General features: G+C 62.1%; 123 protein-coding genes (2 of these 123 cut by a window edge). 53 read left to right on the top strand and 70 right to left on the bottom strand.

Going from position 1 to position 110,111, the window contains the following annotated elements:
* The 10 genes from ACR0J1_RS11445 to ACR0J1_RS11400 form a co-directional block, all read right to left on the bottom strand.
* Window positions 1-489 carry the 5' portion of an urea carboxylase-associated family protein gene (locus ACR0J1_RS11445; protein WP_480732947.1) on the bottom strand. Its footprint begins 375 nt before the window's first position, so 489 of the gene's 864 nt are visible here — the first part of the coding sequence; its start codon is at window positions 487-489; its stop codon lies beyond the left edge, outside the window.
* A gap of 318 nt (window positions 490-807) precedes the next feature.
* Window positions 808-1,587 carry a succinate dehydrogenase iron-sulfur subunit gene (locus tag ACR0J1_RS11440; protein WP_480518305.1) on the bottom strand — a complete coding sequence of 260 codons (780 nt, stop codon included), beginning with the start codon at window positions 1,585-1,587 and terminating at the stop codon, window positions 808-810.
* Window positions 1,588-1,599: 12 nt separating this feature from the next.
* Window positions 1,600-3,405 (bottom strand): succinate dehydrogenase flavoprotein subunit, encoded by a 1,806-nt coding sequence (gene sdhA, locus ACR0J1_RS11435; protein WP_480732946.1) that lies wholly within the window; start codon window positions 3,403-3,405, stop codon window positions 1,600-1,602.
* A gap of 19 nt (window positions 3,406-3,424) precedes the next feature.
* Window positions 3,425-3,796: a succinate dehydrogenase, hydrophobic membrane anchor protein gene (gene sdhD, locus ACR0J1_RS11430; protein WP_480732945.1), complete on the bottom strand. Its 372-nt coding sequence runs from the start codon at window positions 3,794-3,796 to the stop codon at window positions 3,425-3,427.
* Window positions 3,797-3,808: 12 nt separating this feature from the next.
* Window positions 3,809-4,195 (bottom strand): succinate dehydrogenase, cytochrome b556 subunit, encoded by a 387-nt coding sequence (gene sdhC, locus ACR0J1_RS11425; RefSeq protein ID WP_480531955.1) that lies wholly within the window; start codon window positions 4,193-4,195, stop codon window positions 3,809-3,811.
* Window positions 4,196-4,399: 204 nt separating this feature from the next.
* Window positions 4,400-5,074: a DUF1194 domain-containing protein gene (locus ACR0J1_RS11420; protein ID WP_480732944.1), complete on the bottom strand. Its 675-nt coding sequence runs from the start codon at window positions 5,072-5,074 to the stop codon at window positions 4,400-4,402.
* 65 nt (window positions 5,075-5,139) lie between these two features.
* Window positions 5,140-6,168: a MaoC family dehydratase gene (locus tag ACR0J1_RS11415; RefSeq protein ID WP_480733049.1), complete on the bottom strand. Its 1,029-nt coding sequence runs from the start codon at window positions 6,166-6,168 to the stop codon at window positions 5,140-5,142.
* Complete coding sequence (locus ACR0J1_RS11410) at window positions 6,165-6,371, bottom strand: DUF1737 domain-containing protein (RefSeq protein ID WP_480732943.1); 207 nt, start codon at window positions 6,369-6,371, stop codon at window positions 6,165-6,167. The genes ACR0J1_RS11415 and ACR0J1_RS11410 overlap by 4 nt, the downstream gene beginning before the upstream one ends.
* Before the next feature lie 12 nt (window positions 6,372-6,383).
* Entirely contained in the window at window positions 6,384-6,938 is a 555-nt protein-coding gene (locus ACR0J1_RS11405; RefSeq protein ID WP_480732942.1) for an NnrU family protein, read from the bottom strand.
* Window positions 6,939-6,945: 7 nt separating this feature from the next.
* A complete protein-coding gene (locus ACR0J1_RS11400; RefSeq protein WP_480732941.1) occupies window positions 6,946-7,803 on the bottom strand; it encodes an HpcH/HpaI aldolase/citrate lyase family protein in 858 nt (285 codons plus the stop codon).
* 170 nt (window positions 7,804-7,973) lie between these two features.
* Between ACR0J1_RS11400 and ACR0J1_RS11395 the strand changes: the two genes are divergently transcribed.
* On the top strand, window positions 7,974-8,270 hold the full coding sequence (locus tag ACR0J1_RS11395; protein ID WP_480732940.1) for a hypothetical protein: 297 nt from the start codon (window positions 7,974-7,976) through the stop codon (window positions 8,268-8,270).
* On the opposite strand, the gene ACR0J1_RS11390 is transcribed toward ACR0J1_RS11395, so the two are convergent.
* The gene (locus ACR0J1_RS11390; protein WP_480732939.1) at window positions 8,267-9,022 is read right to left on the bottom strand and encodes a sulfite exporter TauE/SafE family protein; all 756 of its coding nucleotides are present in this window, start codon (window positions 9,020-9,022) and stop codon (window positions 8,267-8,269) included. The two genes, ACR0J1_RS11395 and ACR0J1_RS11390, sit on opposite strands and share 4 nt — an antisense overlap.
* A 161-nt stretch (window positions 9,023-9,183) precedes the next feature.
* Between ACR0J1_RS11390 and mdh the strand changes: the two genes are divergently transcribed.
* The 12 genes from mdh (at window position 9,184) to ACR0J1_RS11330 (ending at window position 21,435) form a co-directional block, all read left to right on the top strand.
* Entirely contained in the window at window positions 9,184-10,146 is a 963-nt protein-coding gene (gene mdh / locus ACR0J1_RS11385; RefSeq protein ID WP_480732938.1) for a malate dehydrogenase, read from the top strand.
* 321 nt (window positions 10,147-10,467) lie between these two features.
* The gene (gene sucC / locus ACR0J1_RS11380) at window positions 10,468-11,661 is read left to right on the top strand and encodes an ADP-forming succinate--CoA ligase subunit beta (protein ID WP_480732937.1); all 1,194 of its coding nucleotides are present in this window, start codon (window positions 10,468-10,470) and stop codon (window positions 11,659-11,661) included.
* A gap of 5 nt (window positions 11,662-11,666) precedes the next feature.
* Window positions 11,667-12,170 carry a hypothetical protein gene (locus ACR0J1_RS11375; protein WP_480732936.1) on the top strand — a complete coding sequence of 168 codons (504 nt, stop codon included), beginning with the start codon at window positions 11,667-11,669 and terminating at the stop codon, window positions 12,168-12,170.
* A gap of 11 nt (window positions 12,171-12,181) precedes the next feature.
* Window positions 12,182-13,063 carry a succinate--CoA ligase subunit alpha gene (sucD, locus tag ACR0J1_RS11370; protein ID WP_480531935.1) on the top strand — a complete coding sequence of 294 codons (882 nt, stop codon included), beginning with the start codon at window positions 12,182-12,184 and terminating at the stop codon, window positions 13,061-13,063.
* A gap of 96 nt (window positions 13,064-13,159) precedes the next feature.
* The gene (locus ACR0J1_RS11365) at window positions 13,160-13,753 is read left to right on the top strand and encodes a hypothetical protein (protein WP_480732935.1); all 594 of its coding nucleotides are present in this window, start codon (window positions 13,160-13,162) and stop codon (window positions 13,751-13,753) included.
* Window positions 13,750-14,292, top strand: a complete 543-nt coding sequence (locus ACR0J1_RS11360; RefSeq protein ID WP_480732934.1) for a DUF805 domain-containing protein — start codon at window positions 13,750-13,752, stop codon at window positions 14,290-14,292. The genes ACR0J1_RS11365 and ACR0J1_RS11360 overlap by 4 nt, the downstream gene beginning before the upstream one ends.
* A complete protein-coding gene (locus tag ACR0J1_RS11355) occupies window positions 14,289-17,246 on the top strand; it encodes a 2-oxoglutarate dehydrogenase E1 component (protein ID WP_480732933.1) in 2,958 nt (985 codons plus the stop codon). The genes ACR0J1_RS11360 and ACR0J1_RS11355 overlap by 4 nt, the downstream gene beginning before the upstream one ends.
* A 3-nt stretch (window positions 17,247-17,249) precedes the next feature.
* On the top strand, window positions 17,250-18,767 hold the full coding sequence (gene odhB, locus ACR0J1_RS11350; protein WP_480732932.1) for a 2-oxoglutarate dehydrogenase complex dihydrolipoyllysine-residue succinyltransferase: 1,518 nt from the start codon (window positions 17,250-17,252) through the stop codon (window positions 18,765-18,767).
* Between the two features lie 2 nt (window positions 18,768-18,769).
* On the top strand, window positions 18,770-19,039 hold the full coding sequence (locus ACR0J1_RS11345) for a hypothetical protein (protein ID WP_480732931.1): 270 nt from the start codon (window positions 18,770-18,772) through the stop codon (window positions 19,037-19,039).
* Between the two features lie 133 nt (window positions 19,040-19,172).
* Window positions 19,173-19,565, top strand: coding sequence for an MAPEG family protein (locus tag ACR0J1_RS11340; protein WP_480598553.1), 393 nt, complete (start codon window positions 19,173-19,175; stop codon window positions 19,563-19,565).
* Window positions 19,566-19,623: 58 nt separating this feature from the next.
* On the top strand, window positions 19,624-21,012 hold the full coding sequence (lpdA, locus tag ACR0J1_RS11335) for a dihydrolipoyl dehydrogenase (protein ID WP_480732930.1): 1,389 nt from the start codon (window positions 19,624-19,626) through the stop codon (window positions 21,010-21,012).
* 114 nt (window positions 21,013-21,126) lie between these two features.
* A complete protein-coding gene (locus ACR0J1_RS11330; RefSeq protein ID WP_480734523.1) occupies window positions 21,127-21,435 on the top strand; it encodes an EthD family reductase in 309 nt (102 codons plus the stop codon).
* A 17-nt stretch (window positions 21,436-21,452) separates the two neighbouring features.
* Here the strand turns inward: ACR0J1_RS11330 and ACR0J1_RS11325 are convergent, their stop codons facing one another.
* From ACR0J1_RS11325 to ACR0J1_RS11310, 4 genes are read right to left on the bottom strand one after another with little or no spacing between them, the layout of a single operon-like run.
* Window positions 21,453-22,058 carry a pyridoxamine 5'-phosphate oxidase family protein gene (locus ACR0J1_RS11325; RefSeq protein WP_480732928.1) on the bottom strand — a complete coding sequence of 202 codons (606 nt, stop codon included), beginning with the start codon at window positions 22,056-22,058 and terminating at the stop codon, window positions 21,453-21,455.
* Entirely contained in the window at window positions 22,045-22,785 is a 741-nt protein-coding gene (locus ACR0J1_RS11320) for a lysophospholipid acyltransferase family protein (RefSeq protein ID WP_480732927.1), read from the bottom strand. Before ACR0J1_RS11320 ends, ACR0J1_RS11325 begins: the two co-directional genes overlap by 14 nt.
* Window positions 22,785-23,684, bottom strand: a complete 900-nt coding sequence (locus ACR0J1_RS11315; RefSeq protein WP_480732926.1) for a cell division protein FtsX — start codon at window positions 23,682-23,684, stop codon at window positions 22,785-22,787. The genes ACR0J1_RS11320 and ACR0J1_RS11315 overlap by 1 nt, the downstream gene beginning before the upstream one ends.
* The gene (locus tag ACR0J1_RS11310) at window positions 23,681-24,358 is read right to left on the bottom strand and encodes a cell division ATP-binding protein FtsE (RefSeq protein WP_480733048.1); all 678 of its coding nucleotides are present in this window, start codon (window positions 24,356-24,358) and stop codon (window positions 23,681-23,683) included. Before ACR0J1_RS11310 ends, ACR0J1_RS11315 begins: the two co-directional genes overlap by 4 nt.
* A 182-nt stretch (window positions 24,359-24,540) precedes the next feature.
* On the opposite strand from ACR0J1_RS11310, the gene ACR0J1_RS11305 reads away from it, so the two are divergent.
* Complete coding sequence (locus ACR0J1_RS11305; protein ID WP_480732925.1) at window positions 24,541-25,227, top strand: zinc-ribbon domain-containing protein; 687 nt, start codon at window positions 24,541-24,543, stop codon at window positions 25,225-25,227.
* A gap of 5 nt (window positions 25,228-25,232) precedes the next feature.
* On the opposite strand, the gene ACR0J1_RS11300 is transcribed toward ACR0J1_RS11305, so the two are convergent.
* Genes ACR0J1_RS11300 through argH form a run of 5 tightly spaced genes read right to left on the bottom strand, consistent with a single transcriptional unit; the run spans window position 25,233 to window position 30,851 of the window.
* Window positions 25,233-27,773 (bottom strand): TIGR02302 family protein, encoded by a 2,541-nt coding sequence (locus tag ACR0J1_RS11300; RefSeq protein ID WP_480732924.1) that lies wholly within the window; start codon window positions 27,771-27,773, stop codon window positions 25,233-25,235.
* Between the two features lie 36 nt (window positions 27,774-27,809).
* A complete protein-coding gene (gene lysA, locus ACR0J1_RS11295) occupies window positions 27,810-29,075 on the bottom strand; it encodes a diaminopimelate decarboxylase (RefSeq protein WP_480732923.1) in 1,266 nt (421 codons plus the stop codon).
* A gap of 50 nt (window positions 29,076-29,125) precedes the next feature.
* Complete coding sequence (locus tag ACR0J1_RS11290) at window positions 29,126-29,275, bottom strand: hypothetical protein (RefSeq protein ID WP_480732922.1); 150 nt, start codon at window positions 29,273-29,275, stop codon at window positions 29,126-29,128.
* Between the two features lie 5 nt (window positions 29,276-29,280).
* A complete protein-coding gene (locus ACR0J1_RS11285) occupies window positions 29,281-29,457 on the bottom strand; it encodes an argininosuccinate lyase (RefSeq protein ID WP_480732921.1) in 177 nt (58 codons plus the stop codon).
* Window positions 29,458-29,462: 5 nt separating this feature from the next.
* Window positions 29,463-30,851 carry an argininosuccinate lyase gene (gene argH, locus ACR0J1_RS11280; protein WP_480732920.1) on the bottom strand — a complete coding sequence of 463 codons (1,389 nt, stop codon included), beginning with the start codon at window positions 30,849-30,851 and terminating at the stop codon, window positions 29,463-29,465.
* Between the two features lie 21 nt (window positions 30,852-30,872).
* On the opposite strand from argH, the gene ACR0J1_RS11275 reads away from it, so the two are divergent.
* From ACR0J1_RS11275 to yddG, 10 genes are all read left to right on the top strand, one after another.
* The gene (locus ACR0J1_RS11275; RefSeq protein ID WP_480732919.1) at window positions 30,873-31,439 is read left to right on the top strand and encodes a TlpA disulfide reductase family protein; all 567 of its coding nucleotides are present in this window, start codon (window positions 30,873-30,875) and stop codon (window positions 31,437-31,439) included.
* Between the two features lie 73 nt (window positions 31,440-31,512).
* On the top strand, window positions 31,513-31,863 hold the full coding sequence (locus tag ACR0J1_RS11270; RefSeq protein WP_480734642.1) for a hypothetical protein: 351 nt from the start codon (window positions 31,513-31,515) through the stop codon (window positions 31,861-31,863).
* A gap of 80 nt (window positions 31,864-31,943) precedes the next feature.
* Window positions 31,944-32,330 (top strand): hypothetical protein, encoded by a 387-nt coding sequence (locus ACR0J1_RS11265; protein WP_480732917.1) that lies wholly within the window; start codon window positions 31,944-31,946, stop codon window positions 32,328-32,330.
* Window positions 32,327-33,298, top strand: a complete 972-nt coding sequence (locus tag ACR0J1_RS11260) for a sterol desaturase family protein (RefSeq protein ID WP_480732916.1) — start codon at window positions 32,327-32,329, stop codon at window positions 33,296-33,298. Before ACR0J1_RS11265 ends, ACR0J1_RS11260 begins: the two co-directional genes overlap by 4 nt.
* Window positions 33,299-33,388: 90 nt before the next feature.
* On the top strand, window positions 33,389-33,568 hold the full coding sequence (locus tag ACR0J1_RS11255) for a hypothetical protein (protein WP_480732915.1): 180 nt from the start codon (window positions 33,389-33,391) through the stop codon (window positions 33,566-33,568).
* 92 nt (window positions 33,569-33,660) lie between these two features.
* Window positions 33,661-34,494: an EAL domain-containing protein gene (locus tag ACR0J1_RS11250; protein WP_480732914.1), complete on the top strand. Its 834-nt coding sequence runs from the start codon at window positions 33,661-33,663 to the stop codon at window positions 34,492-34,494.
* Window positions 34,495-34,683: 189 nt separating this feature from the next.
* Window positions 34,684-35,859, top strand: a complete 1,176-nt coding sequence (locus tag ACR0J1_RS11245) for an acetyl-CoA C-acetyltransferase (RefSeq protein ID WP_480732913.1) — start codon at window positions 34,684-34,686, stop codon at window positions 35,857-35,859.
* Window positions 35,860-36,047: 188 nt separating this feature from the next.
* Complete coding sequence (phbB, locus tag ACR0J1_RS11240) at window positions 36,048-36,770, top strand: acetoacetyl-CoA reductase (protein WP_480732912.1); 723 nt, start codon at window positions 36,048-36,050, stop codon at window positions 36,768-36,770.
* A 306-nt stretch (window positions 36,771-37,076) separates the two neighbouring features.
* Entirely contained in the window at window positions 37,077-38,024 is a 948-nt protein-coding gene (locus tag ACR0J1_RS11235) for a transcriptional regulator GcvA (protein WP_480732911.1), read from the top strand.
* The gene (gene yddG / locus ACR0J1_RS11230; protein ID WP_480732910.1) at window positions 38,021-38,887 is read left to right on the top strand and encodes an aromatic amino acid exporter YddG; all 867 of its coding nucleotides are present in this window, start codon (window positions 38,021-38,023) and stop codon (window positions 38,885-38,887) included. Before ACR0J1_RS11235 ends, yddG begins: the two co-directional genes overlap by 4 nt.
* Here yddG and ACR0J1_RS11225 read toward each other — a convergent pair.
* From ACR0J1_RS11225 to ACR0J1_RS11215, 3 genes are all read right to left on the bottom strand, one after another.
* Window positions 38,884-39,048 (bottom strand): YdcH family protein, encoded by a 165-nt coding sequence (locus tag ACR0J1_RS11225; RefSeq protein WP_010443648.1) that lies wholly within the window; start codon window positions 39,046-39,048, stop codon window positions 38,884-38,886. The genes yddG and ACR0J1_RS11225 overlap by 4 nt on opposite strands.
* 124 nt (window positions 39,049-39,172) lie before the next feature.
* Window positions 39,173-39,940: a tRNA1(Val) (adenine(37)-N6)-methyltransferase gene (locus tag ACR0J1_RS11220; protein ID WP_480732909.1), complete on the bottom strand. Its 768-nt coding sequence runs from the start codon at window positions 39,938-39,940 to the stop codon at window positions 39,173-39,175.
* Window positions 39,937-40,152, bottom strand: coding sequence for a putative signal transducing protein (locus ACR0J1_RS11215; protein WP_170674716.1), 216 nt, complete (start codon window positions 40,150-40,152; stop codon window positions 39,937-39,939). The genes ACR0J1_RS11220 and ACR0J1_RS11215 overlap by 4 nt, the downstream gene beginning before the upstream one ends.
* A 56-nt stretch (window positions 40,153-40,208) precedes the next feature.
* Here ACR0J1_RS11215 and ACR0J1_RS11210 point away from each other — a divergent pair, with 56 nt between their 5' ends.
* Window positions 40,209-41,207: a polyprenyl synthetase family protein gene (locus ACR0J1_RS11210; RefSeq protein WP_480732908.1), complete on the top strand. Its 999-nt coding sequence runs from the start codon at window positions 40,209-40,211 to the stop codon at window positions 41,205-41,207.
* Here the strand turns inward: ACR0J1_RS11210 and ACR0J1_RS11205 are convergent.
* The 4 genes from ACR0J1_RS11205 to soxR form a co-directional block, all read right to left on the bottom strand.
* Window positions 41,200-42,021 (bottom strand): 4-(cytidine 5'-diphospho)-2-C-methyl-D-erythritol kinase, encoded by an 822-nt coding sequence (locus ACR0J1_RS11205; RefSeq protein ID WP_480732907.1) that lies wholly within the window; start codon window positions 42,019-42,021, stop codon window positions 41,200-41,202. The two genes, ACR0J1_RS11210 and ACR0J1_RS11205, sit on opposite strands and share 8 nt — an antisense overlap.
* Complete coding sequence (locus ACR0J1_RS11200) at window positions 42,011-43,666, bottom strand: tetratricopeptide repeat protein (protein WP_480733047.1); 1,656 nt, start codon at window positions 43,664-43,666, stop codon at window positions 42,011-42,013. Before ACR0J1_RS11200 ends, ACR0J1_RS11205 begins: the two co-directional genes overlap by 11 nt.
* A gap of 155 nt (window positions 43,667-43,821) precedes the next feature.
* Entirely contained in the window at window positions 43,822-45,468 is a 1,647-nt protein-coding gene (locus ACR0J1_RS11195; RefSeq protein ID WP_480732906.1) for an electron transfer flavoprotein-ubiquinone oxidoreductase, read from the bottom strand.
* 136 nt (window positions 45,469-45,604) lie between these two features.
* A complete protein-coding gene (gene soxR / locus ACR0J1_RS11190; RefSeq protein WP_480732905.1) occupies window positions 45,605-46,060 on the bottom strand; it encodes a redox-sensitive transcriptional activator SoxR in 456 nt (151 codons plus the stop codon).
* Window positions 46,061-46,147: 87 nt separating this feature from the next.
* Between soxR and ACR0J1_RS11185 the strand changes: the two genes are divergently transcribed.
* The 3 genes from ACR0J1_RS11185 to ACR0J1_RS11175 all read left to right on the top strand — a co-directional run bounded on the left by ACR0J1_RS11185 (window position 46,148) and on the right by ACR0J1_RS11175 (window position 48,246).
* Window positions 46,148-46,528: a VOC family protein gene (locus ACR0J1_RS11185; protein WP_480732904.1), complete on the top strand. Its 381-nt coding sequence runs from the start codon at window positions 46,148-46,150 to the stop codon at window positions 46,526-46,528.
* A 237-nt stretch (window positions 46,529-46,765) separates the two neighbouring features.
* Entirely contained in the window at window positions 46,766-47,236 is a 471-nt protein-coding gene (gene greA / locus ACR0J1_RS11180; protein ID WP_480531867.1) for a transcription elongation factor GreA, read from the top strand.
* A gap of 17 nt (window positions 47,237-47,253) precedes the next feature.
* Window positions 47,254-48,246: a hypothetical protein gene (locus tag ACR0J1_RS11175; protein WP_480732903.1), complete on the top strand. Its 993-nt coding sequence runs from the start codon at window positions 47,254-47,256 to the stop codon at window positions 48,244-48,246.
* Window positions 48,247-48,252: 6 nt separating this feature from the next.
* On the opposite strand, the gene ACR0J1_RS11170 is transcribed toward ACR0J1_RS11175, so the two are convergent.
* The 5 genes from ACR0J1_RS11170 to ACR0J1_RS11150 form a co-directional block, all read right to left on the bottom strand.
* Complete coding sequence (locus tag ACR0J1_RS11170; RefSeq protein ID WP_480732902.1) at window positions 48,253-49,518, bottom strand: molybdopterin-binding protein; 1,266 nt, start codon at window positions 49,516-49,518, stop codon at window positions 48,253-48,255.
* Window positions 49,515-50,006, bottom strand: a complete 492-nt coding sequence (gene mobB, locus ACR0J1_RS11165) for a molybdopterin-guanine dinucleotide biosynthesis protein B (RefSeq protein ID WP_480732901.1) — start codon at window positions 50,004-50,006, stop codon at window positions 49,515-49,517. The genes ACR0J1_RS11170 and mobB overlap by 4 nt, the downstream gene beginning before the upstream one ends.
* Window positions 50,003-50,647 (bottom strand): molybdenum cofactor guanylyltransferase MobA, encoded by a 645-nt coding sequence (gene mobA / locus ACR0J1_RS11160; protein WP_480732900.1) that lies wholly within the window; start codon window positions 50,645-50,647, stop codon window positions 50,003-50,005. The genes mobB and mobA overlap by 4 nt, the downstream gene beginning before the upstream one ends.
* A 56-nt stretch (window positions 50,648-50,703) precedes the next feature.
* Window positions 50,704-51,657 carry an AEC family transporter gene (locus tag ACR0J1_RS11155; RefSeq protein ID WP_480732899.1) on the bottom strand — a complete coding sequence of 318 codons (954 nt, stop codon included), beginning with the start codon at window positions 51,655-51,657 and terminating at the stop codon, window positions 50,704-50,706.
* Between the two features lie 111 nt (window positions 51,658-51,768).
* A complete protein-coding gene (locus ACR0J1_RS11150) occupies window positions 51,769-52,710 on the bottom strand; it encodes a formate dehydrogenase accessory sulfurtransferase FdhD (RefSeq protein WP_480732898.1) in 942 nt (313 codons plus the stop codon).
* Between ACR0J1_RS11150 and ACR0J1_RS11145 the strand changes: the two genes are divergently transcribed.
* Window positions 52,709-53,419: an AzlC family ABC transporter permease gene (locus ACR0J1_RS11145; protein WP_480531854.1), complete on the top strand. Its 711-nt coding sequence runs from the start codon at window positions 52,709-52,711 to the stop codon at window positions 53,417-53,419. The genes ACR0J1_RS11150 and ACR0J1_RS11145 overlap by 2 nt on opposite strands.
* Complete coding sequence (locus ACR0J1_RS11140) at window positions 53,416-53,748, top strand: AzlD domain-containing protein (RefSeq protein WP_480732897.1); 333 nt, start codon at window positions 53,416-53,418, stop codon at window positions 53,746-53,748. The genes ACR0J1_RS11145 and ACR0J1_RS11140 overlap by 4 nt, the downstream gene beginning before the upstream one ends.
* Here ACR0J1_RS11140 and ACR0J1_RS11135 read toward each other — a convergent pair.
* The 7 genes from ACR0J1_RS11135 to ACR0J1_RS11105 form a co-directional block, all read right to left on the bottom strand.
* Complete coding sequence (locus ACR0J1_RS11135; protein ID WP_480732896.1) at window positions 53,737-54,369, bottom strand: hypothetical protein; 633 nt, start codon at window positions 54,367-54,369, stop codon at window positions 53,737-53,739. The two genes, ACR0J1_RS11140 and ACR0J1_RS11135, sit on opposite strands and share 12 nt — an antisense overlap.
* A 23-nt stretch (window positions 54,370-54,392) precedes the next feature.
* On the bottom strand, window positions 54,393-54,527 hold the full coding sequence (locus ACR0J1_RS11130) for an aa3-type cytochrome c oxidase subunit IV (RefSeq protein WP_480531848.1): 135 nt from the start codon (window positions 54,525-54,527) through the stop codon (window positions 54,393-54,395).
* 68 nt (window positions 54,528-54,595) lie between these two features.
* On the bottom strand, window positions 54,596-55,150 hold the full coding sequence (locus tag ACR0J1_RS11125; RefSeq protein WP_480732895.1) for a hypothetical protein: 555 nt from the start codon (window positions 55,148-55,150) through the stop codon (window positions 54,596-54,598).
* Window positions 55,137-56,975 (bottom strand): glycerophosphodiester phosphodiesterase family protein, encoded by a 1,839-nt coding sequence (locus ACR0J1_RS11120; protein ID WP_480732894.1) that lies wholly within the window; start codon window positions 56,973-56,975, stop codon window positions 55,137-55,139. The genes ACR0J1_RS11125 and ACR0J1_RS11120 overlap by 14 nt, the downstream gene beginning before the upstream one ends.
* A 63-nt stretch (window positions 56,976-57,038) precedes the next feature.
* Entirely contained in the window at window positions 57,039-57,491 is a 453-nt protein-coding gene (locus tag ACR0J1_RS11115; RefSeq protein ID WP_480732893.1) for a DUF6173 family protein, read from the bottom strand.
* A 4-nt stretch (window positions 57,492-57,495) separates the two neighbouring features.
* On the bottom strand, window positions 57,496-58,542 hold the full coding sequence (locus ACR0J1_RS11110; protein WP_480732892.1) for an MBL fold metallo-hydrolase: 1,047 nt from the start codon (window positions 58,540-58,542) through the stop codon (window positions 57,496-57,498).
* Window positions 58,542-60,245, bottom strand: a complete 1,704-nt coding sequence (locus ACR0J1_RS11105; protein WP_480732891.1) for an acyl-CoA dehydrogenase family protein — start codon at window positions 60,243-60,245, stop codon at window positions 58,542-58,544. The genes ACR0J1_RS11110 and ACR0J1_RS11105 overlap by 1 nt, the downstream gene beginning before the upstream one ends.
* A gap of 133 nt (window positions 60,246-60,378) precedes the next feature.
* Between ACR0J1_RS11105 and ACR0J1_RS11100 the strand changes: the two genes are divergently transcribed.
* A complete protein-coding gene (locus tag ACR0J1_RS11100; RefSeq protein WP_480732890.1) occupies window positions 60,379-61,326 on the top strand; it encodes an L-threonylcarbamoyladenylate synthase in 948 nt (315 codons plus the stop codon).
* On the opposite strand, the gene ACR0J1_RS11095 is transcribed toward ACR0J1_RS11100, so the two are convergent.
* On the bottom strand, window positions 61,323-61,877 hold the full coding sequence (locus ACR0J1_RS11095) for a YqgE/AlgH family protein (RefSeq protein WP_480732889.1): 555 nt from the start codon (window positions 61,875-61,877) through the stop codon (window positions 61,323-61,325). The genes ACR0J1_RS11100 and ACR0J1_RS11095 overlap by 4 nt on opposite strands.
* A gap of 148 nt (window positions 61,878-62,025) precedes the next feature.
* On the opposite strand from ACR0J1_RS11095, the gene ACR0J1_RS11090 reads away from it, so the two are divergent.
* Both ACR0J1_RS11090 and ACR0J1_RS11085 read left to right on the top strand, forming a co-directional pair.
* A complete protein-coding gene (locus ACR0J1_RS11090; protein ID WP_480732888.1) occupies window positions 62,026-62,838 on the top strand; it encodes a protein-disulfide reductase DsbD domain-containing protein in 813 nt (270 codons plus the stop codon).
* Window positions 62,839-62,843: 5 nt separating this feature from the next.
* Window positions 62,844-63,278 (top strand): NUDIX hydrolase, encoded by a 435-nt coding sequence (locus tag ACR0J1_RS11085; protein ID WP_480732887.1) that lies wholly within the window; start codon window positions 62,844-62,846, stop codon window positions 63,276-63,278.
* Here ACR0J1_RS11085 and ACR0J1_RS11080 read toward each other — a convergent pair.
* From ACR0J1_RS11080 to ACR0J1_RS11055, 6 genes are all read right to left on the bottom strand, one after another.
* Complete coding sequence (locus ACR0J1_RS11080; RefSeq protein ID WP_480732886.1) at window positions 63,258-66,659, bottom strand: efflux RND transporter permease subunit; 3,402 nt, start codon at window positions 66,657-66,659, stop codon at window positions 63,258-63,260. The two genes, ACR0J1_RS11085 and ACR0J1_RS11080, sit on opposite strands and share 21 nt — an antisense overlap.
* A 5-nt stretch (window positions 66,660-66,664) precedes the next feature.
* Entirely contained in the window at window positions 66,665-68,116 is a 1,452-nt protein-coding gene (locus ACR0J1_RS11075; protein WP_480732885.1) for an efflux RND transporter periplasmic adaptor subunit, read from the bottom strand.
* 104 nt (window positions 68,117-68,220) lie between these two features.
* Window positions 68,221-68,763: a molybdenum cofactor biosynthesis protein B gene (gene moaB, locus ACR0J1_RS11070; protein ID WP_480732884.1), complete on the bottom strand. Its 543-nt coding sequence runs from the start codon at window positions 68,761-68,763 to the stop codon at window positions 68,221-68,223.
* Window positions 68,764-68,769: 6 nt separating this feature from the next.
* A complete protein-coding gene (locus ACR0J1_RS11065) occupies window positions 68,770-69,390 on the bottom strand; it encodes a LysE family translocator (protein ID WP_480732883.1) in 621 nt (206 codons plus the stop codon).
* Complete coding sequence (locus ACR0J1_RS11060) at window positions 69,387-69,986, bottom strand: metallophosphoesterase family protein (protein ID WP_480732882.1); 600 nt, start codon at window positions 69,984-69,986, stop codon at window positions 69,387-69,389. The genes ACR0J1_RS11065 and ACR0J1_RS11060 overlap by 4 nt, the downstream gene beginning before the upstream one ends.
* Window positions 69,983-70,750, bottom strand: coding sequence for a uracil-DNA glycosylase (locus tag ACR0J1_RS11055; RefSeq protein WP_480732881.1), 768 nt, complete (start codon window positions 70,748-70,750; stop codon window positions 69,983-69,985). The genes ACR0J1_RS11060 and ACR0J1_RS11055 overlap by 4 nt, the downstream gene beginning before the upstream one ends.
* Before the next feature lie 73 nt (window positions 70,751-70,823).
* Between ACR0J1_RS11055 and ACR0J1_RS11050 the strand changes: the two genes are divergently transcribed.
* The 10 genes from ACR0J1_RS11050 to ACR0J1_RS11005 all read left to right on the top strand — a co-directional run bounded on the left by ACR0J1_RS11050 (window position 70,824) and on the right by ACR0J1_RS11005 (window position 77,390).
* Window positions 70,824-71,471, top strand: a complete 648-nt coding sequence (locus ACR0J1_RS11050; protein WP_480732880.1) for a scavenger receptor class F, member 2 — start codon at window positions 70,824-70,826, stop codon at window positions 71,469-71,471.
* A gap of 59 nt (window positions 71,472-71,530) precedes the next feature.
* Complete coding sequence (locus ACR0J1_RS11045; protein ID WP_480732879.1) at window positions 71,531-72,466, top strand: aspartate carbamoyltransferase catalytic subunit; 936 nt, start codon at window positions 71,531-71,533, stop codon at window positions 72,464-72,466.
* Window positions 72,463-72,981, top strand: a complete 519-nt coding sequence (locus ACR0J1_RS11040) for a hypothetical protein (protein WP_480732878.1) — start codon at window positions 72,463-72,465, stop codon at window positions 72,979-72,981. The genes ACR0J1_RS11045 and ACR0J1_RS11040 overlap by 4 nt, the downstream gene beginning before the upstream one ends.
* A complete protein-coding gene (locus ACR0J1_RS11035; RefSeq protein ID WP_480732877.1) occupies window positions 72,966-73,352 on the top strand; it encodes a hypothetical protein in 387 nt (128 codons plus the stop codon). Before ACR0J1_RS11040 ends, ACR0J1_RS11035 begins: the two co-directional genes overlap by 16 nt.
* Window positions 73,349-73,801 carry a hypothetical protein gene (locus ACR0J1_RS11030; protein WP_480732876.1) on the top strand — a complete coding sequence of 151 codons (453 nt, stop codon included), beginning with the start codon at window positions 73,349-73,351 and terminating at the stop codon, window positions 73,799-73,801. The genes ACR0J1_RS11035 and ACR0J1_RS11030 overlap by 4 nt, the downstream gene beginning before the upstream one ends.
* Window positions 73,798-75,078: a dihydroorotase gene (pyrC, locus tag ACR0J1_RS11025; protein WP_480732875.1), complete on the top strand. Its 1,281-nt coding sequence runs from the start codon at window positions 73,798-73,800 to the stop codon at window positions 75,076-75,078. Before ACR0J1_RS11030 ends, pyrC begins: the two co-directional genes overlap by 4 nt.
* Window positions 75,078-75,683 carry a glycerol-3-phosphate 1-O-acyltransferase PlsY gene (gene plsY / locus ACR0J1_RS11020; RefSeq protein ID WP_480732874.1) on the top strand — a complete coding sequence of 202 codons (606 nt, stop codon included), beginning with the start codon at window positions 75,078-75,080 and terminating at the stop codon, window positions 75,681-75,683. The genes pyrC and plsY overlap by 1 nt, the downstream gene beginning before the upstream one ends.
* Complete coding sequence (locus ACR0J1_RS11015; RefSeq protein WP_480732873.1) at window positions 75,680-75,955, top strand: hypothetical protein; 276 nt, start codon at window positions 75,680-75,682, stop codon at window positions 75,953-75,955. Before plsY ends, ACR0J1_RS11015 begins: the two co-directional genes overlap by 4 nt.
* 172 nt (window positions 75,956-76,127) lie before the next feature.
* Entirely contained in the window at window positions 76,128-76,604 is a 477-nt protein-coding gene (locus ACR0J1_RS11010) for a YHS domain-containing (seleno)protein (protein ID WP_480732872.1), read from the top strand.
* Window positions 76,605-76,856: 252 nt separating this feature from the next.
* Complete coding sequence (locus tag ACR0J1_RS11005; protein WP_480732871.1) at window positions 76,857-77,390, top strand: outer membrane protein; 534 nt, start codon at window positions 76,857-76,859, stop codon at window positions 77,388-77,390.
* Between the two features lie 42 nt (window positions 77,391-77,432).
* On the opposite strand, the gene ACR0J1_RS11000 is transcribed toward ACR0J1_RS11005, so the two are convergent.
* Window positions 77,433-78,416 (bottom strand): quinone oxidoreductase family protein, encoded by a 984-nt coding sequence (locus ACR0J1_RS11000; RefSeq protein ID WP_480732870.1) that lies wholly within the window; start codon window positions 78,414-78,416, stop codon window positions 77,433-77,435.
* A 196-nt stretch (window positions 78,417-78,612) separates the two neighbouring features.
* Between ACR0J1_RS11000 and ACR0J1_RS10995 the strand changes: the two genes are divergently transcribed.
* On the top strand, window positions 78,613-79,470 hold the full coding sequence (locus ACR0J1_RS10995; protein WP_480733046.1) for a DUF2189 domain-containing protein: 858 nt from the start codon (window positions 78,613-78,615) through the stop codon (window positions 79,468-79,470).
* A 15-nt stretch (window positions 79,471-79,485) separates the two neighbouring features.
* Here the strand turns inward: ACR0J1_RS10995 and ACR0J1_RS10990 are convergent, their stop codons facing one another.
* Both ACR0J1_RS10990 and ACR0J1_RS10985 read right to left on the bottom strand, forming a co-directional pair.
* The gene (locus ACR0J1_RS10990; protein ID WP_480732869.1) at window positions 79,486-80,472 is read right to left on the bottom strand and encodes an NAD(P)H-quinone oxidoreductase; all 987 of its coding nucleotides are present in this window, start codon (window positions 80,470-80,472) and stop codon (window positions 79,486-79,488) included.
* A 72-nt stretch (window positions 80,473-80,544) separates the two neighbouring features.
* Window positions 80,545-81,237, bottom strand: a complete 693-nt coding sequence (locus tag ACR0J1_RS10985; protein ID WP_480732868.1) for a COQ9 family protein — start codon at window positions 81,235-81,237, stop codon at window positions 80,545-80,547.
* Between the two features lie 111 nt (window positions 81,238-81,348).
* Between ACR0J1_RS10985 and rpsU the strand changes: the two genes are divergently transcribed.
* Both rpsU and ACR0J1_RS10975 read left to right on the top strand, forming a co-directional pair.
* Window positions 81,349-81,555: a 30S ribosomal protein S21 gene (rpsU, locus tag ACR0J1_RS10980; protein ID WP_005614280.1), complete on the top strand. Its 207-nt coding sequence runs from the start codon at window positions 81,349-81,351 to the stop codon at window positions 81,553-81,555.
* Window positions 81,556-81,847: 292 nt separating this feature from the next.
* Entirely contained in the window at window positions 81,848-83,041 is a 1,194-nt protein-coding gene (locus ACR0J1_RS10975; RefSeq protein WP_480732867.1) for a CAP domain-containing protein, read from the top strand.
* A gap of 52 nt (window positions 83,042-83,093) precedes the next feature.
* On the opposite strand, the gene ppk2 is transcribed toward ACR0J1_RS10975, so the two are convergent.
* The gene (gene ppk2, locus ACR0J1_RS10970; RefSeq protein WP_480732866.1) at window positions 83,094-84,026 is read right to left on the bottom strand and encodes a polyphosphate kinase 2; all 933 of its coding nucleotides are present in this window, start codon (window positions 84,024-84,026) and stop codon (window positions 83,094-83,096) included.
* Between the two features lie 443 nt (window positions 84,027-84,469).
* Window positions 84,470-84,928, bottom strand: a complete 459-nt coding sequence (locus ACR0J1_RS10965; protein WP_480531788.1) for an Lrp/AsnC family transcriptional regulator — start codon at window positions 84,926-84,928, stop codon at window positions 84,470-84,472.
* A gap of 137 nt (window positions 84,929-85,065) precedes the next feature.
* Between ACR0J1_RS10965 and ald the strand changes: the two genes are divergently transcribed.
* The gene (gene ald, locus ACR0J1_RS10960) at window positions 85,066-86,184 is read left to right on the top strand and encodes an alanine dehydrogenase (protein WP_480732865.1); all 1,119 of its coding nucleotides are present in this window, start codon (window positions 85,066-85,068) and stop codon (window positions 86,182-86,184) included.
* Window positions 86,185-86,372: 188 nt separating this feature from the next.
* Here ald and ACR0J1_RS10955 read toward each other — a convergent pair whose 3' ends face one another.
* Window positions 86,373-87,179, bottom strand: coding sequence for a mechanosensitive ion channel family protein (locus ACR0J1_RS10955; protein WP_480732864.1), 807 nt, complete (start codon window positions 87,177-87,179; stop codon window positions 86,373-86,375).
* Between the two features lie 220 nt (window positions 87,180-87,399).
* On the opposite strand from ACR0J1_RS10955, the gene ACR0J1_RS10950 reads away from it, so the two are divergent.
* Entirely contained in the window at window positions 87,400-88,098 is a 699-nt protein-coding gene (locus ACR0J1_RS10950) for a glutathione S-transferase family protein (RefSeq protein WP_480732863.1), read from the top strand.
* A gap of 45 nt (window positions 88,099-88,143) precedes the next feature.
* Here the strand turns inward: ACR0J1_RS10950 and ACR0J1_RS10945 are convergent, their stop codons facing one another.
* From ACR0J1_RS10945 to ACR0J1_RS10895, 11 genes are all read right to left on the bottom strand, one after another.
* Entirely contained in the window at window positions 88,144-88,590 is a 447-nt protein-coding gene (locus tag ACR0J1_RS10945; RefSeq protein WP_480732862.1) for a YtoQ family protein, read from the bottom strand.
* An 80-nt stretch (window positions 88,591-88,670) separates the two neighbouring features.
* Window positions 88,671-91,067 carry a phenylalanine--tRNA ligase subunit beta gene (gene pheT, locus ACR0J1_RS10940; RefSeq protein WP_480732861.1) on the bottom strand — a complete coding sequence of 799 codons (2,397 nt, stop codon included), beginning with the start codon at window positions 91,065-91,067 and terminating at the stop codon, window positions 88,671-88,673.
* A 76-nt stretch (window positions 91,068-91,143) separates the two neighbouring features.
* Window positions 91,144-91,548, bottom strand: a complete 405-nt coding sequence (locus tag ACR0J1_RS10935; RefSeq protein WP_480732860.1) for a cupin domain-containing protein — start codon at window positions 91,546-91,548, stop codon at window positions 91,144-91,146.
* Window positions 91,549-91,609: 61 nt separating this feature from the next.
* Window positions 91,610-92,401: a CE1 family esterase gene (locus tag ACR0J1_RS10930; protein WP_480732859.1), complete on the bottom strand. Its 792-nt coding sequence runs from the start codon at window positions 92,399-92,401 to the stop codon at window positions 91,610-91,612.
* Between the two features lie 370 nt (window positions 92,402-92,771).
* Window positions 92,772-93,125, bottom strand: coding sequence for a DUF2513 domain-containing protein (locus tag ACR0J1_RS10925; protein ID WP_480732858.1), 354 nt, complete (start codon window positions 93,123-93,125; stop codon window positions 92,772-92,774).
* The gene (pheS, locus tag ACR0J1_RS10920; RefSeq protein ID WP_480732857.1) at window positions 93,122-94,195 is read right to left on the bottom strand and encodes a phenylalanine--tRNA ligase subunit alpha; all 1,074 of its coding nucleotides are present in this window, start codon (window positions 94,193-94,195) and stop codon (window positions 93,122-93,124) included. The genes ACR0J1_RS10925 and pheS overlap by 4 nt, the downstream gene beginning before the upstream one ends.
* A gap of 84 nt (window positions 94,196-94,279) precedes the next feature.
* Window positions 94,280-95,347 carry a Hint domain-containing protein gene (locus ACR0J1_RS10915; protein WP_480732856.1) on the bottom strand — a complete coding sequence of 356 codons (1,068 nt, stop codon included), beginning with the start codon at window positions 95,345-95,347 and terminating at the stop codon, window positions 94,280-94,282.
* A gap of 120 nt (window positions 95,348-95,467) precedes the next feature.
* Window positions 95,468-96,838 (bottom strand): glutamate--cysteine ligase, encoded by a 1,371-nt coding sequence (locus ACR0J1_RS10910; protein ID WP_480732855.1) that lies wholly within the window; start codon window positions 96,836-96,838, stop codon window positions 95,468-95,470.
* 64 nt (window positions 96,839-96,902) lie between these two features.
* Complete coding sequence (locus tag ACR0J1_RS10905) at window positions 96,903-97,430, bottom strand: hypothetical protein (RefSeq protein ID WP_480732854.1); 528 nt, start codon at window positions 97,428-97,430, stop codon at window positions 96,903-96,905.
* A complete protein-coding gene (locus tag ACR0J1_RS10900; RefSeq protein WP_480732853.1) occupies window positions 97,427-98,275 on the bottom strand; it encodes a GNAT family N-acetyltransferase in 849 nt (282 codons plus the stop codon). The genes ACR0J1_RS10905 and ACR0J1_RS10900 overlap by 4 nt, the downstream gene beginning before the upstream one ends.
* Window positions 98,272-98,997, bottom strand: coding sequence for a 16S rRNA (uracil(1498)-N(3))-methyltransferase (locus ACR0J1_RS10895; protein WP_480732852.1), 726 nt, complete (start codon window positions 98,995-98,997; stop codon window positions 98,272-98,274). The genes ACR0J1_RS10900 and ACR0J1_RS10895 overlap by 4 nt, the downstream gene beginning before the upstream one ends.
* 12 nt (window positions 98,998-99,009) lie before the next feature.
* Here ACR0J1_RS10895 and ubiA point away from each other — a divergent pair, with 12 nt between their 5' ends.
* From ubiA to ACR0J1_RS10875, 4 genes are all read left to right on the top strand, one after another.
* Window positions 99,010-99,972: a 4-hydroxybenzoate octaprenyltransferase gene (gene ubiA / locus ACR0J1_RS10890; protein WP_480732851.1), complete on the top strand. Its 963-nt coding sequence runs from the start codon at window positions 99,010-99,012 to the stop codon at window positions 99,970-99,972.
* A gap of 66 nt (window positions 99,973-100,038) precedes the next feature.
* Window positions 100,039-101,943: an OmpA family protein gene (locus ACR0J1_RS10885; protein ID WP_480733045.1), complete on the top strand. Its 1,905-nt coding sequence runs from the start codon at window positions 100,039-100,041 to the stop codon at window positions 101,941-101,943.
* Between the two features lies 1 nt (window position 101,944).
* Complete coding sequence (locus tag ACR0J1_RS10880) at window positions 101,945-102,265, top strand: hypothetical protein (RefSeq protein WP_480531758.1); 321 nt, start codon at window positions 101,945-101,947, stop codon at window positions 102,263-102,265.
* Window positions 102,266-102,341: 76 nt separating this feature from the next.
* The gene (locus ACR0J1_RS10875) at window positions 102,342-103,175 is read left to right on the top strand and encodes an isocitrate lyase/PEP mutase family protein (protein WP_480732850.1); all 834 of its coding nucleotides are present in this window, start codon (window positions 102,342-102,344) and stop codon (window positions 103,173-103,175) included.
* 6 nt (window positions 103,176-103,181) lie between these two features.
* On the opposite strand, the gene ACR0J1_RS10870 is transcribed toward ACR0J1_RS10875, so the two are convergent.
* Genes ACR0J1_RS10870 through pgsA form a run of 3 tightly spaced genes read right to left on the bottom strand, consistent with a single transcriptional unit; the run spans window position 103,182 to window position 104,544 of the window.
* Window positions 103,182-103,625: a molybdenum cofactor biosynthesis protein MoaE gene (locus tag ACR0J1_RS10870; protein WP_480732849.1), complete on the bottom strand. Its 444-nt coding sequence runs from the start codon at window positions 103,623-103,625 to the stop codon at window positions 103,182-103,184.
* 1 nt (window position 103,626) lies between these two features.
* The gene (gene moaD, locus ACR0J1_RS10865) at window positions 103,627-103,872 is read right to left on the bottom strand and encodes a molybdopterin converting factor subunit 1 (RefSeq protein ID WP_480531752.1); all 246 of its coding nucleotides are present in this window, start codon (window positions 103,870-103,872) and stop codon (window positions 103,627-103,629) included.
* A gap of 3 nt (window positions 103,873-103,875) precedes the next feature.
* Window positions 103,876-104,544 (bottom strand): CDP-diacylglycerol--glycerol-3-phosphate 3-phosphatidyltransferase, encoded by a 669-nt coding sequence (gene pgsA / locus ACR0J1_RS10860; RefSeq protein ID WP_480732848.1) that lies wholly within the window; start codon window positions 104,542-104,544, stop codon window positions 103,876-103,878.
* A gap of 146 nt (window positions 104,545-104,690) precedes the next feature.
* On the opposite strand from pgsA, the gene ACR0J1_RS10855 reads away from it, so the two are divergent.
* Window positions 104,691-105,575, top strand: coding sequence for a DMT family transporter (locus tag ACR0J1_RS10855; RefSeq protein ID WP_480732847.1), 885 nt, complete (start codon window positions 104,691-104,693; stop codon window positions 105,573-105,575).
* Here the strand turns inward: ACR0J1_RS10855 and uvrC are convergent.
* The 4 genes from uvrC to ACR0J1_RS10835 all read right to left on the bottom strand — a co-directional run.
* On the bottom strand, window positions 105,572-107,446 hold the full coding sequence (gene uvrC / locus ACR0J1_RS10850) for an excinuclease ABC subunit UvrC (protein ID WP_480733044.1): 1,875 nt from the start codon (window positions 107,444-107,446) through the stop codon (window positions 105,572-105,574). The genes ACR0J1_RS10855 and uvrC overlap by 4 nt on opposite strands.
* A 290-nt stretch (window positions 107,447-107,736) precedes the next feature.
* Window positions 107,737-108,519 (bottom strand): SDR family oxidoreductase, encoded by a 783-nt coding sequence (locus ACR0J1_RS10845; protein WP_480732846.1) that lies wholly within the window; start codon window positions 108,517-108,519, stop codon window positions 107,737-107,739.
* Window positions 108,520-108,540: 21 nt separating this feature from the next.
* The gene (locus ACR0J1_RS10840) at window positions 108,541-109,503 is read right to left on the bottom strand and encodes a calcium/sodium antiporter (RefSeq protein WP_480732845.1); all 963 of its coding nucleotides are present in this window, start codon (window positions 109,501-109,503) and stop codon (window positions 108,541-108,543) included.
* 168 nt (window positions 109,504-109,671) lie between these two features.
* Window positions 109,672-110,111, bottom strand: partial view of a S49 family peptidase gene (locus tag ACR0J1_RS10835; protein WP_480732844.1) — the 3' portion only. Its footprint extends 358 nt past the window's final position; only the last 440 of its 798 coding nucleotides appear in the window; its start codon lies beyond the right edge, outside the window — the gene reads right to left on this strand; the stop codon is at window positions 109,672-109,674.

Genomic DNA, 110,111 nt, shown 5'->3' with positions numbered 1-110,111 from the left:
CGTTCCAGACAGCAGGTTCCCGGTATAGGGATCGCATCTGGTGCCGATCACGTCATGGACCGAGCCGCCATAGTCATCAATGCCATACCACCCGAGCGTATCCGCGATGATCGTCGCCATCGGGCGCATATGCGGAAAACTGGACCACATCCGCTCTCCGGTCGTCAGATGGGTGCCATGCAGCGCGCGGGTCTTGCCGGAATAGAACCGCTCGGACAGGTCATTCAAGTTCCATAGGTTCAGATCGCCCACCTGTGGGCCCTCGACCGAGGTGATCCGAAAGAAATGCCCGGCGGGCACTTCGAAACAGCGCGCCTCTCGCGCAGGGATCAACACCTCGCCCGTCTTATGCGCGGTGCTGCGCGCGGTTTGGTACAGCGTCAGATCCGGCGGAGGCAGATCGTCGTTGGGATAGCAGATCACAGGCGCGATGGCACGGCGGGCCTCGGCGTCTTTCGGCGGCTGGGGGAGGGTTTGAGATTCGGTCATGCCCCCAAGACTGGCGCAGTTCGCCCCGCTGGGGAAGCCCCGCGTCTAACCCTGCCCCTTCAGGCAACGGGTCGGCCGGGCTTCGGCCTGAGAAACAGCGCCGCAAAAGCTGCAGCGCCACTGCCCGGCGCTGCGGTGCTGCCGCCAACGGCATTCGCGCGTCAGCGACGATGTCCGCGACCGCCAGAAGAAATAGGCGAACACACCAGCGGCCAGCAAAAGCAAAAGAACAGGCATATCTCTGCTTTGCCCATCAGCGCAGGCTTTTCAAGCCCTCCGAGTCCGCAGTGGACCGTCTCGCGGCCCTCAGGCTCCGGATCAGACGGCGCGTTCCACCATCATCTTCTTGATCTCAGCAATCGCCTTGGCCGGGTTCAGACCCTTCGGGCAGGTCTTGGCGCAGTTCATGATGGTGTGGCAGCGATACAGCTTGAACGGATCTTCCAATTCGTCCAGACGCTCACCCGTCGCCTCATCGCGGCTGTCGATGATCCAGCGATAGGCATGCAGCAGCGCGGCAGGCCCAAGATAGCGATCACCGTTCCACCAATAGCTCGGACACGAGGTCGAGCAGCTGGCGCACATCACGCATTCATAGAGACCATCCAGCTTGCGGCGGTCCTCGATCGACTGCTTCCATTCCTTCGCCGGACGGTTGGTCTTGGTTTCCAGCCACGGCATGATGCTGGCGTGCTGGGCATAGAAATGGGTCAGGTCCGGTATCAGATCCTTGACCACCGGCATATGCGGCAGCGGGTAAATCTTCACGTCGCCCTTGATCTCATCCATGCCATAGATACAGGCCAGCGTGTTGATCCCATCGATATTCATCGCACAGGACCCGCAGATGCCTTCGCGGCAGGACCGGCGAAAGGTCAGGGTCGGATCGATCTCGTTCTTGATCTTGATCAGCGCGTCCAGAACCATCGGCCCGCATGTGTCCATGTCGACGAAATAGGTATCGACGCGCGGGTTCTGGCCGTCATCCGGGTTCCAGCGATAGATCTGGAACTTGCGCACATTGGTCGCGCCATCGGGCTTGGGCCATGTCTTGCCCGTCGTGATGCGCGAATTCTTGGGGAGGGTCAGTTGTACCATGTGTTCCTCTCCTTAGAACGTCCGCGCCTTGGGCGCGATTTTCTTCAGGCTGATGCCGCCTTCGTCTTCGGTGGTCAGGGGATCGACGACGACGGGGCGATAGCTAAGCTCGACCTTGTTGCCCTCGACCCGGCTGACGGTGTGGACGCGCCAGTTCTCGTCATCCCGCTCGGTGAAATCCTCATGCGCGTGGGCACCGCGGGATTCCTTGCGCGCCTCGGCCCCGACGATCGTGGCCAGCGCGCTTGGCATCAGGTTGGTCAGTTCCAGCGATTCCATCAGGTCACTGTTCCAGACAAGGCTGCGGTCCGAGACTTTCAGGTCGTCCATCTTGGCCGCGATGGCAGTCATCTTCTCGACGCCGTCGGCCATGGTTTTGGACGTCCGGAACACCGCCGCATCCGACTGCATGGTCTTTTGCATCTCAAGCCGCAGATCGGCAGTGGGGATTGCACCGCTGGCGTTGCGCACCGCGTCAAACCGGTCGAACGCCTTGTCGACCGAGGTCTGGTTCAAGACCGGGTTGGACGCATCCGCATCCACAACCTTGCCCGCCCGGATCGCCGCCGCGCGGCCAAAGACCACGAGGTCGATCAGCGAGTTCGACCCCAGCCGGTTCGCCCCGTGGACCGAGGCACATCCGGCCTCGCCCACGGCCATCAGACCGGGGACCACAGCGGTGGGGTTGTCGGCGGTGGGGTTCAGCACCTCGCCCCAATAGTTCGTCGGGATGCCGCCCATGTTATAATGCACGGTGGGCAGAACCGGGATCGGTTCCCGGGTCACATCGACGCCGGCAAACACGCGCGCCGATTCCGAAATGCCCGGCAGACGCTCGGCCAGCGCCTCAGAAGGCAGGTGGCTCAGGTTCAGGTGAATGTGATCCCCGTCATCCCCGTGCCCGCGACCCTCGCGAATTTCCATCGTCATCGAACGGCTGACATAGTCACGCGGCGCAAGGTCCTTGTATTGGGGCGCGTAACGCTCCATGAACCGTTCGCCTTCCGAGTTCGTCAGGTATCCGCCCTCACCCCGGGCCCCTTCGGTGATCAGACAGCCTGAGCCGTAGATGCCGGTGGGGTGGAACTGCACGAATTCCATATCCTGTAGCGCCAGACCCGCGCGGGCCACCATGCCGCCGCCGTCGCCGGTGCAGGTATGGGCCGAGGTCGCGCTGAAATAGGCCCGGCCATAACCGCCGGTCGCCAGCACCACCATCTTGGCGTTGAACACATGCATGGTGCCGTCGTCCAGCTTCCAGCAGACGACGCCCTGACATTGCCCATCATCGGACATGATCAGGTCGATGGCGAAATATTCGATGTAGAACTCGGCGTTGTTCTTGAGGCTTTGACCATAAAGCGTGTGCAGGATCGCGTGGCCGGTCCGGTCGGCAGCAGCACAGGTCCGCTGCACCGCAGGGCCTTCGCCGAATTCGGTGGTGTGGCCGCCAAAGGGGCGCTGATAGATCTTGCCCTCTTCCGTCCGGCTGAACGGTACGCCGTAATGTTCCAGCTCATAAACCGCCTTGGGGGCCTCGCGCGCCAGATATTCCATCGCGTCCGTGTCACCCAGCCAGTCCGAGCCCTTGACGGTGTCGTACATATGCCATTGCCAATGGTCCGGCCCCATATTCGACAGCGAAGCAGCAATGCCGCCCTGTGCCGCCACGGTATGAGAGCGGGTCGGGAACACCTTGGTCACACAAGCGGTGCGCAGGCCCTGTTCGGCCATGCCCAGTGTGGCACGCAGCCCGGCACCACCGGCGCCGACCACAACCACGTCATATTCATGCGTTTCGTATTCGTATGCAGCCATTTCTTTCAGCTCCGGAGAATCAAAGGGCGATGCGCGCGATGGCAAAAAGGCCAGCGGCCGCTGCACCATAGGACAGGCAGGTGGTCAGGATGATCAGCAGCTTCTCGGCAACGCCATGCACATAGTCCTCAAGCATCACCTGCGCGCCTTCGGCAAAGTGTTTGAAGCCAATCACCAGCGTCAGGGCTGCCACGATGGCCGGGAAGGGGCGCGAGTAATAGTCCAGCACCACATCATAGGGCTGGCCCAGTACGGGGCCGAATGTGAAGATGAACAGCGGCACAAGGATCAGCAAAGCCACCGAGCTGACCTTCATCCGCCAGAAATGAGCTGTGCCCGCCTTGGCCGATCCAAGGCCCGTCGCGCGTTTGCGGTCTGTCAGGTAACGCATATCTGGCCTCCTTTACGCGACGATCAGCAGGGTCAGCAGGGTCAGCACGACCGAGCCGATGACAACCGCCCAGCCCAGCTTCATCGCTGTGGGCAGGTCCAGACCAACCGCGTTGTCCCAGATCAGGTGCCGTACACCGGCCAGCGTGTGATACCAAAGCCCCCAGAGCGACAGCGCCATCACCAGATCGCCCAGCACCGAGGTCAGCCACCAGTTTGCGCGCTCGAACGCCTCGGGCGAGGTTGCTGCGGCCAGGAACCACCAGACGATCAGCAGCCCTGCCACAACCAGGGCATTGCCGGTGATCCGGGTCAGGATGGATGTGACCGACGTCAGCTGAGGTCGATAAATCGACAAATGCGGCGAAAGCGGGCGATTGCCCCGATTTACATCGGCCATGGCGGCTCCTTTTCGGTTGGCTACCGAACCTTTTACTGTTTTTTGCGACACTGTCACGCGCTGCAGGTGCAAAAAACGTTAAATCCGGCGCAAATCATCCGATAAATCCAATTCGTGATCACACAAAATAATCTCGTGATCACAAATTGCATTCACGGTCACCAATGTTAGCGTTTTCAATGGAAAACCAATGTGATCACGAATCTATGGCATAGACCGTTCAAGCCCCGCCGTTTGCTGTGTCACCTCGCGCAGCAGCTTCTTGCGGATGCGTTCGGGATAATCGGCAAACCCCGCCGCCGAAACGACAAAGGCCCCCTCGCCCACGATCACATTCTCAAAGAAATAGGCTGTCAGATCCGGTTCGCTTTCCTCGATGGCGATGGCGTTCACGGTGACGCCTCGATCGCGCAGCTTGCCGTGCAGGGTGCCCGGTTCGATCCCCTCGTTCGATATCCCGTCGCCCGACAGATCGATCAGATGCCGCGTACAGTCGGTCACGCTGTCGAAATGGGCGATCGTCATCTCAAGCGCCTCGCCGATTGCGGTCGAGAAGTTGCGCCAGACGCGCGGGTCCTCGGCCACTTGGCCCGCGAAACGGTCGAGCGTGGCGAAACTGTCGATCTGCGTCCAGGGAATTGTGACCCGCTGGCGGGTACTGCCAGTCCATTGCACCAGCATCAGCCGGGCCTGTCCGCGCACCAGCGCCTCGGACACGATCGGATCGCGCAGACCTGCTGCAAGGCCGTCCATCTGGATGCGGTATTCCTCGGAATCCACCGACCCGGACACGTCGACCGCAAGGGCTAGCGCCAGGTCGCAGGCATGGGCCTGCGGCGCAAGGCAGAGACAGGTTAGAAGGGAACGCAGAACCATCATGGGCCAAACCTAACACGGAAATCGCCACCTGCGATCACTTCCGTGTCAGCAAAAACGCGGCTGACTCAGATCGGCATCAGCGCCCAGTAATCAAGGTCCAGTAGCACATCCGGCAGGTATTTCCCGGCCTCGTCGCGCAGCTGGAACGGCGCGCCGCCCTTGGTGGCCACCAGCCGCAGCCGGATCGCACCGACGCCGGGCACGGCGGTTTCGGCCTTGTCCAGAACCTGCGACCACGCCTTGATCGTGTCCCCCGCGAAACAGGGATTGGCATGAGCACCGCCGTTCAGGCCCACGATCATCTGCGCATTGGCCAGACCGTTGAACGACAAAGCCCGCGCCAGCGAGATCACGTGGCCGCCATAGATCAGCCGACCCTCGGGGCGGAAGGTGAGGTCGAAATGAACTTTGGCGGTGTTTTGCCAGAGGCGAGTGGCCAGCATGTGCTCAGCCTCTTCGATCGTCACGCCATCGACGTGATCGATCATTTCTTCCGTTTTGTACGCGCCCCAACGGTCGAATTGTCCGGATTGTACAAAATCATATTTCGAAAAATCGAGGCCCTGCGGCACCACCAGATCATCCACCGCAAGCGCCGGTTTCAAATCGGGCACAACCGTCTCGGGCGCAGGCGCATCGAGGTTCGATTTGCGCACCATCACCCAGCGGACATATTCGATCACCACCTCGTCGCGCTGGTTCAGACCGCGAGTGCGGACCCAGACCACGCCGGTCTTGCCGTTCGAGTTCTGCTTGAGCCCGATCACCTCGGATTCGGCGCGCAGGGTATCGCCGGGATAGACCGGTTGCAGCCAGCGCCCCTCGGCATAGCCCAGATTTGCGACCGCGTTCAGCGAGATGTCGGGGACGGTTTTGCCAAAGACCACATGGAACGCCGCCAGATCGTCGATCGGGCTTTGCGGCAGGCCACAATTCCGGGCGAATTCATCCGAGGAATACAACGCATGGCGCGCAGGATAGAGCGCATGGTACAGCGCACGCTCACCATCCGTCACTGTGCGGGGTACCGCGTGATGCAGCACCTGTCCGACGGTGTAATCCTCGAAAAAACGGCCCGGGTTTGTTTTCATTATTGCTGTCCCAGTTTCATGTCGGGGGTGTAGTCGGCCTCGATCTCTTTGGTCACCGCCTGCGCGCAACGCATGACGTTGTTGGCCGTGTCAAAGGCGTAAGAGGGATCGCCATATAGCGACCACCCCTTGGCCAGCGCGTCTGAGACCTTGTGGCAGAAGGCGGACGTGTCTTCCTCGGTCAGCAAGCGATAAAGTTTCGCCATGATGTCAGCTCCTTACGAGGGGAAGGGTGAAGGGCCGACAAGCCCGTGGATATAGCCGATGATCACGAACAACACGATCGAGGCCACAAAGAACATCGCGTCCTTGCCATAGGTGCCCGGTTCGCCCGGGTCCCAGTCGGGCTGGGCACGGTTTATCACGACCACCTCGGCCATGGCCCACAGGAACAATCCGCCGAACAGGATGATTGAAGCCAGATCGCCATTGACCAGCAGATGCGCAAAGGCCCAGGCGCGGAACCCGGCCAGTTGGGGGTGGCGCATCCGGTGCAACAGCCGGCCTTTCTGGCCTGCGGGGCTCATCATCCAGATCGCGATCAGCACCAACAGGTTGTTAATATGCACCATAAAGCTGGGCGGGGCCCAGACAAAGACGGTGTCGGTCATGCGATAGCCAAAGATCATCAGCAACACCGCCGCGACCAGCGCCAGCGCCACCGCGCCCTTGCCTGCGTCGCCCATCGCCGCGCGCCGTTCCGGCATCACGCGTTTGAATAGATGTGCGGCCCACCAAAGCGCCACACCAAGGATCAGAAGAACAAAGCCCATTGCTGGCCTACCCCGCTTGCAAAGCTGTTATCGCCTCTGCTTTTGCCAGAGTTTCGCGGGCAGTTACAATGTGCAGATTTTCAACAATCCTGCCATCGACCACGGCGACCCCCTGCCCCTGCGCCTGCGCCGCGTCAAAGGCGGCAATCTGGCGGCGGGCCAGATCGACCTCGGCGTCCGAGGGCGCAAAGGCCGCGTTGGCAATATCGACCTGCGCGGGGTGGATCAGTGTTTTGCCGTCAAAGCCCATATCGCGGCCCTGTTCGCATTCGGCGGCCAGCCCGTCGGCATCCTTGAAGGCGTTATAGACGCCATCCACGATGATCAGCCCCTCGGCCTTGGCGGCCAGCAGGCACAGGCCCAACGAGGTGATCATCGGCAGGCGGTCGGGGCGAAACCGGGTCCGCAGGTCCTTGGCCAGATCATTGGTGCCCATGACAAACCCCGCCATCAGCGGATGGGCCGCGATCTGGGCCGCGTTCAGCATCCCGCGCGGGGTCTCCATCATCGCCCAGATCGGCAGATCGCCGGTGATCGCCGCCAGCGCATCCACGTGAGCGGGCGTTTCCACCTTGGGCAACAGGACCACATCCGCGCCCATGTCGCGCACGGCCTCGGCATCCGCGCGGCCCCATTCGGTATCCAGTCCGTTGATCCGCACGATCTTGACGCGGGCGCCGTACCCTCCGGCGGCCAGAGCGGTCGCCAGCGTGGCGCGGGCGTTTTCCTTTTCATCGGCGGCAACCGCATCTTCAAGGTCGAAGATGATCGCATCCACCGGCAGGTTGCGGGCCTTATCCAGAGCCCGGTCGCGCGAGCCGGGGATATAGAGAACGGAACGATAGGGGCGGTGACGGGGGTCCACGGGCCTCTCCCTTTGAAATAATGTTGCGCGGAATGGGGCATTTTTTGACGGAAAGTTCAAGAGGAAAATCGCCGCATTGCAGCATACGCGGTGCAACGCGCGTTAGGTTAACCGGATTTCGGTCTGTGGCGCGCACCCTGATTGCGAGAGGGAATCGAAAGGGGTTGCGGATGAAAACGCTGATCAAGATGACGATGGGGCTGGGGATCATGGTACTGGCCGCGCAACAGGTCCGGGCGCAGACGTGCGCACCGCGGGCGGATGTGATCGGGCGGCTGGCCGAGACTTATGGCGAGACGCGCCGCGCCATCGGCATCGCGCGGCAGGGCGCGATGATGGAGGTGTTTGCCTCGGACCGGACGGGAAGCTGGACCATTACCGTTACCTTGCCGGATGGGGTGACCTGCCTGATCGCCAGCGGCCAGTCGTTTGAGGCGCTGGCCGAGGCGCTGCCGCCGAATGCCTAGGTGAGCGCGTCCCAGATCAGCTTGCTGCCGGTCAGGGTCAGCAGCACGTAAGCGATGCCAAAGAACAGGCGTTCGGACAGCATGAAATGCGCCCGGACGCCCAGCCATGCACCAAGGATGGCGAAGGGGGTCAGCAGCAGATCCGCCAGCGCGGTGTGCCATGTGAACAGGCCCAGATAGGCGAAGGGCACGAATTTCACCGCGTTGATCACCCAGAAGACCAGCACGGTCGAGGCCTGAAACTCGGTCTTCGTCAGGCGTTGGGACAGCAGATAGACGGCGGCGGGCGGGCCGCCCGCATGGCTGACGAAGCTGGTGAACCCCGCAATCAGCCCCGCAAACAGGCCAGCCGGGGGTGGCAGGCGGTTGGTAAAACCCCGGATCCAGCCCTTCGACTGGGCCACGTGCCAGATCACGAATCCGACCGAGATGCCTCCGATCAGCAGGCGCAGCAGGTCGTCATCGGTCGCGCGATAGAGCCACGCGCCCAGCGCCACCCCGGGCACCGCGCCCAGGATCAGCAGGCGGGAATCCGGCCAACTCCAGCGCTTCCAATAGGGTTTCAGCGTGGCCACATCGATCACCATCAGGATCGGCAGCATCAGCGCCAGCGCCTGCCCAGGCGTCAGGATCAGCGCCAGAATCGACGAAGACGCAAAGGCCACCCCCGAGCCGAACCCGCCTTTGGATATCCCGGCAAAGATCACCGCCGGGATTGCCACGGCAAAAAACATCAGGTTCATCTCGAACATCGGGCATCCCGCGAATAGGCATGTGTTGCAGGCGGTTTAGCGCAACCGGCAGGGGCAGCGCAAACGGTATGCGGTTGTATGCCACGCCGCGCAAGGCTTGCGCAGCGCCGGTTTTGCGACTAGCACATCCGCGATTTCAAAACCCATCGGAGATATTCCAAATGGCCAGACCCAAGATCGCGCTGATCGGCGCAGGTCAGATCGGCGGCACGCTCGCCCACCTCGCAGCAATGAAAGAACTGGGTGACGTTGTCCTGTTCGACATCGCCGAAGGCACCCCCGAAGGCAAGGCCCTGGATATTGCGGAATCCGGCCCCTCGGAAGGTTTTGACGCCAAGCTGAAGGGCACCCAATCTTATGCGGATATCGCCGGTGCCGATGTCTGCATCGTCACCGCCGGTGTCCCCCGCAAACCCGGCATGAGCCGCGACGACCTGTTGGGCATCAACCTGAAGGTCATGAAATCGGTCGGCGAAGGCATCGCCGCCAATGCTCCCGACGCGTTCGTCATCTGCATCACCAACCCGCTGGACGCGATGGTCTGGGCCCTGCGCGAATTCTCGGGTATGCCACATAACAAGGTCTGCGGAATGGCGGGCGTTCTGGACTCGGGTCGTTTTGCCCACTTCCTGTCGGAAGAATTCAACGTCTCGATGCGCGACGTCACCGCCTTTGTTCTGGGCGGCCACGGCGACACGATGGTGCCGTCAGTGCGCTATTCGACCGTTGCTGGTATCCCCCTGCCCGATCTGGTCGAGATGGGCTGGACCACGCAGGACAAGCTGGACGCCATCGTGCAGCGCACCCGCGACGGCGGTGCCGAAATCGTCGGCCTGCTGAAGACCGGCTCGGCCTTCTATGCGCCTGCCACCTCGGCGATCGAAATGGCCGAGGCCTATCTGAAAGACCAGAAACGCGTTCTGCCCTGCGCCGCCTATTGCGACGGAGAGCTGGGTGTTGAAGGCATGTATGTGGGCGTGCCCACCGTCATCGGCGCCGGTGGCATCGAGCGCATCGTCAACATCAAGCTGAACGAAGAAGAGCAGGCCGGTTTCGACAACTCGGTCAATGCCGTGAAGGGCCTGATCGAGGCCTGCAAAGGTATCGACAGCTCGCTGGCCTAAGACCCCAGTCAGTGCTGAATTCAAACCGGCCCGCGTTTGGGCCGGTTTTCTTTTGCCCGCCGCCAACTCCGATCATATCGAATGTTCGGCATGTTGGCGCAAACGACGCAAATCTCCTCTATGTAGGCGTTTTTCGGATGTGAATCGACGCCATCGAATCAAACTCATGTTCTTGCAAGTTTTGTGATCACACCCCAAAAAGCTGTGATCACAAATATCGAAAATCTTCCGCAATTTGCCGTGAGAGGTCAAAAAACTCTTTAAACTTGACCCTTAGAAACCCCTATAACGGTTAATCGTAGTCAGACGGGACATATTTCGATGAACATTCACGAATACCAAGCCAAAGCTCTTTTGCGGAGCTATGGCGCTCCGGTCTCCGACGGTCGCGCGGTTCTGCGCGCCGAGGAAGCCAAAACCGCAGCCGGTGAACTGGATGGCCCCCTGTGGGTCGTCAAGGCGCAAATCCATGCGGGGGGGCGCGGCAAAGGCTCGTTCAAAGAGGCTGACGCCGGTGAAAAGGGCGGTGTTCGTCTGACCAAATCGGTGGAAGAAGCTGCTGAAGAAGCCAAGAAGATGCTGGGCCGCACGCTGGTCACCCATCAGACCGGCCCCGCAGGCAAGCAGGTGAACCGCATCTATATCGAAGCCGGATCGGGCATCGAGACCGAGATGTATCTGGCGCTGCTGGTGGATCGCCAGACCAGCCGCATCTCGTTTGTCTGCTCGACCGAGGGCGGTATGGACATCGAAGAGGTGGCGGCTGCTACTCCTGAAAAGATCCTGTCCTTCTCGGTGGACCCCGCAACCGGCTATCAGCCCTATCACGGCCGCCGCATCGCGTTTTCGCTGGGCCTGCAAGGCGCGCAGGTCAAGCAATGCGTCAAGCTGATGAACCAGCTCTACAACGCCTTCGTCGAGAAGGACATGGAGATGCTGGAGATCAACCCGCTGATCATTTCGGACAAGGGCGACCTGAAAGTGCTGGACGCCAAGGTCGGCTTTGACGGCAACGCGGTCTACCGCCACCCCGACATCGCCGAACTGCGCGACACGACCGAGGAAGACCCTAAGGAACTGGAAGCCTCGAAATACGACCTGAACTACATCGCGCTGGATGGTGAGATCGGCTGCATGGTCAACGGTGCTGGTCTGGCGATGGCCACGATGGACATCATCAAGCTTTACGGAGCTGAGCCTGCCAACTTCCTCGATGTGGGCGGTGGTGCGACCAAAGAGAAAGTGACCGAGGCGTTCAAGATCATCACCTCGGACCCGCAGGTCAAAGGCATTCTGGTCAACATCTTCGGCGGCATCATGCGCTGTGATGTGATTGCCGAGGGCGTTGTCGCCGCGGTGAAAGAAGTCGGTCTGCAGGTTCCGCTGGTCGTGCGTCTGGAAGGCACGAATGTCGAGAAGGGCAAAGAGATCATCAACACCTCGGGCCTGGACGTGATCGCGGCGGACAACCTGAAAGACGGTGCCGAGAAAATCGTGAAGGCGGTTAAGGGTTAAGCTCTTTGCTGAAACAGGCAGCCATAACCTTTGCGGCGCTTTCGCAAATTGGTCTCGCATATGCTGAAATCGAAGCATGTGCGTCCCATGACGAAACTTGCTTGGCATGTGCCACGGCGATCCACAATAGCATCTTGCAGAAAGTCGTGGTGAGTTCCGTCGATATGGGGCATTGGCCAGAAAAAGCCAATTTGGTTCCGGGTTCAATTGATGGCAAACGGCGCTACGTCTTTCCTGATGTCGCCATTTTGGGAGAGAGTGGGTCCAAGCATCTGGCCCATGCGGAGTGCTTTCTCAATAAGCCTGCTTCAGAACCAGTGTGGATCACCGTACAGTTTCGCGAGACACCGGCTTCAGAAGATTATGGTCTTCCCAACAGTCGTCAAAAAACACCGAAGCAAGCGCTTAGTTTGTTAAGCGACGAAGACTACGAGGCCACCGGCCTTCCATTTTCTCGCTATTTCGCGCTGAACTCAGATCAGATTTCAGAAATCCTGAACACAGAATAGGAGACTCCTAAATGGCAGTCCTCATCGACGAAAATACCAAAGTGATCTGTCAGGGCTTTACCGGCTCGCAGGGCACATTCCACTCTGAACAGGCCATTGCTTATGGCACCAAGATGGTCGGCGGCGTGACCCCCGGCAAAGGCGGGATGACGCATCTTGACCTGCCCGTGTTCAACTCGGTTCACGAAGCCAAGCATGTGACCGAAGCCAATGCCAGCGTGATCTATGTGCCGCCGCCCTTTGCGGCTGACTCGATCCTTGAGGCGATTGATGCCGAGATGGAGGTGATCGTCTGCATCACCGAAGGCATCCCGGTTCTGGACATGATGAAGGTCAAGCGCGCGCTGGAAGGTAGCAAATCGCGCCTGATCGGGCCGAACTGCCCCGGTGTGATTACGCCTGACGCCTGCAAGATCGGCATCATGCCCGGCCACATCCACAAGCGCGGCTCGGTCGGTGTTGTGTCGCGTTCGGGTACGCTGACCTATGAGGCGGTCAAGCAGACCACCGATGTGGGTCTGGGCCAGTCCACCTGCGTCGGCATTGGCGGCGACCCGATCAAAGGCACCGAGCATATCGACGTGCTGGAATGGTTCCTGGCGGATGACGAGACCCACTCGATCATCATGATCGGTGAGATCGGTGGCTCGGCCGAGGAAGAAGCCGCGCAGTTTCTGGCGGATGAGGCCAAGAAGGGCCGCTCGAAACCCACCGCCGGTTTCATCGCAGGCCGCACGGCCCCTCCGGGCCGCCGCATGGGCCACGCGGGCGCGATTGTCGCCGGCGGCAAGGGCGGTGCCGAGGACAAGATCGAAGCCATGCGCAGCGCCGGTATCGTCGTGGCCGAAAGCCCCGCGACGCTCGGTGAGGCTGTGCTGGAAGCGATTGGGTAGACTGTGATCTTGGGCGGAAAAGTTCTGCCTTGTCTTGCGGCTACCTTCTGGGTAGCCGCAACCTCCCCGTTGTATTCAGATACTGAGGCGCTAGGAATGGCGACAATCTCAGCCTGTCATTCGACGACTGATCTGACAATTCTGACGGATGAGCTGGTTCAATTGGGTTGGGCCGTTACCGCTCCAGATGAACTAGATGATAGGGCGATAGAATCCTATGCGGCGACCATCCTGCATCACCATATTGGTTTCGGCGAAGTATCCAACGCTCGAATAAAAGCATCTTGGGACTTGGCTCTTGCCACTGCCACTGGAGCACGCAATTTGGTTCAAGTGGCGGATTCGCCCACTGTGTCTCTTTGGTTTGTTTACGACGACACGGGCAGCGTTTTGCGTATAGCAAGCTTCACGCAAGGGGCCTACAGCCGAGTCTCTTGCCTCGCGTCATTTCGGGCGAGTGACATGCAAGAGCGTTTTCAGAAAATCTGGGGCGACACGGGCCAAAACCCAAATGCACTGCCCGTTTTTATGAACTTGCAACCGGTGTCGTACGAACACGAGGATCTCAAGCTAAGCCTGAATGTTTCTGTATTGAATAGCGAGCGTGTCTCAAACGCGACAGGTTCTGAAATCGAAGTGTCCTCGATATTCTCAGCGAGAACGACGCTGGAGCCGGAGGCCAAAGAATGACCTTCTCTGACGCCATCCGCACCTGTTTCTCGAAATTCTTCACCTTCTCGGGTCGTGCCTCGCGGCCTGAATACTGGTTCTTTTTCCTCTTCATCGTGATCTGGAGCATGATCGCAGGTTTCATCGATCTGAAGTTCTTCACTCAGGTCGCGGTGTCCGAGACTGCGACCTCGAAATCCGTCTCCGCCACGTCCTCGGGGCCGGTGCAGAGCCTTGTGACCCTGATCGTTTTCTTCCCGCATCTGGCTGTGGCGTTCCGGCGGATGCATGATACCGGGCGCAGCGGGCTTTATGCTTTGCTGCCGATCCTGCTGATCCTCGGGGCCTTTGCGGTTCTGATCTTCGGCATCGGGCTGGCCTCGCATTTCCGGCACGGCGGCAATCTGGACATCCTGTTCACCCGCGCCACCCTTTTGATCGTCCTTCCGACATTGCTTGTGCTGGCAGTGTCCCCCCTCCTGGTGCTGTGGTGGCTTGCCCGCCCCAGCCAGCCAGGCACCAACCAATACGGTCCCAACCCAACAGAGGTAATCCCATGACCGAACACTCGCCCAACGACCAGTTTCATGCCTCAAGCTTCATGCAGGGGCATAATGCCGAGTATCTGGAGCAGCTCTACGCTCAGTATACCCGGGACCCCGGTGCGGTGGATGCCGCCTGGGTCGAGTTCTTCAACGCCATGGGCGATGCCAAGCCGGATGTGCAGCGCGAGGCCGAGGGGCCGTCGTGGGCGCGGACCGACTGGCCTCCGATGCCTACGGATGACCTGACCGGGGCGCTGACGGGCGAATGGGCCGAGATTGATGCCAAGGCCGCCGGTAAGAAGATCAAGGACAAGGCCGAAGCCAAGGGGGTTGCGGTCAGCGATGACCAGATCAAGCGCGCGGTGCTGGACAGCCTGCGGGCGCTGATGCTGATCCGGGCCTATCGGATCCGGGGCCATCTGGCCGCCGACCTGGACCCGTTGGGGATGCGCGCTGCCAGTACGCACCCTGAACTGGACCCCAAGACCTATGGTTTCACCGATGCCGACATGGACCGGCCGATCTTTATCGACAACGTGCTGGGCCTGCAGATGGCCTCCATGCGGCAGATCGTCGAGATCGTGAAGCGGACCTATTGCGGCACGTTCGCGCTGCAATACATGCATATCTCGAACCCGGAAGAGGCCGCGTGGCTGAAGGAACGGATCGAGGGCTATGGCAAGGAAATCGCCTTTACCAAGGAAGGCCGCAAGGCGATCCTGAACAAGATGGTCGAGGCCGAGGGCTTTGAGAAATTCCTGCATGTCAAATACATGGGCACCAAGCGGTTCGGTCTGGACGGCGGTGAGGCGCTGATCCCGGCGATGGAGCAGATCATCAAGCGCGGCGGCGCGCTGGGGATCAGCGACATCGTGATCGGGATGCCGCACCGGGGTCGTCTGAACATTCTGGCCAACGTGATGCGCAAGCCCTACCGCGCCATCTTCAACGAATTCCAGGGTGGCAGCTTCAAGCCCGAGGATGTGGATGGTTCGGGTGATGTGAAGTACCATCTGGGGGCCTCGAGCGACCGCGAGTTTGACGGCAATTCGGTACACCTGTCGCTGACGGCGAACCCCTCTCACCTTGAGGCGGTGAATCCGGTGGTTCTGGGCAAGGTCCGTGCCAAGCAGGATCAGCTGAAGGACAAGGACCGCACCGCCGTCATGGGCATTCTGCTGCACGGGGATGCGGCCTTTGCCGGTCAGGGTGTGGTGGCCGAGGGCTTTGGCCTGAGCGGTCTGCGCGGGCACAAGACCGGCGGCACCATGCATATCGTGGTGAACAACCAGATCGGGTTCACCACCGCGCCGCACTTTTCGCGCTCCAGCCCCTATCCCACCGATATCGCGCTGATGGTCGAGGCTCCGATCTTCCACGTCAACGGCGACGACCCCGAAGCGGTGGTTCACGCCGCCAAGGTGGCGACCGAGTTCCGCCAGAAGTTCCACAAGGACGTGGTCATCGACATCTTCTGCTATCGCCGGTTTGGCCATAACGAGGGCGACGAGCCCATGTTCACCAACCCGATCATGTACAAGAAGATCAAGACCCATAAGACCACGCTTTCCTTGTATACCGAGCGGCTGGTCAAGGACGGCCTGATCCCCGAGGGCGAGATCGAGGATATGAAGGCCGCGTTCCAGGCGCATCTGAACACCGAGTTCGACGCCGGCAAGGATTTCAAGCCCAACAAGGCCGACTGGCTGGACGGGCGCTGGTCGCATCTGGACAAGAACAAGGAAGAATATGTGCGTGGCGACACCGCCATCACTCCCGAGACACTGGCCGAGGTCGGTCAGGCGCTGACCCATGCCCCCGACGACATCGCGGTGCACAAGACGGTGGCGCGCCTGCTGGATCACAAGAAGCAGATGTTCGAGACCGGCACCGGCTTTGACTGGGCCACCGGCGAGGCGCTGGCTTTTGGATCACTGCTGACCGAAGGCTATCCGGTGCGCCTGTCCGGACAGGACGCCACGCGCGGCACGTTCAGCCAGCGCCATTCCGGCTTTGTTCATCAGGAAACCGAAGAGCGGTACTATCCGCTCAATAACGTCCGCAAGGGGCAGTCGCAGTACGAGGTGATCGACTCGATGCTGTCCGAATATGCGGTGCTGGGTTTTGAATACGGCTATTCGCTGGCCGAGCCGAACTCGCTGGTGTTGTGGGAGGCGCAGTTCGGCGATTTCGCCAACGGCGCGCAGATCATGTTCGACCAGTTCATCAGCTCGGGTGAAAGCAAATGGCTGCGCATGTCCGGTCTGGTCTGCCTGCTGCCGCACGGGTTTGAAGGGCAGGGCCCCGAACACAGCTCGGCGCGGCTGGAGCGGTTCCTGCAGATGTGCGGTCAGGACAATTGGATCGTAGCGAACTGCACGACGCCTGCGAACTATTTCCACATCCTGCGCCGTCAGCTGCACCGCACCTTCCGCAAGCCGCTGATTCTGGTGACGCCGAAATCGCTGCTGCGGCACAAGCTGGCGGTCAGCACCGCCGACCAGTTCACCACCGGGTCCAGCTTTCACCGGGTTCTGTGGGATGACGCGCAGCATGGCAATTCGGACACCAAGCTGGTGGCGGATGACAAGATCAAGCGGGTCGTCATGTGTTCGGGCAAGGTCTATTTCGATCTGCTGGAAGAACGCGACGCGCGCGGCATCGACGATGTCTATCTGCTGCGGATCGAGCAGTACTACCCCTTCCCCGCCCATTCGCTGATCAACGAGCTTGAGCGGTTCAAGGGGGCCGAAATGGTCTGGTGTCAGGAAGAGCCCAAGAACCAAGGGGCCTGGAGCTTTATCGAGCCCAATATCGAATGGGTCCTGACCCGCATCGGCGCAAAGCACAAGCGTCCGGTTTATGCCGGTCGCGCCACCTCGGCCTCGCCCGCGACGGGTCTGGCCAGCCAACACAAATTCCAACAAGAAGCGCTGGTGAACGAAGCGCTGAGCCTCAAAGGAAAGTAAGCGATGACGATTGAAGTTCGTGTTCCCACGCTTGGCGAGTCGGTGACCGAAGCCACGGTTGCGACATGGTTCAAGAAACCCGGTGACGCTGTGGCCGTGGACGAAATGCTGTGTGAGCTGGAGACCGACAAGGTCACGGTCGAAGTGCCCTCGCCCGCCGCGGGTGTGATGGGTGAGATCGTTGCCGCCGAAGGTGAGACGGTGGGCGTTGATGCCCTGCTGGCCACGATTGCGGCAGGTGAAGGCGCGGCACCCGCCCCTGCGGCGGCCCCGGCCCCGGCTGCGGCAGCTCCGGCAGCTTCGGGCGGCAGCGTTGACGTGATGGTGCCCACGTTGGGTGAGTCGGTGACCGAGGCGACCGTCTCGACATGGTTCAAGCAGGTCGGCGATGCCGTGGCACAGGATGAGATGCTGTGTGAGCTGGAAACCGACAAGGTCTCGGTCGAGGTTCCGGCCCCGGCTGCGGGTGTTCTGGCCGAAATCGTAGCGCCCGAAGGTGCGACCGTGGATGCGAGCGCCAAACTGGCGGTGATCTCGGGCGCGGCGGCGGGGGCTGCTGCAGCCCCTGCAGCGGCGGCGGCGCAGGCGACAGGCGGAAGTGATGTTGGCGGCAAAGACGTGGCCAACGCGCCCTCGGCTGAGAAAGCTATGGCCGAGGCCGGTCTTTCCGCCGATCAGGTCACCGGAACGGGCCGCGATGGCCGCATCATGAAAGAGGACGTGGCAAAGGCCGTTGCAACGGCGTCGGCCCCAGCGCCTGCGGCGGCTGTGCCCGCCCCCGCTGCCCAAGCGCCGCGCGCGCCTGTCGCTGCCGACGATGCCGCCCGCGAAGAACGTGTGCGCATGACCCGTCTGCGCCAGACCATCGCCAAGCGCCTGAAGGATGCCCAGAACACCGCCGCGATCCTGACCACCTATAACGAGGTGGACATGACTGAGGTGATGGCCCTGCGCAACCAGTACAAGGACCAGTTCGAGAAGAAGCATGGCGTGCGTCTGGGGTTCATGTCCTTCTTCACCAAGGCCTGCTGCCACGCGCTGAAAGAAGTGCCCGAGGTCAATGCCGAGATTGATGGCACCGACATCGTCTACAAGAACTTCGTCCATATGGGCGTTGCTGCCGGTACGCCGCAGGGTCTTGTGGTTCCGGTGATCCGGGATGCGGATTCGATGTCCTTTGCAGCGATCGAGAAAGCCATCGCCGAGAAGGGCAAGCGCGCCCGCGACGGCAAGCTGTCGATGGCCGAGATGCAGGGTGGTACCTTCACCATTTCGAATGGCGGTGTCTACGGCTCGCTGATGTCTTCGCCCATTCTGAACCCGCCGCAATCGGGCATTCTGGGGATGCACAAGATCCAGGACCGCCCAATGGTCATCAATGGCGAGATCAAGATTCGTCCGATGATGTATCTGGCCCTGTCCTATGACCACCGGATCGTTGACGGCAAAGGCGCGGTCACCTTCCTTGTGCGCGTGAAAGAGGCGCTGGAAGACCCGCGCCGCCTGCTGATGGATCTGTAATCATGGCCACGCATGTTCTCTGGCAGGCCGATGTGGCCGATTTCAACGCCTGGCTGAAAGTGTTCCGCGAAGACCGCAAGGTGCGCGAGGCCTCGGGTATCCGCGACCTGCATGTCTGGAAAGACCCCGACCAGCGCGACCATGCGGTGGCGATGTTCGAGGTCGCAGACCTTGAACGGGCGCGCAAGTTCTTCGACTCGGAAGAACTTGCCATGCACCACGAACGTGGCGGCGTGGCCCATATTCAGGTCAAGCTTCTGGAGCCGGTCTGACCGGCCATGAAACCCCCGTGTGCAGGGTCACCCCTGCACACGCCACCGCACTTACGCGTGAGCCCCGCCTGCCCATCAGCCTTCGAGATGTTAGTCCCGAACCCGGACACTCATCAAAAAAGGATATGTGATCATGTCTTCGGAACTTTCCATTCTTGCGCTTTATGGCCTGCTGGTCGTGGTGATCATCCTGCTGAACATCCTGACCGCCATGTCGCAGGTCGGGCTGATGACGCTGGGCGGCGCGCGCGATGACATGCCGCCGCTGACGGGCGTGGCCGCGCGGGTTGAACGCACGCTGTCGAACTCGGTCGTGGCGATGGCGCTGTTTGCGCCTGCGGTGCTGATCCTAGCGGCGCGCGACGGCTTTACCGCTGGCACCTTGCTGGCGGCGCAGGTTTTCCTGATCGCACGCATCGCTTTCGTCCCGGTTTACGCCTTTGCCATCCCGGTCCCGTTCCTGCGCACGCTTGTCTGGCTGGCGGGATTTCTTTCAACCGTTTATCTATACCTTATGGCCCTGTAAGGCCTGACTACCGCGCCCCGGATGCGGGCGCGGTCGAGACACATCAAGGAGTGCCCCAATGTCCAGCTATGACGTCATCGTAATCGGAGCCGGCCCCGGCGGCTATGTCTGCGCCATCCGCTGCGCCCAACTGGGGCTGAAAACCGCCGTAGTCGAAGGGCGCGAGACGCTGGGCGGTACCTGTCTGAACGTAGGCTGCATTCCGTCCAAGGCGCTGCTGCATGCCTCGCACCAACTGCATGAAGCCGAGCATAACTTTGCCAAGATGGGCCTGAAGGGCAAATCACCGTCGGTCGATTGGAAGCAGATGCAGGCCTATAAGGATGAGGTGATCGACGGCAACACCAAGGGCATCGAATTCCTGTTCAAGAAGAACAAGATCGACTGGCTGAAAGGCTGGGGCTCGATCCCTGCTGCCGGTCAGGTCAAGGTCGGCGACGAGGTGCATGAGGCCAAGAACATCATCATCGCTTCGGGCTCCGAGCCTTCGTCGCTGCCGGGTGTGACCGTGGATGAAAAGGTCGTTGTGACCTCGACCGGTGCGCTGTCTCTGGGCAAGGTTCCCAAGAAGATGGTTGTGATCGGTGCCGGTGTGATCGGGCTGGAGCTGGGCTCGGTCTATCAGCGACTGGGTGCCGAGGTGACGGTGATCGAATACCTCAAGGAAATCACGCCGGGCATGGACCCTGAGGTTCAGAAGACCTTCCAGCGTATCCTCAAGAAGCAAGGTCTGAAATTTGTCATGGGCGCGGCGGTGCAAAAGACCGAAGCGACCAAGACCAAGGCCAAAGTGACCTACAAGCTGCTGAAAGATGACAGCGAGCATGTGATTGACGCCGACACCGTTCTGGTTGCCACGGGGCGCAAACCCTATTCGGATGGTCTGGGGCTGGATGCTCTGGGCGTTGAGATGACGCCGCGCGGTCAGATCAAGGTGGGTGCGGATTGGCAGACCAACGTGCCGGGCATCTACGCCATCGGCGACGTCACCGAAGGCCCGATGCTGGCCCACAAGGCCGAGGACGAGGGCATGGCCGCCGCCGAGCAGGTTGCAGGCAAGCATGGTCATGTGAACTATGGCGTCATTCCGGGCGTGATCTACACCTGGCCCGAGGTGGCCAATGTCGGCGAGACCGAGGCGACCCTGAAAGAACAGGGCCGCGCCTATAAGGTCGGCAAGTTCATGTTCATGGGCAATGGCCGCGCCAAGGCGAATTTCGCCGCCGACGGGTTTGTCAAAGTCCTTGCCGACAAGGACACCGACCGTATTCTGGGCGCACATATCATCGGCCCAGCAGCAGGCGATCTGATCCACGAGGTCTGCGTTGCGATGGAATTCGGTGCCTCCGCCGAAGATCTGGCCCTGACCTGCCATGCGCACCCGACCTATTCCGAAGCGGTACGCGAGGCCGCACTGGCCTGTGGCGACGGGCCGATTCACAGCTGATGCCCAGACATCTCTGAACAAATAGAAGGCGACCAAATGGTCGCCTTTCGCTATGATGGGCAGCAGTTTCTATCCAAAACAATTTCAGATGTCGTAGAAAGAGGAAGCAAGAAGATGCCGGTTACCCTTCAGGTCATGTACCCGATTACGGATGATACCCATTTTGACTATGACTACTATGTCGACACGCATTTGAAGATTGTCGGTGAGCATCTCGGCGCGTTTATTGACAGGACACTGGTGACAAAAGGGGTTGCAGGCGGACCGGACACACCACCGGGTTTCTATGCCATCGCCAGCATTGTCTTTCCAACTCAGGATGCGATGGATGCCGCTATGGCCGCGAGTGGCCCGGTCATGGGAGATTTGCCCAACTTTACCAATGTGCAGCCCACGCTTCTGATCGGTGATGTGATCGGCTAATTGAGGACGCCGCGCAGCTACCACATTGTGCGGGCCGCGCGGGCACCCCATTCCTGATCATAGCGCGTGCCACCCTCTTCGCCTTGGGTCATCTCGGCCAGAATCTCTCCGGCACTTGGCAGGTCAGCGCTTTCGTCACCGGATGTCCAGGTTCTGGCCCGCATCAGGGCGCGGGCGCATTGGGTGTAGATCTCGGCGATTTCGATAACGATGACGGTGGCGGGTTGTTTGCCGTGCTTTTCAAAGCGGGCGCGCAGCGTTTCATCCGCCGTCAGGCGCGCCGAACCGTTGACCCGCACCACGGTGTTTGAACCGGGCACCATGAACATCAGCGCCACGCGCGGGTCCCGCACGATGTTGCGCAGACTGTCCAGCCGGTTGTTGCCGCGCCAGTCCGGCAAGGCCAACGTGCCCGGGTCCAGTTCCAGCACAACAGGCCCGTCATCGCCGCGCGGGCTGCCGTCGACGCCTTCGGGGCCCACGGTGCTGAGTACGCAAAGCCGCGCGGTCATGATCCATTTTCGGTAGAGCGGCGTCAGTCGCCGGGCCACCTTGCGCAGCGAGGGTGCGCCGGGTGTGCCATAAAGCCCTTCAAGCGTCGTTATGTCTTCAATGAACTGCATCCGGATCAAATCCCACTTCGCGCATCAATGCGTTTGAACCTGTTTCGATGACGTCCTCAAGCCGCTCCAGAAAGGCGTCCCGGCCAACGCCGGGTTCGATCGGGTCGAGGAAATCGACGATTGCCGTGCCGGGTTTGCGCAGGATGCCGGTTCTGGGCCAGAACACGCCCGCGTTTGTGGCAACCGGCACGCAGGGATAACCCAACCCCTCATAAAGCACCGCAGTCCCCACCTTGTAGGGTTTCGGAACACCGGGCGCCACGCGGGTGCCTTGCGGGTAAATCACCAGCTGGCCGGGTTCGCTGAACTCTTTGGCCACATCCTTGACCATCTTGGCCACCGCCACGCCTCTCTTGCCGCGATCAACCGCCACACAGCCCAGCCGGCGGGCATACATGCCGATGACCGGGGTCCACAGAAGCTCTTTCTTCATGATGAACTTGCCATGGGGGATGGCGCTGAAGATCATGATGATATCGAGGAAGGACTGGTGCTTGGCGGCGATCACCACCTCTCCGGTCGGAGGGTTTCCGCGGATTTCGCTGCGGATACCGACCATCCAGCGCGCCAGCCACATGGTCGTGCGGGCATAGGTCATGCAGGCCCGCGCCGCTCCGCGTTTGGCGAACAGCGCGTAGGGTGCAAAGACAATCCCAAGGATCAGCATCCACGCGTAAATCGTGAACATGAAGATCAGCGACCGTATCCATTGAAGGGCCATGAACATCACGAAAGCTCCTTTAACTTGCGCCGCGCCGCCGACCATGTGGCCAGAAACGCAACCGTCGCGCCCAAAAGCGGGATCAGCACGGGCAACAGCCAGCCAGCCCCCTGAAACCCGAGCCCGGTCAGAAATCCACCCGCGTCCGAGGCTTCGGGCAGCAGCAGAACACCGGACATGCCCAGCAGGGTGCCGACCCCGGCCCCGAACAGCGCGCGGAAGGTAAACCGCCGCACGAAGGCCCCGGCGATGAAACGGTCGCGGGCACCGACCAGACGCAGGACCTCGATGATCTGGGCGTTGGCGGCCAGCGAGGCATTGGCGGCAAGGGTGATCATCGCAGCCGTGGCCCCACCGATCAGCAGGATCGAGATCCAGCCCAGCCGCCGCAGCGACACGGCGGCATCCACCAGCGGTTCGCGCCAGCGGGTGTGATCATCCAGCACCGCGCCGGGCACTTCGGCCCCCAGACGCAGGCGCAGACCGGCCGCGTCCAGACCGGGCGGGCCTTCGATGATCTCGATCAGTTGTGGGACCGGCAGCGTCTCGAGCGGCAGGTCGGGCCCGAACCAGGGCGACAGCAGTGCCGCCTGTTCTTCGCTGGTCAACGCGCGGGCCGAGGCGACGCCGGGGGTTTGGCGTAATACGGTCAGCGCAGCCTCGGTCTGGGCGGCGCGCTGGTCGGCGGGGGCGTTGATCCGCAGCGTGGCGGCCCCGGCCAGTTCCGAGGCCCAGCGATCCGCCAGCCGCCCCGAGGCCAGCGACAGGGCCAGTGCAAAGACGGCCAGAAAAGCCATCGCGCCCGAGACGAACAGGGTCAGTTGCGCGGTAAACCCGGTGGGCGGCACCACCCGGTCGGCGCGGCTGTCGCGGCGCAGCAGGTTGCGGATGTCTCCCTTGCTCATAGATCCGCCCCCGCAAGCTGCAGGCGGCGCTGGGAAATCCGCAGCACCCGCGCCTGAACCTGACTTTTGGCGGCGCGGATCAGGGAAAGGTCATGGGTCGCGATCAGCACGGTCTTGCCCATCCGGTTCAGCTCGACCAGCAGGCGCAGCAGGCGTTGCGACATCTCCCAGTCGACATTGCCGGTGGGTTCATCCGCCAGCACCACGTCCGGCGACAGGATGACGGCGCGGGCCAGTGCGGCGCGTTGACGTTCACCGCCCGACAGTTCCGGCGGCAGCGCTTCAAGGCGGCTGCCCAGCCCGACCCAGCCCAGCAGTTCGGTCAGATCATTTTGTTCGCCCGCCTCTGCCCGGCCCGACACCATCAGCGGCAGGGCGACGTTTTCAGCTACGCTCATGTGATCGAGAAACCGACAATCCTGATGCACGACGCCGATGCGACGGCGCAGCAGGGCCATCTGATCGCGGTCGAGCCGCGCGATATCTTCGCCAAAGGCGCTGAGCCGCCCCGAGGTCGGCAGCAGAGCGCCATAGCACAGCTTGAGCAGCGTGGTCTTTCCCGACCCGGACGGCCCGGTCAGGAAATGAAACGACCCCGGTTGCAACTGCAGCGACACATCGCTGAGCAATTCACCGCCGCCATAGCTGTAGCTGATATGGTCCAGCTCGATCACGCCTGCCCCCTTTGTTCTGCTCACCTCTTGCCCGAGCGCAGCGGCGGTTTCAATGCCTCAGGCGGGTCCAATTGGCGACACTTGGTCCGCGATAACGAAAACGCGCTTTGCTGTTGGGTCTTAACGGAATATCATCCCTGAAAAAACGACAATCAGGCCTGCTTGGCGGGTCAGGAGGCAGAATGCGTTTAACGTGTCCGAATTGCAGCGCCCAGTATGAGGTTCCGGACGAGGTGATCCCCGATGGCGGGCGCGATGTTCAGTGTTCCAACTGCGAGCAGACGTGGTTTCAGGCCAAGGCCCAGAAGGTCGCGCCACCCCCGGCACCCGAGGTCGAAGAGGTCGCCGATGACATAACAGAGCCTGCGGAAGCCGCCGAGGCAGAGCCTGAAGCTGCCGAAGAGACCGGCAATGTCGACCCGGCGGTGGCCAACATCCTCAAGCAGGAGGCCGCGCGCGAGGCCGAGCTGCGTGAGCAGGAAGGCAGCAGTCTGGAAAGCCAGCCCGATCTGGCGCTGGAAACCCCCGAAGAACCCAAGGTCAAACCAAAGCGCCCCGCCGCGACCGAGACCGCAGCGGATGCCGGCCAGAAAGATGCGCTGCCGGATGTCGAGGCGATCAATTCCGGCCTGCGCAGCGATTTGACGTCAGACGATGCCGAAGCCGCCCCGGCGCGCAAGTCCGGCGGGTTTTTGCGCGGCTTTGCCCTGATCGTCATCATTGGAGTCATTCTGCTGCTGATCTACGGCAACGCCACCCAGATCAGCGAAGCGGTGCCACAGGCCGATCCGGTGCTGCAATCTTATGTCTCGCTGATCGATCAGGCGCGGGTCTGGCTTGAGGCGCAGACCGGCGGCGCGCAGAACTAAGGCGTTCAGAACCGCTCAAGCAAGCGTTTGAGATACTCCAGCTCGATCTGGGGCCGGTCGGTTTCACCGGTGCGGCGGCGGATTTCGTCCAGCAATTCGCGCGCGCGGCGATAGACGTCTTCGCCCTGCAGCAGGTTATCCTCGGTTGAGATTGACCCGGCGGCCCCCGGCGCTCGACCCAGCGGATCGCGGTTGTTGGCCTCCATATCGCCCGCCTCGGTGCCCTGACCCGGCTGGTTCTGCTGGTTCTGGGCCAATGCCTCACCCAGCGAACGCATACCTTCGCGCAGCGCCTCCATCGCTTCGGATTGGCGGTCGATCGCTTCGGCCAGATCGTCGCCGCGCAGGGCATCCTCGGCCTCGTCCATGGCGCGGCCCGCGCGGCCCAGCGCATCGCGCGCGGCTTCGCCCTCGGGGGTGCCGCCCCCGGGCAGGCCCTGTTCCTGACGCTGCAATTCATCCCGCAGCGCCTGCTGACGGTCCGCCAATGAGGGCTGACCCGAGTCGCCATCCCCCGCCTGATCCTGCGAGCCCTGACCCTGACCGTCATGGCTCTGCCCCCGGCCTTGACCGCCCGAGCGGCCCTCGTTGCCCTGACTTTCGCCCGCCTGAGCACCGGGGTTAAACTGTTCCTGCAGGTCGCGGAAAGCCTGATCGCTGAGGCCCTGTTGTTCGCGCAGCGTCTCGGCCAGCCCTTCCATGGCCTGTTGGCCTTCGGATTGGCCGCCCTGACCCTGGCCTTGGGTGACGCGCATGTTTTCCATCATCTGCTGGAACTCCTCCAGCGCCTGCTGCGCCTCGGCCATGCGGCCCTGTTCCATCAGTTCCTGTATGCGGTCCATCATCCGCTGCAGGTCATCCTGCGTCATCTGCAGGGTTTCACCGTTGGGCCCTTGCTGGCCCTGCTGCGTCTCGCCGTTTTCCTGCGCCAGACGTTGCAATTGGCGCATGTAATCCTCGGTCGCCTCGCGCAGTTCCTGCATCAGCTCGGCGATTTCCTCGTCGGTGGCGCCGTTCTGCATCGCCTCGGTCAGACGTTCCTGCGCGCGGCGCATCCGTTCCAGCGCATCGGCCAGCGTGCCGTCCTCGATCAGAACCGCCAATTCCCACAGGGCCTGCGCGATCTCTTCCTGTTGCTTGGCATTCAGCGCGCCGTGGCGGTCAAAAGTTTCCAGCCGCCGCAGGATCACCCGCAGGCGCAGATAGGCCGTGTCGGACCGGAACAGGTCCTCGGGCAGGTGCGAGACGGCACGCAGCAGTTGCGACACACGCAGCGCATTTTCGCGCGACCAGAGCAGGTCGCGGCGCTGCTCGGCCACCGCTGCGGCCAGCGGATCAAAGAACCGCCGCGCGGGCAGGTTGGCCAGATAGGGCTCGGCCACGGTTTCCTGATCTGCGGCATCGCGGGCCATCAGGGTGATCTTCACCGGCAGATGCGCCCATGGGTGCTGCGAGAAATCCTCGATCAGGTCTTCGGTGAAATCGGTGCGGTCGCCGGTGATCGGCATCGGCAGTTCGACCGTAATGCTCTCGCGCGGTTCGGGGTCGGTTGCCAGACCGAATTCGCGGTTCACCGCGGCCAGATCCAGTTCGATCCGGGCCGAACCGGAGGTGATGCCGTAATCATCCGCCGCCGCAAAGGGCAGCTTCATCTGACCCCCGGCCTCGGATTCCGGCGCGTCGGCCACCGCGATCTGGGGGGCAGTGTCGGCGAGGATATTCAGCCCCCAGTCCCGTCCCGCGGGGCCTTCGATCCGCAACAGGCCCGAGCGGTCGGCGACAAAATCCTGTTCCGGTTCCGTGGCGGCCTCGGTGCCCAGCGGCGTTGTGGTTTCGGTCAGGCTGTGGGCGCCGACCTCTCCGTAAAACCGCAGCGTGATGCGGCTGCCCTGGGGTACGGACAGCGTGGCGTCGGTCTGATCCGCCAGATACAGCGTCGGCAATCCGGTATAGCGCGGCGGCTCAACCCAGCCTTCCCAGCTGGGCCCCTGCCCGGCCTGCGCGGTTCCGGGCGTCATATCGGCCACCGAACCGATCCGCCAGAACGAGCCGAAGAGGGCCCCCACCACCAGCGCCAGCAACGCGGCATAGCGCAGGGCGTAGGGGTCACGCGCGGCCAGCCGCAGATCGGGTTTCACCGGTTCGGCCTGCGCCGCGCGCGCCGCCATGCGGGCCTGATGGGCCTGCCACAGAGCGACCGAATCCGCATCCATCGCGCCGATGGCCTGATCGTCCAACAGCGCCTGAATGGGCCGCCCCGGCAAGGTTTCATCCAGCCGCACCAGCGCCTCGGCCCGGGTTGGCAGGTGGCAGCGCCGGACCCCGAGGACCGCGGTTGCGATCAGGGCCAGAAGGCCGATACCGGCACAAATCCAGACGGTTTCGATGCGCACAAGGTCCTGCAGCCCCAGCATCAGGGCTGCCAACAGGGCCATCAGGATCGAGAAGAAGGGCCAGAAGGCGCGTAAAACCTGCTCGGCCAGCATCCCTGCATGCGTCAGCCACAGGGATAGTCTTGGGATCGGCAGGTTTGATACGTCGCGCAAGGCGGGCCTCCTGATCGGGCCCGCGCGCCTATCGCGTCAAAGCCACCCCGGTATGGTATCGCGGTTTATGATTTCGTCAAAGCTTGGCCGTTCACGAATTACGGCAAATTGATCCCCGTTCACCAGAACTTCGGGGATCAGGGGGCGGGTATTGTATTCGCTGGACATCACCGCGCCATAGGCACCTGCACTGCGAAACGCGATCAGGTCACCCGATTTCAGCGGCGGCATGTTGCGCTGCTTGGCGAAGGTATCCCCGGATTCGCAGACCGGGCCGACGATATCATAGGGCTGTTGTTCGATCCCGGGGGCGGGTTCGTCTACGGCAACAATATCGTGATATGCCTCATACATTGCAGGACGGATGAGATCGTTCATCGCGCCGTCGAGAATCAGGAAATCGCGATCTTCACCGGATTTGACATAGATGACCTTACTGACCATCAGACCTGCGTTGCCCGCAATCAGACGACCCGGTTCGATTTCGATCTCACAGCCCAGATGGCCCAGTGTTTTCTGGATCATCGCGCCATATTCGACCGGCAGCGGCGGCGCATCGTTCGAGCGTGTGTAAGGGATGCCCAGACCGCCACCCAGATCCAGACGGCGGATGTTGTGGCCCTCGGCGCGCAGACGCTCAGTCAGGTCGGCGACCTTGTGATAGGCCAGTTCAAACGGCTCCAACTCGGTCAGTTGCGACCCGATATGCACGTCGATGCCGATCACTTCCAATCCCGGCAGGCTGGCGGCCAGTGCATAGACCTCGGAGGCGCGCGAAATCGGGATGCCGAACTTGTTCTCGGACTTGCCGGTGGCGATCTTGGCGTGGGTCTTGGCGTCCACATCCGGGTTCACCCGCACTGTGATCGGCGCAACCTTGCCCAATTCTAGCGCAACCGCGTTGATCACCTGCATCTCGGGTTCGGATTCGACGTTGAACTGACGGATACCGCCGGTCAGAGCGGTGCGAATCTCATCCGCCGTTTTACCGACGCCCGAAAAGACGATCTTTTCGCCCGGCACACCGGCGGCCTTGGCGCGCAGATACTCCCCGCCCGAGACCACATCCATCCCCGCACCGGCCTGCGCCAGCGTCTTCAGGATCGCCTGATTGCTGGCCGCTTTCATCGCATAGCAGACAAGGTGGTCGGTGCCCTCAAGCGCATCATCGAACAGCTTGAAATGCCGAAGCAGGGTTGCCGTGGAATAGACATAGAACGGGGTTCCGACCGCGGCAGCGATTTCGGAAATGGGGACATCCTCGGCGAAAAGCGCGCCGTCGCGGTAGAGAAAGTGATCCATGACAGGGCGCTTAGACCAAAAGAGGCATTCGGATCAATTGATTCCGCGCTTTATCCGCCGGTCGACACGCCAACACGCCCATAGCCCGACATCGATATACCCGTGCCGCTGGGTCTGGCCTCGGGGTCCGGGCGGGGCGGGCTTGTTGGGTCGCAGGCCGCCAGCAGGGCGACGATCAAGCCCGCGATAATGGGTTTCAAAGGGCTCACAGCCCCAGATAGACACCCAGACCGCCGCGGCGCAGGCCGACGCCGCCGCCGACATGGGTGCCGCTGGTGCCGACGCCGATATTGGCGCTCATGGTGGGTTGGATGGGTTCGCCGTCGGCGCCGCATCCCGCAAGGGCGGCTGTGGCCGAGATCACTGCCAACACACGCATCATTCGCATCACACCATCGCCTTCCATCGCTTGATCTGGGCCCGCACCTGATCCGGTGCAGTGCCGCCATAAGACTGGCGCGAGTTTACCGAATTTTCGACCGTAAGGACAGAATAGACGTCATCGGTGATATCGGCATGGACCGATTGCATATCGTCCAGTGTCAGATCGGGCAGGTCGCAGGTCTTGGCTTCGGCCATGGCAACAAGCGATCCAGTGACATGGTGCGCATCGCGGAATGGCAGGCCCAGCACCCGCACCAGCCAGTCGGCCAGATCGGTCGCGGTCGAGAACCCCGACCCGGCGGCGGCGGCAAGGCTTTCGCGGTTAGCGGTCATGTCCTTGACCATGCCCTCCATCGCGGCCAGCGCCAGCATCCAGTTGTCGGCGGCGTCAAAGACCTGTTCCTTGTCTTCCTGCATATCCTTGGAATAGGCCAGCGGCAGGCCCTTCATGACCATCATCAGCGCGGTATTCGCCCCGTAAATGCGACCCACCTTGGCGCGGATCAGTTCGGCCGCGTCGGGGTTTTTCTTCTGCGGCATGATAGACGAGCCGGTCGAGAACCGATCCGACAGCGTCACGAACCGGAACTGGGCCGAGGACCAGATCACCAGTTCTTCGGCAAAGCGCGACAAGTGGACGGCGCAGATCGAGGCGGTCGACAGGAACTCCAGCGCGAAGTCGCGGTCGCTGACGGCGTCCAGCGAGTTGGCAGCGGGGCGATCAAAGCCCAGCGCCTCAGCAGTCATCTGGCGGTCGATTGGGAACGAGGTACCTGCCAGTGCGGCGGCCCCCAGCGGAGATTCGTTCATCCGGGCGCGGGCATCGCGGACGCGAGACAGATCGCGGCCAAACATCTCGACATAGGCCATCATGTGGTGGCCCCATGTCACCGGCTGGGCGGTTTGAAGGTGGGTGAAACCGGGCATGACCCAATCGGCCCCGGCCTCGGCCTGCGCCAGCAATGCGCGGATCAGGGCCAGCAGGCCAGTTTCGGCGGCATCCAACTGATCACGGACCCAGAGTTTGAAGTCAGTCGCCACCTGATCGTTGCGCGAACGCCCTGTGTGCAGGCGGCCTGCGGGCTCTCCGATCACTTCTTTCAGCCGCGCCTCGACATTCATGTGAATGTCTTCCAGCGCGGTTGAAAACTGAAAATCTCCGCTCTGGATTTCTGACAAGACTGTGAGCAGCCCTTCCCGAATGGCCTGCGCGTCATTATCAGTAATAACGCCTGTGGCAGCCAACATGGCGGCATGGGCGCGCGAGCCTGCGATGTCTTGGGCTGCCATCCGCTGATCGAACCCGATCGAGGCGTTGATTGCCTCCATGATCGCGTCTGGACCAGCGGCAAAGCGGCCGCCCCACATCTGGTTCGAAGATTGATCGGTCATGTAAGAAAACCCGGAGTTGATATGCGCCTATTTCGTCTGATCCCCCTTTATATGGCCCTCGCGCTGGGTGCAAACGCGGCTTTGGCTGCGGATGTCGAAACCCTGAAGCCATTGCGTGAAGGGACCCTGAAGCGGTTGATCCTGCACAAAGAGCCGAAAGAGGCCAAGGTGATCGAGTTTCAGCTGGAAGACGATGGCGGTGTCGGCACGCTTGAGGACTATGCGGGCAAATATGTGCTGGTGAACTTCTGGGCCACGTGGTGCGCGCCCTGCCGCAAAGAGATGCCCCAGATCGCCGAATTGCAGGAAGAGTTCGGCGGCGACAAGTTTCAGGTTCTGACACTGGCCACCGGGCGCAACACCCCTGCCGGGATCAAGAAGTTCTTTGACGAGAACGGCATCGCGAACCTGCCCCGCCATCAAGACCCCAGCTCGGCCGCTGCACGCGAGTTTGGCGTCATCGCCCTGCCGATCACGGTGATCCTGAACCCCGAGGGTCAGGAAATCGCGCGACTGATTGGCGATGCCGAGTGGAACTCGGAGAGCGCGAAGGCGATTGTGTCGACCCTTGTGGGTGGCGAAAGCTGATAGAGAATTAGGCAGCATCATGTTAACTTCCCACTTGTTTTGAGTGGGAGGTTTATTCGTGAAAACCATTTCAATGATCGCTGCGGCGGTATCGGTTGTTTTTGTGTCGGCGGTTATGGCGCAGGCCAAGGACATCAAGAAGGAAAGCCAGTTTCTTGAAGCAGTGGCCGACAAGGAACTTGTCGGGACCAACGCCAAACTGACGATTGGCTCGGACGGCAAAATCTCTGGCCAGCAGAGCAACGGGACCAAATTTGCTGGCGCGTGGGTCTGGAACAAAAGGTTCTGGTGCCGAACTCTGGTCGTTGGTGGCAATCAAGTGCCTCAGGATTGCCAGAAGGTGACCGTGGATGGAAATCAGGTCACGTTCATCCGCAACAAAGGCAAGGGTGACTCCGGCGGCACATACACCATCACAAAATAGATGAACCGGCATCCCGGCTGACGCAACGCCACCTTTGACACTTGTTCCCCTCCTTTGCAGTTTGGCCGCAGGAGGATGGAATGCCGTTGGAAATACTCTTGGTGCTGGTTGTCGGCGGCATTGCCGGGATCACGCTGCTGCTGCATCTGACGGGCAAGTCCCGGCTGCATTTGCTGACGGTTGAGACCGCGCCGGATCAGTGGCTGCGGCATTTCCCGGATGACACAGTGATCGACGTGACCGTGGCCCATGACGGCCACGCCGCCCTTGTGCGGACCGAGATCGGCGCCGGGCTGCTCTGGTCCTTCGGGGCCGACACCGTGGCGCGGCATCTGCGGGATTTCGACTGGCTCGAGACCTCTGACGGCATCGACGTGCAGTTCCACGACTTCAGCACCCCCCGCGCGCGCCTCCGCCTTGACGAAACCGAGCGCCAGCATTGGCAACACGTGATGGACCCGGAATGACTGACCAGATTACCTTTCCCGACGCGGTGCAATGGGCTGTGCCTTTCTTCATCGCTGCCATTCTGGCCGAGTTCCTGTGGATCGCCGTCAAAGGCCGGGGCGGGCGGTACGAGACGCGCGATGCCGTGACCTCGTTAATCATGGGGGCGGGCAATATCGCGTCGGGCTTTCTGCTGGGCTTTATCGCCTATGCGTTCTTTATGTGGCTGTGGCAGATCACGCCCTTGAACCTTGGCACATCGATCCCAGTGATTATCCTGTGCTTTGTGCTGGATGACCTGCGCTATTACTGGGTCCACCGGTTCGGGCATCGCATCCGCTGGGTCTGGGCCAGCCATGTGAACCACCACAGCTCGCAGCATTACAACCTGACCACGGCGCTGCGGCAGACATGGACCTATACGTTCACTTTCATGATGGTGGTGCGCGCGCCGCTGATCCTGCTGGGGTTCCACCCGGCAATGGTGCTGTTTGTCGGTGGGCTGAACCTGATCTATCAGTTCTGGATTCACACCGAGGCCATCACCAAGATGCCCCGCTGGTTCGAGGCAGTGATGAACACCCCCAGCCATCACCGCGCCCATCACGGGCGCAACGCGCGGTACTTGGATTGCAACTATGCAGGCGTGTTCATCATCTGGGACAAGATGTTCGGCACGTTTGTGCCCGAACAAGAGGATGACCGCGTCGATTACGGGCTGGTCCACAATATCGGCACGTTCAACCCCCTGCGCGTGGCCTTTCACGAATGGGTCGGCATCTGGCGCGACGCGACACTGCCGGGGCTGACGCTGCGCCAGCGGCTGGCCTATTGCTTTGCGCCGCCGGGCTACAGTCATGACGGCAGCCGGGACAGCTCGGCGCAGATCAAGGCCAAGCATCTAGCCCGCCACCCCGAGGACCGTGGAACGCCCGGATTCGAGCAATTTGATGCGCCTGCGCCCAATCCACGGGCAAAACAGGCCTGAATGTCGGCGGAAAGGCGCAAAAGCAGTTGATTTCTGGCCCCAAGGCTCCATATGAGACGTCAGTTTCTATCCGAGTAGCCCGAGGCCGTTATGACCCGCATCATCACCATCTCAACATCTGTTGGTCTGACCGGCCTGGTGCTAGCCATGCTGGCCGCCCTCAGCACGGCCTCGCCCGCGGCGCTGACGCTGGGCTTTGTCATGACGGTGCTGGGGCTGATCGGCGCGGTAGCCGGGGCGGCGGGACGCGCGTGGCACTCGGTGCGCTGATCTTTCGCACCCGGAAAACCGTATTCTCTTAACCGCAGATTCATCTGTTTGACCTGAAATCAGGCCATCCCTTTGGTGGACAGGCTTGAGATATGCGGGACAGGAAACTGGCAGACATGCCCGAAGGCGCGGACAATCCGCTGAACGCGGCGGTGACGTCGCGGGACGGCTCCGCCGTGCAGATGGCGACGGACGCAGTTAAGCATAAACAGTGCAGGCTGGCCTTTCAGCCGGTCATGCAGGCGCAGCCGCCGCAGGGCGTGGCCTTTTACGAAGGGTTCATCCGCGTGCTGGACGAAACCGGCCGCGTGATCCCGGCGCGTGAATTCATGCCGCAGGTCGAACATACGCCCATTGGCCGCGATCTGGATTGCATCGCGCTTGAGATGGGGTTGCGCACCCTGATCCGGAACCCGGGCATTCGGCTGTCGATCAATATGTCGGCCCGCTCGATCGGTTATGCGCGCTGGTCGCGGGTGCTGGACCGGTTCCTGAAGAAAGACAGCTCTCTGGGAGAGCGGCTGATTCTGGAAATCTCGGAAAGCTCGGCCATGCAGGTGCCCGAACTGGTGGTTGATTTCATGGATCGCCAGCAGACCCGGGGCATTGCCTTTGCGCTGGATGATTTCGGGGCCAGCAATTTCAGCTTTCGTCATTTCCGCGAGTTTCTGTTCGACGCCGCCAAGATCGACGGCCAGTTCATCCGCGGGGTCGCCCATGACCGGGACAATCAGGCGCTGGTCCGTGCCCTGATCGCCGTTGCGCGAGAGTTCGAGATCCTCGTCACCGCCGAATCGGTCGAAAGCGCCGAAGATGCGAAGTTCCTGATAGCCAACGGTGTCGATTGCCTGCAGGGGTTCCTGTTTGGTGCCCCGTCTGTCACACCGCCATGGATACCGGAAAAGCCCGCCAAAACCGGCAGTTGACCGATCGCGACACGCAAAAGGCCGCCGTAGTTGACGCTGAGACAAGCTGTCCGTTGCTGCACTTGCAGCATTCCTGTATCCCAGAGCATACTGGAGCAAGGGATCGCGCCGCCTCTTTTGACTGAGAAATCTCTCTCGGTCAGCGCCGCCAGTTTCCCTACAGGACCTTGACGGTAAAGGATTGACTATATGACCAACGTAGTAATCGCATCCGCCGCACGCACAGGCGTCGGCAGCTTTGGCGGTTCGTTTGCGAACACACCTGCACATGATCTGGGCACCGCCGTGCTTGAGGCCGTCGTCGAACGCGCCGGTGTCGAGAAGGGCGAGGTAAGCGAAACCATCATGGGTCAGGTCCTGACCGCGGCGCAGGGTCAGAACCCCGCACGTCAGGCGCATATCAACGCTGGTCTGCCGCAGGAAAGCGCGGCCTGGGGTATCAACCAGGTGTGCGGCTCGGGCCTGCGCGCGGTTGCGCTGGGTGCGCAGCACATCCAGCTGGGCGATGCCGATATCGTCGCCGCTGGCGGGCAGGAAAACATGACCCTGTCGCCCCATGCCGCCGCCCTGCGCGCCGGTCACAAGATGGGCGACATGAAATATATCGACACGATGATCCGCGACGGACTGTGGGATGCGTTCAACGGCTATCACATGGGCCAGACCGCCGAGAACGTCGCTGAAAAGTGGCAGATCAGCCGCGACATGCAGGATGAGTTCGCCGTTGCATCGCAGAACAAAGCGGAAGCGGCCCAGAATGCGGGCAAATTCGCCGACGAGATCGTCCCCTTCACCATCAAGACCCGCAAGGGCGACATCGTGATGGACAAGGACGAATACATCCGCCACGGCGCGACCATGGAAGCGATGGCAAAACTGCGCCCGGCCTTCACCAAAGACGGTTCTGTCACGGCAGCGAACGCCTCGGGCCTGAATGACGGCGCGGCAGCGACCCTGCTGATGTCGGCAGAGAATGCCGAAAAGCGCGGGATTGAGCCTCTGGCCCGCATCGCATCTTACGCCACCGCTGGTCTGGACCCGTCGATCATGGGTGTTGGCCCGATCTACGCGTCGCGCAAGGCGCTGGAAAAAGCGGGCTGGTCGGTTGACGATCTGGATCTGGTTGAGGCCAACGAAGCCTTTGCCGCGCAGGCCTGCGCGGTAAACAAGGACATGGGCTGGGATCCATCGATCGTGAACGTCAATGGCGGCGCGATTGCCATTGGTCACCCCATCGGTGCCTCGGGCTGCCGGGTTCTGAACACCCTGCTGTTCGAGATGAAGCGCCGTGACGCCAAGAAGGGTCTGGCGACCCTCTGCATCGGCGGCGGCATGGGTGTCGCCCTGTGCGTGGAGCGTGACTAAGGGCTTTGACACGTAAATAGAAAAGGGCGCCCGATCGGCGCCCTTTTTTGTTACAAATCCCCTCTATCCCCCCGGATGCGACAATATTGACGACCAGAAAGATCACACTGACCACGAAACGATATTGCGCAATCAAACCCATCAAAGTAACAGAATTACCAAGACGGTCAGAATTGAAGGAGTCCTAAATGGCACGTACAGCACTCGTAACCGGCGGTTCCCGCGGCATCGGCGCAGCAATTTCCAAGGCGTTGAAGGCCGAAGGATACAATGTCGCCGCCACCTATGCAGGCAACGACGAAGCCGCGGCAAAATTCAGCGAAGAGACCGGCATCAAGACCTATAAGTGGAACGTCGCAGATTATGACGACTCCAAAGCAGGCATCGAAAAGGTCGAGGCCGAGGTTGGCCCGATCGACATCGTCGTCGCCAATGCGGGCATCACCCGCGACGCGCCGTTCCACAAGATGACCCCGGAACAGTGGCAGCAGGTGATCGACACCAACCTGACCGGCGTGTTCAACACCGTCCACCCGGTCTGGCCCGGTATGCGCGAGCGCAAGTTCGGCCGCGTGATCGTCATCAGCTCGATCAACGGGCAGAAAGGCCAGTTCGCGCAGGTGAACTATGCCGCGACCAAGGCGGGTGATCTGGGCATTGTGAAGTCGCTGGCGCAGGAAGGCGCACGCGCGGGCATCACCGCCAACGCAATCTGCCCCGGCTATATCGCCACCGAGATGGTGATGGCGGTGCCGGAAAAAGTACGCGAATCCATCATCGCTCAGATCCCTGCGGGCCGTCTGGGTGAGGCGGAAGAGATCGCGCGCTGCGTGACCTTCCTGGCCTCGGATGATTCTCAGTTCATCAACGGGTCGACCATTTCGGCCAACGGCGCGCAGTTCTTCTCGTAACCTGACGCCTTTTGTGAACGAAAACGGGCCGGTCCGCGCAGGACCGGCCCTTCTTGTATCCCGTAAGTCCGCGCGCGCTGCGGTCAGCGGGAACCGAACAACCACGACCAGATGCGGGCGACGGCCTTGCCGCGTTCCTGATGGGCGCGGTGGATGGCGCTTTGAATGGCGGGGTTGGTCGTCACTTCGATCATGGCGGGACCTCGTTCTATCAAGTTAATCTTGCCTTGCCATCAACATGGCCGTTATCTTGCAGGCGCACAAACGAGAGTTTTCACCGCTTCAGTTCAGAATAATTTAACCGAAATGCCTGACCGCCTGCCCCCTTTGACCGCCTTACGCGCCTTCGACGCCGCCGCGCGGCATATGTCTTTTTCCCGCGCCGCGGATGAGCTGAACGTGACCCCTGCCGCCCTGTCCTTTCAGATCAAATCGCTGGAGGAGCATCTGGGCCACCCCCTGTTCCGTCGTCTCAACCGCGCGGTAGAGCTGACCGAGGCCGGGCGGACACTGGCCCCAGGCGCCGCCGACGGGTTTGCCGCTCTGCAGGCCGCGTGGCAGGCCACACGGCGACTGCAGGATGAAACCAGCCTGACCGTGACTGCCGGGCCCGCGCTGACGGCGAAGTGGTTGGCGCCGCGTTTGTACGAGTTCGCCCGGGCCAATCCCGGGATTGACCTGAAGTTCTCGGCCACTTTGCGCAATATGGACCTTGAGCGCGATGATGTGGACGTGGCGATCCGCTTTGGATACGGACCCGATGAAGGTCTGTATTCCGTTCCCGTGCGCAAAGAGTGGCTAACGCCGGTGATGACCCCTGAATTGGCTGAACAATACCCTACGCCCGAGTCTCTGCGCGAGGCCCCGCTGATCCACGATGACTCGATCAGTTTTCTGAAACCGCGCTGCGACTGGCCTGCATGGTTCCGCGCCGTGGGGCTGGATTTCACCCCGACTCACGGGGCGCATTTTTCGAATGCGGATCATGCGATTGACGCCGCTGTCGCCGGGGTTGGCGTGGTGCTGGGACGACGCGCGATGATCCTGAAAGACCTGACCGAGGGTCGGCTGGTGGCCCCCTTCAAAGTAGCACTGGAGACCGCCGGACGGTTCCGGTTCCTTTGCCTGCAAGGGGCCGAGAAACGGCCCCAGATCGCCGCGTTCCGCGACTGGTTCATAGCCGAGATTGAAAAAACCGCGCATATATCGGATGAGTTCGAGATTATCCCTGTCGAGAAAGTGACCACCGAATGAGCAAAATGAGTGCGACCGCAATCGGCTTTGTCGCTGTGTTGCTGTGGTCCTTACTGGCGCTGTTCACGGTAGGCTCGGCCCCAACGCCGCCGCTGCTGTTGAACGCGATCTGTTTCACCATCGGTGGAATGCTGGGTCTGATCTGGACCATGGTGTCGGGCGGGTTGGGGCAGCTGCGTCAGATCGCGTGGACAACCTATCTGTTTGGTGCGATTGGTCTTTTTGGCTATCACGCGCTGTATTTTTCGGCCCTGCGCATGGCCCCGGCGGCCGAGGCGGGGTTGATCGCCTATCTCTGGCCCTTGCTGATTGTGCTGCTGTCTGGCCTGCTGCCCGGAGAGCACCTGAAACCGGGTCACCTGATCGGGGCTTGCCTTGGCTTTACCGGCGCCGCCGTCATCATCACCGGTGGCGGCAGCGCCGGGTTTCAAGTCCAGCATCTGCCCGGCTATGGGCTGGCGCTGCTGTGCGCGCTGACATGGTCGGGGTATTCCGTTCTGTCGCGGAGGCTGGGCGATGTGCCCACAAGCTCGGTCGCAGTATTCTGCATCTTGACCGCTATTGCCTCGTGGATCTTGCATTTTGTTGTGGAAGAAACGGTCTGGCCGAAGGGCACGTTGGGTTGGGCCTCGACCCTAGCGCTGGGGCTGGGACCGGTCGGGCTGGCCTTTTATGTCTGGGATATCGGGGTCAAGCGTGGAGATATCCAGATACTGGGCACCGCCTCATACGCGGCACCTTTGCTGTCGACGCTTGTGCTGGTACTGGCCGGGATCGCCGCCCCGTCCTGGGGTCTGGCGATCGCGGCCTTGTTTGTCACCGGTGGCGCTGCCGTCGCGGCCCGCGCCAGCCTGTCGTCTTAAGCTGACAGGCGCTCGATCTCTTCTTTCAGCTTCAGCTTCTGCTTTTTCAGCTGCGCGATATGGAGATCGTCGATGCCAGGTGAGCGTTGCGCCTCTTCCACTTCAAGACCGAGAATTTCGTGTTTCTTCTTCAACTCCGTCAGATGCGCGCTTACGCTCATGGCGGTCCTCCTTCTCTGGTTGGTGAGTGTCACGTAAGAAGTTGACCACATCATTTCCAGCCTGTCACGCTGCAGACGCACAGAATCTGTCCTAAATCCGACAATTTCGGCTGGTCATCGCCGATCAGGCGAAAAATCCGGTCAGATCCGCGCCCTGCCGCAACACCGCCGAGACCTGAGGGGTATAGCTGTCACCGTCGGTTAGATGCCGGTCACCTTCGTGCAAAACCAGCGGCGCATGCAGGCGGAACGCGGCCCGCCCGCCCTTTCTGGCGCGCAGGATCACAAGTTCGGCATCGCGAGCCGCGCGCGGCGACAGCGGCAGCACCTCGACTGACCCCAACCGACCCGCACATCCCGTCAGCATATCGGGCAGACGGTCGGCTTTCTGGATCATGTGCAGGTATCCGCGCGGGGCCAGACGGCGGGCAGCGGTGTCGATCCAATCGGACAGCGGTGTATCCTCGCCCAACGCAACCCGCCGCCCCGGATCGACCGAGGGGCTGTGCGCACCGGGTTTGTAATAGGGCGGATTGGCGATGACGTGGTCGAACTGCATCTGGCGCAGGTCATCCGGCAGGGCGTTCAGATCCGCCTGCACCACGGTCAGCGCGGCGTTTTCAGCGGCGTTCCGGCGCGCCAGTTCCGCATAGGCCGGTTGTAGCTCGACCCCCGTCGCCCGCAGCTGTGGCACCCGGGCCATCAGGCATTGGATCGCGGCCCCGGCCCCGCAGCCCAGCTCCAGCACAGACTGACCCGCGCGCGCCGGGACCGAGGCCGCCAGCAGGACCGGATCGACCCCCGCGCGGTATCCGGACCGCGGCTGCCACAGGCGCACGCGGCCACCCAGAAAATCGTTGCAGGTCAGGTCGCTGTCGGAAAAACTGCTCATCGGCCCAGCGGGATCTCGTTATCGCGCATGACACGTTCGGCCCGGGTCAGGTCATCGGCGCGCACCATCAGGCGGCGGGGGAAGATCCCGATGCCGCCTTCGAGGATGCTCATGTTTACGTCCATCTGAAAGCAGTCTATATCCTCGCCCTTAAGAAGGGCGGTTGCAAAGGCCAGGATGGTCGGATCGGTGCTGCGCAACAGTTCTTTCATGGGGATGGATGTAAGGGCAAGGTGAGCGGGATGTCGAGCCTTGTATCAGGAGAGTGATGAACGTCAGCACGATCTCGAAACCGCATGAGCGTCTGGCAGAGATGCTGGCGGGTGAAATGGACGCGGTGAACACGCTGATTCGGACGCGCATGGCGTCGGAACACGCGCCCCGCATCCCCGAAGTGACCGCGCATCTGGTCGAGGCCGGCGGCAAGCGCCTGCGCCCGATGCTGACCTTGGCTGCGGCGCAATTGTTTGGCTATGCCGGGGATCACCACGTCAAGCTGGCCGCGACGGTCGAATTCATTCACACCGCGACCCTGCTACATGACGATGTGGTCGACGAAAGCGGCCAGCGGCGCGGGCGGCCTACGGCGAACCTGCTGTGGGACAATAAATCCAGCGTTCTGGTGGGCGACTACCTGTTTTCCCGCAGCTTCCAGTTGATGGTCGAGACGGGCTCGCTGCGGGTTCTGGACATTTTGGCCAATGCCTCGGCCACGATTGCCGAGGGCGAGGTGCTGCAGATGACAGCCGCCACCGATCTAGGCACGGATGAGGGCGTTTATCTGCAGGTCGTGCGCGGCAAGACGGCCGCGCTGTTTTCGGCTGCAACCGAGGTGGGTGGCGTCATCGCAGGCGCGTCCGAGGCGCAGGTCAAGGCGCTGTATGATTATGGCGACGCGCTGGGGATTGCCTTCCAGATTGCGGATGATCTGCTGGATTATCAAGGTGATAGCGCGGCGACAGGTAAGAATGTCGGCGACGATTTCCGCGAACGCAAGCTGACCCTGCCGGTGATCAAGGCCGTGGCGCAAGCCACCGCCGAAGAACACGCGTTCTGGGAACGGACGATTGGGCGCGGTCGTCAGGAAGAGGGCGATCTGGATCATGCCCTGTCACTGATGACGAAATACAGCACCCTTGAGGCCACGCGCGCGGATGCGTTCGGTTGGGCAGCCAAGGCCAAAGCGGCTCTGGCCGCGCTGCCCGATCATGAGATCCGCGACCTGCTGGGCGATCTGGCCGATTACGTGGTCTCGCGCCTTAACTGAGCATCGTCGCGCGGCACCACCAATCGGGATGTGCGGCACCGATCTCATAGGCGGCGAAATGGGCTGCTTTCAGGGTCGGGTAGAGCGCGAAACAGGTCGAGCCTGAACCCGACATGCGCGTCAGCAAGACATCCCTCGTGTCGTCCAGCGCGTCCAGAACGTCTGCGATGCCCGGTGCAACCGATATTGCGGGCGCTTCCAGATCATTGCGCTGATCCTGCAGCCAAGTGGCGCAGTTTTCGGGTGTTTCAAACGCGGGGATCGCCGCAGGCATTGGCGCATTTTCGCGGTTTTTGAGCGCGGAAAAAACCGACCCGGTTGGCACCCCGATCCCGGGATTGACCAGCAGCGCGGGCAGGACGGGTATCTCAACCGGCTCGATCCGCTCGCCGATCCCGCGCATCCGCGCGGCGCAGGCGGTCATGCAGACCGGGACATCCGCGCCCAACGACAGCGGGGCGTCGTCCGCTATCTTGGCCCCCTGAGCGGTCGCGCTGCGCAGAAGGGCCGCCGCATCAGACGAGCCGCCGCCAATGCCGCCGCCATGGGGCAAGTGTTTGTCCAGATGGATATGTCCGGTCCATCCCACGGCCTCAGCCGCCTGCCAGACCAGATTGCGGGCGTCGCAGGGGACGCCATCGGCGAACTCTCCGCTGACCTCAAGCGACAGATCAGGGCCCGGAGTCAGGGTCAGCCGGTCGCCCACATCTGCGAACACAACCAGCGATTCCAGCAGGTGATAGCCATCGGCGCGCTGGTCGGTCACATGCAGGGTCAGGTTGATCTTGGCAGGCGCAAACGCCTCAGCCTTCATTGGCCACCTTCAGAGGCTCGGCCCCTTCTTCGGCCAGAACTGCATCCAACCCGACCTCGATCTTGCGGCGGATGCGTTCGGGGTCGGCCTCGGCATCGGTGTCTTCGGGATCGATGAACGAGAGGGCGCGCTTCCACTGGAACTCGGCCTCGCGGGCGCGACCGACGGCCCAGTAGACATCGCCCAGATGATCGTTGACCACCGGATCGACCGGCATCAGCTCAACGGCGCGTTCCATGTGATCGACTGCTTCCTCGTAGCGGCCAAGGCGGAACAGCACCCAGCCCAAGCTGTCAACGATATAGCCGCTGTCGGGGCGCGCAGCGACGGCGCGTTCGATCATCTCAAGCGCTTCGTCCAGCTTTTCCTGACGTTCGACCAGCGAATAGCCCAGATAGTTCAGCACCTGCGGCTGATCAGGGTTCAGTTCAAGTGCGCGGCGGAAATCGGTCTCGGCCTTGTCCCAGTTCTTGAGACGTTCGTGCGAGATACCGCGCGCATAGTGCAGGAACCAGTTGCCGCTGACCCCCTCTTCGGTCAGGTCTATGGCCCGGTCATACGAGGTGACGGCGGCGGCGTAATCCTCTTGCTGGCGGCGCAGATCGGCCAGCGCCACATGCACGCCGGGCAGATCGGGGCTTTGGGCGGCAAGCGTTTGCAGCACTTCGGCGGCGGCATCCTTGCGGTCGGACCGGCTGAGGACTTCGGCGCGGCCCAGTTCCGCAGCATGGTAATCACCACTGTCTGCCGGAACCTTTCGGTAGACGTCCACGGCCAGATCATATTGTTCCAGCCCGTCCAGCAGCTCGGCGCTCAGCAGGATCGCGTCGATATGGTCGGGGCGCAGGAACATGGCGATGCGGCTGTAAAGCAGCACATAATCCTGCGCCGCCTCGGCGCTGAGTGCCGCACCGACCGAAAAGAACACCTCGGCCATGCCATCGCGGGCCGTGCGTACATGGGTGAAGGGCAGCGTCTGGCCATCGCTGAGGCGCGCAACATAGCTTTCGATGGTCGGGTCGCTGCCGGCGGCGAATACATCCTCAAGGAATTGCAACGCGTCCGCGTTGCGGTCCAGCTGCGACAGAACCTCGGCCCGGGCCAGCGCGGCGCGGCGCGAGAACCGGGCGACGGTGCCGTTGCCCTCGGCAAAAATCGCCTCGGCCCCTTCGAAATCACCGATCGAGGCCAGCGCCATGGCCTTGTGATACAGCGCGAATTCTCTCAGCCCGTCCTGGGTCGAGACCGCATCGAACTGCTCCATCGCTTTGGTGACGGACCCCTGATCCATATGGGCCCAGCCGATCATCAGCCCGTCGACCAGAGGGCCGACGCCTTGGGTTTCATGATCGCGTGCCAGAAACTCGTCCAGCTTGCCATCAGCCACCAGATTGGCGGTAATCACCATGCGCGCGGCCTGACTGGGCAGGTTGGCGGCCTCGATGGTCTGCGCCACGGGCAGCGCGCGGGCGATCTGGCCCAGCGCCAGCCGCGCCACGACGACGCTTTCCAGCAGCTTGGCGTTTTCGGGATCGGCTTTCAGCGCCTGCGAGTAATAGCGTTCCGCCGCCGGATAATCGCTTTGGTAAATCGCCTGCCGCCCGGCCAGATAGGACCCGGTGTCCGAGACCGCCGGAAGCGCCATTGCTGAGCTGAGGATCGCGGCCAGTGCCGCGCGTCGAACCAGGGAAACCACCGATATCCTGCCTTGCTGTCGTTGACTGACCGACAAGCTAGGGCTTCGGCGCACAAGAGGCAATGGCAGAGCCTTCACGACGCCGCCAGAGCCCGTGTTCCCGCCTACATATTGGGGTAGTTCGGCCCGTCCCCGCCCTGCGGCGTGGTCCAGGTGATGTTCTGGCTGGGATCCTTGATGTCGCAGGTTTTGCAATGCACGCAGTTCTGGAAGTTGATGACGAATCGCGGCTCGCCCTCATCCTCGACCATCTCGTAGACGCCTGCGGGGCAGTAGCGCTGTGCCGGTTCGTCGAACTTCGGCAGGTTCACCTTAACCGGGATCTCGGGGTCGGACAGCCGCAGATGGCAGGGCTGGCTTTCCTCGTGATTGGTCATCGCAAAGGACACGTTGGTCAGGCGGTCGAAGGACAGCGTGCCATCGGGTTTGGGATAGTCGATGGGCTGATGCTGGCTGGCTTCTTCGGTGGCCTCGGCATCGCTTTTGCCGTGGCCCATGGTGCCAAACAGCGAAAAGCCCAGCGTGTTGGTCCACATATCCAGCCCGCCCAGCGCCAGCGAGGGCAAAAGGCCCCATTTGGACCACATCGGCTTGACGTTGCGCACCTTTTTCAGGTCCGACCCGATGGCGCCTTCGCGCACGTCGGTTTCATAGGCGGTCAGCTCATCACCCGAGCGGTCGGCCTTGATGGCGTCAAAGGCAGCCTCGGCCGCGGCTTTGCCCGACAGCATGGCGTTGTGGTTGCCCTTGATGCGCGGCACGTTGACCATGCCCGCCGAGCAGCCCAGCAGCGCCACGCCGGGCGCGACCAGTTTCGGCATCGACTGATAGCCGCCTTCGGTGATGGCACGGGCACCATAGGCCACGCGCTTGCCGCCTTTCAGCAGCTCGGCCACCATCGGGTGGTGCTTGAAGCGCTGGAATTCCATGTAGGGATACAGGTGCGGGTTCTTGTAGTTCAGGTGGACCACAAAGCCGACATAGACCTGATTGTTTTCAAGGTGATAGATGAAGGACCCGCCGCCTGCGTTGCTGCCCAAAGGCCAGCCCATGGTGTGCGTGACCGAGCCTTCCTTGTGCTTGGCGGGATCAATCTCCCAGATCTCTTTCATGCCAACGCCGTATTTCTGCGGCTCTTTGCCAGCAGACAGGTCGTATTTGGCGATCACTTCCTTGGACAGCGAGCCGCGCACGCCTTCCGACAGGAAGACGTATTTGCCGTGCAGCTCCATGCCCGGTTCGGTGTTGGGGCCATAGGAGCCGTCTGCCTCCAGCCCGAAGACACCGGCCACGACGCCTTTGACTTCGCCATCGTCGCCATAGACCAGTTCGGAACAAGCCATGCCGGGGAAGATTTCCACGCCCAGCTCCTCGGCCTGTTCGGCCATCCAGCGGCAGACATTGCCCATCGAGACGATGTAGTTGCCGTGGTTGTTCATCAGCGGCGGCATCGGCGCATTGGGAATGCGGATCTGACCGGCCTCGCCCAGCATATAGAAGTTGTCTTCGTTCACCGGCGTATTCAGCGGAGCGCCTTTTTTCTTCCAGTCCGGGATCAGCGCATCCAGCCCACAGGGGTCCAGCACCGCGCCCGACAGGATATGTGCGCCCACTTCCGAGCCCTTTTCCAGAACCACGACATTCAGGTCGGCATCCAGCTGTTTCAGACGGATGGCCGCAGACAGGCCCGCGGGGCCAGCGCCCACGATCACCACGTCATATTCCATCGCTTCGCGTTCAATCTCGGCCATCGCGGGCTCCTTAGCTAACTTTCCGAATTGGCGCTTTCACTGCGTGGTCGGCGCAATATTGTTTCACGGCTGATTACATGGTCTGAAAGAGTTTGGTCAATCGAAACACGGCGTAACAATGCCGCTATTCGACACATCACGCCTCTGGCGCATCCCCCATCAGGTATCTGGGACCGCTACCATGGGATCTGGCCCGGTCATCGGGGTTGTAAAGCCTGCATTTTGGCAGGCTGAGGCAACCGCAACCAATGCAGCCGTCCAGATTGTCGCGCAGACGCATCAGCGTATCGATTCGCTGATCCAGATTCGCGCGCAGATTGACGCTGATCGCCTTCCAGTCCTGCGGCGTGGGTGTGCGATTGCCCGGCAGGCCTGACAGAACCTCGCGGATTTCCGGCAGGGTCAGACCAAACTGCTGGGCGATCATGACAAAGCTCAGCCGCCTGATGTCCGCCCGCTGATAGCGCCGCTGCCCACCCGCATTACGCCACGGCGCAATCAGGCCCTGCGCCTCGTAATACCGGATCGCCGACACCGCCAGCCCGGTGCGCCGGGCCAGTGCGCCAATTGCAAGCCCTTCAGATACTGCCATGGCACCCTCGCAAATAATCCTTGACCTAAAGTTAGGTTTAGAAATTACGATGAGTCGGGACAAGCCTCAATTCGCAAAGGAGATCCCATGATGGCGACGCTTGAACACACCAATTTCACGGTCCGCGACCCCAAAGCGTCGGCCGCGTGGATGGAAAAGGTCTTTGACTGGAAAACCCGCTGGGAAGGCCCGGCCATCGCGGGCGGCTATACCGTGCATGTCGGCGGGCCGCACACCTACCTTGCGCTGTATAACCCCGGTGACCCCAAGCCTCTGACCAACAGCAGCTATGACGTTGTCGGCGGGTTGAACCATGTGGGCGTGTTGGTCGAGGATCTGGATGCCACCGAGGCCAAGGTCAAAAAGGCCGGGTTCGAGCCGCATAATCACGCCGATTACGAGCCGGGCCGCCGGTTCTATTTCCGCGACGAGAACGGCATCGAGTTCGAGGTGGTCCAGTATGATTGAACTGCTCTGGCTGGGGTCCGAGGCCCATCGCTGGCGGCGCGGCGACCTTATGGGATCGCGCCACAGGCGAGAACCGCCGCCGCCGAAACGGCGCTAAGTTGCGGGTTGCGTCACAACACGCGCCTGCCCCCTTGCAATTCACGCCTCATTTAGGTCAGGTAAATGCCGACCCATCATTCGCCCCGACGCTGATTTCTGGCGGCGGGGCGTCACAGTTTATGCGTGGATGACAAGACTATGGAAAAAATCCCCATGACGCCTGCGGGCAATGCCGCGCTTGAGGCGGAGCTGAAGAACCTGAAGTCCGTCGAGCGCCCGGCGATTATCGAGGCAATTGCCTCGGCGCGCGAACTCGGCGACCTGAAGGAAAACGCCGAATACCACTCGGCCCGTGAAAAGCAGGGCTTTATCGAAGGCCGCATCAAAGAGCTTGAGGGCGTGCTGTCGCTGGTTGATGTGATCGATCCGACCAAGCTGTCGGGTGCGGTGAAGTTCGGGGCCAAGGTGACGCTGGTCGATGAAGACACCGACGAAGAAAAGACCTGGCAGATCGTGGGCGAGTATGAGGCCAATATCGAAGCGGGTCTTTTGAACATCAAATCGCCCATCGCGCGCGCTTTGATCGGTAAGGATGAAGGCGACAGCGTCGAGGTGCGCACCCCCGGCGGCGTGCGGTCCTATGAAATCCTGAGCATCACCTACGCCTGATCCCGGAGCGTCCTGTCATGTCCGACACCGACCCTGATCCGGAAGACAACAAGCCGACCTCGCTGGGCATCTATGACCGACCGGGCCACCCCTCGGTGACCGGAATCGAGATCGCGGCGGCTGCGCTCAGCCTGGTGTGGTTGGTGGTGTCGGTGGTGTTTCTGGTGCTGCCCGGTGCCGGGCAAGGCGGGTTTATTGTCACCGCGCTGGCCGTGTTCCTGCCGGTGGCGATGATCTGGGTCGCAGCGGTGGCCATGCGCGCCAGCCGGGTCATGCGCGAGGAAAGCGCACGGCTGCAGACCGCAATCGATGCGATCCGCAACAGCTATGTCACCCAAGCGCAGCGCGCGGCCAGCACCTATGAGCCGACCGTAGGCAAGAAGCTGGACGAGATCGCCGAAACCGCGAAAAAGACCGAAAGCGCGCTGGCGACCTTTTCGACCAATCGGGCCGAACCGATGCGGCCCGGCAAGCGCGCGGCTGAACCGGCCAACCAAACCTCGCTGGAGCTGGGGACGTTGGCCGAAGAGATCGCGCCGCCCCTGCCGCGGGATGTCTTCATCCGGGCGCTGAACTTTCCCGAAACGCAGGACGATACGGCGGGTTTCGACGCCCTGCGCCTTGCGCTGAGGGACCGCAAGGCGGCGCAGCTGGTGCAGGCCTCGCAGGATGTTCTGACCCTGCTGAGCCAGGAGGGGATCTATATGGACGACCTGCGCCCCGACATGGCCCGGCCTGAGGTCTGGCGGCAGTTTGCCCAAGGGGCGCGCGGTCGCGCGGTGGCGACGTTGGGCGGTATCCGCGACCGGTCCTCGCTGGCGCTGACGGCAGCGCGGATGAAGCAGGATCCGATCTTTCGCGATGCGGCGCATCATTTCCTGCGCCGCTTCGACCACATGATCGCCGATTTTGAACCCGATGCCAGCGATGCCGAACTGACCGCATTGGGCGAAACCCGCACCGCACGAGCCTTTATGCTGGTGGGGCGTGTGGCGGGGACGTTCGATTAGGGCGCCTCAGAGCCCGAAGCTGCCGTAAGGGATGAAGCGCACGGGATCACCGGGCTGAATGTGGCGGGCTCCGTCTTCGATCTCGACCAGTCCTTCGGCCCAGCTGAGGCCGCTGATCCGACCCGAACCCTCTGACCGGAAGACCTCGGCCCGACCGTCGCGGATGCGGGCACGCAGATATTCACGGCGGCCCGGTTTCTTGCGCTTCTCAAAGGCGGCAGGCACATCGAAACCCTGCGGTGCCTGCCAGCCCGCACCGGCCATCAGGCACAGCGCCGGGCGGGCGAAGATCAGGGTGCAGACCAGTGCTGCGACCGGGTTGCCGGGCAGACCGAAGACGGGCGTACCCTGCCACAGGCCCAGCGCCAAAGGACGCCCCGGTTTCAGCGCAATGCGCCATTCCTGCATGGCGCCTGCCGCGCGCAGCAGGGCCGAGACATGGTCTTCATCCCCCGCCGAAGCGCCACCGCTGGTCAGGATCACATCCGCCTGTTCTGCCGCCTCATCCAGCCGGAGTTGCAGGGCGGCCCGGTCATCAGGCACCCGGCCAAGATCGACCGCCTCAAACCCCATGCGCGCGATCAGCGACAGCAGCATCGGGCGGTTGGCGTCAAATATTTGCCCCGGCCCTGCGGGATCACCGGGTTCGACCAGCTCATCGCCCGTGGACAAGACCCCCACACGCAGCACTTTGCGGACCGCGACTTGGCTGACGCCCACCGCAGACATCAGCGCCAAATCCGCAGGCGTGACCTGCCGCCCGGCAGGCAGCGCCACGGCCCCCTCGGCCACATCCTCCCCGGCTTTGCGTGTGTTCGCGCCCTGTTTCAGAGGGCCGTGAAAGGCGATATGGCCATCCTGAACCGTCACATCCTCTTCCAAAATGACCGTCTGAACCCCTTCGGGCAGGGCCGCGCCGGTCAGGATACGGATGGCGTGGCCCGCGGGCACCGAGCCGTCGAAGGGAACACCCGCCGCCGCGCGACCCTCGATCAGAGGCAAAACACAGGGACCTTCCGGCATCGCCCCGGCAAAGCCATAGCCGTCCACCGCCGTGTTCGGCTGCGGCGGGTTTGAGCGTCCGGCAATCACATCCTCGGTCAGAATGCGGCCCGTGGCCTGCATCAGAGGCACGGTTTCGACCCCGGTCACCACCGTCAGGCGCTCGCGCAGCAGGGCCAGCGCGTCATCGACAGGCGTCCAGTTGACCCCGGCAGGCAGGGCAAAGCAATCGTTGCGCAGGGGCGGAGGGGTGATGTCCGGTTTGCTCATAGCCCGACCTCTTGCAGGATGAAATCCGCGATGGCAGCGGTGTTGTTCAGGTCAAAGACCGGGCGGTCCAGATCCAGCGGCGTGTCGCTGGCGACCGCGCGGATGGTCGGGTCATCGGGGGCAATCAGGGGGTTGTTTGCCACGGCGCGGAATGCCTCGACCTTGGGATGGGCCTCGCGTTTGAAGCCTTCGATCAGCACCAGATCAACCGGCGAGAGGCGGGCCAGCAGCTCGGCCAGCGATGGTTCTGGCGCGCCGCGCAACTCCTGCATCAGGGCGATACGTTTGCCCGAGGCCAGCAACACCTCGGACGCGCCCGCCGTGCGGTGGCGGTAACTGTCGGTGCCGGGCTGGTCCACATCAACCGCATGATGCGCGTGTTTGACGGTCGAGACCGACAGGCCGCGACCGGTGATCTCGGCCACCAGCCGCTCCATCAACCCGGTTTTGCCCGCGTTTTTCCAGCCGGTGACGCCGTAGACCCTCATGCCTGCTCCAGCAGGGTTTCGGCGCGGGCCAGATCGTCGGGGGTGTTGACGTTGAAGAAGGGGTCGAACGGCTCGGCTGAAAACAGGGCCTCGCGCCCGTCATGCTGATCTGTCCACAGCACCACCTTGCGCAAGCCCCCGGTCAGTGCAGCCCGCAGATCATCGCGCAGCGCCACGGGCCAGAGGCCGAACGTCGGGTGCCGGTTCACGCGCTTGCTGCCGCCCGATTTCAGTGCCTCGTCGCCGGTGCGCGGCGTGGTGGCCAGTACCAGTGGATGCGCCTGCCCCTCGGCAACTTGCGTCAGCCGCGCCACCAGATCGCGCGGAAAGAACGGCGTGTCGGCGGCGGCGGTGACGATGCTATCGGCCCCCTGTTCGGCGGCCCAGTCGAGCCCGGCCAATACACCAGCCAAAGGACCGGCGAATCCGTCGATCGAATCCGCGATGACCGGCAGGTTCAGATCGGTAAACCGCGCCGCCTCGCCATTGGCGTTCAGCGCCAGCCCGTCGACCTGAGGTCGCAGCCGGTTGATCACATGATGCAGCAGGCTGTGCCCGCCCACCTGCAGCAGCCCCTTGTCGCCGCCACCCATGCGGGTGGCGAGGCCGCCTGCCAGAATCACACCCAGAGTTTTACCCATAGTACCCTGTTCCCTTCGCCGCGATCAGACGGCCCTTGCCCGGTTGTAGAGCGAACTCAGTTCAATTGAAACGCGGTTGGATAGAGATGGTGCAGGACAAACAGCCACAGGATCAGGGTTCCGACCGACAGGAACGATGTCATCGACACGATATGGGCCGCCAGCTTGGGTTCCTGATCATAGTGCTTGGCCAGCAGGAAAACATTCTTGGCCGTCGGCACAGCCGCAGAAACCGTCGCCGCAATGGTCCACAGCGGATCAAGCCCGATCAGATGTGCCGCCAGCAGCACAAGCCCGGGGGCTACGATCAGTTTCATCACGGTCAGAAACAGGATCAGCGGGCCGGTTTGCACGATCGTTCGGACGCTGGTGGTGAACCCGATCGCAAACAGCGCGACCGCGGCCAAAGCGCCGCTCAGAAGCTCAAGATAGTCCGACACAGCGTCCGAAAAGCCAAGACCTGTCGCAGAATAGGCCACACCCAGCAGGGTTGCCGCGATGATCGGGTTCTTCAGGACGTTGAGCAAGATTTTGTGGATCGGTGTCCGCACCCCGGCCTTGTGCCCTGCAGTGGTTTCAAGTGTCGTGGTCATGATCAGCAGCAAGATCGCCACGACCAGATTGGCCAGCACCGCGGGCAAAGCTCCTTTCGCCCCGAAGATCGCGTGCAGGATCGGCAGGGCCACAAGCGCGGTATTCGATGCAACACCGGCAAAAGCCGCGACGGTGGCCGATCCGGCGTGAAACCCAGTCATGGCCCTGAGGATGAAGAACAAAACGATGAACAGGGCCAGCAGCGTGCCGCCATAGGCGATGTAGAAGCCGTAATTCAGAAGGTTCGCGAATTCCTCTTGCCCGATCAGATAGAACATGATGGCCGGGATCAGGACATAGACCGCAAATTGCACCAGCGCGTCCGATGTGTCCTCGCTCAGCAATTTGGTCCACGAAAATGCGTAGCCCGTGAGGATCACCGCAAAGACCGGCGCTATGAGGTTGATGAGTTCCATGTTGCGCTTGGGGCAGACGCGGCCCGCTTTCCTGACAGTCTGATCGCCTTGATCCTTACATCTATCAGAAATCACGAAATTTTCTAAGCGCTGCTTTCGCGCGCTGGCAGATCAGGGCTGGGCGCTTTTGCGTTTGTGCTTTTTGTCCTCGACCGGAACCGTCGCCGGGTCGATATCGCGCAGCAGCCGGTCCTCGCCCGAAAGACAGACGAACCGCTGGCCGCGCATCCGGCCGATCAGGGTCAGGCCAACCTCGCGCGCGATCTCGACGCCCCAGGCGGTGAAGCCCGAGCGAGAGGCCAGAACCGGGATGCCCATCATCGCGGTCTTGATCACCATCTCAGAGGTCAAGCGCCCAGTTGTATAGAGGATTTTATCTGCCGCCCCTTCACCCTCGGACAGCATCCAGCCTGCGATCTTGTCGACGGCGTTGTGGCGACCCACATCCTCCATATAGACCAACGGGCGGTTGTCACGGCAGAGCACCGTGCCGTGGATGGCCCCGGCCTCAAGGTACAGCGACGGGGTGCGGTTGATCTTGGCCGCCAGATCATAGAGCCACGAGGTTCGGACCTGCGTTTGCGGCAGGCGCACATCCTCAAGCCCCTCCATCATGTCGCCAAAGACCGTGCCGACCGCACAGCCGCTGGTGCGGGTCTTTTTCTTGAGTTTGTCTTCATAGGACGTCTCGCGCGCGGTGCGCACGACCACGGTTTCCAGATCGTCGTCATAGTCGACACGCGTGATTTCATCATCCGCCAGCAACATGCCCTGATTGCGCAGAAACCCCAGCGCCAGATACTCGGGATAGTCACCGATGGTCATCGCGGTCACGATTTCCTGCGCGTTGAGGAAAATCGTCAGCGGGCGTTCCTCGACCACCGAGATCTGGCTGACCTCGCCATTCTGGTCCACACCCTCGACCGCGCGGGTCAGGCGGGCAGCGCCCGGATCGGGGGCGATGAGATAGTCGGACAGGTCGATTTCCGTGGCCAATTGCAACCCTTTCCCAAGACGGCTACTGCTGCTGCGGTCACCATAGGATTTAGCCATGGCCTCTGCCACATCCAAGTCATACTTCTGGAAAGGTTTTCGCGACGGGACGCCCTTTGTCTTTGTCGCCGTCCCCTTTGGCCTGCTGTTCGGCGTTTTCGCCACCGAGGCCGGGCTGAACGTGGTCCAAACCATGGCCTTTTCCGCCACCGTCTTTGCGGGGGCGGCGCAGTTCACCGCGCTGCAACTGCTGCAGGACAACACACCCACGGTGATCGTGCTGATCTCGGCTCTGGCGGTGAATCTGCGGGTGGCGATGTATTCGGCCTCGCTGACGCCCTATCTGGGGGCGGCCCCGTTGTGGCAGCGGGCTTGTGCCGCCTATCTGATCGTGGATCAGTCTTACGCCTGTTCCATCGTGCAGTTCGAGAAAGAGCCGCGCATGACTGTGCCCCAGCGGATGGTCTATTTCCTGGGCTCGGTGACGCCGATCACACCGCTGTGGATTCTGGGCACTTATCTGGGCGCGGTGTTGGGGGCGCAAATCCCCGAAAGCTGGGCGCTGGATTTTGCACTGCCGATCACCTTTCTGGCCATGATCGGGCCGATGATGCGCACATTGGCCCATGTGGTGGCGGCGCTGGTTGCCATTGTGGTCGCCCTGCTGACCGTCGCGGTGCCGTTCAATCTTGGCCTGCTGATTGCAGGCGCGGCGGGGATGATCGCGGGCGCACAGGCTGAACTGATGTTCGAGCGGAGCAAGCCATGACCCAGATCACCCCAACCACCATCTGGATCATCATCCTCGGGCTGGCCGTGGGCAGCTATCTTCTGCGCTTTACCTTCATCGGTCTGGTCGGGGACCGCCCGATGCCACCCTGGCTGTTGCGTCATCTGCGCTATACAGCGGTGGCCATCATCCCCGCCCTGATCGCGCCGCTCGTGGTCTGGCCCTCGGCCACCGACGGGCAGCCGGACCTGCCGCGCATGGCGGCGGCGGCAGTGGCGCTGGGGATTGGCGTGATCACCAAGAACGTGCTGGCAGCCATCTTTTCAGGGGCTACTACGCTCTATGGGCTGCTCTACCTAGTTGGTTGAGGCCGCTTCCAACTGGTTGAGGCGGGCGTTGTTCTCAGCCAGACCCTGCTGCAGATCGGCATTGTCATTCTCACGGTATTCGGTGGTGACAACGCCCGGCAACTGACCGAACTGATCCGACAGTTTCACCGGGTAGAAGGTTGTGCTGATCTGATCGAACCCCGGCACCTGCTGCAACAGCTGCGCGGTCGAGTTGGCGCAATAGGCCCCGGCCACCGGACCCATCTGCTTGGCCAGTTGCAACGCGACCTCGGCCTGTTGCGGCGTCACTTCGATGGTCTGGATGCGGGCGTAATGCGTCTCACGCGCGTGGCTGCTGCGGTAGGCACGCTCGACATTGGGGGTGATGCCATACAGCACGTCATCCTTGATCGGCACCACATCGGCCCGGAACGACCCGGCGGGGTCAAAGATCACCCGCTCACTGCCGCTGATCATCAAAGAGGTATGCGCCCCCGATCCGGTGCGCGTGTTGATCATCGTGTAAAGCGTCAGCGTCGATGGCCCCGGGTCACGATAGGATCGGGCCACGATTTCAGACGGGTCAGCCTGCGGGCGTTGCGACCCGGCACAGCCTGCGACAGTCAGTGCCAGCAGGCAGGCTATCAATATCCTGAACAAAGGAAACGCGCTTCGGAACGGTATTACGCTGCGAAGACGGCTAGGAAGATGCAAAGGAAGACAATCGCCACCACGCACCATGTGGTGAACTTGACGAACCCGTCAAAGGTCTTGGTTTGAACGGTGATGTCCATCTCGCCGTGCTTGTGATCAGCCATGTGTCTCAGAATCCCAATTCGCGTGTTTGAAATGTTGGATAATGCAAAATTCCGGGCCTGTCACGACGTCATTCGCGCGCAGTCGGGTCAAAGATTGTGCAGCCCGGATAGCCGAACCCCCAGCGCCACGGCAGCCCGCTGCAGGGCCCACCGCCAAAGCGGACGGCCATGAACATCGCTTCGGAGGTGATCGAATGGACCGAGCGGATCTGGTCGGGCGTCATGTCATAGCGTTCGGCATAGTCCTCGGCATGGGTTTCACCATGGGCTGCGACGCAGGCCCTCAGTGCGTCATCAGCGGCGAGACGGGCGTCGAAACTGGTATCCGCCTGCATGGCGCTGCCCGCGTTATGATAGGCGCGGTCATGGGTGACGCAGCAGTATTCCCAAGGCGGATGCGCCTCATAGAGCAGGCTGAACTTGGGGAAGGTTTCGGCCACCAGCCGCCAGCTTGAAGACAACCCGCCCGAGCAGCCATCGGTTTCAAACGGCGTCAACTCGGCGTCGCCGGCCTTGGCCATCAGCGCGCGATGCGCGGGCATTTCGACGCTGCGCATCAGGTCCTGCGCGGCGGCGGGCAGCGCATAACCGATCAGCAAGGCGGCGTACTTAAGGGCTTTCATCGCGCATTTCCGAGGTATCGACCGACATCCCGAAGGTCGTCGCCAGCCACAGCATGATCCGCTCACCCGGGCCCATTTCGGCGCGGACACGCAGCACTTCACGGGCCATCGCGGGGCGGTCGGTGATCAACCCGTCGACGCCCATCGAGGCCATCGCGGACATTTGCAAAGGGTCGTTCACAGTCCAGACATAGATATCCTTGCCCGCCTCATGGACCGAGCGGATCAGGCCCGGCGTCACCGTCGCCGCATTGACAGCAACGAAGTCGCCATCCAACCCTGACAGATCGCCGACGGCGGTCGCGGCCAGAACCCCGGCGCGCCAGTCAGGGCGCAGCGCTTTCATCTTCTGCACCGCCGGGTATTTCAGCGACATGGTGGCGATGTCGTCCTGCATATCCAGTTCTTCGACAATCGACGCCACGCGGTTTTCCAGATCAACATCATGGCCATAGTATTTCAGCTCGATAATTACCTTGGACTTGCCCTTGGCGGCCTCCAGCACATCGCGCAGCGTGGGCGTGCGTTCCGAGGCATAATCCGGGTCGAACCAGCTGCCGATATCGATCTCGGCCACATCCTCCATCGTTGCGTCCCAGACCTTGAGCGGCACGCCGGCCAGCTTCATGAAATCGCTGTCATGAGCGATGATGACCACATCATCCGCCGTTTCCTGCACGTCAATCTCGACCCAATCGGCGCCGTCCTCGATGGCTTTGACGACCGCTGCCATGGTGTTCTCAGGCCGGATCGCTGCCGCGCCCCGGTGACCGATGACATCCGCATGATCCGGGGCCTGAATACGCTCCAGCAGTTCCTGCCCGGACCAGAGGCCGATCAGAACCGCAACGGCGGCCCCGCCCACCACGGCATAAAGCGGCGCGCGCAGGTTGCCCGGTTCGGGATGCGGCACCTCCCGCCCCTCGGTATCGAAAAAGCCATCCAGCAGCACCGCCAGCGCGCCCAGCGCAATGGCCGCCAGCACTAGCCCGGCCAGCGACCACAGACCCGCAACGATCAGGCTGAGGATCAGCGCAAACCGCAGATTGGTACCCTGTTCCAGCGGAATGAGGTCGAAAAGCAGCCCGACCACGGCGGCAATCAACGCGGCGATCACGACGCGCAGCACAAGCCAAAGGCCGAGCTGGATTTTCAGCCGCCCGCGCCGGCCTTCCATGCGCTCTGCGCTGATCGGAAACGCCTCGGCCGGTTTGGCCCCTTCAAACAGCACCAGATGCAGCGCCAGCGCCCAGGCCGAGAGCCTGCGGATCAGAACCCAGGCGAGGCACAGCACCACAAGGCCGATCAGCCCCACCGCGACCCAGAAAGAGGGCGGGTGAAAGGTGAGATAGTAGTTGATGTCGTATTCCGTCAGCATCCACCACGCGATCAGGCCTGCCACCGCCACAAAGGGCAGCGCAAGTATCAGAACACGCAGGATGAAGCGGGCGGCAAACGCAAAGAGCGCGGGAAGACGCGTCAGGATCAACCGGATCGAGGCGCTGCCCGCCCGCCACGGATCGCTTTCGCCCATGCGCAGCGATCCGGCCATGACGGAAAAGACGAAGACCTCGGCCAGCAGGAACAGGCTCAGCACCGCGACCGCCGCAATAAAACCTGCGGGCGATAGCAGGAACATGGCGATATCCTGATCGGTCAGCGCGGATTGATCCGACAGCGACACCGCAAGATTGACCGCTATGGCAACGCCCGGTGCAATCAGGGCGACCAGCAGCAAGCGCACCGCCAGATAGATCGGCACAAAGACGCGCCGCCGGGCCCATGCGCCGCGATAGGCGGTTGTAACGGCTGAGAAATTGGTCACGCGCGGGCCTCCTGAATAATGCGCTCATTCAAGGCTGCGTAGACATGAATTGCAAGCGTGGTGTCAGTTCTCTTCCAGATCCGCCGCCAGCCGGAAACCGATGCGATTGGCCGGTTTGTTCTCGACCACCTTGGGCAGCGCGCGCAGCATCACGTTCAACTGGCTGACATGCTGCACCAGTTGGGTCTTGGCACCGCCGCCATCCGAGCCGTAGAAGGTAATGATATCGGGATCGAAATAGCCCATGCCCTCGATCCGCATCACGCCCGCGTCGCCGCCGGTGAACCCCATTGCGACCTCGTGGTCACCATCCAGCGTCTTCTCGAAATTCTGAATGTACATGATCAGCCGCTCATAGGCCCATTGCGCCGGGCTTTTGGTCTCGACCGGTTTTTGCAGCGGTTTGGGCAGGTCCTTGTTGCCCGAGGCGGTCTCTGGGTTGGCGTGGACCTCGTAACAGCGGGGCAACGCCGCGGATTCTGCGGCCTCGGCCGAGGTTTCGATCTGGTCCTGCATCGCTTTACCCTTTGCGCTGATATTCCCACGCCCCGTCCGCGCGACGCGTCCGGGTGACAGCTCCAATGTGGTAGAGATGGTTCATATGTGCAACCGCCTCGACCAGCGCGAGACCGTATTCGCCACCCTTGATCGTGCGCTTGAACAGCGGGGCAAAGCACTCGGCAGCGGTTTTAGGCTGATCGAGATCGGCCAAAAGGCGTTCCAGAGCGCCGTGGTGATTGTCGATCAACTGGCGCATCCGAACGGGCAGCCCGGTGAAGGGCAGCTTGTGCCCGCCCAGTACCAGATGATCGGGACGGGCCAAAGGTTGCAGGCGCTCGCAGGCCTCAAGCCAGTCGGCAACGGGATCGGCCATCGGCTCGGTCGCGTAGACGCCGAGGTTGGAACTGATCGAACTGAGTATCTGATCGCCGGTCAGCACCAGATTGTCGTCGCGGCTCCAGAAGGTGCAATGCTCGGGCGCGTGGCCATTGCCCATATGCACGTCCCAATCGCGCCCGCCCATGCGGATCACATCGCCCTGTTTGATGCGGGTAAAGCCCAGCGGCATGGGATAGACGGTGTCGGCGAAGTTAAACGGACGCTCGGCCATCCGACCGGCCAGCACATCCGCGTCCATACCGGCGCTGCGGTAGTAATCCAGCGTTTCCTTCGGCCAGTTCTCTTGCACATCCAGCGTCAGCATCCGCGCGAACAGCCAAGCGGTACGGCTGGTGACCAGTTCTGCGCCATGCTCGGTCTGGAACCAGCCCGCATTGCCCACATGGTCGGGGTGGTGATGGGTCACGACCACGCGATGGACGGGCTTGCCTGCCAAAGGCCCCTCAATCAGCGTCTGCCAGATACCGCGCGTTTTCTTCGATGAGATACCGGTGTCGATCACCGTCCAGCCATCGCCATCATCCAGCGCGTAGACATTCACATGATCCAGCGCCATGGGCAGAGGCAACCTGATCCACAAAACCCCCTCGGCAATCTCCACCGTCTCGCCGGGCGCAGGGGCCTCGGGCCAGGGATAGCGGATCGTCTGTGGGGTCTCACCGTCCATCACAGCGCTAGTTCTTCCACGCTGAGGGCATAGAGATCGTCCGCCCCGTTCTGCGCCTGCGCCAGCAGGCCGGTATGTTCCGGCAGCAACGCATTGATGTAGTAACGTGCCAGTTTGGCGCGCGGTCCGTCAGGGTCGGTCAGCGCCGCCGACAGGTGATAATGCCCGCCCAGAACCCGTGCGAAGGCCTTGAGATACGCGGTGGCCCCGGCGAACCGTGTGTTCATATCCGATTGCGCCACCAGCCATTCGGTGGCTTCGCGCAGGGACTCGGTGGCCTCCCAAACCGGACCGGCGAGTTCTGGCATCGTGGCGCGGGCTTTTTCGGCCTGATCCTCGATTTCGTCCAGCAGGTTCGAGGCCGCCTCGCCCCCATCCATCATCTTCCGCGCCACGAGGTCCATGGCCTGAATACCGTTGGTACCTTCGTAAATCGCGGTCACGCGCACATCGCGGTAATACTGCGCCGCGCCGGTTTCTTCGATGAAACCCATGCCGCCATGCACCTGAACCCCGGTTTCGGACACGCGCATACCGGTCTCAGTCCCGAAAGCCTTGCAGATCGGTGTCAGCAGAGCAGCCCGCGCCGCCCAATCCGCATCGCCCGTGGCCTGCGCCATATCGATCGCAGCAGCATTGGCCAGCATGATTGCCCGCGCCGCAAACACATCCGCGCGCATCGACATCAGCATCCGCCGCACATCCGCGTGGTCGATGATGGTGCCCGAGGGCGTCTTGCCCTGCTTACGCTCCAGCGCATAGGCCAGCGCATGCTGATAGGCCCCTTCGGCCGCACCAACGCCTTCGCCGCCGACACCCAGACGTGCATTGTTCATCATGGTGAACATCGCAGCCATGCCGCCATGCTCTTCACCAACCAGCCAGCCCTTGGCCCCGTCATACTGCATCACGCAGGTCGGCGAGCCATGTAGGCCCATCTTGTGTTCCAGCGACACGACTTTCAGGTCATTGGCCACGCCGGGATTGCCGTTCTCATCAGGGATGTATTTCGGCACCAGAAACAGCGAAATCCCCTTGGTTCCCGGCACACCATCCGGCAGGCGGGCCAGAACCAGATGGCAGACGTTTTCGCAGAAATCATTGTCGCCCCACGAGATGTAAATCTTCTGCCCCGTGACCGAATAGGTGCCGTCGCCGTTGTCTTCGGCCTTCGAGGTCAGCGCTCCCACATCCGACCCGGCCTGCGCTTCGGTCAGATTCATGGTGCCCGACCATTCCCCTGCCATCATCTTGGGCAGATAGAGCGCTTTCAGCTCGTCGCTCGCATGATGCTCCAGCGCTTCGATCTGGCCCTGCGTCATCAACGGAGCCAGTTGCAGCGACAGGCAGGCCGCGCTCATCATCTCGTTCACGGCGGTGGTCATGGTCATGGGCAGGCCCATACCGCCATATTCGGGGTCTCCGCTCATCCCGATCCAGCCGCCTTCGGCAATCGCCTTCCACCCCTCTGCATAGCCCGGAGAGGTGCGCAATACGCCGTTTTCCAACCGCGCGGGTTCCAGATCGCCGGGGCGCTGCAGCGGAGCCATGACCTCTTCGCACATCTTCCCCGCTTCGGTCAGAATAGCGCTGACCACATCCGCGCTTGCCTCTGAAAACTTCTCGGTCGCGGCGATCTGGTCAAAGCCGATCACGTTGCGAAACAGGAATTCATAGTCGGAAATAGGGGCGCGATAGGGCATGGGTTCCCTCTGGGTTCTGGCATGTTCGGTGCGTGGGGTTGGAATCCCGGCCCCACGCCGGTATTCATCTGGGCTGGCACGATTACCTACCGTGACCTGATCATCACGCAACCAAAACGCGGCGTCACGACCTATGACCTTTCTCGGCACCCACGACTTATCGGCAGACCCGGATAGCATCGCCCATGCCGCCGATCTGCTGCGGCAGGGGCTCTTGGTCGCCTTCCCCACCGAGACGGTCTATGGCCTGGGCGGTGACGCGCGGAACGGAGAAGCCGTGGCCGCGATCTATGAGGCCAAGGGGCGGCCCAGCTTCAACCCGCTGATCGCGCATGTGGCGTCGGTCGAGACCGCGAAACGGTTCGTGGACTGGACCGATCAGGCCGAACAACTGGCGCAGGCTTTCTGGCCGGGGCCCCTGACGCTGGTCCTGCCGCTGCGGGAAGGCCATGGGATATCCTCGCTGGTCACGGCAGGGCTGGAAACGCTGGCCGTCCGCGTACCCGCACATCCCACCGCCCGCGCGCTGCTGGCGGCGCTTGATGGCCCGGTGGCGGCGCCTTCGGCCAATCCCTCCGGCCAGATCAGTCCCACCACCGCAGCCCATGTCCGGGCAGGACTGGATGGGCGTATTGCCGCTATTCTGGACGATGGCCCATGCGGCGTCGGGCTTGAATCCACCATCGTCGGACTGGCCGGTGCCCCTGCCCTGCTGCGTCCGGGTGGTGTTGCGCTGGAACAGATCGAAGAGGTTCTGCAGACCACACTTCACCATCATCAGCCGGGTGAGTTGCTGACTGCGCCAGGGCAGTTGCAATCCCATTATGCGCCGGATGCGCCTGTGCGCCTGAACGCCAACGCGCGCCAAGGCGACGACGTGCTGCTGGGCTTTGGCCCGGTCGATTGTGACCTTAACCTGTCCGAAACGGGCAGCTTGCCCGAGGCCGCCGCCAATCTATTCGCAGCCTTGCATAAGCTTAACGAAATTGGTCGCCCGATTGCGGTGTCTCCGATTCCCGATCACGGGCTGGGCGCAGCCATCAACGACCGCCTGCGCCGCGCCGCCGCGCCGCGCGACTAGGCGCGCCCTGCGCTGGCGGACAGGGTCAGCGGATCGACCCCAAGGGTCGCCAAAGCCGCTTCCCATTTCTCATCATCGGGCACGTCGAAGACCAGTTTCGAAGACGCCTCGGTCGTCAGCCAGCCATTCATGGCGATCTCATCCTCAAGTTGATCAGGTCCCCAGCCGGAATAGCCCAGCGCCAGCATCGAGTTCAGCGGCCCCTTGCCTGAGGCCAGATCCTCGAGCACATCCAGCGTCGCGGTCATGCTGAAATCATCTGTGATCTGCATCGAATGCAGGTTCGCATCGTAGTCCGAGCTGTGCAGGACAAAACCGCGCGACATCTCGACAGGACCGCCGAACTGCACCAGCCGTTCCCCGACGACAGGGATGGTGCAGGCGATATTGAGCTGTTCCAGCAGGGTCTTGATCCGCAGGTCCGAGGGCTTGTTCACGATCAGTCCCATCGCGCCATCTTCGCCATGGCTGCAGATATAGACGACCGAATGCTCGAATCGCGGGTCGCCCATGCCGGGCATCGCAATCAACAGTTTTCCCGTAAGGTCCATCAGCAGACATCTCTTGCGTTCTGGGTTGACCCTAGAATGACCCTGCGGAACCGGGAATAGCAAGGGATCAGCCCGCATTTCAGTGCATTTCAGCCGGGTGACCGGAACGTGACTTGGCATTCACCTGCGGAATGCGCATGTTCTGGCTATGAAAACGCTTTGCAAACCCGCCGCAGCGGCCCTTGCCGCCAGTCTTTGTCTTGGAGCCCCTGCCTTTGCACAAGGGGTCGACAATCTGGTGCAGCTTGAGGTGTTGGATGGCGGCAAGACCGCCAACGGCACCTATCAGGGGGCCTTGCGTCTGACGTTGGAAGACGGGTGGAAAACTTACTGGCGCGCGCCGGGCGATGCGGGCATTCCGCCGCAATTTGACTGGAACGGGTCCGGCAATGTCGCCGATATCTCCATCACATGGCCCGCGCCCAGCGTGTTTGACCAGAACGGGCTGCGGTCAGTCGGATATGAGGATCAACTGGTTCTGCCGGTCGAGATCACGCCCAAAAATCCTGCCAAGCCTGTGCGCCTACGCGGCGAGATGGATCTGGGCGTCTGCAAGGATGTCTGCGTGCCAGGCCAGCTGGATTTCGATCATACGCTGGACGCCGAGGCCGGGCGCAACCCGGCCATTGCCGCAGCCCTCGCTCAGCGCCCGTTTTCCGAGCGTGAGGCCGGCGTGGCGAACGCGACCTGCCGTCTGACGCCCACAGCCGACGGGATGCAGATCGAAGCGCATATCACCATGCCCTCGGCGGGCGGGGCCGAGTTCGCCGTGATCGAGCCGGGCAATCCGACACTCTGGGCATCGCAGCCCGAAACGCATCGTCAGGGGAACACATTGGTTGCCAGTTCCGAGGTCATCAGCGCCTCGGGCGGACCGTTTGCGCTGGATCGGTCCGAGGTACGGATCACCGTTCTGGGCGCAAACCACGCGGTTGACATTCAGGGGTGCAGCGCAGGCTGACCGGGATGAACCAGACCCCAAAGATTGGTGCCTTGGCCGTTGTCCTGCATGAGGGGCAAGTGCTGTTGGTTCAGCGCAACAAGCAACCCGATGCGGGGCTGTGGGGATTTCCCGGCGGCCATGTGGAATGGGGTGAAACCGTGCTGGACGCCGCCACCCGCGAGCTGCGGGAAGAGACCGGTGTGATTGCCGACCCTGTGACCTATCTCGACAATCTCGACCTGCTGCTGCGGGGGGACGATGGGCAGGTGCGGGCGCATTACCTGCTTGTGGGCGTCGCCTGCCGGTATGTCTCGGGCACGCCCGTTGCGGCGGATGACGCCCGGGATGCGCGGTGGTTTCCGGTGGATCAGATCATCACGGGCGATCTTCCGATGAGCGACCGGGTGCCCGACCTGCTGCGGCTTGCGATCACCCGATCAGGCCTCGGCCCGGCCTGACAGGCGCGCATAGAGCAGGCTGGACAGCAGCACGCCAACCAGCAGGATCACGGTTGCCCCGGCGGCGAAAACGCCGAAACCCATCTGCAAAATACTCGGACCTTCGGCGGCTGGGTAAAAGCCAGAAAGCACTGCCAAGGGTGCCCCGGTCACCGCAGGCCACAGCATCGTCGCCCCCAGCCAGACTGCCAGCGCCGCAGCCGTCGCGCGCACGGCATTGCGCACCACCCGATCCGGCGCACGAAGGGCACGCCGCATCGACGTCATCGGGCGCGAGACATCATTCAGGATACCCAGCAACGCGGGCACCAGCAGCAGGATCAGGGCCATGCCAAAGCCCAGCCCATAGACCAGAGTGATCACGGTTGGCTTCAGAAACTGCGCCTGTTGCGAGCTTTCATACATCAGCGGCGTCAGCCCCAGCACCGTGGTCAGCGTCGTCAGCATCACGGGCCGCAACCGGTCTGCCGTGCCCTCGACAATCGACGGCACCAGCCCGCGTTCCTGTTGGTATCCGTCGATGGTCGTCACCAGAACAATCGAGTCGTTGATGATGATCCCCGTCATGCCCAGCAGGCCGACAACGGTGAACATACTCAGCGGCACGCCCCAAAGGTAATGCCCCCAGATCGCGCCCACGAGGCCAAAGGGTATGATCGCCATGACCACCAAGGGCCGCGTCCAACTTGCGAAGACCCATGCCAGAACCAGATAGATTCCGGTCAGACACAGGATCAGACCGGTGCGGGCCTCGGTCAGGAATTCGTCCTCTTGCTCGCTGAGACCCGCCATGCGCCATTCAACCTGACGTTCGGCAGCGATGTTGGGCAGGATTTCTTCTCGCATGGCACGGGCGATCTCGGCAGCCTGTGCCGGATCATCCTCGGAGATATCGCCATTTACCGAGATCACCCGCAGACCATTTTCGCGCCGCACGGTCGAGAAACCCGACTTGCGCTCGACAGACACGATATCAGCCAGCGGAACATAAACCCCATCGGGCGTGCGCATCAGCGTGCGTTCCAGGAAGTCGGCGGTCAGTTCGCCTTCGGGTAATTCAATCCGGATTTCCGCGCTGCGCGGACCGTCTGGGAAGGTTGCGGCCTCGATCCCGTTCAGGCGGTTGCGCAGCACCCGGCCCAGCGTTTCGATGCGGAAACCCAGCGCCTCGCCTTGGGCGGTCAGGTCCAGAATGAACTCTTCCTTGTCATAGGCCAGATTGTCCTCGAGCGCCGAAACCTCGGTATATTTCGAAAGTTCGGTCTGCAAGTCTTCCGAGGCGGATTTCAACGTGTTCACGTCCGCGCCGTAGAACTGCACGTCAATCGCGTCCCCACCCGGCCCCGAGCGCCAGCCGCGGAAGCTGAGCAATTCGACCTTCGGATGGCGAGGCACGAAATCCTGCAGCTCGCCCACGAACTCAAAACTGGAATAGGGGCGCAGATCGGCGTCTATCAGTTCGATCGAGATGCCGCCCAGCAGGTCGTCATCCTTGCCATCGGCGGCGCGCAATCCGAACCCTGCGGACCCTCCAACCTCTGCCAGAACATATTCGATGGGGTTGCGCCCATGGCGTTCTTCGTAGATCTGGCCCAGTTCCTCGGTGGCCTGCTGGACCATGTGCATCATTTCCAGCGTCTCGGCACGGGTGGCGCCTTCGACCATGATGAAATTACCGGTGACTGACCCGCGTTCGGGCGCATTGAAGAACCGCCAGTTCACATCACCCCGGATGAACAGCGCGATCTGGCTGGCCAGAATGACCACCATCAGAGCGACCACCACATAGCGCGCCCAGACCACCCAGGCGACCAACGGGCGGAACAAGTGGTCGCGCACCCAGCGGAAGCCCTTGTTCACGACGCGGTTGGGCCAGTCATACCAGTGTTCCTTGGCCGAATGCGCGATGGCATGGGCCATATGGTTGGGCAGGATCAGGAAGCATTCGATCAGCGACGCGATCAGGACGGCGATAACGGTGAAGGGAATGTCTCGGATCAGTTCACCGAAACGGCCACCTATGGCGGTGAGGCCAAAGAAAGCGATGACCGTGGTGACGGTGGCCGCAAAGACCGGCATCGCCATCCGGCGGGCGGCGCGTTCGGCGGCCACCATAGGCGCCTCACCCAGACGGCGGGCACGGAAATCGGCGTGTTCGCCCACAACGATGGCGTCATCGACCACGATGCCCAGCGTGATGATCAAACCGAACAAGGAGACCATGTTCAGCGACAGCCCGCCCAGATACATCAGCGCAATTGCCGCTGACATCGCCACCGGAATACCGGCGGCCACCCAAAACGCAATGCGGGCATTGAGGAACAGGAACAGCAGGCAGACCACCAGCCCAAGGCCCACCAGACCGTTGTCGACCAGAATATCCAGACGGTCGGTAATGGCTTGTGCGCGGGTCCGGATCAGCTCGACTGTGATACCTTCGGGCAGGCTGGCCTGCATCTCGGCGACCACATCCTCGACATCGCGCTGGATGCCGATGGCATCGCCCAGATTGGACCGGTCAACGCGGATCGACATGGCCGGGTTGTCGCCCACGAAATAGCTGCGATTGCGGGTGACACCCTCGACCCGGATCTGCGCCACATCGCCGACGACCAGTTTTGAACCATCGGCAAAGTTGCGCAGGGCGATGCCTTCGATTTCTTCCGGGGTGCGTTTTTCCGTGCCTGTGCGGATGCGCGCATTGGCACCCGAGACATCGCCCGCGGGATTTGCGGTAACCTCGGCAGCGATGGCCTCGGCGATATCCGAAAGCGATATGTCATTGGCGATCAGTTGCGCGGTGGGCACCTCGACCACCACGCGCGGGGCGGCCAGACCCCGGATGGTGGTGCGCGTGACGCCGACTGCGAACAGGCGGCTGATCAGCTCGTCGGTGAATTTGGCCAGTTGCTCGGCCTCGATGGGGCCGGTGATGACCACATCCGTGACGCGGTCGCGCCACGCCCCGCGTCGGATCGTGGGTTCTTCGGCATCTGCGGGCAGGTTGGTGACGCCGTCGACTGCCGTGCGCACCTCTTCGACGGCGCGGGACATATCCCAGTTGGGCTCAAACTCCAGCCGCACCCGGGCCGAGCCTTCGCGGGAGGTGGATTCGGTGCTGGCCACGCCTTCGACCGCCAAAAGCGCCGGTTCCAGCAACTGGATAATGCCGTTATCGACATCCTCGGGGCCTGCGCCATCCCATTCGACATCCACATCGACGCGTTCCAGGATCACGTCAGGGAAGAACTGCGCCCGCATGTTCGGGATCGCGGCGACGCCCAGCACCAGCATGACCAGCAGCAGCAAATTGGCCGCCGTCCGGTGCCGGGTGAAATAGCTGAGGATACCGCCCGCCGCGTTGGGAATGTCGCGGATCATGGCGCTTAACCCCCGGCTCGGTTTTCAAGGCGGCGCACCAGTGCTGCGGGCACTTTCTCGGCGCCAAGCTGGCCCAGAACCTTGGCCTTCTGCGCCTTGGGCATACGTTCGCTGGCTTCGACCTGCGCCACAAGCTGGGCACGCTTTTCGTCCGAGAGCTCGACCATGTCTGCAGCTTCGGCGCTGGCTTCGACCCGCAAGGGCCGGACCCGAACACCCGAGCCCAGCAGCGGCGTGCGCCCGATCACAACTTCGCGGCCTTCCAGACCGTCACCGCGCAGCAACACCTCATCGCCCTGACGGCGGATCAGTTGCACGGCCAGCGGCTCCAGCCGATCATCAGGGCCCAGCACCAGCACACTGCCCGCCGCATCCAGAACCGAGGATGGCAGGCGCACCACATTGTCCAGCGGCTGTTCTTCAATCGAAACAGTGACGAAATCGCCGGGTTTGAACGCTGGTGCATCGTCAAGGCGGGCATAGATCAGACGCCCGGTCTGCCCTTCGCCCGCTGCGCCGCTGTCGCGGCTGATCCGGCCCGAGGCGGTCAGGTCGGTGCCCGTAACCTCAAGCGACACAGTGACAGGGGCCGCGATCAGATCACCCTGCGCGTCCAGCAACCGCACGAATTGCGCGGTCGAGACGCGGAACGCGACCTCTAGCGCGTTGGGGTCGACCAGTTCGGCCAGCTTCTCATTCGCGGCAACCAATCGGCCCTCGACCAGCGTGACCTCGGTCAGGGTGCCGTCAAAACGGGCATGGATCGTCATGTCTTCCAGATCGCGCTCGGCCCCGTCCAGCGCGATGCGGGCGCGGGCCAGCAGGGTGGTGGCCTGATCCACGCGCGATTCGGCCTGCGCCAGCGCGATCCTGCGCGCCACGATGGCCTGATGGGCCGATGTGGCGGCCAGTTCGGCCTCTTCCACACTGGCCGCCGCACCGACGCCGCGTTCCTGCAAATCGAGCTGCCGCTGCAGCGCCCGGTCGCGCAGCTCGGCCTGCGCCTCGGCCGATTTCAACTCATCCTGCGCCAGCAGCAATGAGCGTTCGGCATCGCGTTCTTCGAATTGAGCATCCAGCAGGTCGGATTTGGCGCGGTCCAGCGCCGATTGCATATCGGCGGGGTCCAGTTCCACCAGCAGCTCACCTGCAGTCACGGTGCCGCCATCTTCAAAATCCTCGGCCAGCGATACGACGCGCCCGCCCAGCGCTGCGCGCAGTTCAAGACGGCGGCGGCTTTGCACCTGACCGAACGCTTCCAGATAGGGTGTGACAGTTTCCGCCTCGGCGGTGCGGACGCTAACCGCGAAAATCCGCTCTCGGGCCTGAGGGGGTTTGTCGTCCCGTGTCAGCACATCCTGCACCGCGCCCGAGATCATCTGAGCGGCCACGACCAGAAGGCCCAGCGTCAGAAACGCCAGAAACACCCCAACAAGGCTTTGCCGCAGAAATCGCATCGGTCGTCACCTTTGGTCGCACAAGCTGCCTTCCGCAAAGGTAGCCGGGCCACTAAAAATGCCAAGCCACAAAGCGGTTATGATGTGTTGAACGCAGACCCAGTCTACTTCCGTCGCAGATGTTCGTCCAATCTGGGCATTATTTCCACGAAATTGCACGGGCGGTGGCGATAATCGAACTGTTTTTCCAGAATCGCGTCCCAGGCGTCCTTGCAGGCCCCCGGACTGCCCGGCAGCGCAAACAGATAAGTGCCGCCTGCCACACCGCCCGTGGCGCGGGACTGGACGGCAGAGGTGCCGATCTTTTCCATCGAGACGATGGTGAAGACGGTGCCAAAGGCCTCGATTTCTTTCTCATAGACGTCCCGGTGTGCTTCAACCGATACATCGCGGCCCGTAAGACCAGTACCGCCGGTCGAGATAACAACGTCAATGTCTGGATCGGCCACCCAAGCGCGTAGCTGGTCGGCGATCTGGTCGCGCTCGTCCTGAATGATCTTACGGTCCGCCACCGAGTGTCCCGCCTTTTCGATCCGGTCCACCAGCGTCTGGCCCGAGCGGTCCTCGGCCAGCGAGCGCGTATCCGACACGGTCAGAACCGCGATGCGGACGTGGATGAACTCCATGCTTTCATCAATGCGTGACATATGGCGTCAAGCCCTTTCCATAATGGCAAGGCGGATGGCGAGGGCGGCAAAAATCCCTCCGGTCACCCAGCCCATGATGCGCGAGGCGCGCGGGTTTGAAATCAGCAACCGCCCGGCCCCGCCTGCAAACAATCCCACCAGCCCATTCACTACAAAACCGCCTAGCGCGATGATCACACCGAAGATCAGGAATTGCGCCAGAACCGAGCCCTGCGCGGGATCGACAAACTGCGGGATGAAGGCCAGCACGAACAGGATCACCTTGGGATTGGTCAGGTTCACGATCATCCCGTCGCGAAAGGCGAAATGGGTGGGTTTGGAGGGGGCATCGCCCGAAACCGCTCCGTTCCGGATCGCCCCCCATGCGAGATAGAGCAGATAGGCGACGCCCATCCAGCGGATCACATCAAATAGCCATGGCAGCGCCGACACCAGCGCGCCCAGCCCCAGCCCTGCCAGCAGAACATGCACCATCAGGCCGACCGAGACGCCCGCGCTGGCCATCAGCGCGGGGCGGGCACCGGATCGCAGGCCTTGCCCGAAGCAGAACATCATATCCGCACCCGGCGTGAAATTCAGCGCCATCGCGGCGGGGATAAAGGCCAGAAGGGTGACCGTTTCAATCATGTGTCCACCTCGAACCAATGCACTTTGGGGCCGAGATTAGCGATCTGGCTGCGCCCGATGGTACCGCGATAGCCCCAGCTGTCATGGATATGGCCGCAAAAGACATGGCCCGGCTGAAGCCGTTCCACCGCATCCCGCACCGCAACCGACCCCACGGACACGCCCTGCGACGTTGTATCTCCATGCCCCTTGGGCGGAGAATGCACGATCAGGACATCAGCAGCCTCGCAACGATCCAGCAGCTCGGCGGCCTCAGCCTCGGTCAGGTCGCAGGACCAGTCACCAAAGGGCGTCACCGGCACACCGTAGCCCAGACCAAACAGGCGCAAACCGCCCAGAGTCATGCCTGTCCCGTGCAGAACATGCGCCCCGTCAGGTGCGGCGGCGGTCAGTTCCTCGGCGCTTTCGGCATTTCCCGGGACCAGAACCATGGGCGCGGCAATGCCCGACAGCATCCCCATCGCCTCGTCCAACCCCTGCCGCCCATTGCAGAAATCCCCCGCCCCGATGACCAGATCGGCCTGCGCGCTTGCGGCCACCAGATCAGTGGCCCGGTTGCGCGCCAGATGCAGGTCAGAGAAGGCCAGAACCCTCATGCCCCGGCCCCCAGCCGCGCTTTCAGTTCCAGCAGATCGGCCCAGGCCTGCCGCTTCATCTGCGGTTGCCGCAGCAGGTAGGCGGGGTGAAACATCGGGATCACCGGCAGGCCCAGCGCCTGATCCCAGTTGCCGCGCAGACGGGTGATGCCGCGTTTGCCCAGCACCGCCTGACAACTGATATTGCCCATCACCACCAGAACCTCGGGCTTGGCCAGCGCCACATGGCGTTCCAGAAACGGCTTCATCATGCCGATCTCTTCCGGCTTGGGGTCCCGGTTCTGCGGCGGCCGCCATGGCAATACGTTGGTGATATAGACGTTCTTGTGCCGGTCCAGATCAATCGCGGCCAGCATCCGGTCCAGCAACTGCCCGGCGCGTCCAACAAAGGGCTTACCCTCGCGGTCTTCGTCGCGGCCCGGAGCCTCGCCGATGATCATGACGCGCGCGCCGGGGGTGCCGTCGGCAAACACAAGCTGCTTTGCGCCCCGTTTCAGATCGCACAGGCCAAACGCGCCCATCGCCGCACGCAATTCCGCCAGCGACCCGGCTGCTTTTGCCGCGTGCTGAGCCACCTCTGCCGGATCGACCTTCTGCGGTGCCTCTGGCGTCACCTGCGCGGCTGCGGGCTTTTTCGCCTTCGGTGCCTTGTCGGGCAAGGCATAGCGGTCGACCGGCGCGTCGCCGATCGCATCCGTGACGCCGAGCTCAATCTGCCAATCCAGCAGAGCCCGCGCGGTATGATAGTCCAAACCCGATTCCATAGCCCTCAATCTAACCAGCTTTTGACCGAGGGAAAGCGAATAGACCTTGCCACAGCGCCCTAACGGGCCAACCATGCAGTTATTCATGCTGCTGGCCTTGCGAATCCTGACTATCGGACTGTTGCTGACCCTTGTCAGCGACCCGGTTCAGGCGAACCGTCTGGACCGGACCGGGCAATGCCGCCCCGGTCAGTTGCAATGCGGACGCGGATGCTGCCCCGCAGGCCAGCGCTGCAGCTTTGATGGGCGCTGCATTCCTCCGGGCCACACCTATTGCGGCGGTGGGCGCACCTGCGGCCCGTTCGAGCGCTGCGTGGCAGGCGGTGCGCGCTGTGCGCCCGCGGGCGCAAACAAATGCACCTCACGGCTCGATTGTCCCGGCGACAGTTTCTGCAACGGGCGCGGCGAATGCGAACGCACGAGGCCGAATACCGGACCGGGACCGGATCTCACCCCACCCGCGCAATGCGCCGACGGTCAGCGCTGTGGGCCCGGCTCGACCTGTCTGCCCGGGGGCGGATGTTCGCGCCCCGGCTGGTTCCTGTGCGAGGAAACCGGATCGCAATGCCGCCCTGGCTTCAAATGTTCAAAAACGCGCGGATGCGTGCCCGCCAAGGCGGTCGATTGCGGCAATGCCCGCTGGTGCAAACCCGGCGAGCGCTGCCTGCCCGAGGGTGGGTGCGAAAAACTGCCTCAGGGCCAGATATCGCAGCCCCCTTAGGTTGCCCCTGCCGGGGCACGCTCCTATAAGCGGCGCGACTGTCAGACAGGAGCACGCCCATGCGTTTCGCCCATCGTCACCTTCTTGGCATCGAGCATCTGTCACAATCCGATATTGTCGCAATTCTGGATCTGGCCGAAACTTATGTCGACCTGAACCGCCAATCGACAAAACACTCGGATGTGCTTTCGGGGCTCACCCAGATCAATATGTTTTTCGAGAATTCGACCCGCACGCAGGCCAGTTTCGAACTGGCCGGCAAGCGTCTGGGCGCGGATGTGATGAACATGGCCATGCAGGCCAGTTCGATCAAGAAAGGGGAAACCCTGATCGACACGGCCATGACGCTGAATGCCATGCATCCCGACCTGCTGGTGGTGCGCCACCCGCATTCCGGCGCGGTCGATCTGCTGGCGCAGAAAGTCAACTGCGCCGTGCTGAACGCAGGCGACGGGCGGCACGAGCACCCGACGCAGGCGCTGCTTGACGCGCTGACGATCCGCCGCGCCAAGGGGCGCATTCAGCGGCTCAACATCGCCATCTGCGGCGACGTCGCCCACAGCCGGGTGGCGCGGTCAAACCTGATCCTGCTGGGCAAGATGGAAAACCGCATCCGCCTGATCGGCCCGCCGACACTGGTTCCCGGCCAGTTCGCTGACTTCGGGGCCGAGATTTACGACGACATGAACGAAGGCCTTAGGGACGTCGATGTCGTCATGATGCTGCGACTTCAGAAAGAGCGGATGGATGGCGGCTTTATCCCGTCCGAGCGGGAGTATTACCACCGCTACGGCCTGGATGCCGAAAAGCTGGCGCTGGCCAAGCCCGATGCCATCGTCATGCATCCCGGCCCGATGAACCGCGGGGTCGAGATCGACGGCACGCTGGCCGATGACATCAACCGCTCGGTCATTCAGGAACAGGTCGAGATGGGTGTCGCCGTCCGCATGGCCGCGATGGACCTGCTGGCCCGAAATCTGCGCGTTGCCGCATGAGCGATCTGACCGTCGCCCCCCATGAACGCGGCGTGATCCGCCTGTTCGCACTGGATATGCGCCCCGAAGAGGCCAAATTCCTGCGCGAACCCGGCGCTGCCGATCAGGTTCTGGGGGTTGATGGTCTGGATCCTGAACAGATCGACACCTTTCCCGTCTCGGACCTCGAAGATCTTGGTCTGTTCGGTTATCTCAGCGAGGGCTGCGGCGTCTCAGAAGACCAGCTGGACCGGGCCAGGCTGGGGGCGATTGACGGCTGGGTGATGGCAGTGCGCAGCGCGGCCTTTGGCAACCGTGCGGCCACATTGTCCCCCGATCCACGCCTGCATCTGATCGGCCTGTTCACCGAAGAGGCTACCAGCTGGACCGGCCCCCCAATCGACACCGAAAGCGCCAAACCGTTTTCGGCCCCGCAGACCCCACCGGTTGATGACAAACCGCACCGCATCGGCTCATCCCTCATCGCCCTGCTTATCCTGATCGCTGTCGGAGGCGCGCTGTGGCTGATCCTGTGACCTTTGCCCCCGACAAGGGCGCCTATATCCGCACCAACGCCTGGCTGGCCGCGGCGGGGATGGCCGGGGCGATGCTGGTGCTGTGGCTGATCGGCAACCCCTATGTCGGGACGGGTGCCCCGGCGGGTTTGGCCGCAATTACTGTGCGCGCCTGGTATCTGGCCTCGGAAGAACTGACCGCGGGGTGGGAGATGACCGACACCACCCTCACCGGCCCCGGCCCGCGCAAGGTGCCGCTGAACCAGATCGAAACCGTCAAAACGCTGGGCAGTTTCGTCCAGATCGTCACCAAGGGCGGAGACAAGCACCTGATCAAGTATCAGGCCGACCCCGCCGCCACCAAAGCCACCATCGAAAGGGCCATGGGATGAGCGGTGAGTGGTGGCGTGATCGCATCCCAGCGACGGAACAGATCCTGTGGTCCGGGCGACCGCATAGCGGTTTTTTCCCACCTCATCTGGGATGGTCCTACAGGATTCTGATCGGTGCTGTGGTTCTGGCTTGGCTGGCCGCCCCTTGGATTGCAGACAGCGTGCGGGACTATTGGAAGCTGATTAGCTGCACCGGCGTGCTGGCGTTCATAATGTGGGCAGACCGCTACGTTCGGTCGCAAAGAGTTTACGTCGTTACTTCGCAGAACGCCTGGCAAATCAACAAAGACCTGAAATCCAAGCAGTTGAAAATCAACCGATTCCTGAACTTCCGCACCGTGCCTTCAGCAGTGGTTTTCAGCCGCCACCCGTTTTTCAGATTCGACTACCTGCAAGACCCGGAAGCCGCATTGGCGGCGCTGACCCAAGCCCGAGAGGCCCAGACATGACTGCCCTAATCTTCACCAACGCCCGCCTGATCGACCCGGAAACCGGCTCAGATAGCCTCGGCTGGCTGCACATTACCGATGGCCTCATTCGGGGCAAAGGCGAGGGGGATGCGCCTGCTGCGGACGGGCAGGTCATCGACTGCGGCGGCCATTGTCTGGCCCCCGGCATTGTCGATATCGGCGTCAAGGTCTGTGAACCCGGTGAGCGGCACAAGGAAAGCTATAAATCCGCCGGTCTGGCCGCAGCGGCCGGGGGTGTGACTACAATCGTGACACGGCCCGACACGTTGCCCGCCGTCGATACGCCAGAAACGCTGGAATTCGCCACCCGCCGCGCGCAGGCCGATGCGCCGGTGCATGTGCTGGCGATGGCCGCGCTGACCAAGGGCCGTGACGGACGCGAAATGACCGAGATCGGCTTCTTGCAGGATGCGGGCGCGGTGGCCTTCACCGATTGCGACCATGTGGTCGCCAATACCAAAGTCTTCTCGCGCGCGCTGACCTATGCCAAATCCTGTGGTGCGCTGGTCATCGCCCACCCGCAGGAACCGGTGCTGAGCGCCGGGGCCGCCGCCACCAGCGGCAAGTTCGCGGCGCTGTATGGGTTGCCCGCCGTCTCGCCCATGGCCGAGCGGATGGGGCTGGACCGCGATATCGCGCTGCTGGAAATGACCGGGGCCGCCTATCACGCCGACCAGATCACCACCGCCCGAGCGCTGCCCGCGCTGGAGCGCGCCAAGCGCAACGGGCTGGACATCACCGCCGGGACCTCGATCCACCATCTGACGCTGAACGAGCTGGACGTGGCCGATTACCGGACCTTCTTCAAGGTCAAGCCGCCGCTGCGGTCCGAGGACGACCGGCTGGCCGTCATCGAAGCCGTCCGCACCGGTCTGATCGACACCATCAGCTCGATGCACACCCCGCAGGACGAGGAAAGCAAGCGCCTACCGTTTGAAGAGGCGGCCTCAGGCGCGGTGGCGCTGGAAACGCTGCTGCCTGCGGCGCTGAGGTTGTATCATGCCGGCCAGCTTGATCTGCCGACCCTGTTCCGCGCGATGGCGCTGAACCCGGCGAAACGGCTGGGGCTGGCGTCGGGCCGTCTGGCCGCAGGTGCGCCCGCCGATCTGGTGCTGTTCGACCCGGATGTGCCTTTTGTGCTGGACCGGTTCACACTGAAATCGAAATCGCAGAACACTCCGTTTGACGGGCAGAAAATGCAGGGTAAGGTCACCGCGACCTATGTCGCAGGTCAGGAAGTATACCGGAGACCCTGATGCCCATTTTCGAAAGCGCCATGACCCAGCTGATCCTGTGGGCCGGGCTGGGTTACCTGATCGGGTCTATCCCGTTCGGCATGGTCATCGCGCGCGTCATGGGGCTGGGCAATCTGCGCAATATCGGATCGGGCAATATCGGCGCGACCAATGTGCTGCGGACCGGCAACAAGGGGGCCGCCGTGCTGACGCTGCTGCTGGATGCGGCCAAGGGCGCGGTCGCAGTGCTGCTGGCGCGGGCGATGGCCGGCGAGGACGCGGCACAGATCGCGGCCCTTGCGGCCTTTCTGGGCCATTGCTTTCCGGTCTGGCTGGGGTTCAAGGGCGGCAAGGGTGTCGCCACGTTTCTGGGTCTTTGGCTGGCGCTGGACTGGCGCGTCGGGCTGGCCTGCTGCGTGACATGGTTGGCGGCAGCTGCGATCTGGCGCATCTCTTCGGTGGGCGCGCTGGCGGCGGCGGCGCTGTCGACCACATGGATCATGGTGCTGACCGATGGCCGCACCTTCGTGCTGGGGATCATCCTGACGCTGCTGGTCTATTGGCGGCACAGCGCCAACCTGGCCCGCATCAAGGCCGGAACCGAGCCCAAAATCGGAAAATCGTGAGCCTGCCGGATCGCGTCGCAGGCGTTTTGGCAGACCTGCCGACCGGGACGTTCACCGGCACCACCGATCATCGACGCTATGTGGTGTCGCACCAGATCATGGCCGGTGGAAAGTCACACAAGCTGGTCGCGCACCAGCTTGGCGGGCCGGGCTATGTCAGCCTCAACCTCTATCTGACGCAAGCCAGCGGAGCCCTGCTGCGCCCCTGCGAAATGCCCGCCGAAAAGGTGGCGGCCTTTGTGCTGGCGTTAAGGCCGGACGTGCAGGGATGAACAGACGCCCTTCGCGGATACACATTCACAATTGATTGTTTTGAACGTGAACGGGGCGCTTCCCAACTGTGGACCTGTGACAGCCAATTACCGGCGTCGCGAAAACAAATCCGGTTCGCCGGAGCAAAATTAAGGTGCTCGAACGCGGGCCTATTCACGAAAGGTGAAAACAATGAACAAGATCAAATCCCTCATCGGCGGTGTCGCCCTGTCTGTCGCAGTTGCAAGCACGGCTCTGGCCGCTGGCGTCGAACTGAACGCAAGCTCGACCGGTCTGGCGCTGCAGGGTTATGACCCGGTTGCCTATTTCACCGTGGGCGAAGCGACCAAAGGCGACTATCGCATCACCACTCTGCACAATGACGCGCTGTATCGCTTTGCTTCGGAAGAAAACAAAGTGGCGTTCGAAGAGAACCCCGAGGCCTACCTGCCCGCATATGGCGGCTATTGCGCCTTCGGCACCGCGATGGGCTTCAAGTTCGACGGCGACCCGAACTACTGGAAAATCGTTGACAACAAGCTGTACCTGAACCTGTCGGCTGACATTCAGGAACGCTGGGAAGGCGACATCCCGGGCTTTAACGAGCGTGCGGATGCAAACTGGAAAGACATCGCCAGCAAGACCCCTGCGGAACTGCAAGAGCAGTAATCCGCTCACAAAATTCTGCGCATCGGCGGCGGATCGTATCCGCCGCCGATTGTCGTTTGTAGACCCCGCTCGGAACCCTATCTGAACCACTAGACAAGCGTCCGGTTTCAACGGACCCGCGCCCGGATGGCGCACACAGGTCGGAATAGAACAAGGTTCGATGATCCGGTCCATGGGCCGGAGCGTATCTGTGAGTACATGGCCGCGGGCGGTGACGCGCTGCGGCCGGACTCTGAGCGAAAGGAATAAACGATGACAGGTAAACTGGTACTGGTAACGACTGTCGCGACTTTGGCGGCAGGATCAGCAATGGCGCAATCTTCGGGCAACTGGACCGGATTTTATGGTGGTGCGCAGTTCGGCTATGCTGATATCGACACCAACCTCTCTGGCGTGGACGGAGATGGCGCGATCGGCGGTATTATCCTGGGGTATGATTACGATCTGGGCGACTGGGTCGTTGGTGGCGGCTTTGACTATGACTGGTCCAGCGTGGATCTGTCCGGCGCTGCCGAGGTCGAGAATGTCTGGCGCATCAAGGCACGTGCGGGCTACAAGGTGACCCCGCAGGGTTTGCTCTATGGGACTGCAGGCTATGCCGAGGCGGACACCGATACGCTGGGCAGCGACAATGGCTGGTTCATCGGCGCAGGCTATGAGCAGATCGTGGCCCCCAATATCAGCGTCGGTGGCGAGCTGCTGTACCATGAGTTCGACGATTTCAACTCGACCGGGGTGGACGTGGACGCCACCACAATCCAGATCCGCGCAGCCTATCGGTTCTGAGATCAGATCATCGAGCCCGGCATTGTTGCCGGGCTCAACCGTTCAAGGTTCCAGAATTGTACTGCCGGTAGTTTGCCGTGCCTCAAGCGCGCGATGCGCATCGGCCACCTGATCCAGCGGGAATTGCTGATCGACGTGGATTTTGACCTCGCGCCCCTCGACCTTGCCGAACAGCCGCCGCGCCATCCCCTGACAGACCGCGTGGTCTGAGATATGCGTGAACAGCGTGGGCCGGGTGATCTTCAGCGACCCCCGCTGCGCCAGCATCCCCAGATCGACGGGAGGAACAGGTCCTGAGGCATTGCCGAACGAGATCATCATGCCCAGCGGTTTCAGACAGTTCAGCGATCCCTCGAACGTATCTGCGCCGATGGAATCCATCACCACATCCACGCCCTTGCCGCCGGTTATGTCGGCCACACGCTGGACGAAATCCTCGGACCGGTAGTTGATGCAATGGGCCGCGCCGTTGAACTGCGCAAGGCTGCATTTTTCGTCCGTCCCGGCGGTACCGATCAGGGTGATGCCTTCGGATTTGGCCCATTGGCATGCTATTAGGCCGACGCCCCCGGCCGCGGCGTGAAACAGAACCGTATCCCCCCGCCGCAGCGGAGTGGTGCGGTGGAACAGATATTCCACGGTCATGCCCTTGAGCATCATCGCAGCTGCCGTGCGGAATGAAATCCCCTCGGGCAACGGACAGACCTGCGCGGCAGGCATCACGCGCGCCTCGGCATACGCGCCGGGTGGTCCGGCAGCATAGGCGGCGCGCTGGCCGGGCACCAGATGGGTGACACCCTCGCCCACGGCCTCGATCACGCCCGCGGCTTCCATGCCCAGCGCGTGCGGCAAATCCAGCGGATAGAGCCCGCTGCGCTGATAGACATCGATAAAGTTCAACCCGCAGGCGTGATGACGAATCCGAACCTCGCCCGGTCCCGGGTCACCCAGCGGGCGATCCTCGATCCGCAGGGCCTCGGGGCCGCCGGTTTCATGAATAACGACGGTGCGAGCGGTTTGCTGCATGGCTGCCTCCCTTGCCTTTGAAACAAAGCTAACATGCCTGTGCAGCAGGGCAATGGGTGTGGTCGCACAAGGGTGATCAGGCAGATTTCTGCAAAATGTGCTATACTGATGGGGACGCTGCCGGTTGATCCGGTCACAGGCAATGCCCGCACCGGATGCATCCCGCAGCATATCCATGCCAAAGGGGGGGATGATGATGGACAAGACAATCGGTAACCCAATCAGCTGGGCCGCCCGCCAGATGCGGGCGACCGGCGATCATGTGGCAGAGTCGGTCAGCGAGATCGGCAGCGCCGATACCGGAGCGATGCCGGTTGTGCATACGCTGACCCTGCAAGACCTGCGCGCCTGTCTGCGGGCGGGATATAACGACTTTCTGGAAACCCGCGCGGATGCCGTGTTTGTGGTGTTGATCTATCCGATCGCCGGGCTGTTGATGTTCGGGATCGGGCTGAACAAGGACATGGTGCCCCTGCTGGCCCCGCTGATCGCGGGCTTTGCGCTGGTCGGGCCGGTTGCAGCGGTCGGGTTGTATGAGATCAGCCGCAAGCGCGAACAGGGCGGCGAGGCCCATTGGCTGGACGCGTTCGGCGTGTTCCGCTCACCCTCATTCGGAGCCATTCTGGCACTGGGGTTCTATCTGGTCATGCTGCTGCTGGTCTGGCTGATGGTGGCGCAGAGCCTCTATGTGCAGACCCTCGGGCCGGAACCGCCAGCCTCGGCCATGGGGTTTGTGACCGAGGTGTTCAGCACCAGTGCGGGCTGGACGATGATTTTGACCGGAACCGCCACGGGGTTTGTCTTTGCGCTGGTTGCACTGGCGCTGAGCGTGGTCAGCTTTCCGCTGCTGCTGGACAAGAAGGTGGGTGTGCCGGTCGCCGTTGTGACCTCGGTCCGGGTGTTGCGGCACAATCCGCGCGTGATCCTGACATGGGGAGCCATTGTCGCGGCCCTGCTGGTGCTGGGCGCGATCCCGATGCTGCTGGGGCTGATCGTGGTCATGCCGATCCTCGGCCACGCCACATGGCATCTGTATCGCCGGGCGGTCGCCTGACCCCCCGGCAGCCGCTTACCCGGCGACCTTGAGAACGATCTTGCCGATATGGCCCGAGCTTTCCATCCGCGCATGGGCTGCAGCGGCATCGGCCAGATCGAACTCGGAATCCATCACCGGCGCGACCTTCCCGGCCTCTAGCAGCGGCCAGACCGCTTCGCGCAGGTCCTGCGCAATGCGCGCCTTCGCCAGATCGCTTTGCGGACGCAGGGTGCTGCCGGTGAGGGTCAGACGTTTGACCATCATCAGGGCAAAGTTCAATTCGACCACTGGACCTTGCAGAAAGGCGATCTGGACCAGCCGCCCATCCTCGGCCAGCGCCTTGATGTTGCGCGGGATGTAATCGCCGCCCACCATATCAAGGATCAGGTTCGCACCACCCTCGGCGCGCATTGCGGCCACAAAATCCTCGTCGCGATAGTTAATCGCCTTCTCGGCCCCCAGCTTAACGCAAGCTTCGCATTTCTCAGCCGATCCGGCGGTAGCGAACACCCGTGCGCCAAAGGCATTGGCCAGCTGGATCGCGGTCGTTCCGATACCGCTGGAGCCACCATGGACCAGAAACCGCTCGCCCGCCTTCAGGCCTCCGCGGGTGAAGACGTTGGACCAGACGGTAAAGAAGGTCTCAGACAGGCAGGCGGCCTCTTTCATCCCCATCCCGGCAGGCACCGGCAGGCAATGCGCGGCGGGTGTGGCGACGTATTCGGCATAGCCTCCGCCCGGCAGCAGGGCGCAGACCTGATCACCCACAGCCAGACCCTCGACGCCCGAACCAATAGCCACAACCTCACCCGACGCCTCAAGCCCCGGCAGATCGCTGGCACCCGGAGGTGGGTCATAAGCCCCTGCCCGCTGCAAGGCATCGGGGCGGTTCACCCCGGCGTAGGCCACTTTCAGAACCACCTGACCCTCGGCCGGCTCCGGCATCGGGCGTTCGGTCAATTGCAGAACGTCCGGGCCGCCCGGTTGGCTGATCTCAACAGCACGCATTGTCTGGGTCATGGGCATATCTCCTTTGCCTCCTGCCTAGCAGGCAGTCGCGCAGAGGCCCAGCAGCAAGTGGAAGTCTTGCGACTATTTCCCCGATGACAGCGAACCGGGCAGATTGTCGGGCATCTTCACCGGCGCCTTCACTTGACCCGCCAACCAGTTGGGCACCGCCAGAAACGGTTTGAGCAACGGGTTGCCATTCACCTGCGCCTTGAGCTTTTCGAACTGCATCACGCCGTCGATGCGGCGATCAAGGAATTCCCATGTGCTCTGGTGATCCGGGCTGTCATCGCCCAGCCAATACAGCAGCGTCGAAGAATAAACCCCCGACAACGTCGCACGTTTTGTGTACCAGTTCACGTCGTCCGAGCTGTCGCCCAAGGCGTTCCAGATCAGATCGCAGGTGCCCCAGACCGCCTTGGCCCCGTCAGCGGCATAGATCGGCAAGGCAAACAGGGTCACGCCCCGGCGCACAGCTTCTTTGTCCTCGACCGCCTGCAAACGGAAACGCACGGCAGCGGCGATCTTATCGCGGAACTTGAGCCCGCTCAGGTCCTCGGATTTGATCCGCTCCAGCATCGCCGTGTCACCGCGCGCGTGGAACGCAAGCGCCAGATCGACCGCGCCGCGCGGGCAAATGGCGCGGGCCAGCGCCGCATCCAGACCGCAATCGGAAATCGCCGCGCGAAAGCTGGTTTCCGACCAGCCGTCAAACGGCACATGATCCAGAATCGCGTTCAGCAATTGCTCTTTGGTATCTTCGTAGGTGGCGGTCATGACGGTTCTCCGGGTTCTTGCACCAGTACTAGACAAGTTAGGGGCGCTTTGCTATACGGCCACTTCCTGCAATTTCCTTGCAACTCTATCTAGAAAGGTGGTGACAACCACATGCAGGTTAGTGTTCGCGACAATAACGTCGATCAGGCGCTTCGTGCCCTGAAGAAAAAGCTGCAGCGCGAAGGCGTGTTCCGTGAAATGAAGCTGAAGCAACATTTCGAGAAGCCGTCCGAGAAAAAAGCGCGCGAGAAAGCTGAAGCGATCCGCCGTGCCCGTAAACTGGCACGTAAGAAAGCACAGCGCGAAGGTTTGCTCTAAGCACCTGACGCTCGTCCAGCTTTGGATGACACTATTTGACGACCCCCGAGGCCCCGCCCGGGGGTTTGTCGTTTTCAGGGTGGGCGATCCTGCTCATTTCCCTGGCTGACCACCGCGGCAACCTGCCGATTTCGACGCCTCGCGCCCGATCGGCATTTTACAGCGCAGCGAATCGCCGTTCGGTTGCATTCCCTCGCCGAAAAACGCCCATCGAACCTGTCCCCCTATCAACCGCGCTCTGGTCGCCGATATCTGGTTCCGTCCACTCAGACACAACAAAACGGAGGCACTGATGTCGACAGCAAGCACGGTCGAGCGGGAAATGCTGGCGCTGATTAACCAAGAGCGCACATCCCGCGGGCTTGACCCCCTGCAACTTGAGACCCGGCTGAACGATTCGTCCGAAGACCATAGCGAATGGATGCTGGACACTGATCGCTTTAGCCACACTGGCCAAGGCGGCTCATCCGCGACCCAGCGAATGCAGGCGGCGGGCTTTGACCTGTCGGGCAGCTGGCGCACCGGCGAAAACATCGCCTGGCAATCTGAACGCGGCGCGCCGGGCATCAGCGATGATGTGGCGCAGCTGCACGAAAACCTGATGAACAGCCCCGGCCACCGCGCCAATATCCTGAACCCCGATTTCAAATATATCGGGATCGGGATCGAAACCGGCGACATGCAGGGTTTCGACGCAGTCATGGTCACCCAGAACTTCGCCACCACTCAGGGCGAAGTGATGCTGGATACTGGTGGCACCACACCGCCGGTGACACCACCAACCGATGAGGTCGCGGAACCCGAAGACGAGGTTGTGATCCCCCCGGCGGATGAAACGCCCGACACGGATGTGACCGAGGTCGAGGAACCGGCAGAAGAAACTCCGGATACGGACGTCACCGAGACCGAGGAGCCTTCGGACGAAACACCCGACACCGACGTGACAGAGACCGAGGAACCCTCGGACGAGACGCCGGATACCGACGTGACCGAAGTTGAAGAACCCGAGCCCGAGGCCCCTGTCACCGATGTCGAAGAGCCCGAGCCCGAGGTTCCGGACACCGATGTGACAGACGTCGAGAAACCCGAACCACCCGTTACGGATGTGACCGACACACAAGACCCGGTCACAGAGGTGGAAGAGCCCGAAACCGACGTCACCGAGGTCGAAGATCCCGAACCGGAAACGCCGGATATAGATGTCGCCGACGGAGACATGCCCGAGGCCCCGTGTTTCGACGTTCAGGCTTTCCTGGCCGAGATCGAATCCTTCGTGAACGCGCTGCAGGCCCAGTTCGACCAATTCGACTGGACCCCGGTGCAACAGGCCAATGCAGTGCCCGAGATGGACGATTTCGATCTGATGATCGGCACAGACATGGTCGAAGATACGGTGGAGACCATCGAGACCGTGGTTGAAGACGCAACTGACGATTTCTGCAACGTCTTCGTCTTTGACATGAACTGCGGGTACGACTTCGGCTAACCCGGCAATTCAGGTGCGGGGGGCAAGCTTCCCCGCACCGCATGTCCAGCGGTCAATATACCTTGGGCACATATAGCTCATCCGGCAGAATGCGCCGTTCGTATTCAGGGTTATAGCGCCGGTCGGGCAGATCGACCTTTTCCTGCGGCACGTCCTCATACGGAATCTTCGTCAGCAGGTGTTCGATACAGTTCAGACGTTCGCGTTTCTTGTCATTGCCCTCGACAATGTACCACGGGGCCTCTGAGATATTGGTGCGGAAGAACATATCTTCCTTGGCCTTGGTATAAGCCTCCCACCGGATGCGGGATTCCAGATCCATGGGCGACAGCTTCCACTGTTTCATCGGATCATGGATGCGCATAAGGAAGCGCAGCTGCTGTTCCTCGTCGGTGATCGAAAACCAGTATTTCAGCAGGATGATCCCAGAGCGCACCAGCATCCGCTCGAACTCGGGAACGTCCTGAAAGAACTGCTCGACCTGATCTTCGTCGGCAAATCCCATCACCCGTTCAACCCCGGCGCGGTTGTACCACGACCGATCGAACAACACGATCTCTCCGGCCGCAGGCAGGTGCGGCACGTAGCGCTGGAAATACCACTGGCTTTGCTCGCGTCGGCTGGGCGCTGGCAGCGCGACTACGCGGGCCACGCGCGGGTTCAGGCGCTGGGTGATCCGCTTGATAACGCCCCCCTTGCCAGCGCTGTCACGGCCTTCAAACAGAATGCAAACCTTTGCCCCGGTGTGTTGCACCCAGTCCTGCACCTTGATCAGCTCGGCCTGCAGGCGCAGCAGGTTGCGGAAATACACCTGGCGGTCCAGCATATCGGGGTGCTGATCCTTATAGATCTTGCGCACCTCCATCGAGAGCATGGGTTCGCTGAACTCGATCTCGATATCTTCGTCCAGAGAGTCCTCCAACTCGGCTTCGAGCCAGTCTTTGGGGGCGCGGTCGTTTTCGTAGGCCAAGGTCTGCTCCTTCATCTTCCACCGGGACGGGTCATATCGGGGCTGTGTAACCGTCGGATGTCGGTGCCCGCCTATCATCCGTGAATAGGCGCGTGGCGGGCCTGTCTGCAGCCCTGAGTCTGGCCCGGTCTGCCCCGGGTTACAAGCGTCTGTATTGCCGCAATACCGGCGGATGCCGGATTTTGCGCACCCGAAAAGTCGGGGCGACCAGCGCTTGCCTTTTCCACCCGATCCTCTGCATCAAGGGGCAGCCTCGGCCAAGGGGATATCGCGAGCCCATCTGAGACCCTGCTGCCCGCGCTCTGGCCCTGACCGATCCTGACTACGGGCCGGGACTGGAAGCGGCCTGTTCACCATGTATGTCAATCTGGACAAGCCGATGGTCTTCGTTGCAGCGGTACTTGGCTGGCCCGCAATGCTGCAGGCAGGGCACCGCATCCGGGCCCGACCTGACCCCCTCAGACCGGCAGAGCGGTTGTCTTGAACACCGTCCGCAGCGCGAACGAGCTTTGCATCTGCGCCACCCCCGGCAATCGGGACAGGTATTGCCGGTGAATGCGGGCGAAATCCTCGGTGTTTTCGGCCACAACCTTCAGGATGTAGTCTGCCGTACCGGCCATCAGGTGGCACTCCAGCACATCGGGTATCCGAGCAACGGCTTTCTCGAACGCCTCCAGAACCTCCTCGGCCTGGCCCTGCAGCGTGATCTCGACAAACACGGTGGTCGGCACGTTCAGCTTGCGCGCATCCAGCAGGGCGACGTAGTCCTTGATATACCCTTCGGCCTCAAGCCGCTGCACCCGCCGGTGGCAGGCCGAAGGGGACAGATTCGCCTGTTCCGACAGGTCCGCATTCGACATGCGTCCTTTGCGTTGCAGCGCCGCCAGAATCTTTCGATCGGTTGCATCCAATGTCATTCGCGCACATCCATTGCACATACTTCTTAGTTCTTCGGATAATTTCCCACAGTTTCGACAATTGGCAAGTGGGGTTTCACAGAAATTGCACAGCAACCTGCCCATAATTTGGGCAGTTTATGAATGGAGTCTCTCTCATGAAAATCGGCTGCCCCAAGGAAATCAAACCTCAGGAGTTCCGCGTCGGCATGACCCCGAACGCCGCGCAGGAAGCGGTGGCGCGCGGTCACGAAGTGATCATCGAAACCGGAGCTGGCATGGGCTCGGGCTTTGACAACGAGGCCTATCTGGCCGCCGGTGCCCGCATTGTCGACACCGCGGAAGAGGTCTTTGCCACCGCTGACATGATCGTCAAGGTCAAGGAACCGCAAGCGGTCGAGCGCAAGATGCTGCGCGAAGGCCAGCTGCTGTTCACCTATCTGCACCTCGCCCCCGACCCGGACCAGACCCATGATCTGATCGCATCCGGCTGCACCGCGATTGCCTATGAGACCGTGACGGACTCCAACGGCGGCCTGCCCCTGCTGGCTCCGATGTCCGAGGTTGCGGGCCGTCTGGCGCCTCAGGTCGGATCGTGGACCCTGCAAAAAGCCAACGGCGGTCGCGGCGTTCTGATGGGCGGCGTTCCGGGCGTTGGTCCGGCCAAAGTGGTCGTGATCGGTGGTGGTGTTGTTGGCACCCACGCGGCCAAGATTGCCGCGGGCATGGGCGCAGACGTCACCGTTCTGGACCGTTCACTGCCGCGACTGCGATATCTTGATGACGTATTTGGCGGTCATTTCAAGAACCAGTACTCCACCGCCGGAGCCACAGCCGAGTTGATCCGCGACGCCGATATGGTGATCGGCGCGGTACTGATCCCCGGTGCCGCCGCCCCCAAACTGATCACGCGTGAGCAGCTGTCGACCATGAAACCCGGCGCGGTTCTGGTGGATGTGGCGATTGACCAGGGCGGCTGTTTCGAGACCTCGAAGGCCACCACCCATGCCGATCCGATCTATGAGGTCGATGGTGTCATGCATTATTGCGTTGCCAACATGCCGGGCGCGGTCGCGCGCACCTCAACCATTGCGCTGGGCAACGCGACCATGCCGTTCATGCTGTCGCTGGCGGACAAGGGCTGGAAACAGGCCTGTCAGGACGACCCACACCTGCTGGCGGGTCTGAACGTCCATGCCGGTCAGCTGACCTACTACGCGGTAGGCAAGGCTCTGGGCATCGACGTGGTAGCCCCCGGTGTGGTGATCAAGTCGTAAACCCTCCCGCCCCTGAAAGCGCTCTCTGACGCGAGCGCTTTACAGCGTTGGGCCAAGCGCCGCGCCTGTGGCGCGTCGCGGTCTCGCTTGACGCGGACCACCAAGAACGCAGGCGCCGCGCAGAATGCGCGGCGCTGGGCCCAACCGGAGAAGGGCATTTCCAATGCCCGCCCGGCGGGCGGGAGCCTTTAGCCCTCTTTGTGGATTTCCACAGAATGCGGATATGGGATCGACACGCCTTTGGCGTCAAACGCCTCTTTGATCGCTTTGGTCAGTTCAAACTTCACATCCCAGTAATCCGCCGCCGCACACCACAGGCGCGCCGTCAGATCGACCGAACTGTCGCCCAGATTGGTCACCCGCACCCATGGCTCAGGATCACCCATGATCCGAGTATCGGCCTTGGCCACATCCAGAATGATACCCATCGCCTCGTCGGCGCTGTCGCCATAGTCGATGCCAAACACCAGATCGACCCGGCGCGTATCGTGGGCCGAATAGTTGGTGATCACCGACCCCCAAGACTGACCGTTGGGAACAATGATCTGCACATTGTCCGGCGTCACGAGTTCGGTGGTAAACAGGTTCAGGTCCTTTACCGTCCCTGCGGTGCCACCGATATCGACGTATTGGCCCAACTTATACGGCCGGAACACCACCAGCATCACACCGGCGGCCAGATCGCTGAGCGTCCCCTGCAGCGCCAGACCAATCGCCAGCGAAGCCGCACCCAGAATGGCGACGATGCTGGTCGCCTCGATCCCGAAAATGCCCAGCACGGCGACAAAAACAATCGCCAGTACAACCCACTTCACCAGGCTCGCAACAAAATTTCCCAAAGTGGGGTCGATATGCGGCGTCGCGTTGATCCGCCGCCGTACCAGCCCGCTTATGGCCCCGGCGACGATCCAGCCCAATATCAGAACGATCAGCGCCTTGACCGCGCTCATGATCAGCGGGGCGAATGCGCCCACCTGTGTTACGACGTCTTCCACACGCATCTCCTTTGCGCCAACAGCAAACCCGCGCCTTTGGCGCGGGGATCACCCATGACTTTGGGCCAAATCACGACGTCGGTCTAGGTGCGGGATTCCTTAGTTTTCCCCCTGCTGTTCCTCAGCAAACAGCCGCTGTCCGGCCCTGCACAGTCAAACACCTGACATTCCGCATCAAAGTCACCACATTGAAGCCGTACCACCGTTTCAGGAGCCCACCATGCTGGACAGCGCCGCCTTCCCGATCATGGCCAAATGGCCACCGCAATTCCCCGACCGCATCCAACTATATTCCTACGCCACTCCAAACGGCGTCAAAGCTTCGATCATGCTGGAAGAAACCGGCCTGCCCTACGAAGCACATACCGTGACGCTGGCCGATGCCGATGTCAAAAGCCCCGAGTTTCTGTCGCTGAACCCCAACAACAAGATCCCGGCGCTGATCGACCCCAACGGGCCTGACGGCGAACCGCTGGGTTTGTTCGAAAGCGGCGCAATCCTGCTGTATCTGGCCGAGAAAAGCGGCATGCTTCTGGGGCAGAGCAAGGCGGACAAACACCGCGTCACCCAATGGCTGATGTTCCAGATGGGCGGGCTCGGGCCGATGTTCGGTCAGCTGGGCTATTTCCACAAATTCGCCGGAAGCGAGATCGAAGACCCCCGCCCCCGCGAACGCTATGTGGCCGAGGCCAAGCGGCTGCTGAACGTGCTGAACACGCAGTTGGACGGTCAGGACTGGATCGCCGGAGACTACTCGATTGCCGATATCGCCATCGCGCCCTGGCTGCGCGGGCTGGATTATTATGGGGTCAAAGAGGTGATCGGCTGGGACGACCACAAGCATGTGAACGCCTATCTCGACCGCTTCCTTGAACGACCGGCGGTACAAAAGGGCCTGACCATCCCCCCGCGGGACTGACCCGAGACAAGGGCTGCGGCGCTGAAACGCCGCGCCCGCCCTGCATCAACCGGGCAACACGCCCGTCTGGACATAGCGCAGAATCTCGACCACCTGCGCGGGGTCCTCTGCCACGGCCAGCGCGGCCGCGTCGACCTCTTTCAACGCATGCTGATGGTCGGGGCCATGCAGCACGATGATCGACTTGCCCAAAGCCGCCGCATAACCGGCATCAAAGGCGGCGTTCCACTGCTTGTACTTGTCGCCGAAGCGCACAACCACGATATCCGCGTCCGTGATCCCCTTGCGGGTTCGGATCGCATTGACCATCGCACCCTTGTGATCGTGCCAGTACTTGTTGGGCTCCGCCCCCAAGATCGCCACCCCGCAATCGTCCGAAGCCGCGTGATCGGTCACCGGGCTGCTGAATACGACGTCCAACCCCTCGGCCCCCGCAATGATCTGCTCGCGCCAGTCCGTGTGAATCTCACCGGACAAATAAACTTTCAACATCTTCGTCTCCTCCCATGAAAAAGGGGCGCGACCGCCCCTTCATCTTTTCAAAAATACTCCCGCCGGAGGCGGAAACACCCTCAGCCCCGCAGCACGCCGCCGGTGGCTTTCGCCACCTTCTCGACGATCTTGCCACTGACCGCTTCGATGTCTTTCTCTTTCAGCGTCGCGTCCGACGGCTGCAGTCGCACGGTGATGGCCAGCGATTTCTTGCCCTCGCCCAGACTGCCGCCGATGAATTCGTCAAAGACGCGGACATCCTCGATCAGTGCTTTGTCAGCGCCTGCTGCAGCGTTGACCAGCGTCAGCGCATCGACTTCGGCGTCAACCACAAAGGCAAAGTCCCGCTCAACCGCCTGCAAGTCGCGCAACTCTAGCGCGGATCGGGTTGCGCCAGACTTGCGCGGCATCGGCACCTCATCCGGCCAAATGGTGAAGGCCATCGCCGGGCCCTTGATATCCATCGCTTGCAAGATGCGCGGATGCAATTCTCCGAACACGCCCAGAACTTTCTTCGGGCCCAGACAGATCTTGCCGTGCCGTCCGGGATGCCACCAGCCATCGCCGCCACGCATGATCTGAACCTTGGCAGGCGCACCAATGGCGGCCAGCACGGCCTCGGCATCGGCCTTGGCATCATACAGATCCACAGGCCGCGACGCGCCATGCACATCCTTGGGGCCATCACGGCCCACCAGCAGACCCGCGATCTGGGTGCGCTGATCCCCGGGTTCACCATCGTGGAACACCGGGCCGACCTCGAACAAAGCCAGATCCGCATATCCGCGCGCCTGATTACGGGCCGCAGCCTGTAGCAGACCGGGCAGCAGATCGGGGCGCATATGACTCATCTCGGATGAGATCGGGTTTTCCAGCATCGTCTTGTCGTCACCGCCATCAAACAGCGCCGCCGAAGCCTGATCGATGAACGTATAGGTCACGCATTCATTATACCCCAGCGCCGCACAGGTCCGCCGCGCCATGGACTGACGACGTTGCGCAGGCGTCATCACCGGTTTCGGAATACCATCCGTGACACGCAGCAGCGGTTTGCCCTGCAGCTTGGTCAGGGACGCGATCCGCGCGACCTCTTCGACCAAATCGGCCTCACCCATTACGTCTGGCCGCCAACTTGGCACATAGGCCATCTCGCCATCCAGACGGAAGCCCAGACGGGTCAGCGTCTGGCGTTGCTCGCTTTCCGGAATATCCATCCCGACCAGAGACTGCACCCGTGCCGCATCCAGCTTATAGGCCCGCTCATGGTTCGGGGCCTTGCCCGCCTCAACCACGTTCGAGGCCTCACCGCCGCAGATATCCAGAATCATCTGCGTCGCATGTTCCAACCCTTCGCGGGTGTATTCCGGGTCCACACCGCGCTCAAAGCGATAGCGCGCGTCCGAATTGATCTTCAACGCGCGCCCCGTCAGCGCAATCTGCACGTGATCCCAGAACGCGCTTTCGAGGAAGACGTTCACAGTCTCTGCGGTACAGCCGGTCTCTTCCCCGCCCATGATACCCGCAATCGATTCCGGGCCTTTGTCGTCCGAAATCACCATCATGCCGGGCTGCAGAGTGTATTCCTTCTCGTCCAGCGCCACCAGTTTCTCACCACCTTTGGCGCGGTGCACTCGCAGGTTGCCCTGCACCTTATCGGCATCGAACACATGCAGCGGGCGGTTCTGATCGAAGGTCATATAGTTGGTGATATCCACCAACGCCGAAATCGGCCGCAACCCAATCGCCTTCAACTGATCCTGCAGCCATTGCGGGCTGGGGCCGTTCTTGACGCCCTTGATCAGACGCCCGGTGAAATGCGGCGCGCCGTCCAGCGTGTCGTCATCGATGCTGACCTTTATTGGGCTATCGAAATCCCCCGGCACCGGCGCATAGTCGCGCTGTTTCAGCGTGCCCACACCGCGCGCGGCCAGATCGCGCGCGACCCCGGCCACACCCAGCGCATCGGGGCGGTTGGGGGTGATGGCGATGTCGATCACCGGGTCGACCTTCGAGGGCTCGTTCTCGGCCAGCCAGTCCACGAACCGATCCCCCACTGCGCCCGAAGGCAACTCGATGATACCGTCATGTTCGTCCGACAGCTCCAGCTCACGTTCCGAGGCCATCATGCCAAAGCTCTCGACGCCGCGGATTTTGCCGACATTGATGGTGATATCCAGCCCGGGGATATACATGCCCGGCTTGCAGACCACGACGGTGATGCCTTCGCGCGCATTGGGCGCTCCGCAGATGATCTGCAGATCGCCCTCGTCGGTTTCCACCGTGCAGACCCGCAGCTTGTCGGCGTCGGGATGTTTCTCGGCGTGTTTCACATGGCCCAGCGTAAAGCCCGCCAGCCTGTCCGCCGGGTTCGCGATCTCTTCGACCTCAAGGCCAAGGTCGGTCAGCGCCTCGGCGATCTCGTCAACCGACGCATCTGTATCGAGGTGATCTTTCAGCCAGGAAAGAGTGAATTTCATCGGTCGTCATCCGCCAGTCATCTTGGGTCAGACCGCATGTAGCGGATATTGCACACAGGGGAAAGAGGCCGTTCGCCTAGTCTTCGGCAACCGTGTTCGAAACACTGTCAGACCCGGCAAACACCGCCAGAATACGCGCGATACCGTCACCCGTATTGATCCCCGAATGAGTCGAGCGGAAGGCTTCGACAAACGCATCACCGGTCTTATAGATCCGCTGCCCCGCCGCGCCGTAATCAACGGTGATCTCGCCCTCAAGAACATAGGCGGCCAGCGGTGCGTCATGGCGGTGATCGCCCGTGTTCTGCCCCGGCTGCATGGTTACGATCGCCATAGTGATTTCGGCCTGCCCCTCGGGGTATTCCAGCGGCTCACCGATGACCGAGGTATCCGTCTGCAACAGCAGTTCGACCGGCGGGTAGGCGTCCTTGGCGAAGACGGGAGTGGCGACAAGCAATATACTGAGCAGCAGCAGTTTCACGGATAGCCTCCTGATTTCCGACAGAGCGCAGAGGATCGCGCGCATCTGGATGTGTCAACGTTTAAGGGTAGGTGGGGGTGCGGCCCAAAAGCTCGTCCAACTGCCATCCGATCCAGCCGTGGGGGATAAAATGCCCGCCCGGATGGGCGTCCAACACCACCTGCCCCTGCGCGCAGTCGGTCCATTCCATGCGGCTGAGGGTCAGGAAGGGCTTCACGCTCCAATCCCCGCGCGGGGTGGCGTTGTGACAGTCGAACTTGGCCTTCCACAGCGCCACCGGATAGGTGATATCCCCACCCGGCCCAAGCGGGAAATCCATCACCGTATCGTCCAGCCCATGCACATGGCGCACCTCACGCGGGGCTTCGGGGCAGGTTTCGGTCTGGCGGATGCTGCCTGCAACGGCCAGCAGGGCGGCGATGTCATTGCCCGACTGGCAGACATAGCGCCACGCCATCGCGCCGCCAAAGGAATAGCCCGAGACATAGATGTGGTCCGGATCAACCGGATAGCGCTTGACCACGTCTTCGAGAACAGCATCCGCAAACGGTACATCCCGCGTATCCGCCGACCAGAAATCCCAGCTTTTGCCGCGCCCATTGGGGGCCACCAGCAACACGCCGCGCAGTTTACTCGCCCCGGCGATACGTTCGTGATTGATCACAACCGTCCCATCCCGCGCCCATCCGTGGAAATGCAGCAGCACGGGCAGGGGTGTTTCCCCGTCCCAGCCCTCAGGTTCCAGCACATGGTACGAACGGTCGCCGACCTCGCATGCGGTATCGCCGTGACAGGTCTCGCCGCCAGAGGCTCGGGTTGCGATCAGCAGAAGGAGAAGCAGTCGATAGATCATAGGCCGGAGCCTAACGAGCCTTTGCCCGCTGTCACATAACATATTGGTGTAGGATGGGGTTACACCCCACCTTTCTTCGCACGACAAACGTAGGCCGGGCTTCAGCCCGGTAACCGAGGCATGGAGGGCTGAAAGCCCACCCTACATCCAAGCTCGCCCCAAGCCGCGCTATCGCCAGACCGCGGGGTGGCGATCTTCGGACTGTGTTGCGCACTTTATGCCTGCCAAATCCGCGTACTGTACGAACGTTGCGCTGACGGAGACAAATCGCCAGCCCGTCCGGGCGGTCTGGCGATAGCGCGGCGGCCTACCGGCCTTTGCTCCGCGCTCATCACTTAAGCGTCGCCCCCAATTAACTCATCAAACAACGCTAGAGCTGGACTCCAAGTTTTTCGGCAGCTTCTTGTTTCAAATAGGCGACTGCCAATTCCTTGACCATTCCGAGGGTTGCTCCCCCAATCGAAGTCACGCCATCCTTAGTCCGTTTCCAGACTGTATCGCTTCTAACCGCTTCAATGAAATCGTGACCCTGAGCAGTCAATCTAAATGTGCCTTTTGCGACATCAGTCGCAAAGCCCTCATCCATGAGCAGTAGAATATGATACCTTTCTTGCCGCTCTTTCATGCTTGCGCTGAGGGTCGTCCCAGGCATCATAAGCAACCAGTCTTCTGCTGCTTCGAACTCAAATAGCAGTTTTCTGATAAGGTCGTTGTCCCGCTTCACCGCGACAAACCACCATGCAGGTTCGGCATATCCAGCGCTGCAAAGCCATAATGCCGCAACCACCGCAGATCACTATCAAAGAAAGCCCGCAAATCCGGAATCCCGTATTTCAGCATCGCCAGACGGTCGATCCCAATGCCGAAGGCAAAGCCCTGATAGACCTCGGGATCAATGCCACCAGCGGCGATCACCTTGGGGTGGACCATGCCGGAGCCCAGAATCTCCATCCAGTCGTCGCCCTCGCCGATCTTCAGCTGACCGTTATCCCAGGAACAGCGGATATCGACCTCGGCCGACGGCTCGGTAAAGGGGAAGTGCGAGGCGCGGAAGCGCAGTTCAACGTCATCGACCTCGAAGAACGCCTTCACGAACTCTTCCAGAACCCATTTCAGGTTCGCCATCGAGATGTCCTTGTCGATGGCCAGCCCCTCGACCTGATGGAACATCGGCGTGTGGGTCTGGTCATAGTCGGCACGGTACACACCGCCCGGACAGATCACACGGATCGGCGCGCCCTGTTTCTCCATCGAGCGGATCTGCACCGGAGACGTATGCGTCCGCAGCACATGCGGCGGGCGGTCGTCGCCCTCGGCGCGGTGCATGTAGAACGTGTCCATCTCGGCCCGCGCGGGGTGGTGGCCGGGGATGTTCAGGGCGTCGAAATTGTGCCAGTCGGTCTCGATCCGCGGCCCTTCGGCCACCGAGAAACCCAATTCGGCAAAGATCGCGGTCAATTCCTCGGTCGCCTGACTGACCGGGTGGATCGAGCCCTGACGACGCGCGCGGGTCGGCAGGGTGACGTCCAACCATTCGGTGCGCAGACGTTCATCCAGCGCAGCATCGGCCAGCGCGGCCTTCTTGGCGGCCAGCGCCGAGTTGATCTCATCCTTCAGGGCATTCAGCGCGGGGCCTGCGACCTGACGTTCCTCGGGCGTCATCTTGCCCAGCTCGCGCATCTTCATCGCGACCTCGCCCTTTTTTCCGACAGCCGCAACGCGGATCGCCTCAAGCGCGTTTTCGTCGCCCGCTTCGGCGATTTGCCCCAGATATTTTGCCTTAAGATCGTCCATGACGCTTCCCGTTCGGGCCCCTGAATACTGTTGGGGACCTGCTATCACAGCAGCCCGCGAAAGCAAGAGGGGCGCGGCGCGCTTTCAGACCAGCCGCAGCGCCAATGCCTCGGTCAGTGCACGCACGGGCCGGGACGTCTGGCCATAGCGGTCAGGATGGGCGCGCAATTCGGGAAACAGCGCCAGCAACTCATCCGCCGCATCGATGGATAGCCCGCTGATCCCCTCGGCCCCCGGGAAAAAGCTCTCGGAAATCAGGCCCGAGGTCGAGATCAGCTGATGGCGGTCGAAAAACAGATGCACATAGCGCACAAGATCGCAGGGGGCCGATGTAATCGTCGTGCCGTTGATCAGCGCCTTGGCGGCGATCAGCACCTCGTCTTCCCCGAACAGAAGCTGTGCCTGCCAACCGGAGATCAGCAACCGGTGTTGTGGCGAGACGTGAATATCACGCCGCGCACCCAAAGTCCCGGCCCGGATTCGCACCGGGGCAAACCGGCCCGACCCGCGGACGGTGCGCCCGCCGACCCACTGGACCGGGCAGGCCCCCTCGTCAACGGTCAGGACCATATCACCGGCGCGCAGCGTCTCGACCCGGCGGGGACCATCGGGCGTGTCCACCAGCGTGCCGGCCACGAAACAGGGCGCGCCGCTGTCGCCGGGGGAAAGCCCGGCATTGACCTGCACATCCGGATTGGGCTGATTGAACTGAATGGTGGTGGTGGTCTGGCCGGGATTGACCAGAACCGGCAGATTGACCGAGGTCGACCCTGCCGCAACCCCGTCGACGGCTTCGATATTCTGCGTTCCGCCGCCGATGTCGTAAAAGTCGATGACCTGATTGGTTGCCGTATTGGTCAGCGCGAAGGCTTCGAAATTGTCAGGCGCGCCACCATCCGGGTCTGTCAGCTGAATGGGGAAATTATCCGCCGAGATGACATAGACCAGTTCGTTATTGTCCGGGTCCAGCGACACCTGCACCCCCGGATCGTCCAGCGGAATCTCGATGCCCACGGTACCGTCGGCATTGTAGAACGAGACGGTGAAATTGGCCGGGTCCTCGGCCGGGTTCAGCGCGACCTCGAGAAATTCGGCCACGCCTGTCTGGGCCGCATAGGCGTTTGAATAGTGCAGCTCACTGATACGGGCCATAACGCCATCACCTGCAGGAAAGACCCGGTGATTAAGCCTTCATACGCCTGCAAGATGCAAGCAACGCTCGTCTAAACCGCGAAACCAGTACCCAATTGCAACAGGTCGCCTATCGGCGGGTCAGTAGCTGTATTCGGGATAAATTCGCGTCAGATCGCCGTTCCAGTCGCCCTCGTAATGCTCCAGCAACTCATCGGCGGGGACCTTGCCCGTATCGATACTGTCCTTGAGGGCGTTGAGGAAATGCGTCTCGTCCTGCACCAGCCCCCCTGCGCCGGGGCGTGCGCGGGCCTTCAGCCCGGCATCGGCGATCGAGACCACCTCGCGCGCCAGATCGTGCATGTTGATGCTGCCGACCTGTGCCTGCAGGCCGCCTTTGGCCGCCTCGACCCGCAGCGCCTCGCGGGTATCGGCATCCCAGCCCTTGACCAGATCCCAGGCGGCATCCAGCGCACCCTGATCATAGGTCAGACCCACCCAGAACGCGGGCAGCGCGCACAGGCGCCGCCAGGGGCCGCCGTCCGCGCCGCGCATCTCCATGTATTTCTTGATGCGCGCCTCGGGGAAGGCGGTGGTCAGGTGATCAGCCCAGTCGGACAGCGTCGGCGTCTCACCGGGCAGCGCGGGCAATTTGCCCTGCAGGAAATCACGGAAAGACATGCCCAGCGCGTCAATGTACTGGCCGTCGCGATAGACGAAATACATCGGTACATCGAGCGCGTATTGCACGTAGCGTTCGAATCCAAAGCCCTCTTCGAACACGAACGGCAGCATGCCCGTGCGCGCGTCATCCAGATGCCGCCAGATATAGCTGCGCCAGCTTTTCTGGCCGTTGACCTTGCCTTCGAAGAACGGAGAATTCGCAAACAGCGCGGTCGCCACCGGCTGCAGGGCCAAAGCCACGCGCAGTTTCTGCACCATGTCGGCCTCGGACCCGAAGTCGATATTGACCTGAACCGTGCAGGTGCGCCGCATCATGGCGCGGCCCATGGTGCCGACTTTTTCCATGTAATCGTTCATCAGCCGGTAACGCCCCTTGGGCATCAGCGGCATCTCATCATGGGTCCAGATCGGAGCGGCCCCCAGACCGATGAAGCCCACGCCGATCTCATCGGCGATATCCTTCACCTCACGCAGGTGGGTGTTCACCTCGTCACAGGTCTCATGGATCGTCTCAAGCGGGGCACCCGACAATTCCAACGCGCCACCCGGTTCGAGGCTGACATTCGCGCCGTCCTTTTCGAGACCGATCAGCTTGTCGGCCTCGCGCACCTCGGCCCAGCCGTGGCGGTCGCGCAGACCCTCAAGAACGGCGACGATCGAGCGGGTCCCCTCGAACGGCAGAGGTTTCAGCGTGTCCTTGCAGTATCCGAACTTCTCATGCTCGGTGCCGATGCGCCAATCGTCCTTGGGCTTGCAGCCCGATTCCAGATATTCGGCCAGTTGCTCATGGCGTTCGATCGGCCCGCCGCCGGACTGGGGGATGGACATGAACCGGTCTCCGATCCTGCTGTGTCTGTCTTTGGGTCAGTCGTGGGGGGAAATGCCGCCAGTGTCAATGCAGGCGCAGATGCGCCGGGCGCGACGGCGTCTTTTCCCAGATCACCACCGGATGCGCCGCACCACCGTTGAGTTCCGACAGCATCTGTTCGGTTTTCAGCCCCGGCAGGTTAGAGAACACGTCAAACAGCGCCTCGGCCCCTTCTGCGTTCACCGGAATGTGAAGGATTGGCTGGCCCGGCTGCTCCAACACCCACATCGCCGGGCGCGAGGTCGGGTCGAGCGCCAGCCGCTCGATCTCGCGCGTGGCGATGATACCGCCATCGAGCGGGCCAAGGTAAGTGATCTGGCCTTCATCGATTGTCACCAGACCGGGACCGCCTGCGCCGGTGCGGAACCGGGCACGTTGCACGCCGATGATCGCCAGCGCCGCCGCGACCACAACCAGCACCCAACCCAGCCAGCCCAGCAGACCGCCGGGACCACTGATCCAGCTGAGGCCCAGCAACAGCACAAACCCCGCCACCAGCACTTCACGCCAGCGCCACAGGGCCAGTTTGGCTTCGGGTCGGATGAAACTCATGCCGTGTCCTTTGGATTGGTAAACAGGATCAGCGAGTAATGCCCCGCAGGTTTGAACCCAATACCGATATAGGCGCGCGCGGCAGATTCGGAAGCGGCAAACAGCACCGCGCGGGACACCCCGACGTTTTGCGCCTCAAGCAGATGCAGGGCAACGGCGCGGCGGGCATGGCCGCACCCGCGCAACTCGGGCGGAGTATAGACGCCACCGATCTGCACGATCTCGGGCAGGCGGGCGTTGAACCCGGTCATGGCGACGGGCTCGCCATCAACCAGAAGCACCCTGTGGGAATCGCGGGCTGTGTAGGCCTCGAAATCTTTGCCGGCCTGTTCCGCTGCGCGCGCGGGATCGAAATCCATCGCCTCGATCAAATAGTCCCGCCGCCAGCCTTCGGTGACCGAGCGATCCAGATCGCCCATCGGCACCAGCCGCGCTCCGGTCAGGTCGGGCAGTACAAGCTGATCCAGATCCAGCGAAAACCCCGGCTCATCACTGTTGAGCGTGGCGGGCCGGTCTTCCCAGCCGGCAAGCTTCATGATCCGTCGCGCCTGCCCAGCCTCGGCAGCAAGGCCGAATAATGGGTGCCCCCGGATCAGTTCAATCGCCTCGGCCAACTCATCCTCCGAGCAGTCGGGGCATTGCGGCAGCACCATGCCCTCATTCGTGATCGCAAAGACGGCAAGCAGGGGATCGCCCAGCACCCAGACTTTCAGCGCGCGAGGGTCGGGCGCGCGCAGGCCGTAATCGCGCAAATTTGCCAGCGGAAACATCGAGGTCTGGATGTGCTGCGATAGAAACCCATCAATCAGCGGCACATCGCTGTCCTCAGCGGCGCGCCACGTCATGCCCAATCCCCCAGCGCCTGCTGCCACATAGTCATGGCCGCGACTGCCGCCGTATCCGCGCGCAAGATGCGGGGGCCTAGGCTGACCACATGAGCAAATGACAAACCGCTCAACCGCTTGCGTTCGCGTTCCGAAAATCCGCCCTCGGGGCCAATCAGAATGGCCCAGGGCTGACCCTTCTCATGCGCGGCCAGACGCAGGGCCGAGCCGACCTCGGCCTCGTCACAGAACATCAGCTGGCGGCCTTCGGGCCATGCGTCCAGCACCCGGTCGAGCCGTTGCAGATCGGTGACCTCGGGAACAAAAGTGCCACCGCATTGCTCGGCGGCCTCGACCGCGTGGGCTTGCAGGCGATCCTGTCGGATGCGTTCGGAATTTGTGAACTCGGTCTGCACCGGCATGATCCGCGCAGCGCCCATTTCTGCTGCCTTTTCAACGATGAAATCCGTGCGCGCCTTCTTGATCGGTGCAAAGAGCAGCCACAGATCGGGCGGCATCTGCAGCGGTTTGGTCTGCTGGGTACAAGCCAACGTCCCACCACGCTTGCTAGCCTCGACCACCTCGGCCAGCCATTCGCCATCGCGCCCGTTGAACAGGGCGACCTGCCCGCCCACGGACAGGCGCATGACGCCAAACAGGTAATGCGCCTGTTCGCGCGTCAAAGGAACCGATTGCCCCTGACCCAATGGGTGCTCTACATACAGTCTGATCTTCGCAGTCATGAGACCCTACATATGCAAGGCAATGCCCCAACACCAGACGGTCAGGTCGCGGATGCGGTCAGCGGCAACTGGGTCGACACCCATGCCCCCGCTTTTGCCCGGCCCTACCTGAGGCTCAGCCGCGCGGACCGGCCTATTGGCACATGGCTGCTGCTGATCCCCTGCTGGTGGGGTCTGGCATTGGCGATCCTCAGCGACGGGTCACCACGGTTAGAGGACCTGTGGATCGCCGTCGGCTGCGCTTTTGGGGCCTTCCTGATGCGCGGGGCGGGCTGTACGTGGAACGACATCACCGACCGCAACTTTGATGGGCAGGTCGAACGCACGCGCTCACGCCCAATCCCCTCAGGTCAGGTCAGCGTGCGGCAGGCGGTGATCTGGATGGGACTGCAATGCCTGCTGGCACTGGTGATTCTGCTGACGTTCAACCGGGCGGCCATCGCAATGGGCGTGCTGTCACTGCTGCCCGTCACGATCTATCCGTTCGCGAAACGGTTTACATGGTGGCCACAGGTCTTTCTGGGGCTGGCCTTCAACTGGGGCGCTTTGTTGGCATGGGCCGCGCATACCGGCACAGTGGGCTGGCCTGCGATTACGCTTTATCTGTCGGGCATCGCATGGACCCTTTTCTATGACACCATCTATGCCCATCAGGACGCCGAGGATGACGAACTGATCGGCATCAAATCCACCGCCCGGCTGTTCGGGACCGATACCGCCCGGTGGCTCAAGTATTTTCTGGTCGGCACGGTCAGCCTGATGGGGCTGGCGATCATTGATGCCGCCCTGCCGCAAGCGTCGGTTCTGGCACTGGTCGTAGCGCTGGCAGGCCCTTGGGCGATGGGCTGGCATATGGCGTGGCAATTGCGCGGCCTCGATACCGAGGACAACGCCAAGCTGCTGCAACTGTTCCGCGCCAACCGCGACACCGGCCTGATTCCGCTGATCTTCCTCTGCGTCGCGCTTTTCCTCTGATTGCACCTCTGGTTCTGGCTCTGTATGAGTCCGCTACCAACCGCCCGAGAGGTTCCGAACCCGCCCATGCGCCTGCCTTACGCCCTTGCCGTTGCGTTGATCTTTGCTGTGTCTGGCGTGCTGTCGCTGGTGGCTGCCGGATTTGCGGTCAGCAAGATCGAGGACGCCTCAGAGCTGGCTGTTCGCCGGGCGCTGAACCTGCAGGGTCATGACTGGGCCGAGGTCCAGTCAGACGGGTTGCGCGTCGTCCTGACCGGCATGGCCCCGGATGAAGCGACGCGGTTCAACGCCCTGACCGCCGCCGGGACCGAGGTCGAAACCTCGCGCGTTATCGACGAGATGGAGGTCGCGCCCACCGCCGACCTGACCCCGCCCCGGTTCTCGGCCGAGATTCTGCGCAATGACAGCGGCATCTCGATCATCGGGCTGGTCCCCGCCAGCGAAGACCGCGACGACCTGATGGACCGGCTGCAGCGGCTGGATCGGGACGCGATGGTCTCGGACCTGATGGAAAGCGCGGACTATCCCAAGCCCGAGGGCTGGGATACGGCGCTGACCTATGCAATTCAGGCGCTGTCCGATCTGCCACGCGCCAAAATCTCGGCCAGTCCCGGACTGGTGCGCATCACCGCCATCGCCGACAGCCAGCAGGAAAAAGACCGGCTGGAACAGGACCTGAGCCGCGCCGCGCCTCCGGGCCTGCGGATCGGACTGGCGATCTCGGCTCCGCGACCGGTGATCACGCCGTTCACCCTGCGCTATCTGATCAATGCCGAGGGCGGGCAATTTGATGCCTGCTCGGCCCAGGATGAAGAGGCGCGCGACATCATCGTTGCCGCTGCACAACAGGCCGGGCTGACAGGACCTTCGTCTTGCACCATCGGGTTGGGCGTGCCCTCACCCCGCTGGGCCAACGCGGCACAACTCAGCATCCGGGCACTGGCAGAGCTGGGGCAGGGCTCGGTCACGTTGTCGGATGCGGATATCACGCTTGTGGCCGCACAGGATACCAGCCCGTTGCTGTTCGACCGCATCGTAGGTGAGTTGGAGAACACCCTGCCCGAGGTCTTCGTGCTGCACGCCGTCTTGCCCGAGCCCGAGCCGGATGACCCAACCGGCCCTATCGAATTCGTCGCCACCCGCAGCCCCGAGGGGCTGGTGCAACTGCGCGGACGGGTCAGCGACGAGACCCTGCGCGACATGACCGACAGCTTTGCGCGCGCCGCCTTCGGCTCGCTACAGGTGCATACGGCAACCCGCATCGCACCGGACCTGCCTGCGGACTGGCCCGTGCGCGTTCTGGCCGGGCTTGAGGGGCTGTCGCAATTGCACAACGGGGCGCTGACCGTCACCCCGGATTCGGTTACTCTGTCGGGGCTCAGCCATGATCCCGACGCCAAGGCACGGATTGCGGGGCTGTTCTCGGACAAGCTGGGCGAGGCGCAGGATTTCACCCTGTCGATCACCTATCAGGAACCGCCCGAACCCGAGGACGCCCTGCCTGATCCCGAGGTTTGCGAGGAACAGATCGTCGCCGTGCAAGCCGCCACCAAGATCGCATTCGAACCCGGCTCGGCCACCGTTGCCGCAGACTCGCGCGATGCGCTGAACCAGATCGCCGACATCCTGCGTGATTGCGGCCCGATCCGGCTGGAGATTCAGGGTCACACCGACAGTCAGGGCCGCGAGGAAATGAACCAGCAACTCAGCCAGTCGCGCGCGCAGTCGATCCTGAACGAACTGCGCGGGCGGCGAGTGCCGACCTCAAGCTTCTCGGCGGTCGGATATGGCGAAACGCAGCCCATCGCAGACAATGGAACCGAGGAAGGTCGCGAGGAAAATCGCCGCATCGAATTCCGCCTGATCCGGCCCGAGCCGGTCGCCAACACCGAAACCGCGCTTGAGGCGATGGAAACCGAGACCGAGACCCCAGAAACTGACGCAACGGATGCAGGCGCAGAGGACCAGTAAGTTGAACAGAACAGAATTCATCATCGCGACCGCCGTCATCCTGTTCGCCGCCTTCTGCATGGGCTGGTTCGCCAATTGGCTGGCCCATCGCCTGTCCCGCGTGCGCCAAAGCGACGTAGCCGATCTGGACCGTATGAGCCAGGAGTTGCACGAGGCCGAAGAAACCCGCGATCAGGCCATCACCTATCTGCAGCAGCGCGAGGCCGAGCTGACCAACCAGCTGACCCAGACCGAGGCCGAGTTGGATGCCGCCATGGAAGGCCTGCGCGCGGCCCGGCAAGAGGCCGAGGAAATGCGCGGACGGATCAACAACGCGGATTGACCGGACCGACCCCGCGAATTTTCGCTCTGATGTAGGCGCCCTTACGCTATGTTCAGTACAGGCATGGGGAGGTCAGATGTCCAATCAACACACCACGTTCGAACAGTTCAAAAGCCTGCATTTCAGGTCCGAAGCCTTTGTGATCCCAAACCCGTGGGATGCTGGATCCGCCAGACTGTTGGCGAATATGGGCTTTGAAGCCTTGGCGACAACCAGCGCGGGCTTCGCCTTCTCGAAAGGCAAACGTGATTCCTGCTCGGAACTAAGTCGGGAAGAGGTTCTGGGCAACGCCCGGGACATCGTAGACGCCGTCCCCCTGCCCGTATCCGCGGACCTGGAAAGCGGTTTTGGCCGCGCGCCCGAAACCTGCGCCCAGACCATTCGACTGGCAGCCAAAACCGGTTTGGTGGGCGGGTCGATCGAAGATACCACGGGCGATCCTGATGCTCCGATCTATGACCTGCACGAGGCGGTTGACCGCATTCAGGCCGCTGCCGAGGCAGCATCGGATTTGCCCTTCTTTCTGACCGCGCGGGCGGAAAACTACCTCTGGGGCCGCCCGAACTTGGAGGATACCATCAAGCGGTTGCAACTGTTTTCCGAAGCAGGCGCAGACGTTCTCTATGCCCCCGGCCTGCCAGACATCGACGCCATCAGAACCCTGTGTCGTGAGGTCGACAAACCCGTAAATGTCGTGATGGGGTTGAGCGGCGCGCCCTTCTCGGTCCCTGAGCTGTCCGAGGCCGGCGTGCGGCGCATCAGCGTGGGTGGCTCGTTCGCGCGAGCTGCGTTTGGAGCGTTGAAACGCGCGGCGGAAGAGGTGAAATCGAAAGGCACATTCAGCTATTCGGCGGATGCAATCCCCGATGCCCAGATGGCCGGGCTACTGGCCCCAAAGCAATCGGATTGAGGCGGCCTACCAACGGGTCAGCGCGTCTTCGTCCTCATCTTTGGCAGCCACCCATTCGGCTCCGGAAGTGGTAATCTCTTTCTTCCAGAATGGGGCGCGAGATTTGAGGTAATCCATCAGATACTCTGCCGCCTCGAACGCGTCCTTGCGGTGGGGCGAGGCGGTTGCGACCATCATGATCCGGTCCCCCGGCGCCAGACGTCCATGCCGGTGAATCACCAGAACATCGCCCAACGACCATCGGGTCTGCGCCTCTTCTGCGATCTTGGTGAGGGCACGTTCCGTCATACCCGGGTAGTGCTCGATCTCCATGACGTCCAAGTCACCCGTCGCCAGATCGCGCACAACGCCGGTGAAAGTCACGATGGCTCCGTTTGCGGCATCGCCGTCGGCGAACGCATTGGCCTCGGCCCCCAGATCGAAGGGTGCCTCCTGAACAACGATGCGCATCTTAGCCACCCGTCATCGGCGGGAAAAACGCGACCTCGCGGACACCGGTCAGCGGGGCATCAAAATCCGACAGCTCTTGGTCCAGCGCCACGCGTAGGGCCGACAGGTCGGCAAAAGCAGCGGCGTAGCGATCTTCACGCGCGCTGAGTTCGGCAACCAGATCACTGACTGTTGCAGCCTGCGTTTCGACCTTCTCTTTCGGCAGGCCGATCCGTTCGCGCACCCAGGCGAAATACAGCACGTCCATCCGTTAGCTCTCCTTCAGGTGGGGCATGGCTTTACGTAGGTAGTCATAGCCCGTGATCAACGTCAGCGCCGCCGCGATCCACAGAAGCCACAGCCCGATGCGGCCCGACCAGAACATACCTTCAAGATGCCAGCGGATATGGTTCAAATCCTCGACCTGCCCCGTCAGCACCTGATCGATTATGGTGGGGTCCATGCCAAAGGTGGCCATCACAAAGTTGTGCTCAAAAATCCCCTGTGAAAACAGGATCGCAATCGCCACCATCTGCGCGGTGGTCTTCCACTTGGCCAGTTTGGTCACTTTCAGCGTTCCGGCGGTGTCACCCAGATATTCGCGCAGCCCCGAGACAAACACCTCGCGGAACAGGATCACGGTGGCGGGCAGGACCAGCCAAGGGGTCCAGTGTTCGGTCGAATAGCCCACAAGGATCATCAGCGCGATCACTACCATGGCCTTGTCTGCAATCGGATCCAGCATCGCTCCGATCTTGGTTTCCTGCTTCCATGCACGGGCCAGATAGCCATCAAACCAGTCGGTGATCGCAGCAGACAGGAACAGGATCAGCGCGAACCAGTCGGCATAGGGCCGGGTGAAATACAGAAACATCACGGCCAGACCGGGGGCGGCCAGCAGGCGCAGCACGGTCAGGATATTGGGCAGGTTCCACTTCATGGTTTGACCCTACATCGCGCGTGCAGGACAGAAAAGACAGGGCGTAGAAAAACATCACCAATCACAGCACCTTGGTCAATGCGCCGCAGCCCTTGGCCTTTGCGCGGTTTGCGGTCAGATTGCGCCGCAGACCAAAGGTGAAGCCCATGACCACTCATATCCGCACCGACCCCCGATCAAACCTGCTGGGCAGCGCCTGGATGGTGGGCGCGATGGCGGTTTTTGCGGTCGAGGACGCGCTGCTGAAATCCGCCGCCGCAGGTCTGCCGATCTGGCAGGTGCTGATCCTGTTCGGGCTGGGCGGGTCGGTGATCTTTGCCACAGTCGCGGCCCTGCGCGGCACCCGGCTGTTTCACCCCGACGTGCTGTCGCGCCCGATGCAGGTACGCGCCTGCTTCGAGATTCTGGGCCGGATGTTCTATGTGCTTGCCATCGCCTATACGCCGCTCTCGTCAGCAACGGTAGTCCTGCAGGCCACGCCTCTGGTCGTTGTCGCAGGGGCGGCGGTATTCTTTGGTGAAACCGTTGGCTGGCGCCGCTGGTGCGCCATTCTGATCGGCCTGATCGGCGTGGTGATCATCGTGCAGCCCACGGGCGACAGTTTCTCGGCCCTGTCGATTCTGGCGGTCCTCGGCATGATCGGGTTCGCAGGCCGCGATCTGTCCAGCCGTGCCGCGCCCGCGACGCTGAGCACCGAAGTACTGGGGTTCTACGGGTTCATCTGCGTCATCATCGCTGGGGGTCTGTTCTGGCTGTTCGAAGGCGGCCCTTTTGTTGCGCTCAGCCCCAGCCACAGCCTGCATGTTCTCGGCGCGGTGTCCTGCGGGGCGGTTGCCTATGCCTCGCTGATGAAGGCGATGCGCACGGGCGAAGTCTCATCGGTGACGCCGTTCCGGTATTCGCGCCTGCTGTTCGGGGTCGGGCTGGGCGTACTGTTCTTTGGAGAACGCCCAGATCAGACCATGTGGATTGGCAGTGCGCTGATCGTGGCCTCGGGGCTGTACATCCTGTGGCGCGGGCGGCGGGCCTAACCCTTGTCGTGGAAGAAATCGTAAACCTTCTGCGCCAACCCGGCTGAGATCCCCTCGACCGCTTTCAGATCCGCCAGATTGGCGCGGCTGACCGCCTTGGCGCTGCCAAAATGTGTCAGCAGGGCGCGTTTGCGGGCGGCCCCCACGCCGGGGATTTCATCTAGCGGCGTTGCCCCCACCGCCTTAGCCCGTTTGGCGCGATGGGTGCCGATGGCAAAGCGATGCGCCTCATCCCGCAGGCGCTGGATGAAATACAGTACCGGGTCGTTGCGTTTCAGTGCAAAGGGGCGCTGGCCGGTCCGATGGAATTCTTCCTTGCCATGATCGCGGTCGACGCCCTTGGCGACGCCGACCATGGGGATATCCTCGACCCCGTGCTCGACCATGATCTCATGCACCGCGCTGACCTGCCCCGCGCCGCCGTCGATCAGCAGCAGGTCCGGCCACAGGCCCTTGTCGCGATCCGGATCTTCCTTTTGCAAGCGGGTGAAACGGCGGGTCAGGACCTCTTTCATCATGCCGAAATCATCACCGGGTGTCAGATCATCGCCTCGGATGTTGAACTTGCGATAGGCGTTTTTCATGAATCCTTCGGGGCCTGCCACGATCATCCCGCCCACCGCATTGGTGCCTTGGATGTGAGAGTTGTCGTAGACCTCAATCCGCCCGGGCGGAGCATCCAGCTCAAACGCCTCAGCCACACCGCGCAGTAGCTTGGCCTGCGTGGCGCTTTCCGACATCCGCCGGGCCAGCGATTCCCGTGCGTTGCGCAGGGCACCGGCGACCAGCTCCTGTTTTTCACCGCGTTGCGGGACAAGGATTTCAACCTTGCGGCCCGCCTTCTCGGACAACGCCTCTTGCATCAGATCCGCATTTTCGATTCCGTCCGACAAGATCAACTGCCGCGGCGGTTCCTTGTTGTCGTAGAACTGGCCCAGAAAGGCCTCCATCACCTCAGCAGGCGATACGTCGGCCCCGACCCGAGGATAGAAGTCCTTGTTCCCCCAGTTCTGGTTGGCCCGGATAAAGAACACCTGAACACAAGCCTGTCCACTATCCATATACAGACCGATCACATCCGCCTCGGCCACGCCACGCGGATTGATGCCTTGGCTGGTCTGTACCTGCGTCAGCGCACGGATACGGTCGCGCAGACCAGCGGCGCGTTCAAACTCCATCGCCTCAGACGCGGCCATCATCTGTTCGGCCAGATCTTCCTGCACCTTGGTCGACCGGCCCGAGAGAAACCGTTCCGCATCGCGCACGCTTTCGCGATACCCCTCTTCCGAAATCAGCCCAACACACGGCCCCGAGCACCGCTTGATTTGATAGAGCAAGCAGGGCCGCGTCCGGCTGTCGAACATGGAATCCGAGCAGTTGCGCAGCAGAAAGGCTTTCTGCAACTGGTTCAGCGTCCGGTTCACGGCTCCGGCGCTGGCAAAGGGGCCGAAATACGCGCCCTTTTCCTTCTTCGCGCCGCGATGTTTCTTGATCTGCGGAAAGGCATGATCCTTGGCGACCAGAATGTTCGGGAAACTTTTGTCATCCCGCAGCAGCACATTGTATTTGGGCTTGAGCTGCTTGATCAGGTTCTGTTCCAGCAGCAGCGCCTCGGTCTCGGTCCGCGTGGTCAGGAACATCATCGAGGCGGTGGCGGCGATCATCTTCTCGATCCGGCCGGAATGCCCCGGGCGGGTGTAATTCGACACCCGCGCGCGTAGATTGCGCGCCTTGCCCACGTACAAAACACGGCTGTCCACATCCAGCATTCGATAGACTCCGGGCGAGCTGTCCAGCGTTTTCACATAGCGCTGGATACACGCGTAGCCGGTCGTCTGGGTGGCGGAATTCGGGTCGCTGCTGGCGGTCATGGCTTTCAGATATGATTCTCTGACCATGGCTGCAATCTTGCGCGCACCAGATCAAGCGAAAACAAATCCACCACTTCTGTGGATAACTGTGCAGATAACTTTCATGGCGCTCGGATTTTCCCTTGAATCCTTGCCCATTCGTTGATTTGCGTAAAAAATAGGCAAGATATTAACTATCTGTTTTTTAAAGATATTTTATCAAACTCGCGACAAGTGTATGAAAAATAATACAATTTTGTAACGCCTCGGTAACAGAAATGAGAGCAGTGCAAAACTTGCGTCGGATATGTCTATTCTACGCCCAGCACATCCGGCGTCTGCCACCCCAGATGCTGCCCACCATCCACGCACAAAAGCTGTCCGGTGACCGCATGGGCATCCAGAAAATAGCCGAGCGCGGCCGTGATATCCGAGGGGTTTGCGCCGCGTTCCAGAACGGTGCTTTCGCGCTGCGCCTTAAAGTGCTGCACGCTCTGCCGATGGCCCTGCAAGGTGGGGCCTGGGCCGATTGCGTTGACGCGGATGGCGGGCGTCAGCGCTTGTGCCGCCGTCCGGGTCAGGGCCCACAGGCCCATCTTGGCGATGGTGTAAGACATGAATTCCGGGGTCAGCTTGCGCACCCGCATGTCGACCATGTTGACGATCAGGCCCGTGGCCTGCGGCTCTCCCATCGCGTCCGGTTCCGGCTGCAGCCCCTGTTCGGCCATCGCCTGCGTCAGAACGAAGGGCGCGCGCAGGTTGCTGTCGAGATGCCGGTCCCAGCTTTGCCGGGTTGCGGTTTGAATGTTGTCATATTCAAAGATCGAAGCGTTGTTCACCAGACAGGTAATCGGCCCACCCAGCGCCTGCGCCGCACGGGGCAGCAGGGCGCTGACTTGTGCCTCGTCCAGCAGATCGGCCTGCAGCGCAACCGCGTTGTTGCGGCCCAGTGCCTGTATCTCGGCCACTATGTCCTGCGCTGGTGCCTCGGACGTGGCATAGTGCACCGCCACATCGTAACCGCGCTGCGCCAGATACAGCGCCATGGCCCGTCCCAGCCGTATTCCGGCCCCTGTCACCAACGCTCGGGTCATCGGATGGCTCCTCCGGTCAGGTCACGCCAGCAGGCTGACGATGTAGATCACATAAAGCAGCGTCAGGATCAGGCCCCAGGTCCGCGTGATGTCGCGCTTGAAGAACACGAACGGCATCAGCAACAGCGACGCACCCAGCATGACCCACAGATCGAAGCGCAGGAATTCCGGGTCCACGGGGATGCGACCGAACAGCGTGGCAATGCCGATGATGGCCAGAAGGTTGAACATATTCGACCCGATGACATTGCCCAGCGCCACATCCGCCTGCCGGCGCAGCGCGGCCATCACGGTGGTCGCCAGTTCGGGCAGAGAGGTCCCCACCGCAATCAGCGTCAGCCCGATCACCGTTTCGCTGACCCCATAATCGCGGGCGATGATGGTCGCGTTGTCCACCAGCAGATGCGCCCCCATCGGCAAGCCGATCAGGCCCAGGATCAGGTAAACCGACACTTTCCAATAGGGCATGTCGGGGTCGGCCTCTTCCAGCCCGTCAAGATCGTCATCATCAGCGCAGGCCTCTCCACAAGCCTTACGATGGGCCTTGGCCTCGCGGAAGGCATTCAGCAGCACCAGACCCAGCGCCGCCAGCAAAATCGCCCCGCTGAGCAGGTTGAACACGCCGCAAAAGGCCAGTCCGATAAACAGGACCGAGGCCATCAGCATGAAGACATAGTTCTTGCGGCTGTCGCATTCGCTTGTGTGCAGCGTCGCTAGCAGCGCGGGCAAGCCCAGCACCAGCAGGATATTTGCGGTGTTCGACCCCACCACGTTGCCCAGCGCAATACCCGGCGCGTTTTCCTGAATGGCGCTGATTGCGATCAGCAACTCAGGGGCCGAGGTGCCAAAGGCCACAATGGTCAGACTGACGATCAGCGCAGGCACGCCCAGACGCAGGCTCAGGTTCACGGCCCCACGGACCAGAGCATCACCGGCCAGCAGCAGGATCAACAGGCCCAGACCTGAATACAGCCACGCCGTCATCCGCGTCCCCTCTTTTCACAAGGACAGGGGCCCTTGCCGATCCGGAAACGCCCGCAGCGCGGGCATTTCGCTGAACTCAGCCGTTTCTGCCCCGGAAAGCGCAGTTTGCCGAACATGGCCAGAACGCCCATGCCGATCAGAAAGAGGGTGACGGCTTTGATGATCACGCTACAACCCGAACCGCGCAAAGGCCGCGCGTTCCTCAAGACCGGCAATCGCATCTTCCGCCAGCGTGGCACCGAACCGCGACCAGATCGGTTTGCGCATTCCGTACCGGCGGAACTTGATCTTCTCGCCGAACCGCTCCTGCATCTTCGGTTTCAGATGCGCGATCCCGTCGATCAAGCCCAGTTCCTGCGCGCGGCGGGCCAGCCAGACCTCGCCGTTGAACAGATCGGTATTGGCGTCCAGCTTGCCCTCGCGCCGGGTTTTGACATGGGTGATGAAGTTCTCATGGATATCGCCCAGCAGAACCTTGAGCCGCGCAACATCTTCTTTCTTCTCGGGCGCAAACGGGTCCAGCATCGACTTTGATGTGCCTGCTGTATGCACGCGGCGCTCGAACCCTTGCCGCGCCAGAAAGACATGCGCGCCGAAGCCTGACGAGA

Source organism: Ruegeria sp. CJ3, assembly GCF_056536725.1.
The sequence above is the reverse complement of the archived record's forward strand: the minus strand, read 5'-3'. Positions and strand labels throughout refer to the sequence as shown.

Bases quoted from the DNA above. Each gene is read 5' to 3' on its own strand.
- ACR0J1_RS11440 (WP_480518305.1), bottom strand. From the start codon at position 1,587: ATGGTACAACTGACCCTCCCCAAGAATTCGCGCATCACGACGGGCAAG.
- sdhA (WP_480732946.1), bottom strand. From the start codon at position 3,405: ATGGCTGCATACGAATACGAAACGCATGAATATGACGTGGTTGTGGTC.
- sdhD (WP_480732945.1), bottom strand. From the start codon at position 3,796: ATGCGTTACCTGACAGACCGCAAACGCGCGACGGGCCTTGGATCGGCC.
- sdhC (WP_480531955.1), bottom strand. From the start codon at position 4,195: ATGGCCGATGTAAATCGGGGCAATCGCCCGCTTTCGCCGCATTTGTCG.
- ACR0J1_RS11420 (WP_480732944.1), bottom strand. From the start codon at position 5,074: ATGATGGTTCTGCGTTCCCTTCTAACCTGTCTCTGCCTTGCGCCGCAG.
- ACR0J1_RS11410 (WP_480732943.1), bottom strand. From the start codon at position 6,371: ATGGCGAAACTTTATCGCTTGCTGACCGAGGAAGACACGTCCGCCTTC.
- ACR0J1_RS11405 (WP_480732942.1), bottom strand. From the start codon at position 6,938: ATGGGCTTTGTTCTTCTGATCCTTGGTGTGGCGCTTTGGTGGGCCGCA.
- ACR0J1_RS11395 (WP_480732940.1), top strand. From the start codon at position 7,974: ATGAAAACGCTGATCAAGATGACGATGGGGCTGGGGATCATGGTACTG.
- ACR0J1_RS11390 (WP_480732939.1), bottom strand. From the start codon at position 9,022: ATGTTCGAGATGAACCTGATGTTTTTTGCCGTGGCAATCCCGGCGGTG.
- mdh (WP_480732938.1), top strand. From the start codon at position 9,184: ATGGCCAGACCCAAGATCGCGCTGATCGGCGCAGGTCAGATCGGCGGC.
- sucC (WP_480732937.1), top strand. From the start codon at position 10,468: ATGAACATTCACGAATACCAAGCCAAAGCTCTTTTGCGGAGCTATGGC.
- sucD (WP_480531935.1), top strand. From the start codon at position 12,182: ATGGCAGTCCTCATCGACGAAAATACCAAAGTGATCTGTCAGGGCTTT.
- ACR0J1_RS11365 (WP_480732935.1), top strand. From the start codon at position 13,160: ATGGCGACAATCTCAGCCTGTCATTCGACGACTGATCTGACAATTCTG.
- ACR0J1_RS11360 (WP_480732934.1), top strand. From the start codon at position 13,750: ATGACCTTCTCTGACGCCATCCGCACCTGTTTCTCGAAATTCTTCACC.
- ACR0J1_RS11355 (WP_480732933.1), top strand. From the start codon at position 14,289: ATGACCGAACACTCGCCCAACGACCAGTTTCATGCCTCAAGCTTCATG.
- odhB (WP_480732932.1), top strand. From the start codon at position 17,250: ATGACGATTGAAGTTCGTGTTCCCACGCTTGGCGAGTCGGTGACCGAA.
- ACR0J1_RS11345 (WP_480732931.1), top strand. From the start codon at position 18,770: ATGGCCACGCATGTTCTCTGGCAGGCCGATGTGGCCGATTTCAACGCC.
- ACR0J1_RS11340 (WP_480598553.1), top strand. From the start codon at position 19,173: ATGTCTTCGGAACTTTCCATTCTTGCGCTTTATGGCCTGCTGGTCGTG.
- lpdA (WP_480732930.1), top strand. From the start codon at position 19,624: ATGTCCAGCTATGACGTCATCGTAATCGGAGCCGGCCCCGGCGGCTAT.
- ACR0J1_RS11330 (WP_480734523.1), top strand. From the start codon at position 21,127: ATGCCGGTTACCCTTCAGGTCATGTACCCGATTACGGATGATACCCAT.
- ACR0J1_RS11325 (WP_480732928.1), bottom strand. From the start codon at position 22,058: ATGCAGTTCATTGAAGACATAACGACGCTTGAAGGGCTTTATGGCACA.
- ACR0J1_RS11320 (WP_480732927.1), bottom strand. From the start codon at position 22,785: ATGTTCATGGCCCTTCAATGGATACGGTCGCTGATCTTCATGTTCACG.
- ACR0J1_RS11315 (WP_480732926.1), bottom strand. From the start codon at position 23,684: ATGAGCAAGGGAGACATCCGCAACCTGCTGCGCCGCGACAGCCGCGCC.
- ACR0J1_RS11305 (WP_480732925.1), top strand. From the start codon at position 24,541: ATGCGTTTAACGTGTCCGAATTGCAGCGCCCAGTATGAGGTTCCGGAC.
- lysA (WP_480732923.1), bottom strand. From the start codon at position 29,075: ATGGATCACTTTCTCTACCGCGACGGCGCGCTTTTCGCCGAGGATGTC.
- ACR0J1_RS11285 (WP_480732921.1), bottom strand. From the start codon at position 29,457: ATGATGCGTGTGTTGGCAGTGATCTCGGCCACAGCCGCCCTTGCGGGA.
- argH (WP_480732920.1), bottom strand. From the start codon at position 30,851: ATGACCGATCAATCTTCGAACCAGATGTGGGGCGGCCGCTTTGCCGCT.
- ACR0J1_RS11275 (WP_480732919.1), top strand. From the start codon at position 30,873: ATGCGCCTATTTCGTCTGATCCCCCTTTATATGGCCCTCGCGCTGGGT.
- ACR0J1_RS11270 (WP_480734642.1), top strand. From the start codon at position 31,513: ATGATCGCTGCGGCGGTATCGGTTGTTTTTGTGTCGGCGGTTATGGCG.
- ACR0J1_RS11265 (WP_480732917.1), top strand. From the start codon at position 31,944: ATGCCGTTGGAAATACTCTTGGTGCTGGTTGTCGGCGGCATTGCCGGG.
- ACR0J1_RS11260 (WP_480732916.1), top strand. From the start codon at position 32,327: ATGACTGACCAGATTACCTTTCCCGACGCGGTGCAATGGGCTGTGCCT.
- ACR0J1_RS11255 (WP_480732915.1), top strand. From the start codon at position 33,389: ATGACCCGCATCATCACCATCTCAACATCTGTTGGTCTGACCGGCCTG.
- ACR0J1_RS11250 (WP_480732914.1), top strand. From the start codon at position 33,661: ATGCGGGACAGGAAACTGGCAGACATGCCCGAAGGCGCGGACAATCCG.
- ACR0J1_RS11245 (WP_480732913.1), top strand. From the start codon at position 34,684: ATGACCAACGTAGTAATCGCATCCGCCGCACGCACAGGCGTCGGCAGC.
- phbB (WP_480732912.1), top strand. From the start codon at position 36,048: ATGGCACGTACAGCACTCGTAACCGGCGGTTCCCGCGGCATCGGCGCA.
- ACR0J1_RS11235 (WP_480732911.1), top strand. From the start codon at position 37,077: ATGCCTGACCGCCTGCCCCCTTTGACCGCCTTACGCGCCTTCGACGCC.
- yddG (WP_480732910.1), top strand. From the start codon at position 38,021: ATGAGCAAAATGAGTGCGACCGCAATCGGCTTTGTCGCTGTGTTGCTG.
- ACR0J1_RS11225 (WP_010443648.1), bottom strand. From the start codon at position 39,048: ATGAGCGTAAGCGCGCATCTGACGGAGTTGAAGAAGAAACACGAAATT.
- ACR0J1_RS11220 (WP_480732909.1), bottom strand. From the start codon at position 39,940: ATGAGCAGTTTTTCCGACAGCGACCTGACCTGCAACGATTTTCTGGGT.
- ACR0J1_RS11215 (WP_170674716.1), bottom strand. From the start codon at position 40,152: ATGAAAGAACTGTTGCGCAGCACCGATCCGACCATCCTGGCCTTTGCA.
- ACR0J1_RS11210 (WP_480732908.1), top strand. From the start codon at position 40,209: ATGAACGTCAGCACGATCTCGAAACCGCATGAGCGTCTGGCAGAGATG.
- ACR0J1_RS11205 (WP_480732907.1), bottom strand. From the start codon at position 42,021: ATGAAGGCTGAGGCGTTTGCGCCTGCCAAGATCAACCTGACCCTGCAT.
- ACR0J1_RS11200 (WP_480733047.1), bottom strand. From the start codon at position 43,666: ATGGCGCTTCCGGCGGTCTCGGACACCGGGTCCTATCTGGCCGGGCGG.
- ACR0J1_RS11195 (WP_480732906.1), bottom strand. From the start codon at position 45,468: ATGGCCGAGATTGAACGCGAAGCGATGGAATATGACGTGGTGATCGTG.
- soxR (WP_480732905.1), bottom strand. From the start codon at position 46,060: ATGGCAGTATCTGAAGGGCTTGCAATTGGCGCACTGGCCCGGCGCACC.
- ACR0J1_RS11185 (WP_480732904.1), top strand. From the start codon at position 46,148: ATGATGGCGACGCTTGAACACACCAATTTCACGGTCCGCGACCCCAAA.
- greA (WP_480531867.1), top strand. From the start codon at position 46,766: ATGGAAAAAATCCCCATGACGCCTGCGGGCAATGCCGCGCTTGAGGCG.
- ACR0J1_RS11175 (WP_480732903.1), top strand. From the start codon at position 47,254: ATGTCCGACACCGACCCTGATCCGGAAGACAACAAGCCGACCTCGCTG.
- ACR0J1_RS11170 (WP_480732902.1), bottom strand. From the start codon at position 49,518: ATGAGCAAACCGGACATCACCCCTCCGCCCCTGCGCAACGATTGCTTT.
- mobB (WP_480732901.1), bottom strand. From the start codon at position 50,006: ATGAGGGTCTACGGCGTCACCGGCTGGAAAAACGCGGGCAAAACCGGG.
- mobA (WP_480732900.1), bottom strand. From the start codon at position 50,647: ATGGGTAAAACTCTGGGTGTGATTCTGGCAGGCGGCCTCGCCACCCGC.
- ACR0J1_RS11155 (WP_480732899.1), bottom strand. From the start codon at position 51,657: ATGGAACTCATCAACCTCATAGCGCCGGTCTTTGCGGTGATCCTCACG.
- ACR0J1_RS11145 (WP_480531854.1), top strand. From the start codon at position 52,709: ATGGCCTCTGCCACATCCAAGTCATACTTCTGGAAAGGTTTTCGCGAC.
- ACR0J1_RS11150 (WP_480732898.1), bottom strand. From the start codon at position 52,710: ATGGCTAAATCCTATGGTGACCGCAGCAGCAGTAGCCGTCTTGGGAAA.
- ACR0J1_RS11140 (WP_480732897.1), top strand. From the start codon at position 53,416: ATGACCCAGATCACCCCAACCACCATCTGGATCATCATCCTCGGGCTG.
- ACR0J1_RS11130 (WP_480531848.1), bottom strand. From the start codon at position 54,527: ATGGCTGATCACAAGCACGGCGAGATGGACATCACCGTTCAAACCAAG.
- ACR0J1_RS11125 (WP_480732895.1), bottom strand. From the start codon at position 55,150: ATGAAAGCCCTTAAGTACGCCGCCTTGCTGATCGGTTATGCGCTGCCC.
- ACR0J1_RS11115 (WP_480732893.1), bottom strand. From the start codon at position 57,491: ATGCAGGACCAGATCGAAACCTCGGCCGAGGCCGCAGAATCCGCGGCG.
- ACR0J1_RS11110 (WP_480732892.1), bottom strand. From the start codon at position 58,542: ATGGACGGTGAGACCCCACAGACGATCCGCTATCCCTGGCCCGAGGCC.
- ACR0J1_RS11105 (WP_480732891.1), bottom strand. From the start codon at position 60,245: ATGCCCTATCGCGCCCCTATTTCCGACTATGAATTCCTGTTTCGCAAC.
- ACR0J1_RS11100 (WP_480732890.1), top strand. From the start codon at position 60,379: ATGACCTTTCTCGGCACCCACGACTTATCGGCAGACCCGGATAGCATC.
- ACR0J1_RS11095 (WP_480732889.1), bottom strand. From the start codon at position 61,877: ATGGACCTTACGGGAAAACTGTTGATTGCGATGCCCGGCATGGGCGAC.
- ACR0J1_RS11090 (WP_480732888.1), top strand. From the start codon at position 62,026: ATGAAAACGCTTTGCAAACCCGCCGCAGCGGCCCTTGCCGCCAGTCTT.
- ACR0J1_RS11085 (WP_480732887.1), top strand. From the start codon at position 62,844: ATGAACCAGACCCCAAAGATTGGTGCCTTGGCCGTTGTCCTGCATGAG.
- ACR0J1_RS11080 (WP_480732886.1), bottom strand. From the start codon at position 66,659: ATGATCCGCGACATTCCCAACGCGGCGGGCGGTATCCTCAGCTATTTC.
- ACR0J1_RS11075 (WP_480732885.1), bottom strand. From the start codon at position 68,116: ATGCGATTTCTGCGGCAAAGCCTTGTTGGGGTGTTTCTGGCGTTTCTG.
- moaB (WP_480732884.1), bottom strand. From the start codon at position 68,763: ATGTCACGCATTGATGAAAGCATGGAGTTCATCCACGTCCGCATCGCG.
- ACR0J1_RS11065 (WP_480732883.1), bottom strand. From the start codon at position 69,390: ATGATTGAAACGGTCACCCTTCTGGCCTTTATCCCCGCCGCGATGGCG.
- ACR0J1_RS11060 (WP_480732882.1), bottom strand. From the start codon at position 69,986: ATGAGGGTTCTGGCCTTCTCTGACCTGCATCTGGCGCGCAACCGGGCC.
- ACR0J1_RS11055 (WP_480732881.1), bottom strand. From the start codon at position 70,750: ATGGAATCGGGTTTGGACTATCATACCGCGCGGGCTCTGCTGGATTGG.
- ACR0J1_RS11050 (WP_480732880.1), top strand. From the start codon at position 70,824: ATGCAGTTATTCATGCTGCTGGCCTTGCGAATCCTGACTATCGGACTG.
- ACR0J1_RS11045 (WP_480732879.1), top strand. From the start codon at position 71,531: ATGCGTTTCGCCCATCGTCACCTTCTTGGCATCGAGCATCTGTCACAA.
- ACR0J1_RS11040 (WP_480732878.1), top strand. From the start codon at position 72,463: ATGAGCGATCTGACCGTCGCCCCCCATGAACGCGGCGTGATCCGCCTG.
- ACR0J1_RS11030 (WP_480732876.1), top strand. From the start codon at position 73,349: ATGAGCGGTGAGTGGTGGCGTGATCGCATCCCAGCGACGGAACAGATC.
- pyrC (WP_480732875.1), top strand. From the start codon at position 73,798: ATGACTGCCCTAATCTTCACCAACGCCCGCCTGATCGACCCGGAAACC.
- plsY (WP_480732874.1), top strand. From the start codon at position 75,078: ATGCCCATTTTCGAAAGCGCCATGACCCAGCTGATCCTGTGGGCCGGG.
- ACR0J1_RS11010 (WP_480732872.1), top strand. From the start codon at position 76,128: ATGAACAAGATCAAATCCCTCATCGGCGGTGTCGCCCTGTCTGTCGCA.
- ACR0J1_RS11005 (WP_480732871.1), top strand. From the start codon at position 76,857: ATGACAGGTAAACTGGTACTGGTAACGACTGTCGCGACTTTGGCGGCA.
- ACR0J1_RS11000 (WP_480732870.1), bottom strand. From the start codon at position 78,416: ATGCAGCAAACCGCTCGCACCGTCGTTATTCATGAAACCGGCGGCCCC.
- ACR0J1_RS10995 (WP_480733046.1), top strand. From the start codon at position 78,613: ATGGACAAGACAATCGGTAACCCAATCAGCTGGGCCGCCCGCCAGATG.
- ACR0J1_RS10990 (WP_480732869.1), bottom strand. From the start codon at position 80,472: ATGACCCAGACAATGCGTGCTGTTGAGATCAGCCAACCGGGCGGCCCG.
- ACR0J1_RS10985 (WP_480732868.1), bottom strand. From the start codon at position 81,237: ATGACCGCCACCTACGAAGATACCAAAGAGCAATTGCTGAACGCGATT.
- rpsU (WP_005614280.1), top strand. From the start codon at position 81,349: ATGCAGGTTAGTGTTCGCGACAATAACGTCGATCAGGCGCTTCGTGCC.
- ACR0J1_RS10975 (WP_480732867.1), top strand. From the start codon at position 81,848: ATGTCGACAGCAAGCACGGTCGAGCGGGAAATGCTGGCGCTGATTAAC.
- ppk2 (WP_480732866.1), bottom strand. From the start codon at position 84,026: ATGAAGGAGCAGACCTTGGCCTACGAAAACGACCGCGCCCCCAAAGAC.
- ACR0J1_RS10965 (WP_480531788.1), bottom strand. From the start codon at position 84,928: ATGACATTGGATGCAACCGATCGAAAGATTCTGGCGGCGCTGCAACGC.
- ald (WP_480732865.1), top strand. From the start codon at position 85,066: ATGAAAATCGGCTGCCCCAAGGAAATCAAACCTCAGGAGTTCCGCGTC.
- ACR0J1_RS10950 (WP_480732863.1), top strand. From the start codon at position 87,400: ATGCTGGACAGCGCCGCCTTCCCGATCATGGCCAAATGGCCACCGCAA.
- ACR0J1_RS10945 (WP_480732862.1), bottom strand. From the start codon at position 88,590: ATGTTGAAAGTTTATTTGTCCGGTGAGATTCACACGGACTGGCGCGAG.
- pheT (WP_480732861.1), bottom strand. From the start codon at position 91,067: ATGAAATTCACTCTTTCCTGGCTGAAAGATCACCTCGATACAGATGCG.
- ACR0J1_RS10930 (WP_480732859.1), bottom strand. From the start codon at position 92,401: ATGATCTATCGACTGCTTCTCCTTCTGCTGATCGCAACCCGAGCCTCT.
- pheS (WP_480732857.1), bottom strand. From the start codon at position 94,195: ATGGACGATCTTAAGGCAAAATATCTGGGGCAAATCGCCGAAGCGGGC.
- ACR0J1_RS10915 (WP_480732856.1), bottom strand. From the start codon at position 95,347: ATGGCCCGTATCAGTGAGCTGCACTATTCAAACGCCTATGCGGCCCAG.
- ACR0J1_RS10910 (WP_480732855.1), bottom strand. From the start codon at position 96,838: ATGTCCATCCCCCAGTCCGGCGGCGGGCCGATCGAACGCCATGAGCAA.
- ACR0J1_RS10905 (WP_480732854.1), bottom strand. From the start codon at position 97,430: ATGAGTTTCATCCGACCCGAAGCCAAACTGGCCCTGTGGCGCTGGCGT.
- ACR0J1_RS10900 (WP_480732853.1), bottom strand. From the start codon at position 98,275: ATGACGTGGCGCGCCGCTGAGGACAGCGATGTGCCGCTGATTGATGGG.
- ACR0J1_RS10895 (WP_480732852.1), bottom strand. From the start codon at position 98,997: ATGACTGCGAAGATCAGACTGTATGTAGAGCACCCATTGGGTCAGGGG.
- ubiA (WP_480732851.1), top strand. From the start codon at position 99,010: ATGCAAGGCAATGCCCCAACACCAGACGGTCAGGTCGCGGATGCGGTC.
- ACR0J1_RS10885 (WP_480733045.1), top strand. From the start codon at position 100,039: ATGCGCCTGCCTTACGCCCTTGCCGTTGCGTTGATCTTTGCTGTGTCT.
- ACR0J1_RS10875 (WP_480732850.1), top strand. From the start codon at position 102,342: ATGTCCAATCAACACACCACGTTCGAACAGTTCAAAAGCCTGCATTTC.
- ACR0J1_RS10870 (WP_480732849.1), bottom strand. From the start codon at position 103,625: ATGCGCATCGTTGTTCAGGAGGCACCCTTCGATCTGGGGGCCGAGGCC.
- moaD (WP_480531752.1), bottom strand. From the start codon at position 103,872: ATGGACGTGCTGTATTTCGCCTGGGTGCGCGAACGGATCGGCCTGCCG.
- pgsA (WP_480732848.1), bottom strand. From the start codon at position 104,544: ATGAAGTGGAACCTGCCCAATATCCTGACCGTGCTGCGCCTGCTGGCC.
- ACR0J1_RS10855 (WP_480732847.1), top strand. From the start codon at position 104,691: ATGACCACTCATATCCGCACCGACCCCCGATCAAACCTGCTGGGCAGC.
- uvrC (WP_480733044.1), bottom strand. From the start codon at position 107,446: ATGACCGCCAGCAGCGACCCGAATTCCGCCACCCAGACGACCGGCTAC.
- ACR0J1_RS10845 (WP_480732846.1), bottom strand. From the start codon at position 108,519: ATGACCCGAGCGTTGGTGACAGGGGCCGGAATACGGCTGGGACGGGCC.
- ACR0J1_RS10840 (WP_480732845.1), bottom strand. From the start codon at position 109,503: ATGACGGCGTGGCTGTATTCAGGTCTGGGCCTGTTGATCCTGCTGCTG.